Source organism: [Clostridium] ammoniilyticum (assembly GCF_025566905.1).
GTDB classification, from domain to species: Bacteria; Bacillota_I; Bacilli_A; order Erysipelotrichales; family Coprobacillaceae; genus Faecalibacillus; species Faecalibacillus intestinalis.
This window is the reverse complement of sequence record NZ_JAOQJR010000002.1, coordinates 1-115,343: the sequence shown is the minus strand read 5'-3', so window position 1 is coordinate 115,343 and position 115,343 is coordinate 1. Positions and strand designations below refer to the sequence as shown.

102 protein-coding genes, 1 tRNA gene, 2 riboswitches and 2 other annotated features are annotated in these 115,343 nt (G+C 28.4%); of the genes, 78 read left to right on the top strand and 25 right to left on the bottom strand.

What is annotated here, in order from left to right:
• The first annotated feature begins 55 nt into the window (after positions 1–55).
• From OCV55_RS02680 to OCV55_RS14035, 5 genes are all read left to right on the top strand, one after another.
• Positions 56–1,906: a PTS fructose transporter subunit IIABC gene (locus OCV55_RS02680; RefSeq protein WP_147579727.1), complete on the top strand. Its 1,851-nt coding sequence runs from the start codon at positions 56–58 to the stop codon at positions 1,904–1,906.
• Positions 1,907–2,212: 306 nt separating this feature from the next.
• Positions 2,213–2,452 (top strand): hypothetical protein, encoded by a 240-nt coding sequence (locus OCV55_RS02675; RefSeq protein WP_147579726.1) that lies wholly within the window; start codon positions 2,213–2,215, stop codon positions 2,450–2,452.
• A 20-nt stretch (positions 2,453–2,472) separates the two neighbouring features.
• Positions 2,473–2,592 (top strand): hypothetical protein, encoded by a 120-nt coding sequence (locus OCV55_RS14040; protein WP_394802851.1) that lies wholly within the window; start codon positions 2,473–2,475, stop codon positions 2,590–2,592.
• Positions 2,558–2,827 (top strand): hypothetical protein, encoded by a 270-nt coding sequence (locus OCV55_RS02670; protein WP_267309776.1) that lies wholly within the window; start codon positions 2,558–2,560, stop codon positions 2,825–2,827. Before OCV55_RS14040 ends, OCV55_RS02670 begins: the two co-directional genes overlap by 35 nt.
• On the top strand, positions 2,772–2,909 hold the full coding sequence (locus tag OCV55_RS14035) for a hypothetical protein (protein ID WP_394802850.1): 138 nt from the start codon (positions 2,772–2,774) through the stop codon (positions 2,907–2,909). The genes OCV55_RS02670 and OCV55_RS14035 overlap by 56 nt, the downstream gene beginning before the upstream one ends.
• A 52-nt stretch (positions 2,910–2,961) precedes the next feature.
• Here the strand turns inward: OCV55_RS14035 and OCV55_RS02665 are convergent, their stop codons facing one another.
• A complete protein-coding gene (locus OCV55_RS02665) occupies positions 2,962–3,966 on the bottom strand; it encodes an aldo/keto reductase (RefSeq protein ID WP_119362863.1) in 1,005 nt (334 codons plus the stop codon).
• Positions 3,967–4,128: 162 nt separating this feature from the next.
• On the opposite strand from OCV55_RS02665, the gene OCV55_RS02660 reads away from it, so the two are divergent.
• From OCV55_RS02660 to OCV55_RS02635, 6 genes are all read left to right on the top strand, one after another.
• Complete coding sequence (locus OCV55_RS02660) at positions 4,129–4,872, top strand: MurR/RpiR family transcriptional regulator (protein WP_147579724.1); 744 nt, start codon at positions 4,129–4,131, stop codon at positions 4,870–4,872.
• A gap of 231 nt (positions 4,873–5,103) precedes the next feature.
• Positions 5,104–9,363: a fibronectin type III domain-containing protein gene (locus OCV55_RS02655; RefSeq protein WP_147579723.1), complete on the top strand. Its 4,260-nt coding sequence runs from the start codon at positions 5,104–5,106 to the stop codon at positions 9,361–9,363.
• A gap of 2 nt (positions 9,364–9,365) precedes the next feature.
• Positions 9,366–10,835: a glycosyl hydrolase gene (locus tag OCV55_RS02650; RefSeq protein ID WP_147579722.1), complete on the top strand. Its 1,470-nt coding sequence runs from the start codon at positions 9,366–9,368 to the stop codon at positions 10,833–10,835.
• 163 nt (positions 10,836–10,998) lie between these two features.
• Positions 10,999–11,074: riboswitch (cyclic di-GMP riboswitch) on the top strand.
• Between the two features lie 48 nt (positions 11,075–11,122).
• Positions 11,123–16,561, top strand: coding sequence for a Cna B-type domain-containing protein (locus tag OCV55_RS02645; protein ID WP_147579721.1), 5,439 nt, complete (start codon positions 11,123–11,125; stop codon positions 16,559–16,561).
• 237 nt (positions 16,562–16,798) lie between these two features.
• A complete protein-coding gene (locus tag OCV55_RS02640; RefSeq protein ID WP_147579720.1) occupies positions 16,799–17,062 on the top strand; it encodes a hypothetical protein in 264 nt (87 codons plus the stop codon).
• 80 nt (positions 17,063–17,142) lie between these two features.
• Positions 17,143–18,201: a GGDEF domain-containing protein gene (locus OCV55_RS02635; RefSeq protein WP_147579719.1), complete on the top strand. Its 1,059-nt coding sequence runs from the start codon at positions 17,143–17,145 to the stop codon at positions 18,199–18,201.
• 26 nt (positions 18,202–18,227) lie between these two features.
• On the opposite strand, the gene OCV55_RS02630 is transcribed toward OCV55_RS02635, so the two are convergent.
• Positions 18,228–18,926, bottom strand: a complete 699-nt coding sequence (locus OCV55_RS02630) for a GntR family transcriptional regulator (RefSeq protein ID WP_147579718.1) — start codon at positions 18,924–18,926, stop codon at positions 18,228–18,230.
• A 166-nt stretch (positions 18,927–19,092) separates the two neighbouring features.
• Between OCV55_RS02630 and OCV55_RS02625 the strand changes: the two genes are divergently transcribed.
• Entirely contained in the window at positions 19,093–25,845 is a 6,753-nt protein-coding gene (locus OCV55_RS02625) for a glycoside hydrolase family 3 N-terminal domain-containing protein (protein WP_147579816.1), read from the top strand.
• Positions 25,846–26,062: 217 nt separating this feature from the next.
• On the opposite strand, the gene OCV55_RS02620 is transcribed toward OCV55_RS02625, so the two are convergent.
• From OCV55_RS02620 to OCV55_RS02610, 3 genes are read right to left on the bottom strand one after another with little or no spacing between them, the layout of a single operon-like run.
• Positions 26,063–26,986 (bottom strand): glycosyltransferase family 2 protein, encoded by a 924-nt coding sequence (locus tag OCV55_RS02620; protein WP_032091735.1) that lies wholly within the window; start codon positions 26,984–26,986, stop codon positions 26,063–26,065.
• Positions 26,979–27,374 carry a GtrA family protein gene (locus OCV55_RS02615; protein WP_147579717.1) on the bottom strand — a complete coding sequence of 132 codons (396 nt, stop codon included), beginning with the start codon at positions 27,372–27,374 and terminating at the stop codon, positions 26,979–26,981. The genes OCV55_RS02620 and OCV55_RS02615 overlap by 8 nt, the downstream gene beginning before the upstream one ends.
• Complete coding sequence (locus OCV55_RS02610; RefSeq protein ID WP_267309775.1) at positions 27,364–29,739, bottom strand: YfhO family protein; 2,376 nt, start codon at positions 29,737–29,739, stop codon at positions 27,364–27,366. The genes OCV55_RS02615 and OCV55_RS02610 overlap by 11 nt, the downstream gene beginning before the upstream one ends.
• Positions 29,740–29,910: 171 nt before the next feature.
• On the opposite strand from OCV55_RS02610, the gene OCV55_RS02605 reads away from it, so the two are divergent.
• The 4 genes from OCV55_RS02605 (at position 29,911) to OCV55_RS02590 (ending at position 33,736) form a co-directional block, all read left to right on the top strand.
• Positions 29,911–30,579 (top strand): PIG-L family deacetylase, encoded by a 669-nt coding sequence (locus OCV55_RS02605; protein ID WP_147579715.1) that lies wholly within the window; start codon positions 29,911–29,913, stop codon positions 30,577–30,579.
• Positions 30,576–31,274, top strand: a complete 699-nt coding sequence (locus OCV55_RS02600; protein WP_147579714.1) for a response regulator transcription factor — start codon at positions 30,576–30,578, stop codon at positions 31,272–31,274. The genes OCV55_RS02605 and OCV55_RS02600 overlap by 4 nt, the downstream gene beginning before the upstream one ends.
• The gene (locus tag OCV55_RS02595; protein ID WP_267309774.1) at positions 31,267–32,601 is read left to right on the top strand and encodes a sensor histidine kinase; all 1,335 of its coding nucleotides are present in this window, start codon (positions 31,267–31,269) and stop codon (positions 32,599–32,601) included. Before OCV55_RS02600 ends, OCV55_RS02595 begins: the two co-directional genes overlap by 8 nt.
• 226 nt (positions 32,602–32,827) lie before the next feature.
• Positions 32,828–33,736, top strand: a complete 909-nt coding sequence (locus OCV55_RS02590) for an Rpn family recombination-promoting nuclease/putative transposase (RefSeq protein ID WP_147579712.1) — start codon at positions 32,828–32,830, stop codon at positions 33,734–33,736.
• A 43-nt stretch (positions 33,737–33,779) separates the two neighbouring features.
• Here the strand turns inward: OCV55_RS02590 and OCV55_RS02585 are convergent, their stop codons facing one another.
• Positions 33,780–35,459 carry a Na/Pi cotransporter family protein gene (locus OCV55_RS02585; protein WP_032091728.1) on the bottom strand — a complete coding sequence of 560 codons (1,680 nt, stop codon included), beginning with the start codon at positions 35,457–35,459 and terminating at the stop codon, positions 33,780–33,782.
• A 97-nt stretch (positions 35,460–35,556) separates the two neighbouring features.
• Entirely contained in the window at positions 35,557–36,579 is a 1,023-nt protein-coding gene (locus OCV55_RS02580; protein WP_032091727.1) for a YeiH family protein, read from the bottom strand.
• Positions 36,580–36,737: 158 nt separating this feature from the next.
• On the opposite strand from OCV55_RS02580, the gene OCV55_RS02575 reads away from it, so the two are divergent.
• The 14 genes from OCV55_RS02575 to OCV55_RS02510 all read left to right on the top strand — a co-directional run bounded on the left by OCV55_RS02575 (position 36,738) and on the right by OCV55_RS02510 (position 48,769).
• Positions 36,738–37,736, top strand: a complete 999-nt coding sequence (locus OCV55_RS02575; protein ID WP_227391682.1) for a GtrA family protein — start codon at positions 36,738–36,740, stop codon at positions 37,734–37,736.
• Positions 37,737–37,898: 162 nt separating this feature from the next.
• Positions 37,899–38,126: an acyl carrier protein gene (gene acpP / locus OCV55_RS02570; protein ID WP_022000698.1), complete on the top strand. Its 228-nt coding sequence runs from the start codon at positions 37,899–37,901 to the stop codon at positions 38,124–38,126.
• A 103-nt stretch (positions 38,127–38,229) separates the two neighbouring features.
• The gene (locus tag OCV55_RS02565; protein ID WP_032091725.1) at positions 38,230–38,655 is read left to right on the top strand and encodes an acetyl-CoA carboxylase biotin carboxyl carrier protein; all 426 of its coding nucleotides are present in this window, start codon (positions 38,230–38,232) and stop codon (positions 38,653–38,655) included.
• Positions 38,648–40,006: an acetyl-CoA carboxylase biotin carboxylase subunit gene (locus tag OCV55_RS02560; RefSeq protein WP_147579710.1), complete on the top strand. Its 1,359-nt coding sequence runs from the start codon at positions 38,648–38,650 to the stop codon at positions 40,004–40,006. Before OCV55_RS02565 ends, OCV55_RS02560 begins: the two co-directional genes overlap by 8 nt.
• Positions 40,006–40,872 carry an acetyl-CoA carboxylase, carboxyltransferase subunit beta gene (gene accD, locus OCV55_RS02555; RefSeq protein WP_032091814.1) on the top strand — a complete coding sequence of 289 codons (867 nt, stop codon included), beginning with the start codon at positions 40,006–40,008 and terminating at the stop codon, positions 40,870–40,872. Before OCV55_RS02560 ends, accD begins: the two co-directional genes overlap by 1 nt.
• A 2-nt stretch (positions 40,873–40,874) precedes the next feature.
• On the top strand, positions 40,875–41,795 hold the full coding sequence (locus OCV55_RS02550) for an acetyl-CoA carboxylase carboxyltransferase subunit alpha (RefSeq protein ID WP_022000694.1): 921 nt from the start codon (positions 40,875–40,877) through the stop codon (positions 41,793–41,795).
• Positions 41,796–41,806: 11 nt separating this feature from the next.
• Complete coding sequence (locus OCV55_RS02545) at positions 41,807–42,718, top strand: beta-ketoacyl-ACP synthase III (protein ID WP_117851100.1); 912 nt, start codon at positions 41,807–41,809, stop codon at positions 42,716–42,718.
• A 10-nt stretch (positions 42,719–42,728) separates the two neighbouring features.
• Positions 42,729–43,655 carry a DUF561 domain-containing protein gene (locus OCV55_RS02540; RefSeq protein WP_032091722.1) on the top strand — a complete coding sequence of 309 codons (927 nt, stop codon included), beginning with the start codon at positions 42,729–42,731 and terminating at the stop codon, positions 43,653–43,655.
• Position 43,656: 1 nt separating this feature from the next.
• Positions 43,657–44,700, top strand: a complete 1,044-nt coding sequence (locus tag OCV55_RS02535; protein ID WP_147579709.1) for an NAD(P)H-dependent flavin oxidoreductase — start codon at positions 43,657–43,659, stop codon at positions 44,698–44,700.
• Positions 44,697–45,599: an ACP S-malonyltransferase gene (gene fabD, locus OCV55_RS02530; RefSeq protein WP_032091720.1), complete on the top strand. Its 903-nt coding sequence runs from the start codon at positions 44,697–44,699 to the stop codon at positions 45,597–45,599. The genes OCV55_RS02535 and fabD overlap by 4 nt, the downstream gene beginning before the upstream one ends.
• Before the next feature lies 1 nt (position 45,600).
• Positions 45,601–46,353, top strand: coding sequence for a 3-oxoacyl-[acyl-carrier-protein] reductase (fabG, locus tag OCV55_RS02525; RefSeq protein ID WP_147579708.1), 753 nt, complete (start codon positions 45,601–45,603; stop codon positions 46,351–46,353).
• Positions 46,354–46,364: 11 nt separating this feature from the next.
• A complete protein-coding gene (gene fabF / locus OCV55_RS02520; protein ID WP_022000688.1) occupies positions 46,365–47,606 on the top strand; it encodes a beta-ketoacyl-ACP synthase II in 1,242 nt (413 codons plus the stop codon).
• Positions 47,606–48,031 carry a 3-hydroxyacyl-ACP dehydratase FabZ gene (fabZ, locus tag OCV55_RS02515; RefSeq protein WP_022000687.1) on the top strand — a complete coding sequence of 142 codons (426 nt, stop codon included), beginning with the start codon at positions 47,606–47,608 and terminating at the stop codon, positions 48,029–48,031. Before fabF ends, fabZ begins: the two co-directional genes overlap by 1 nt.
• A 48-nt stretch (positions 48,032–48,079) precedes the next feature.
• A complete protein-coding gene (locus OCV55_RS02510) occupies positions 48,080–48,769 on the top strand; it encodes a biotin--[acetyl-CoA-carboxylase] ligase (protein WP_117827107.1) in 690 nt (229 codons plus the stop codon).
• A 10-nt stretch (positions 48,770–48,779) separates the two neighbouring features.
• Here OCV55_RS02510 and OCV55_RS02505 read toward each other — a convergent pair whose 3' ends face one another.
• From OCV55_RS02505 to OCV55_RS02485, 5 genes are all read right to left on the bottom strand, one after another.
• On the bottom strand, positions 48,780–50,390 hold the full coding sequence (locus OCV55_RS02505) for an ATP-binding protein (RefSeq protein ID WP_267309795.1): 1,611 nt from the start codon (positions 50,388–50,390) through the stop codon (positions 48,780–48,782).
• Positions 50,391–50,668: 278 nt separating this feature from the next.
• Complete coding sequence (locus OCV55_RS02500) at positions 50,669–51,667, bottom strand: hypothetical protein (protein ID WP_147579706.1); 999 nt, start codon at positions 51,665–51,667, stop codon at positions 50,669–50,671.
• 1 nt (position 51,668) lies between these two features.
• Complete coding sequence (locus tag OCV55_RS02495; protein WP_147579705.1) at positions 51,669–52,379, bottom strand: CpsD/CapB family tyrosine-protein kinase; 711 nt, start codon at positions 52,377–52,379, stop codon at positions 51,669–51,671.
• 2 nt (positions 52,380–52,381) lie between these two features.
• Positions 52,382–53,164, bottom strand: coding sequence for a tyrosine-protein phosphatase (locus OCV55_RS02490; protein WP_117347359.1), 783 nt, complete (start codon positions 53,162–53,164; stop codon positions 52,382–52,384).
• A gap of 2 nt (positions 53,165–53,166) precedes the next feature.
• Entirely contained in the window at positions 53,167–53,853 is a 687-nt protein-coding gene (locus OCV55_RS02485) for a YveK family protein (protein ID WP_147579704.1), read from the bottom strand.
• Positions 53,854–54,140: 287 nt separating this feature from the next.
• Here OCV55_RS02485 and OCV55_RS02480 point away from each other — a divergent pair, with 287 nt between their 5' ends.
• The 26 genes from OCV55_RS02480 to OCV55_RS02355 all read left to right on the top strand — a co-directional run bounded on the left by OCV55_RS02480 (position 54,141) and on the right by OCV55_RS02355 (position 76,917).
• Positions 54,141–56,018, top strand: coding sequence for a polysaccharide biosynthesis protein (locus tag OCV55_RS02480; protein WP_147579703.1), 1,878 nt, complete (start codon positions 54,141–54,143; stop codon positions 56,016–56,018).
• A gap of 112 nt (positions 56,019–56,130) precedes the next feature.
• Positions 56,131–56,649 (top strand): antiterminator LoaP, encoded by a 519-nt coding sequence (loaP, locus tag OCV55_RS02475; protein ID WP_147579702.1) that lies wholly within the window; start codon positions 56,131–56,133, stop codon positions 56,647–56,649.
• Between the two features lie 108 nt (positions 56,650–56,757).
• Positions 56,758–56,940, top strand: a complete 183-nt coding sequence (locus OCV55_RS02470) for a hypothetical protein (RefSeq protein ID WP_227359767.1) — start codon at positions 56,758–56,760, stop codon at positions 56,938–56,940.
• Between the two features lie 43 nt (positions 56,941–56,983).
• On the top strand, positions 56,984–57,427 hold the full coding sequence (locus OCV55_RS02465) for an adenylyltransferase/cytidyltransferase family protein (RefSeq protein WP_118347767.1): 444 nt from the start codon (positions 56,984–56,986) through the stop codon (positions 57,425–57,427).
• Between the two features lie 102 nt (positions 57,428–57,529).
• On the top strand, positions 57,530–58,354 hold the full coding sequence (locus OCV55_RS02460; protein WP_118347769.1) for an aldolase/citrate lyase family protein: 825 nt from the start codon (positions 57,530–57,532) through the stop codon (positions 58,352–58,354).
• Between the two features lie 2 nt (positions 58,355–58,356).
• The gene (locus tag OCV55_RS02455) at positions 58,357–59,568 is read left to right on the top strand and encodes a type III PLP-dependent enzyme domain-containing protein (protein ID WP_118347771.1); all 1,212 of its coding nucleotides are present in this window, start codon (positions 58,357–58,359) and stop codon (positions 59,566–59,568) included.
• A 12-nt stretch (positions 59,569–59,580) separates the two neighbouring features.
• Positions 59,581–60,264: a sugar transferase gene (locus OCV55_RS02450; protein WP_147579701.1), complete on the top strand. Its 684-nt coding sequence runs from the start codon at positions 59,581–59,583 to the stop codon at positions 60,262–60,264.
• A 13-nt stretch (positions 60,265–60,277) separates the two neighbouring features.
• The gene (locus OCV55_RS02445; protein ID WP_118306156.1) at positions 60,278–61,207 is read left to right on the top strand and encodes a branched-chain amino acid transaminase; all 930 of its coding nucleotides are present in this window, start codon (positions 60,278–60,280) and stop codon (positions 61,205–61,207) included.
• Between the two features lie 9 nt (positions 61,208–61,216).
• Positions 61,217–61,987, top strand: a complete 771-nt coding sequence (locus OCV55_RS02440; protein ID WP_118347773.1) for a glycosyltransferase family 2 protein — start codon at positions 61,217–61,219, stop codon at positions 61,985–61,987.
• 2 nt (positions 61,988–61,989) lie between these two features.
• Positions 61,990–62,784 carry a glycosyltransferase family protein gene (locus OCV55_RS02435; protein WP_118347775.1) on the top strand — a complete coding sequence of 265 codons (795 nt, stop codon included), beginning with the start codon at positions 61,990–61,992 and terminating at the stop codon, positions 62,782–62,784.
• A complete protein-coding gene (locus OCV55_RS02430) occupies positions 62,781–63,650 on the top strand; it encodes a glycosyltransferase (protein WP_118347777.1) in 870 nt (289 codons plus the stop codon). The genes OCV55_RS02435 and OCV55_RS02430 overlap by 4 nt, the downstream gene beginning before the upstream one ends.
• Entirely contained in the window at positions 63,631–64,869 is a 1,239-nt protein-coding gene (locus OCV55_RS02425) for an O-antigen polymerase (RefSeq protein WP_267309772.1), read from the top strand. The genes OCV55_RS02430 and OCV55_RS02425 overlap by 20 nt, the downstream gene beginning before the upstream one ends.
• A 4-nt stretch (positions 64,870–64,873) precedes the next feature.
• Positions 64,874–66,253 carry a lipopolysaccharide biosynthesis protein gene (locus OCV55_RS02420; RefSeq protein WP_158569611.1) on the top strand — a complete coding sequence of 460 codons (1,380 nt, stop codon included), beginning with the start codon at positions 64,874–64,876 and terminating at the stop codon, positions 66,251–66,253.
• A gap of 6 nt (positions 66,254–66,259) precedes the next feature.
• Complete coding sequence (locus OCV55_RS02415) at positions 66,260–67,423, top strand: polysaccharide pyruvyl transferase family protein (protein ID WP_118347783.1); 1,164 nt, start codon at positions 66,260–66,262, stop codon at positions 67,421–67,423.
• 3 nt (positions 67,424–67,426) lie between these two features.
• Positions 67,427–68,659, top strand: a complete 1,233-nt coding sequence (locus tag OCV55_RS02410) for a nucleotide sugar dehydrogenase (RefSeq protein ID WP_147579699.1) — start codon at positions 67,427–67,429, stop codon at positions 68,657–68,659.
• 325 nt (positions 68,660–68,984) lie between these two features.
• Positions 68,985–69,266, top strand: a complete 282-nt coding sequence (locus OCV55_RS02405) for a hypothetical protein (protein WP_147357896.1) — start codon at positions 68,985–68,987, stop codon at positions 69,264–69,266.
• A 90-nt stretch (positions 69,267–69,356) separates the two neighbouring features.
• A complete protein-coding gene (locus tag OCV55_RS02400) occupies positions 69,357–69,731 on the top strand; it encodes a hypothetical protein (RefSeq protein WP_118347789.1) in 375 nt (124 codons plus the stop codon).
• 201 nt (positions 69,732–69,932) lie between these two features.
• Entirely contained in the window at positions 69,933–70,181 is a 249-nt protein-coding gene (locus tag OCV55_RS02395; protein WP_147579698.1) for a hypothetical protein, read from the top strand.
• 267 nt (positions 70,182–70,448) lie between these two features.
• Entirely contained in the window at positions 70,449–71,030 is a 582-nt protein-coding gene (locus OCV55_RS02390; RefSeq protein ID WP_147323161.1) for a hypothetical protein, read from the top strand.
• 64 nt (positions 71,031–71,094) lie between these two features.
• Entirely contained in the window at positions 71,095–71,733 is a 639-nt protein-coding gene (locus tag OCV55_RS02385; protein WP_147579697.1) for a YaaC family protein, read from the top strand.
• A 59-nt stretch (positions 71,734–71,792) separates the two neighbouring features.
• Positions 71,793–72,194, top strand: a complete 402-nt coding sequence (locus OCV55_RS02380) for a YaaC family protein (protein ID WP_147579696.1) — start codon at positions 71,793–71,795, stop codon at positions 72,192–72,194.
• A 1-nt stretch (position 72,195) separates the two neighbouring features.
• On the top strand, positions 72,196–73,248 hold the full coding sequence (locus tag OCV55_RS02375; RefSeq protein WP_147579695.1) for a hypothetical protein: 1,053 nt from the start codon (positions 72,196–72,198) through the stop codon (positions 73,246–73,248).
• A 176-nt stretch (positions 73,249–73,424) separates the two neighbouring features.
• Positions 73,425–74,870 (top strand): LCP family protein, encoded by a 1,446-nt coding sequence (locus OCV55_RS02370; protein WP_118573534.1) that lies wholly within the window; start codon positions 73,425–73,427, stop codon positions 74,868–74,870.
• 394 nt (positions 74,871–75,264) lie between these two features.
• The gene (locus OCV55_RS02365) at positions 75,265–76,029 is read left to right on the top strand and encodes an AAA family ATPase (RefSeq protein WP_267309771.1); all 765 of its coding nucleotides are present in this window, start codon (positions 75,265–75,267) and stop codon (positions 76,027–76,029) included.
• Between the two features lie 54 nt (positions 76,030–76,083).
• On the top strand, positions 76,084–76,218 hold the full coding sequence (locus tag OCV55_RS02360; RefSeq protein WP_256187806.1) for a hypothetical protein: 135 nt from the start codon (positions 76,084–76,086) through the stop codon (positions 76,216–76,218).
• A gap of 285 nt (positions 76,219–76,503) precedes the next feature.
• Positions 76,504–76,917 carry a PD-(D/E)XK nuclease domain-containing protein gene (locus OCV55_RS02355; RefSeq protein WP_147579694.1) on the top strand — a complete coding sequence of 138 codons (414 nt, stop codon included), beginning with the start codon at positions 76,504–76,506 and terminating at the stop codon, positions 76,915–76,917.
• A gap of 46 nt (positions 76,918–76,963) precedes the next feature.
• Here OCV55_RS02355 and OCV55_RS02350 read toward each other — a convergent pair.
• The 4 genes from OCV55_RS02350 to OCV55_RS02335 all read right to left on the bottom strand — a co-directional run bounded on the left by OCV55_RS02350 (position 76,964) and on the right by OCV55_RS02335 (position 79,909).
• Positions 76,964–77,039, bottom strand: a tRNA-Thr gene (locus OCV55_RS02350).
• A 21-nt stretch (positions 77,040–77,060) separates the two neighbouring features.
• Positions 77,061–77,483, bottom strand: coding sequence for an aspartate carbamoyltransferase regulatory subunit (locus OCV55_RS02345; RefSeq protein ID WP_147579693.1), 423 nt, complete (start codon positions 77,481–77,483; stop codon positions 77,061–77,063).
• Positions 77,483–78,412, bottom strand: coding sequence for an aspartate carbamoyltransferase (pyrB, locus tag OCV55_RS02340; protein ID WP_147579692.1), 930 nt, complete (start codon positions 78,410–78,412; stop codon positions 77,483–77,485). Before pyrB ends, OCV55_RS02345 begins: the two co-directional genes overlap by 1 nt.
• 90 nt (positions 78,413–78,502) lie before the next feature.
• Positions 78,503–79,909 (bottom strand): amidophosphoribosyltransferase, encoded by a 1,407-nt coding sequence (locus OCV55_RS02335; RefSeq protein ID WP_032091708.1) that lies wholly within the window; start codon positions 79,907–79,909, stop codon positions 78,503–78,505.
• Positions 79,910–79,994: 85 nt separating this feature from the next.
• Here OCV55_RS02335 and OCV55_RS02330 point away from each other — a divergent pair, with 85 nt between their 5' ends.
• The 8 genes from OCV55_RS02330 to aroF all read left to right on the top strand — a co-directional run bounded on the left by OCV55_RS02330 (position 79,995) and on the right by aroF (position 91,122).
• Positions 79,995–80,522 carry a histidine phosphatase family protein gene (locus tag OCV55_RS02330; protein ID WP_032091707.1) on the top strand — a complete coding sequence of 176 codons (528 nt, stop codon included), beginning with the start codon at positions 79,995–79,997 and terminating at the stop codon, positions 80,520–80,522.
• A gap of 71 nt (positions 80,523–80,593) precedes the next feature.
• Positions 80,594–80,764 (top strand): 4Fe-4S binding protein, encoded by a 171-nt coding sequence (locus OCV55_RS02325; RefSeq protein ID WP_032091706.1) that lies wholly within the window; start codon positions 80,594–80,596, stop codon positions 80,762–80,764.
• A gap of 164 nt (positions 80,765–80,928) precedes the next feature.
• Positions 80,929–81,010: riboswitch (cyclic di-GMP riboswitch) on the top strand.
• Positions 81,011–81,105: 95 nt separating this feature from the next.
• The gene (locus OCV55_RS02320) at positions 81,106–85,629 is read left to right on the top strand and encodes an MSCRAMM family protein (RefSeq protein WP_147579691.1); all 4,524 of its coding nucleotides are present in this window, start codon (positions 81,106–81,108) and stop codon (positions 85,627–85,629) included.
• The gene (locus tag OCV55_RS02315; RefSeq protein ID WP_267309794.1) at positions 85,622–87,445 is read left to right on the top strand and encodes an MSCRAMM family protein; all 1,824 of its coding nucleotides are present in this window, start codon (positions 85,622–85,624) and stop codon (positions 87,443–87,445) included. The genes OCV55_RS02320 and OCV55_RS02315 overlap by 8 nt, the downstream gene beginning before the upstream one ends.
• A 77-nt stretch (positions 87,446–87,522) precedes the next feature.
• Positions 87,523–88,386 (top strand): hypothetical protein, encoded by an 864-nt coding sequence (locus tag OCV55_RS02310; protein WP_147579689.1) that lies wholly within the window; start codon positions 87,523–87,525, stop codon positions 88,384–88,386.
• Between the two features lie 10 nt (positions 88,387–88,396).
• The gene (locus OCV55_RS02305) at positions 88,397–88,966 is read left to right on the top strand and encodes a histidine phosphatase family protein (protein ID WP_032091703.1); all 570 of its coding nucleotides are present in this window, start codon (positions 88,397–88,399) and stop codon (positions 88,964–88,966) included.
• Between the two features lie 173 nt (positions 88,967–89,139).
• Positions 89,140–89,805 carry an HAD family hydrolase gene (locus OCV55_RS02300; protein WP_147579688.1) on the top strand — a complete coding sequence of 222 codons (666 nt, stop codon included), beginning with the start codon at positions 89,140–89,142 and terminating at the stop codon, positions 89,803–89,805.
• A gap of 29 nt (positions 89,806–89,834) precedes the next feature.
• Positions 89,835–90,067: a binding site (T-box leader), on the top strand.
• A 38-nt stretch (positions 90,068–90,105) separates the two neighbouring features.
• Entirely contained in the window at positions 90,106–91,122 is a 1,017-nt protein-coding gene (gene aroF / locus OCV55_RS02295; RefSeq protein ID WP_147579687.1) for a 3-deoxy-7-phosphoheptulonate synthase, read from the top strand.
• A 20-nt stretch (positions 91,123–91,142) separates the two neighbouring features.
• Here the strand turns inward: aroF and OCV55_RS02290 are convergent, their stop codons facing one another.
• Positions 91,143–91,781, bottom strand: coding sequence for a DUF1287 domain-containing protein (locus OCV55_RS02290; protein WP_147579686.1), 639 nt, complete (start codon positions 91,779–91,781; stop codon positions 91,143–91,145).
• The gene (locus OCV55_RS13950; RefSeq protein WP_317233016.1) at positions 91,781–92,446 is read right to left on the bottom strand and encodes a tetratricopeptide repeat protein; all 666 of its coding nucleotides are present in this window, start codon (positions 92,444–92,446) and stop codon (positions 91,781–91,783) included. Before OCV55_RS13950 ends, OCV55_RS02290 begins: the two co-directional genes overlap by 1 nt.
• An 88-nt stretch (positions 92,447–92,534) precedes the next feature.
• Between OCV55_RS13950 and OCV55_RS02280 the strand changes: the two genes are divergently transcribed.
• Entirely contained in the window at positions 92,535–93,368 is an 834-nt protein-coding gene (locus tag OCV55_RS02280) for a hypothetical protein (protein ID WP_147579685.1), read from the top strand.
• The gene (locus OCV55_RS02275) at positions 93,361–93,816 is read left to right on the top strand and encodes a hypothetical protein (protein WP_147579684.1); all 456 of its coding nucleotides are present in this window, start codon (positions 93,361–93,363) and stop codon (positions 93,814–93,816) included. The genes OCV55_RS02280 and OCV55_RS02275 overlap by 8 nt, the downstream gene beginning before the upstream one ends.
• A 4-nt stretch (positions 93,817–93,820) precedes the next feature.
• On the opposite strand, the gene sspI is transcribed toward OCV55_RS02275, so the two are convergent.
• Positions 93,821–94,015 (bottom strand): small acid-soluble spore protein SspI, encoded by a 195-nt coding sequence (gene sspI / locus OCV55_RS02270; protein WP_022001886.1) that lies wholly within the window; start codon positions 94,013–94,015, stop codon positions 93,821–93,823.
• Between the two features lie 46 nt (positions 94,016–94,061).
• On the opposite strand from sspI, the gene OCV55_RS02265 reads away from it, so the two are divergent.
• The 6 genes from OCV55_RS02265 to OCV55_RS02240 all read left to right on the top strand — a co-directional run bounded on the left by OCV55_RS02265 (position 94,062) and on the right by OCV55_RS02240 (position 101,621).
• Complete coding sequence (locus OCV55_RS02265) at positions 94,062–94,730, top strand: M48 family metallopeptidase (protein ID WP_147579683.1); 669 nt, start codon at positions 94,062–94,064, stop codon at positions 94,728–94,730.
• Complete coding sequence (locus OCV55_RS02260) at positions 94,727–95,443, top strand: TrmH family RNA methyltransferase (protein WP_117347338.1); 717 nt, start codon at positions 94,727–94,729, stop codon at positions 95,441–95,443. Before OCV55_RS02265 ends, OCV55_RS02260 begins: the two co-directional genes overlap by 4 nt.
• A 2-nt stretch (positions 95,444–95,445) precedes the next feature.
• Complete coding sequence (locus OCV55_RS02255) at positions 95,446–96,231, top strand: HAD family hydrolase (protein ID WP_147579682.1); 786 nt, start codon at positions 95,446–95,448, stop codon at positions 96,229–96,231.
• Positions 96,210–97,034 carry a helix-turn-helix transcriptional regulator gene (locus tag OCV55_RS02250; protein WP_147579681.1) on the top strand — a complete coding sequence of 275 codons (825 nt, stop codon included), beginning with the start codon at positions 96,210–96,212 and terminating at the stop codon, positions 97,032–97,034. Before OCV55_RS02255 ends, OCV55_RS02250 begins: the two co-directional genes overlap by 22 nt.
• A 73-nt stretch (positions 97,035–97,107) precedes the next feature.
• A complete protein-coding gene (locus OCV55_RS02245; RefSeq protein ID WP_107030597.1) occupies positions 97,108–98,583 on the top strand; it encodes a prolyl oligopeptidase family serine peptidase in 1,476 nt (491 codons plus the stop codon).
• A 143-nt stretch (positions 98,584–98,726) separates the two neighbouring features.
• Positions 98,727–101,621 carry an MBL fold metallo-hydrolase gene (locus tag OCV55_RS02240; RefSeq protein WP_032091693.1) on the top strand — a complete coding sequence of 965 codons (2,895 nt, stop codon included), beginning with the start codon at positions 98,727–98,729 and terminating at the stop codon, positions 101,619–101,621.
• A gap of 71 nt (positions 101,622–101,692) precedes the next feature.
• On the opposite strand, the gene OCV55_RS02235 is transcribed toward OCV55_RS02240, so the two are convergent.
• Complete coding sequence (locus tag OCV55_RS02235) at positions 101,693–102,391, bottom strand: hypothetical protein (protein ID WP_230308128.1); 699 nt, start codon at positions 102,389–102,391, stop codon at positions 101,693–101,695.
• A 184-nt stretch (positions 102,392–102,575) separates the two neighbouring features.
• Positions 102,576–102,770 (top strand) — a binding site (T-box leader).
• A 35-nt stretch (positions 102,771–102,805) separates the two neighbouring features.
• Here OCV55_RS02235 and pheS point away from each other — a divergent pair.
• A complete protein-coding gene (gene pheS / locus OCV55_RS02230; protein WP_119362903.1) occupies positions 102,806–103,843 on the top strand; it encodes a phenylalanine--tRNA ligase subunit alpha in 1,038 nt (345 codons plus the stop codon).
• Between the two features lie 4 nt (positions 103,844–103,847).
• On the top strand, positions 103,848–106,238 hold the full coding sequence (pheT, locus tag OCV55_RS02225; RefSeq protein ID WP_147579680.1) for a phenylalanine--tRNA ligase subunit beta: 2,391 nt from the start codon (positions 103,848–103,850) through the stop codon (positions 106,236–106,238).
• 43 nt (positions 106,239–106,281) lie between these two features.
• On the opposite strand, the gene OCV55_RS02220 is transcribed toward pheT, so the two are convergent.
• From OCV55_RS02220 to OCV55_RS02200, 5 genes are read right to left on the bottom strand one after another with little or no spacing between them, the layout of a single operon-like run.
• Positions 106,282–107,547, bottom strand: a complete 1,266-nt coding sequence (locus OCV55_RS02220) for a hypothetical protein (RefSeq protein ID WP_119362905.1) — start codon at positions 107,545–107,547, stop codon at positions 106,282–106,284.
• A complete protein-coding gene (locus tag OCV55_RS02215) occupies positions 107,544–108,608 on the bottom strand; it encodes a hypothetical protein (RefSeq protein WP_147579679.1) in 1,065 nt (354 codons plus the stop codon). Before OCV55_RS02215 ends, OCV55_RS02220 begins: the two co-directional genes overlap by 4 nt.
• Before the next feature lie 58 nt (positions 108,609–108,666).
• Positions 108,667–109,812, bottom strand: coding sequence for a nucleotidyltransferase (locus OCV55_RS02210; RefSeq protein WP_147579678.1), 1,146 nt, complete (start codon positions 109,810–109,812; stop codon positions 108,667–108,669).
• Positions 109,809–110,258 carry a threonine/serine exporter family protein gene (locus OCV55_RS02205; protein WP_022001203.1) on the bottom strand — a complete coding sequence of 150 codons (450 nt, stop codon included), beginning with the start codon at positions 110,256–110,258 and terminating at the stop codon, positions 109,809–109,811. The genes OCV55_RS02210 and OCV55_RS02205 overlap by 4 nt, the downstream gene beginning before the upstream one ends.
• On the bottom strand, positions 110,258–111,013 hold the full coding sequence (locus OCV55_RS02200) for a threonine/serine exporter family protein (RefSeq protein WP_147579677.1): 756 nt from the start codon (positions 111,011–111,013) through the stop codon (positions 110,258–110,260). Before OCV55_RS02200 ends, OCV55_RS02205 begins: the two co-directional genes overlap by 1 nt.
• A 151-nt stretch (positions 111,014–111,164) precedes the next feature.
• Here OCV55_RS02200 and OCV55_RS02195 point away from each other — a divergent pair, with 151 nt between their 5' ends.
• The 4 genes from OCV55_RS02195 (at position 111,165) to OCV55_RS02180 (ending at position 114,940) form a co-directional block, all read left to right on the top strand.
• On the top strand, positions 111,165–111,884 hold the full coding sequence (locus tag OCV55_RS02195; protein ID WP_022001201.1) for a pseudouridine synthase: 720 nt from the start codon (positions 111,165–111,167) through the stop codon (positions 111,882–111,884).
• Positions 111,885–111,937: 53 nt separating this feature from the next.
• On the top strand, positions 111,938–112,168 hold the full coding sequence (locus tag OCV55_RS02190; RefSeq protein ID WP_254697789.1) for a hypothetical protein: 231 nt from the start codon (positions 111,938–111,940) through the stop codon (positions 112,166–112,168).
• Between the two features lie 249 nt (positions 112,169–112,417).
• Positions 112,418–114,166 (top strand): threonine--tRNA ligase, encoded by a 1,749-nt coding sequence (gene thrS / locus OCV55_RS02185; RefSeq protein WP_107030605.1) that lies wholly within the window; start codon positions 112,418–112,420, stop codon positions 114,164–114,166.
• A gap of 138 nt (positions 114,167–114,304) precedes the next feature.
• Positions 114,305–114,940, top strand: coding sequence for a TetR/AcrR family transcriptional regulator (locus OCV55_RS02180; RefSeq protein ID WP_147579675.1), 636 nt, complete (start codon positions 114,305–114,307; stop codon positions 114,938–114,940).
• Positions 114,941–115,343: the final 403 nt, after the last annotated feature.

Sequence of the window (115,343 nt, the reverse complement as noted above, 5' to 3'; positions counted from 1 at the left end):
TTGATTGAACAACTTTTTTGCTTTATGATAGACAAAAAAAGAAAGGTTGTTAGAAATGAGAATTACAGAATTATTAGATATAAATTCGATAGATTTAAATCCACAAGTTTCTAATAAAGAAGAAGCAATCAATCATCTGGTTGATTTATTAGATCAAAGTGGAAAATTAAATGATAAAGAAATTTATAAAGAAAGTGTTTTAAATAGAGAAGCGCAAAGTACAACAGGAATTGGTGATGGTGTTGCTATTCCTCATGGACAAAGTGAAGGTGTGAAAACAGCAGGATTATCTGCAATGGTTGTTAAAGAAGGATTAGATTTTAAATCTCTTGATGGACAACCTACTTATTTATTTTTTATGATTGGTGCTCCTAAAGATTCGGGAGGTGCTCATTTACAAGCTCTTGCACAGTTATCTACTTTATTAATGGAAGAAGATTTTAGAAATGCTTTAATTAATGCATCTTCTAAAGAAGAATTTTTACAATTAATAGATGCTAAGGAAAATAAAAAAGAAGAAGTGAAAGAAATTGTTCATCCTGCTGTTTTAGCAGTAACTGCGTGTCCTACAGGAATTGCTCATACTTTTATGGCGGCTAAAGCTTTAGAACAAGCGGGAGAAAAATTAAATATTTCTATTAAAGTAGAAACTAATGGGCAAGAAGGGGTTAAAAATCAATTAACACAAGATGATATTGATCATTGTACTTGTATTATAGTAGCTGCTGATAAAAAAGTAGAAATGCAAAGATTTGAAGCGAAAAAAGTAATTCAAGTTCCTGTAAGAGATGGGATTTCGAAAGCTGAAGAGCTTGTTCAAAAAGCAAATAATGGCGATGGTGAAATATATCATCATGATACTAAAAAAGAAAAACAAAATATCATACGTTTATTTTACAAACATTTAATGAATGGTATTTCACATGCTTTACCATTCCTTGTTGCAAGTGGAGTTCTATATGGTATTTTATATCTTGTTAAAGATCAGGTATTATCAAATCAATCATTGACACTTATAAATTATGTTCAACAATTAATAACAATCATGATTATTCCAATTGTATCAGCCTATATTGCTGATAGTATTGCAGATCGACCTGCAATGGTTTCAGGTTTTGCTGGTGGATTAATTGTTTGTCAAGGAATTTCAATGTCATCAATTTCTGCTAATTCAACTTCTTTGCTTGCAGGAATTGTTGCTGGTTTTTTAGCAGGATTTGTTTCATTGATTTTAAAGAAATTATTTTCTTATTTACCACAATGTTTAAAAGGAATAGAAGCATCATTATTCCATCCTGTTTTATCAACTGTTATTGTTTTATTTGTGATGATTTATTTAAATGGTTATTTGTATATAGCACATAGCTATATTTTACAATATGTTTCACTTGTTGAATCTCAAATGTCAACAAAAATCTTATTTGGATTTGTTTTAGGAATGATGATGGCTATTGATAATGGTGGTCCTATTAATAAAACAGCCTATGTTTTTGGAATAGGAATGCTTATAAGTTATGATTATTATCCAATGGCTGCAGTCATGGCTGGAGGAATGATTCCACCATTTATAATTGCTTTAACAGCAACATTATCTAAAAATAGATTTTCTAATCGAAAAGATGCATTAATGAATTATATTAATGGTATATCTTTTATATCTGAAGGAGCTATTCCATTTATTCAACAAGAATCAACTGTCATTTTACCAGCATGTTGTTTAGCAGCAGGTCTTGCAGGAGCATTATCAATGTATTTTGAATGTTCAATTACTTCTCCTCATGGAGGATTATTCTTAATATGGATGGTCAATAATCCATTATATTATTTAGCGTTAATTGTTTTATCAACAGTTGTAGGAACATTGTTATTATTTATTTTTACAAAATTAAAAAATAACGTAAAATAGTATGCAAGTTAATATGAAATTTTTAAGAAGTCATTGTGACTTCTTTTTTTGGACAATCCGTCCAATGAATTAAAAGAAAAGAAAGTATATAATAATAACAGAAAAGAAATATTTGTGAATTAAATTTGAGATAAAACTGAGACAAATATGAAACAAATTTGAGACGAAATAGAGAAGGACATAGGCTACAATTTATTTGTAACAAATCTAGATAAGTTACCTCAAATCAAAAAGAAAGCAGGTAATAATAATTGATACTAACAAATAAATTAACACCCGATAGTGCCTGTCGTTCCTTCTTCAATAATGATATTTACTTTCTTAATACATTTTGAAAATGATAGTGCTGTAATAATCAATGATACAAAGAGTGCAGAAGATAAAAAAAGAAGAAGAGATATCATCGTTAGAGGTGATATCCATGGTGTTTATTGTTTTTTTGGAGTTGAACATCAAAGTACGATCAATCAAGAAATGGTGATTCGATGTGGAATCTATGAAATGACGGAGTATTTAAAACAGATAAAAAATGGAATGCCCCTTTAAAACTAAGTGATTATTTTGATATACCAGAAGAGTTAAAAGAATATGTTAATGATTGGAAAATCAAAGTTGTCGATGTCAAAGAAATAGATACCAGTAAGATCAAGGATGAACAAACAAGAAGCCATCCAAGAGATGTATAAAGGAAACTATGAAGGATTACACCGAAGAATAAAGATGAATAGAGATAACTTTATTTATGCAGCCATCATTACAGGAAGTTTAGATTTAATTAGAGACTTACCAGAAGGAGATGAAATCGATATGTGTGAAGGAATGGAAAGAAGGCGAAAAACGAGAAAAGAAAACTGTATTATCATTATTGAAAGTAAAATTAGGAAATGTATCAAATCAACTCGAACAAGCAATACAAAATAGTTCAATTGAAAAACTTAATACATTAACACTTTCAATTTTTGATATCACAAACGAAGATGACGTTTTAAAAATCATCCATTAAAAAGAGCCTGTTTGAATTAATTATTTCAAACAGGTTCTTTTGTATAAACAAATTATTTTTTATTTAATAACATTACACCTTGTGGTGGGTTTTCATTGATAGCACCTACAATTGGATGAGGGACATACCTTTCTTCAAGGTAAGCAAGATCTTCGTTTGTAAGTTTGATATTTAAGGCATCAACGGCATCATCAATATAAGACATTTTGGTTGCTCCAATAATTGGGGAAGAAATACCTTTAGCCCATTGCCAAGCAAGAGCGATTTGTGACATTTTACAATGATATTTTTTAGAGAGTTCATCCACTCTTTTAACGATTTCCATATCTTGTTTTTCCATTTGATCATATTTGCCATGTACTACACGGTCAGTTTGCCCTCTTAATGTTTGAGATTCCCACGTATTTCTAGCAAGATGTCCTCCAGCTAAAGGACTATAAGGCATTAAAGAAACATTCATTTGTTTACAAATAGGAATCAATTCTTTTTCATCTTCACGATAAAGTAAATTATAATGATTTTCCATTGTAGAAAATGGTGTCCATTGATTGTCTCTAGCAACAATTTGCATATTATGGAATTGATAACCATACATTGCTGATGCACCAATAGCACGTACTTTACCGCATTTAACAAGCTCATGTAAAGCTTCCATTGTTTCTTCTATTGGTGTGTCATAGTCAAAACGATGAATAATATATAAGTCTAAATAATCAGTTCCTAAACGTTTTAAAGTACCATCGATTTCTCTAAAAATTGCTTCTTTAGAAAGTCTGCCTTCATTAAAATAAACTTTGGATGCAATTATAACATCTTCTCTTTTAACTCCTAAGTTTTTAAAAGCTTTTCCTAAATATTCTTCACTTGTTCCTTTAGAATAATTATTAGATGTATCAAAAAAGTTAATTCCTAGATCAAGAGCATGTTTGACCATTTCTTCTGTTTGTTTTTCATCTAAAGTCCAATCATGTAATGTTCCAGCTTTACCAAAGCTCATACATCCTAAACATACTTTAGAAACTTTAATATCAGTATTTCCTAATGTAGTATATTCCATTTCTATCACCTCTATCTTTATTATAAAAAGAATAAATGATTTGTCTAATACTTCAAAGCTATTATCTATGATGCTTAAAAACTATATGAATTATTTTCTATATTAGAAATGAAAAATAGAGTAGTTTATGATAAAATATATTTTCAAGGAAGGGTGAAAATTATGATTTTTACATATGAACAAATTTCAAAACTTAATGATACAGAATTAATTGTTTATAATTATATTATAAAAAATATAAATCAAGTTCTTAAAATGAATATAAGAGAACTTGCCAGTGAAAGTCATGTATCAACAGCAACGATTACTCGTTTCTGCCATAAACTAGATTGCGATGGTTTTGTTGAATTTAAAATAGAGTTAAAAAGGTTTAATGAAGTCAATAAAATGCCAGAAATTGATGACGAAATCACAATGTTGAATCAATTTTTTGAATACTCTAAAGGAAAAGAATTTCATGATAATATTGAACAAGCTGTAAATTATATTGTTGATAGTAATTTTATTGTTTGTCTTGGAATTGGTCAAAGTGGTATTATGGCTAAATATGCTGCAAGATTTTTTTCTAATATGGGCTATTATAGCCAATATATTGATGATCCTTTTTATCCTGCACCTACTGATCGTTTTGAAAAATGTTTATTAGTAGCTTTTTCAAATAGTGGAGAAACAAAAGAAGTTATTGATCAGTTAAGACTTTATCGAGGGGTACAATCAAGAATTATTTCAATTGTAAATGATACAAATAGTACGATTGGCAGAATGTCAGATTTAACAATTCCATATTTTATTAAAAAATTGATTTTACCAAATACAAAGAATATTTCTTCACAGGTTCCAGTCGTTTACATTATTGAACGTATTGGAAGAAAACTTCAAGCAATAAAAAATAAAGAAATAGAATAATTCTAAAAAGTGCTCATAATGAGCACTTTTTTTATTTATGACGAAAAGTAAGTTTTGTGACAAAGAATGTAACCTGTTACACAATTACTGAAAGCGTTATCTATTTTAAGACTCTTATGCTATTTTATTTTGTGTGATAGAAATGCATTCATTTAAAGTGCATGACTATAGAAAGCATGGCCAACTTTCTATAGATATCACAAAATGAATGTATTAAGAAGGGAGAAAAATATGAAACGGATAAAGAAATTGCTTGCTTCTATACTTACACTCGCAATGACGTTTTCAGTAATGGGTGTTGCTTCTGTAGAAGCAGTGAAAGATGTATTTACGTTCAAAGAAGAAAACACATATGCATTGATTTCAAATACAAATAATAAAGCAATTTATATTCATAATATAAATTGGGGAAATAATGATACTAAAGCAGATGGAGATTATTCAAAATCTGGAAAAGTTTTATCAAATTCACTTTTAAAAATTACTCCATTAGAAGATCAAAGTGGAGCAGATGCTTCTAAAGGTGAGGTAAAAGTAAAAATTGGATATGAAGTAGATGGAAAATATTATCCTATTCGTTCTGAAGGTAATGATTTTATTTTTGCTGATCCAAATCAAAGAGATAAAAATGATGATGATTTAAAACAATGTTCTTATATTATTACAAAAACAGGTGATAGTATTGGTACGATTAGAGATATGACAAGAGGTTATTATTTAACTGTTAATGATCAAGGTGAAATTCGTAAATTAGGAGATGATGTAAGTCAAGCTACTGAATTTACAATTGTTGAAAATCCAGCAATCATTGATAATACAACTTATATTGAAAGTGTTTCAACAGGTAAATTAGTCACATTTAAAGATCAAAGTGATGAAGATTATGCACCAATTTATGTAACAGGTGACAAAGAAAATATTACAGATGCTGAAAAATTTAATGTGAGCTTTGGGACAAATGGAGATGGTATTAAAGATGTTGTTGCTTTTCAATCAGTAAGTAAACCTGGATATCAAATTGCATCAGCTAAATGGGTTGATGGTGCCACACCAGCCGTTGGTTCTATTGGTAAAAATGGTGGTTGGGAATCTATCGCTATTGAACCTCTTGGTAATGGACAATTTGCTTTAAGAGATGCCGCTAAGGGAACTTATGTCAAAGTTAATGATGATAATATCTTAGAAGCAGGATGTGAAGCAACAGAAGAAATTCCTGATAATGAAAGATTCATCATTCATACAAGTCAAGAATTAAGTGAAGTAACTGATTTATCTTATGATAAAAGTTCTAGAACACAAACAACAATTGATTTAAAATGGACAAAACCTATCAATTTATATACTGATATTGAAGTTTATGCAAAAGCTTCTAACGAAGAAGTATTTAAAAAAGTTGCGTCTATTACAAATACAGATCATTATACTGTAGAAAATTTAAAAGCTGGTACTAAATATGAATTCTATTTAAAATTCATTAGTGGTAATGGAAACTTAGAGTTAGTAGATAATCCAATTTATGAAACAGATACAATTACTGCACCAACACGAATTGGTGAAAAACCTGAAACTGTTTCAGGATTAAAATTAAAACAATCTGATAATGAATTTACAGTTGAATTCAATAAAGCTAAAAATGCGACTCATTATCGTATCTTAGGTGCAACAAGCATGTTTGGTGATTATAAAGAAGTTGCTGTTGTTAAAACAAACTCTGCAAAAGTAAAAGCAGTAGATGAAAAAAATAAATACAATAACTACTATAAAGTAGTTGCTTTAAACAATGGAAACTTTGGAGATGAAGACTTTAAAAATGCTGATGAAGCAGATGAATCTGAATATGTTTCATTAGAAACAGAAACATTTGGTAGAAATACATTTATTTTCTCACCAGATGATGATACTCAAAAAATTGATGAATTGTTAAAGAACTTATTTGATCAACAAAATGACTATACAAATGATGCCCAATTTAAAGGAAAACAATACCAAGTTTACTTTAAAAAAGGAGATTATACAGATACATCATGTATGTATTTAGGTTTCTATACAACATTGAGTGGTTTAGGAAAATTACCAACAGATGTTAAATTAAATAATATTGCTATTCCTGCTTATCTACCTGCAGGTGCTTTAGGTGGAAATGGTGATAATGCTACTTGTAACTTCTGGAGATCAGCTGAAAATATTTCAGTTTATAACACTGGAAATGAACAAGGAAAAGCAGGATATGGTTCTTATCGTCCAGATCAATTAAATTGGGCAGTTGCTCAAGCAGCACCACTTAGAAGAATTTATTCAGAAAGACCAATTGCATATGATTGGAACTATGGATGGGCAAGTGGTGGATATGTTGCTGATTCATGGATCAATGCTTCATTTAATGATAATGGAAATCAATTAAGTGCTGGTACATTCTCTGGACAACAATTCTATACAAGAAATAGTAAACTAGCAGGTAATGCTTATGGAACAACATTAAATAACTTCTTCCAAGGTGTTGAAGCAAGTAATTTACCACAAGCTGATGGTACAACTGGTGAAGAATTATTAAGTAAACAAGGTGCTTCAAACTGGAATATTCCAGCCAGTGATGGAGGACAACAAGTCTTCACAAATATTGAAAAAACAAAAGAATTAGCTGAAAAACCATTCTTATATTTAGATGACGATGGTGAATACAAAGTATTTGTTCCTGCAGTTCAAAAAAATACAAAAGGTATTAGTTGGGGTGATGGAAAAGATAACGATGGAATGGGTGCAGGTAAATCTATTTCATTAGATGAATTCTATATTGCTAAACCTACAGATAGTGCAAGTGATATTAATAAAGCTTTAGATGAAGGTAAAAATATTTACTTTACACCTGGAACATATCATGCAGAAGAAACTATTCATGTAACAAAAGCAAACACAATCTTATTAGGTAGTGGAATGACTTCTATTATTCCTGATAATGATGAAGCAGCTATGTTAGTTGATGATGTTGATGGTGTAAGAGTAGCAGGGTTAATTTTTGATGCAGGTAGTCATTCGAAATATTTATTAAAAGTTGGAAATAAAAAATCTGATAAAGATCATGGAAATAACCCAACTATTTTACAAGATTTATTCTTCCGTGTAGGTGGTACAACAGATACTTTAACAACAGCAGATGATGCTTTAGAAATTAATAGTAATGATGTTTTATGTGATCATTTCTGGATTTGGCGTGCAGACCATGGAACTGGTGTTGCTTGGGATGGTAATGTTTCAAATCATGGATTAACAGTTAATGGTGATAACGTAACATGTTATGCATTATTCAATGAACATTTCAATCAATATGATACTTTATGGAATGGTGAAAATGGTTCAACATATTTCTATCAAAATGAAAAATGTTATGATCCAATTTCACAAGAAACATGGATGTCTCATAATGGCTCAGTTAATGGATATGCAGCTTATAAAGTTGCTAATAATGTGAAAAAACATTATGCTGTTGGATTAGGAATTTATAATGTATTTATTTATACTGGTGGGACTTTAGGAGAAAATGGTCAACCAGGTACTTTAGGTGATGGTAAAACAGTTTCAATTCAAATGGATAATGCGATTGAAGTACCAAATAGTAAAGATGTTTTAATTGAAAATGCATGTCTTCAAACATTTGCTAATGAAGATGGTGCTTTACAAAAATTCAATCATATTATTAATGGTGTTGGCTCTGGTGTAAGCAGTGGTATTGGTGGAGAAGGATGGTCTAGAAAATTCTTATTAAGCTATCAAAATGGTACTGCTATTGTTGGAAAACAAAATACTAATGATCAAAAAGGTAAATATATTGGTGTTGATACAATTACAGATATCAAACAATTAGGAGATGATGATTTAGATTTAGATGCTTTAAAAGCTTTAGTTAAAAATAAAAAGGATGCTAATACTTATACAGATGATAGCTATCAAGCTTATGAAACTGTTTATAATGAAGCAGCAGAAGTTTTAACAACAGATGGATTAAAATATGCTACACAAAAAGATGTAGATCAAGCTGTTGAAAAATTACAAAAAGCGCAAGATGCATTAGTAGTAAAAGTAAGCAAAGACGAATTAAATAAACTTTATACAGATAAAAAAGATTTAAAAGAAACAGATTATACAGCAGATTCATGGAAAGCATTTAAAGATGCCTTAAAGAATGCACAAGATGTTTTACAAAATGAAGATGCAACTCAAGATGAAGTTGATCAAGCTTTAGCTTCATTACAAAATGCAGTTAATAGTTTAAAAACAGTTTCTGGAAATAATGATCAACCAAATCAAAAACCTAATGATCAAGGTCAAAGTACAAAACCAAGTACTGGAAAAGGTCATACAAATAAAACTTCATCAACAAAGAAACATTCTAAAGTAAAAACAGGTGATGATATGATTGTTGTACCTTATGCATTATTAGCGATGGCTGCAGCTGGTGGTTATATTGCCCTTCAAAGAAAGAATAAGGGAAATTAATAATGAAGGGATTTAAGAAATTAGGCGTTGCACTTTTAAGTGCAACCCTCCTCCTTTCACCTTGTATATCAACTGTAAAAGCTCAAGAAAATCCTTATGATACGTGGAAAACAACAGCGTTGCAATCGCCACAAAAAGGACAATTAGTAGCTGCAGGAGATATCAAGATTACATGGAATCCACTGAATGATTCTGTTAAACGATATGATCTTTACTTTGATGGAGAATTTATTAAAAGTGTTGATGCAAATACAACACAAACATCTATTTATACAACAAAAGTTTCAAGTCATACAGTAAGAGTTGTTGCTGTTTTAGAAAATGAGGATGAAATCAATGTAAGCGAACGTACATTCTATGTTTCTAAAAAAGGAATGGGCTTTTATGAAGAAGATGAAACAAATTCTTTAAGATATACACAAAATATGGGGGTTTCTTGGTATTATAACTGGTCAGAAGAAGCATATGATGATCAAGATAGTGCAAATAGTAATTTAGAATTTGTTCCAATGATATGGAATGATGTAGGAAATGTCAGTGAACGTTTAAAGAATATTAAAGATGAGGGGTATGATAAAGTTTTAAGTTTTAATGAACCAGATTATGACCAAGAGGCAAATATGTCTGTAGATTTAGCAGCTGATTATAATGATGTTTTTCATTCAAGTGGTTTAAGAGTGGGTTCTCCAGCAGTAAGTGAATCCGCCGTTAAAGAAAATGGTTGGTTTGAAAATTATTGGAATCAATTAAACACAAAAGATGATTTTATTGCGATTCATAATTATCCAGGATATATTGGCTTAGAAAATGCTGAAGATGGTTATACACCAAAAGTAGCAGCACAAAATTTCTTAAATTATATTACAGAAGTCTATGATCATTATCAAAAACCTATTTGGATTACTGAATTTGCAGTTGCTGCATGGGATTCTAATGAATATTGGCATCCATATGATGGAAATCAAAATGAGCATAATGAAGCTGTACAAGAATTTATGGATTATGTTATTAATGGTTTTGATGACATCCAAGGGTTAGATGAATTACCTTTTGTAGAAAGATATGCGTGGTTTAGTTTTGATGCCACACAGTTTCAAGCAGGTTCAAGTGCACTTTTTTATAATACAACAGATACAGATAATTTAAATCAACTAGGTACACTTACTGATTTAGGAAATATTTATCGTAATGATTGTGGTAATCCACAAGGGTATACACTTTTGCATTTAGATGGATCTATTGATGAAACACGAATTGTTGATGATTTGTATATTGAAGATGATTTAAAAAATCAACAACCTATAGAAAACAAAGATAATCAAATACAAACTATACAAAACACAAATACACAAAAAGAAAATAATACAGAAAGTATTGCTACAGGAGATCAAACAAATGTTATACCTTATCTTATGATGTTACTTACATCATGTTTAGGTTACATTTATTTAACAAAAATTAAACAAGCTTAATTATTTACATTTTTAACACCTTCTACAAAGTAGCTTAAATATATTTATGTAGTAATACATTGAGGATTTTGAAAATCCTCTTTTTTTGTGACAAACAATGTAACCTGTAACAAGGAAAATGAATACTATTCATTTTTTTTGACGGTTATTTTATATTATACATGAAGTTCATAGGCAAAGTAATCGAAAGGTTATGACGCAAAGCTATAGGGGCTTTTAAATGCCAGCCAGTTGCAAAAAAATAAGTATTTTGCAATTGGTATTTTTTTTAGGGAGGAATTATAAAAATGAAGAAAGGGTTAAAGAAATTAAGATTTATTATTTGTTTGATCATGTGTCTATGTATTAGCATAGCAACATTTCAAGTAGGGGTATTTGCTGATGAGACAACGACCCAAGCCTCTGCAGAGGTTGTAAATGTTGATGATGTACAAGCTGACGTACAAACAAATAACACATTAGAAATGAAAGATGATAAATCTCAAGTTCAAGCACAAGAAAGTAAAGATACAAAAAGTGTTGTAACTCAAGATGCTCAAATCTCAGCATCACTGGCTACAAATAATGGTTCTATTTGGGGTACAGGAATTATCACGGGAGTTACTGATAATGGAACTGGAGATTTAGATGAACTTTGTTGGAATAAAGAAACTGGTGAAAATAAAGGATATGATAATTCCGTAGCAAATGATATTATTCGTTCATTTGATTCAATTACGTATAATGTTAAAACATCTTTACCAGCTTTAGGTGGAGAAGGACATAAACTTTATTATCAAATTACTTTACCAGATGATGACGAACTTTCAATTTCAAATTCGAACTTTATTGATCAAATTCCAACACCAATTAAAAAAGATGGAAAAAAGGTTTATATTTTAACTTATAATGTTCCTGAAGATTATTCAGCAGGAGCTGTGGAACAAGCTTTTTCTCTTTATGTTGGAAATAAAACACAAGGATATAAAATAAAACCAGAAATTAAATTATGGTTAGATGATGAAAATAATTCGACAACTGTAGACAATATTGAACCTGTTATTGTCACAACAGCACCTATGTATAACATTGTTTTAGCAAAAAAAGGTGATAAAAATAAAACAAAAGATGTTTATGATTTTAATCAAAATAATACAAGTGATACAACCTATTTTCCAGAAAATGCGAAAGGATATAAAAATAATAAAGTAACAGGATATGAAGAAATTTATGGTGTTGCTTTAGAAATTAGAAAACCAGGAAATGGAATAAAAGGTGTAGAATTTCCAGATAGTTCAAAACCATTTACGTTTGATATAGATTTATCAAATTATAGCCTTAAAAATAGTGAAAGTACTCAAGATGTTGTTTCTAAAGGCTTTGAACCATTACTTTATTATGTAAATGCTAATAAAAATGGTGGAGCAGCTGTTTCAGATATTCCTTATACGAATGAAACATTTGCGTATAGTGATAAAGATAAGAAAAGACATTGTTATGATAGTGGGGACTATTCTTTTGAACAAGAGGGAACAACACTGCATGTAACTGTGAAAGATTATAAAATAGATAAAAATAAATTTCCTAAAGAAAATGCTTCAAAAGCATCGTATTGGGAAAATTTAAATGCTATTAGAGAAGGTGTCTTCTCAGCATTCCAATTTAAAGTCATTTATCCATATAAAAATAAAGATGGAAAAAAATTAGAAGATGTTTTTGGTAGTGGAACAATCAACGTTTCTGCTAAAGTTGACCATATGAAGGCTATATCAACTACAGGAGTTGAATCATCAATTGAAACATTAACTTTAGCTGATCCTAAAACAGATAATGTTCAATCAAATACATGGGAAATTAGTCAGCCAGGTAAAAGAGAACATCAAATTTATTATTCTAAAAGAGGTAATTGGACTGCAGAATATACCAATGGTCAAAAATGGGGAGATGGTGATATCGCACCAGCTGGAGCTACAAATGTTGCCTTTACAATTAGTTATGATGAAAATAATGCTGGAGCAGGAGATTTATTAGAAGATATCCCAGTAGCAATCAATCAATTTGTTTTATTTAATAAAAGTGCATTAAAAAATGTTTCATTTAGTAATGCTATTACGGATAAAGGATATGATTGTAAAATCTTATATGCCGTTTATCAAAATGATAAAAATGGTTTAGATAATGAAACGATGAAAACTGCTAAAATGAGTGATTTTAAATTTTATGAAGAAGCACCAAAAGAAGGATGTGATGGTGTTCTAGTTCAATATAGAGGATGTAATACAGGAATTGCCAATTTAGGATTGATTGCTCAATTTAATGCAGATATTGATCCAAAAGTTAAAACAGATCAAGTTTATATGATTACGGCTGTTACAAATAGTTGGACTGAAAAAGATTTTGCAGATAAAACATCAGAAGTTTTAAAAAGCTCAAATAAAACAAATGAAGATGACTTAACAAGAGAAGATTGGAGTAAATGGGTAAAAAGTCAAAATAAAGATGCAAAAGTTGCTAAATCATTTGTAAAAGGTGTAAGTCATAGTCCAGTAACAATGGATCATCGAGATGTTTATACTGTTCCCAATTATACAAATGGTGTTTATGATAATGATCAATCACATCAATTTAGTGTAACTTCTGCTGATGGACTTTATATTGTTCCTTATGAAGCAAAAGTTGTAAAAAAAGTAGCACAATTGGGTGACAATGGAAATCCATTGCAAAAATTTAGTGTCAGCAATAAACAACGCTATGTTGATTATGTAATTAATGGTTCATTAAAATATTGGAATAATGTTGAACCTGAAAAAGATACAACAACTGTCTATTTTGAAGATACACTTCCTAAAGGACTTACTTATATTGAAGGAAGTGCTTATTGGGGTGGTCAATATCAATCGAAATTTCCTAATCAAGGAATTGTAAAAAATGGACAAGTGATTACACCAGAAATAAATCATAATGCTGATGGCACAACAACTTTAAAATGGACAATTCTCAAAGTTGCTTTACAAAATGGTGCTTTACCAGATTTACATTATTCATGTAAAATTGGAGATGAAGTTTATCCAGAAAACGATGTTGCAAATAATGAAACATTAAAAACATCTGTTAGTATTTATACAGATGAAGATAAACGACCATTTACATCTGATAATGAAAATACAGCATCAACATCAATTTCTATTTTAAAAGATAAATCATTTTATCTTACAAAAACAGGGAAACCATTATTAGAGTTAAATGATTTAGGAAACTTTAATTTATTAATTACAAATACAAGTTCTTCTCCTATTGATCACTTATGTGCTATAGATACAATGCCACAAGATGGTATTGGTGATACGATTATGAAAGGTGAATATAAACTTTCAACAATTTCTCTTAACGCTAAAGCTCTTGGAGACACAAATGACATAGAACTATGGTATACAAACAATGAAGCTTATAAAGGAAAAACAGCTGCACTTATTCCATCTAAAGTAATTAATGAAGAAAATGGTTGGAAACAAGCGACAATGACCGTAAATGAAAATGGAGATATCATTTCATTTACAGGAGATGGTTTAATTGGTTCTTGGCCAACAGCCATTGCTTATAAAGATGCTAAGTTAGACATTAATAAATCAGTTTCTATTCAATTAGAATATGATGCCATTGCTGCTGAACACGATCATTTAGCTAATATTTTATCAACTTTATATGATGGTCATGAACTTCCATCTAAAGCAAAAGTAGATATTGTTAAACGTTCTTTAGAAGGAACTGTTTGGGTCGATCATGATAAAGATGGTAAATTGGAAAATGGTGAAACAAGAGTTGGAAAAGTAAAAGTTACAATTCTTAAGAAAAACGGTGATAACTATGAACCTTTTGAAGCCTATGAAGAATATGTTGAAGAAAATGGTCAAGTAGTTAAAAAGACATATCCAACAACAATTGAAACTGATGAAAATGGACATTATAAATTTGTTGGTTTACCAGAAGGTGAATTTAAAGTTGTCTTTGAATCAGGTAAAAAAGATATCAGTCATTATGGTGTTACTAAATCTGATATAGGTGAAGTAGAAGAAAGTTCTAAAGTAAAAAAAGAAAATGTTGACAAGAATGATGATACATTAAATTCAGGATCCATTCTTGATATTACAATGCCTTCTAAAGAAGAAATGGTAAGTAAAAATGAATATTCTTATAATTTACCAGATCAAAACTTAGGTTTAACAGTACCATCTATTATTATTGAAGGACAAAAGACTTGGGATGATCATAATAACCAAGATAGAAAACGACCAAATTCAATTACGGTAAAAGTTTTAGATGATAACAATGAAGTTGTTGCTAGTAAAACCGTAACGGCAGATGATCATTGGAAATATCATTTTGATAATTTACCTCAATATGATGATGCTATGACAAAAGAAATTAAATATTCAATTTTTGAAGATGATGTTGATAAATATACAACAGATATCAATGGATATAATATTACAAATCATTACACACCTGAAGAAGTTTCTATAAGTGGTATTAAAACATGGATTGATGATGATAATCAAGATGGTCTTCGTCCTCAATCAATTAAAGTTCATTTATTAGCTGACGGAGATGAAATAGCTGAACAAGATGTAACAAGTGAACAAAGTTGGAAATATGATTTTGGAAATTTACCTAAATACAAAGATGGAAAAGAAATTAAATATACAGTAAAAGAAGATAAAGTTATTGGATATACAACAAGTATTGATGGATTTAATATTAAAAATACTCATCAATCAGCAACAGTTAATGTAAGTGGTACTAAAACATGGAAAGATCAAAATAATCAAGATGGAAAACGTTTAGATGATATTACAGTACGTTTATATGCTGATGGTCAAGAAATCAAACATAAAACAGTAACAGCAGAAGATGATTGGAAATATAGTTTTAAAGATTTACCAAAATATAACAAAGGTCAAGAAATTACTTATACAGTAAGTGAAGATGAAGTAGCTGGATATACAACAGATATTGATGGCTACAATATTACAAATACTCATGAAATTGAAAAAACAAATGTAAAAGTATCAAAGGTATGGAATGATCATGATAATCAAGACGGAAAACGTCCTGACTATATCATTATTCATTTATATGCAAATGATGAAGATACTGGAAAAACAGTTGAATTAAATGAAGAAAATCAATGGACAAGTTCATTTGATGATTTAGATAGTTATCAAAATGGTCAAAAAATCACTTATACTGTACAAGAAGATAGTGTTAAAGACTATAAAGTAGGTATTATTGGTAATCAAGAAGCTGGTTATATTATCACAAATAGTCATGCTATAGAAACAGTACATCTTAAAGGTACGAAAACATGGGAAGATCATGATAATCAAGCAAAAAAAAGACCAACATCTATTAAAGTTCGTTTATATGCTGATGGTATTGAAGTAGCAGCTAAAGATGTTACAGAAAATCAACAATGGAAATATGATTTTGGTGAACTTGCAAAATATAAAGATGGAAAAGAAGTTGTTTATACTGTAAGTGAAGATTACGTTAATAGTTATACAACATCAATCGATGGATTAGATATTACAAATACGTATGTACCAGTTATTACAACAACAAAAAATGATTCACCTATTCATAAGTTAATAAAAGTGTTAACTGGAGATCAAACAAATATTATGTTATATGTTATTATTTGTTTATTATCAATGTTAGGATTATATTTCTTAAAGAAACAAAAAGCTTAATATAAAAGGTGAGGGGAACCTCACTTTTTATATATTTTTTATGCTGTTACATTAGATGTAACATGTAACAGAGTAGATGAAAACGCTTTGCTTATTTTAAGATATAGCGTATATTAATACTGTGATGTGTAACACATCAACTTTTAGATATTTTTATATCTTCTTCCCAAACTATATCAAAGTGCCATCACGCTTTGATATAGTTTTAAATTTTCAGTTAAAATTGGAGATAGTATTATGGAAAAAAAATTAGAACTATTAGAAAGAATTAGAATTGTTACAAAAAAAACGTATATTTCAGATTTATATAAGAGTATTGATTTTACCTGTAAACAAGCAAGAAGAATTTTATTATTTTCATTGGATGATTATTCTTTAGAAGAATGGACAGAAGCTGTAAATTATATCAGTCAAACAAGACAAAAATTTGAAACCAAGGAAGCAGCTAGAGATTTTTTATATGTATTAATACTTGCAAAAGCAAAGTTATATGACTTATAGAAGAGACTATATGTTTCTTCTTTTTTAATAGCGAATAAGCTATAAATTTGTTATAGTATTAAGGGAAAGAGATGAAGTAAATGAAAAAAGAACAAAGAAGAAATTTAGGAGAAAAAATTGCCCAGGGAATATTACTCATTGTTTTAATTACTTTAACGATTTTTATGATGAGTGATGTTAAAAAGATTCAAGGAAATGCACGTGTTATTAATTATGCAGGAATTATTAGAGGGGCCACACAAAGAGAAATTAAATTAGAAATATCAGGAAATGAAAATGATGTTTTAATTAAATATTTAGATGATATTTTTTATGGATTGACAAATGGTGGTGGAAAGTATCAACTGACAACATTAAATGATCAACATTATCAAAAGAAATTAACGGAATTACATACTTCTTGGTTATCTTTAAAAGATGAAATTAGTTTAGTAAGAGAAAAGGGATATCAACAAACAAATATTATTAAAATGAGTGAAGAATATTTTTATTTAGCAGATGAAACAGTTACAGCTGCTGAAGATTATTCTCAAAAATGTGCGACAAGATTAGATCAAATAGAGAAAGCATTGATTTTTGTAATTGCTTTAGTTATTCTAATGATGATCAAGGAATCTGTATCAGCAGTTGTTTTAATGAAGAAAAATAGAGAACTTAATAAAAAAGCATATATTGATTTGCATACAGGTTTGCCTAATAGAAGTCGTGTAGAAGAATTGATTGCTCACTATGATCACTTTGATGAACCGACCGCAATTATTGTTTTTGATTTGAATGATTTAAAAGTAGTTAATGATTCTTTAGGACATCTTGCTGGTGATACATTAATTATGAATTTTGCACATATTATCCGTACTTCTATTCCTGAAAAATATTTTGTTGGAAGATATGGAGGAGATGAATTTATTGCTTTATTAAATGATGTTACTCAACAAGACGTAGAAGATATTATTTTACAAGTACAAAACGAAGCAAGATGTTATAATGAATTTAGTAAACAAATATTCATTGATTTTGCCTTTGGTTATGCACTTTCTACGCATAGTCGAGAAACAAATTTAAAGTTATTATTGAATCAAGCAGATAAAAATATGTATGAATGTAAGGCACGTATGAAAGCAAAGAAAAAATCACATTAGGTTGTGATTTTTTTATTTATTATTAATTACTGTGCAACACTATAAAAATTAGTTGTTTGATAATTGTAAATAATATTTGAAGTATTGAACAAAAGTCCATTAGACAAATGAATATTATCATTGATCATAATAGCAGGATCATTTTCATTAAGATTTAATAACTTTGCATCTTCTTTACTTAATTTAATAGCTGTTAAATATTTATCAGCAAAGCCAAAAGATAATTTTAAATCATCTTTTAAATATCTAAAAATAGATCCTTCAGCTATCTCTTTGCCTAAATAAGGAACAATATCTTTATTATAATAAGTTCTTTCTAAAGCATAAGGAATACCATCAACAATACGTAATCTTTTTAAATAATAAACAGGCGTTCCAATCTTACAATTCATTTGTTGACTTAACTTTTCATCAGCTTCAATGACTTGAATGTCTAATAACTTATTAATAATTTTATTACCAGGATTATCCATTGTCACGCCACGTGTTGAATTTAAATAAACTGTACCCTTTTTTTTAGGCGCACGAACAAACATCCCATTCCCCTGAACTGAATAAACAATTCCTAAATTAATTAATATTTTAATTGCATTACGAATCGTATTACGACTTACTTTATATTCTTCAATTAATTTTTCTTCAGTAGGTAATTTGTGATTTTCTTCGAATTCTTCGTTCATTATTCTTTTTTGAAGATCATTAACAATCATTTCATATTTTAACATATAACCACCCAAAGCTCATTATATCATAATGTTTTTATTTCACAACACGATTATATAATTGTTGGTATGAATTCTAAAGATTCTATTCTTTTTATATGAAAGCGCTTTACTTTGTGTGAATGTAGGCATATAATGAATTTGTACCAATGAATTTGGAGGGAATATGATGAAAAGGATATTGAAAGTAGTATTAGTGGCTTTAATGGTTGTAGCCTCAACTATTAGAGTCGATGCAAAGTCAACAATATCACAAAGGGTTCAAAATATAATTGATAATATGAGCTCAACTGATAAAGTTGCACAAATGATTCAAGCGGATACCCGCTGGATTACACCAGAAGAAGTGGCTGAATATAAAATTGGTTCAATTTTAAGTGGTGGTGGGGCTGCACCATCAACCGGAAATCAATTGAACAATTGGGTAGATTCAGCAAATAGTTATCAACAAGCAGTTATTAATAGTGGAGGTATTCCATTGCTTTATGGAATAGATGCTGTTCATGGAAATAATAATTTATATGGTGCAACAATCTATCCTCATAATATTGGTTTAGCAGCAGCCAATGATCAACAATTAGTTGAAAATATTGGGAGTGCAACAGCCAGTGAAGTAAGAGCAATGGGAGCTAATTGGACATTTACACCAACATTAGGGGTTCTACATAATGAACGTTGGGGACGTACTTATGAAACCTTTGGTGATGATGTTGAACGTGTTACCTCTTTAGGAAATGCTTATATTAAAGGAATTGAAAAAGATGGTTCAACTCTTTCAACTGCTAAACATTATTTAGGTGAAGGTTTAACAACAAATGGAACAAACCAAGGCAATGTTGAATTGAGTGAAAGGGATTATAATGACTTAATCAATGCGAATATGGATAATAAAATTGTTAAAGAAATTCTTACTCCATATAAAAAAGCCATTGATCAAGGTGTTCAATCAATTATGGTTTCTTATAATAGTATTAATGGTAAGAAATGTCATGGGAATAAAGATGTTCTTACAACATTATTAAAAGAAAAACTTGGTTTTGAAGGTATTATTATTAGTGATTATAATGGTTTAGATCAAATTGAAAATCAATCATCTTATAAAGATAAAGCCATTACTTGTATCAATGCCGGGGTTGATATGTTAATGGTTGCTGAACAAGATGGTGATACACCTCGTTGGAAAAATTTATATAATGCTTTAGTAGAAGCCGTTAATGAAGATAAAATTAGTGAAGAACGTTTAAATGATGCTGTTGCACGTATTTTAACAGCAAAAGAAAATATTGGACTCTTAGATGATTCTTCAAAAGCATACGCTAATAAAGATGCACAAGCATTATTTGGTGGACAAGAACACCGTACACTTGCAAGACAAGCTGTAAGTGAATCTTTAGTCTTATTAAAAAATGATACAGTAAAAGATGGACAAACAATGATGCAAGCATTAGAAAATATGGATAATTTAATGGTTGCAGGAAGTGCTGGCGATGACATTGGTAAACAATGTGGTGGTTGGACAATTACATGGCAAGGATCAACTGGAAATACGACAAAGGGTACAACGATTTTCAGTGGTTTAAAGGCAGCTATGGATAAAAAAGGTGGTACGATTAATTATAGTGCTAATGGCGTATATGCAGATTCTACTTCAAAAGTGGATGCAGCAATTGTGGTTGTCGGAGAAGATCCATATGCTGAAAGCAATGGAGATAGAAGTGCGAGTCAATTAAAATTACCAGCAAGTGATATCAGTACAATTAAACAAATTGAAAATAGTCATCCTGATACACCAATTATTTTAGTTTTAACAACAGGACGTCCAATTGCCATTGCCGATTACGTAAATGATAGTCATATTAAAGGAATTGTCAATGCTTGGCTTCCAGGTAGTGAAGGTGATGGAGTTGCCGATGTATTATTAGGCAATAAAGATTTTGTAGGAACAAATCCAATTACATGGACTTGGTATCCTCAAGATATTACAAGTAAATATACAGATACAAGTAAAGTTTTATATCCTGTAGGATATGGTTTAAAGAAATCACAAAAAACAGGTGATGTTACATCACCAGATGATCCAAATGTTGTAGATTTAGAAAAAACAAATGGAAAATTAGAAGCAGAAGACTTTATTGATGCACATAGTAGTATTCAATTAGAAAATAATGGTACAACTGTTGGATATTTACAAGATGGGCGTTATATGGCTTATAAAATAAAAGTACCTGAAAAAGCAGCATATAAGTTAACTGTTCAAGCAGCTCGTCAATATGAATCAACAATTGAAGGGGCATTTGAATTATATTTAGATGATGAATTAGTTTTAGAAAAGAAGAATACATCTATTGTTTCAACAGGTAGTTGGACAACATTTACTGCTCAAGAAATGAACGCTTTAGTAAGTTTAAAAGCAGGTGTTCATGAACTTAAACTTGTAGCACGTGATAAAGATTTCAACTTTGATTATTATACATTTGAAAAAGCTGGTGATTATGTAGGACCAGTTGTTCCAGAAGAAGTGACGAATGTTGGGACAGGTGCTATGTTACAAGAAGGTGCTGTTGAAGTAAGTATGTCCTCTTCAGAAAATTCACAAAGCATGTCATGGTATAAAGGTGAATTTGAAATTTCTAATAAAAATGCAACAAAAGATGCTTTAGATCTACGTGTAGCAGATGATTCTAAGCAAACAACAATTATTGTTAATGATCAAAAAACATATCAAAGTGTTTTAGGAATGGGAACTTCTATTGAAGAAGCAACAATTCATAATTTATTAAAGATGACTGATGAAAATCGACAAGCATTTTTAAGAAGATTATTAGATCCAGTTAATGGTATGGGAATGTCTTTAATTAGGGTTACAATTGGAACATCTGATTTTACAGCTCAAGATTTCTATACTTATTATGATGGAACTGGTAAAGAATTAGATGGAAAACCAGATTGGAATAATGTAACTGGTAAAGGATTTAGTATTCAAAAAGATCAAGATTATGGTGTTATTAAAGTTCTTAATGAAATGTTAACGATTGCTAAAGAATTAGGAGTAGAAAATAATCTTAAATTCTTTGCGTCTTCTTGGACACCACCAGGATGGATGAAAACAGCAACTTCTAGTAGTAAATCATATGAAAATAATGATTTATTATTAAAAGGTGGAAAATTAAATGATGCTTATATTAATGATTTAGCTAAATATATGGTGCGTTATGTAGAAGAGTATAAAAAACAAGGTATTCCAATTTATGCTATGACTCTCCAAAATGAACCATTACTTGAAATCAACTATCCAAGTTGTGCTATGACAGGAACACAAGAAGCTAAACTTGCTAAAGCTATTAAAGCAGAATTAGCTCAAAGTACAATTTTAAATGATCAAGAAAAAGCTGTTAAACTATGGGCTTTTGATCATAACTTTGATGGTGCCGATAATTTTATGAAAGATTTCTTTAAAGAAGCTGGAGATGATTATAATATTGATGGTATTGCCTTCCATCCATATGGAGGAAATGCTTCAACAATGGGATCTTTCTATGATAATTACAAAGACAAATTAAGTATGAACTTAACTGAAAGATCTGTTTGGGGAACAAGTGGTGCTAATGATATTATTACTTGGTTAAGAAATGGTTCTGAAAGTTATAATAGTTGGGTAACAATGTTAGATAGTAATGTTGGGACTCATCATTGGGTAGGAACACCTGATCCAACATTATTTGTACAAGATGCCAATAACCCTCAAAGATATTGGGCAACACCTGAAGTATATATCATGTCTCAATTTACTAAATATGTAAAACCAGGATATGTTCGTATTGATACAAATAATGGAAGTAGTTCAACTGTTACAAATGTCGCTTTTAAAGACCCTGAAACAGGGAAAATTGTCATGATTGTTACAAATCGTAGTGGCTCTGATCAAAAATTTAAAGTGATGATGAATGGCACACAATTTAATGCTGTTTTACCTGCTGGTAATGTAGCAACTTATATTTGGGATGGTTCTATTGCTGAAGTCAAAGGAAATGAAATTCCAGGTGTATTAAAAGCAACCGATGCAGTTAATTATGATAAATTAAAAGTTAAAGATGATGGTTCTGGATTTGGAAACGTTCAAGATGGCGCTTGGGCAGATTATTTAATTGATGTTAAAGAAGCAGGTCTTTATAATGTTTCAATTCCTCACGCTATTGGACCAACAAGTGGACCATCAGTTGATAGTAATATTGACAATAAACAAATTGTTTTAAAAGTAGATAATCAAGAAGTAGGACGTACAGTCACTAAACGTTTTGATACTTGGTCTAAAGATTGGAATGCATGGAGTACAACAAGAAATGTTCAAGTCCAAGTAAAATTAAATGCCGGCGTACAAAGACTTACATTATCCTTACCACAAGGGGATATGGATATTGGTGCTTTAACATTTACTAAAGCAAAAGATGTTTTAAATGTACCAGGGTATATTAATGCATTAGATTATAGCTATGGTGAAAATATTATTGCTGAAAATAACGAAAATGTTGGTTTCTTTGATGATAATGATAAATTAGAATATACCGTCAATGTTCAAAAAGCAGATAATTATAAGATGAAACTTGAATACGCTAAAGCTGAAAAAGATGCGGAATTTGATATTTATGTAGATGATGTTTTAACAACATCAAGTACTTTAGAAACAACAGGAAGCTTTAGTACTTATAAAAAAGGAACAGTTGCTATTGATTTATCAGAAGGTAGTCATAAAATTATGTTTGTTCCTAAAAATAATGGTGGATTTAATTTAAAATCATTATCATTTGGATCATATATTCAATTAGAAAACGATTCATTAAAAGAAGGGAAATTAGATGGACAAAAGATTATTGTTCATTTAAAAGATGGTAAATTTAATGAACGATTAAATAAAGATAATTGGAAAATTGATTTACCTCAAGGAATTGATTTTGATTTAGATAGAGTAAGTGATACAGAAGCAACAATTACTTTAAAAGGACAAGAAGTTGTAGATTACGATAGTAATCGTACTTTAACTGTTGAAATCAATGCTAAAGAAGTAGGAGATAAAGATTACTCATTAAGCAATCAAACAATCATTGAAGCAGTTAATGATGAAGAAAGCTTAGAAGATATTGGTAATCTTGATTTTGATAGCGATACATTTGATTTAAAGATTACAGGTGGTAAATTTAATCAAGAAATAAAAGCAAGTGATTTAACATTAAGTGAAGAAATTGCACAATATGTTAAAGTAAGCAAAGTTGAAGTAAGCAAAGATGGTACAACAGCAACTGTTACATTAGAACGTACAAATACAAATTATGATGATCTTGCAGGAACAATTACTGTTAAACCTAGTGGCTATAGTGATGGTGATTTAGATTTAGTTTCAAATATTAAATTATTAAAAACAGATCGTTTACCAGATAGTATTGATGTAAAAGATGAAGCTGTTAAATTAAGTGAAAATGATGCTTATCGTAAAAAAGGTACTTTAGTAAATGGTGCTAAAGGAGATTATTTAGATTTCTTCTTAAATGTAGAAGAAGAAGGAAACTATGTTTTAACTTATAAAGTTAAAGATGATGAAGCTGTTACGAATGGTTTGAAATTAAGTGGTGGTTTAGGATTAGCAACAGATAATTTAGGTAGTGTTTCTTTTGGTAAATATTGGGGAAATACTCAAGGTTATGCACAAATGTTAAACTTAAAAGCTGGTAAACAAACTTTAAGACTTGAAGTAAATAATCCAAGCTTTGAATTAACAAATTTACAAATCAAAAAATTAACAGATGCAGTAGAAGTTAAAGATGTAAAAAATGAAGTAACAACAATTAAGGCTGATCAAGTTATTGATGGTTCTAAAGAAATTGGTTGGGCAATTGAAGGTTCTTCAACTAAAAATATTGGATTTGGTTCAGCAGGTACTTATCAAGATTATTATGTTGATGTTAAAACCGCTGGAGTATATGATTTAAAGATTAACTATAGTCATAATTGTGGTAGTGATACAAAAGCTATTATTATGAAAGTTGATGGTAATACAACTACTCCATTAGGAGAAGTTACTTTAAAAAATACTGGTGGATGGTCTAACTATCAAGACAGTGATACAATTGAAGTAAAACTAGACGCTGGTAAACAATTTATTCGTATTTATGATGACATTGATGGTTTCAATTATCGTCATGTTGAATTAACATTTAAAGGAAAACAAGATGTTACAGCTCCAGAAATTAGTGGTAATGATGCGATTATTTATGTAGATGATGATACAGACATCAAAGATTTATTAGCATTAAAAGCAATAGATGATGTTGATGGTGATTTATCAGATAAATTAACAATTAGCGGTGATTATGATTGTCATCAAGCAGGAACTTATACAATTATAGTAACTGTAAAAGACGAAGCTGGTAATGCAGCAAGTAAAACATTTACAATTACAGTTGTTGAAAAAGCAAAACTTGTAATTGATTCTAAAGAATTTAATGTTGGTGATAAATTTGATCCATTAACTGGTGTTAAAGCTTATGATGTTGATGGTACAGATATTACAGATAAACTTACAGTTGTAAGTAATGATGTTGATACAAGTAAAGCTGGAACTTACCAAATTGTTTATAAAGTAATTGATGCTCTTGGTAATGAAGTTGAATTTACAAGAGAAGTTATTGTAAAGAAAGTAAAAATAGATATTGAACCATCTAAACCTGGTGATACAACACCATCAAAACCAAATGATTCTTCATCTAATAATCAACCATCTTCTTCAAATAATGGAAAACAAACAATTACTGGTCAAGTTGTTAAATCAACAAAAACAGGAGATAGCACACCAATTATAACAATGATGGCTATGCTTCTAGTGGCTGGTTTAGGAATTATGGTTTTAAGAAAAAGAAAATATAATCGTTAAAAATAATTAGATTATAGAATTTAAGATTAGGATTGTTCATATAAACAATCCTTTTCTTTTTATTGTGGAATGAATTAAAAAAATGAAAATATTTATTAAAAATCAATAATTATGGAAAAACGGTACGCTTAACAAAAGAAGAAAGTTGTTTATCTTTTCAAGAGTTGAATATTAAAGATTATGATGAAAAAAGGATTGAATAACAATCCTTTTTCATTTATCCCATTTTTTTATGAATATTATTTGTATTTTTAATAATGTAAATAGGTCTTTGTTTCGTTTCAAAGTAACATGATGAACAATATTGACCTAAGATAGAAACAAAGATAAGTTGCAAACCACTTAAAAATAAAACTAAACTTGTAAGATAGGAAACAGGATGAACAAAAACAGAGTATAAAGAAACAATACAAGAAATACCTATTAAAATACCACCAATGACTCCTGCAATCGTAATAGGTGTTGATGAAAATGAGAAAATGCCTTTAAATGCATAGGAAAATAAACTAGCAAAATTCCATTTACTTTTACCAACAGGACGTTCAACATTATGAAATTCAAGCCATTTTGTATTAAATCCTACAAAAGAAAATAATCCTTTCATGTAACGATTATATTCTTTAAGTTCTAAAATAGCATTGACCATTTGTCGAGTCATCATTCTAAAATCACCAGCACCATCATCCATATCCATTTTTGTAAGTTTTTGAATCACTTTATAAAAACTATGAGATAAAAAGTTTCTTAATTTTCCTTCACCAGTACGATCAATACGTTTACCGGCACAACAATCATATTCTTCATATTTTAATGAGTTATACATTTCTTTTAATAAATAAGGAGGATGTTGTAAATCTGCATCCATAATAACAACATAATCTCCACTAGCATTTTCAAGTCCTGCATACATAGCGGCTTCTTTTCCAAAATTACGAGAAAAAGAATAATAGAAACAATGAGGATTTTTATGAGCTAGTAATTTTAAAATATCTTCACTATGATCATGACTACCATCATTGATAAAAAGTATTTCATAATCAATATTTTCAATACTTTCTAAAACATGAGTCACTTCTTTATAAAAGAGTGGTAAAACATCTTCTTCATTAAAACAAGGAACAATAACGCTTATTTTATCCATGACAAACACCTTCTTCTTTAAAAATTTTAAATTTACATAAAATATAATTTGATAGAATCGTAATAAAACTGACGCATACTTTAGAGATCATTGGTTGAAGATTTAATAAATCAATTAAAAGATAAAGACATATATTTTCAATCAATAACGTCATAAATCTTAATAAGATAAAAGATATAAATTCTTTTTTTATATTATTTGTACTTTTAAACACATATCTTTTATTTGTATAATAAGCAAACAAAACTGCAAAAATCCAAGACATACTATTAGCGATTAACCAATGACTATGTATTTTTAACAAAATGAAATAAACAACATAATTTACGAGAGTTGTCATCCCACCTACAAAAACATAACTCACTATTTCTTTTGTATCATCCTTCATTTTTTCGTCTCCTTTCAATAATATAATTTATAAAAATCACCATAAATCCAAAGTAAGATAGAATAAAACCTAAACGATATCCAGTAGGGGTAAATTTTATTTGAATTTTATGTTTTCCTTGATTAATAGGACATCCTAAAAACGCTTCATTTACAATTTCACTCTTTACAACTTTACCATCGATATAAATTGTATAACCACGATCATAAGGAATACGAGTTATAAAATAACCATCATTTTTAACATTAATTGATCCTTTTAAAACATCTTTTCCTTTTTGAATATTTAAAGAATCTACTTCTTTATTTCTATTTTCAATAACTTCTTTATTTAAAGAATAAGTTTTAATATTTTTAAGATCATAATGTCCTTTAGATAAAGAAATAGATAAAGTTTTAATATTTTCACCAGATAATAAATAAGTAAAATGTGTATGTTGATTATAATAAGGTGAATTACTTCTAGATAATTTATTTTTAATCCCATTGATTGTAATAGAGACACTTTGATGTGGTTTGTAATTTTTAATATCGCCTTCAATAACAATGATTTGATTTTTAGTCTTTCTTTGAAGAGTAAGAGTGATTTTTTTATTTTTCTTTTGTTGAATTTGATATGAACTCTTTAAACCCATGTCTTCTTTGATAAATTGACTTTGATCTGTACTATTTCCATTTTTTACAATGGCATTCTTATAAAGAATATCCAAGGTATAAGGATATTGCAGTTGATGAAACTGATTTTGGCTATAGAGTTTATTTGTTGCATAAGCAATAGGCATAATATCTTGACTTTGATAAAGTTTTAAATCTTTAATAGCATCAATTTCTTGATAACCATCGATTTTCTTTTTTGAGATAATTGAATCAACGGATAATATCTTTAAATAGAAAAGATTATTTTGATCTATTTGTCCAACACGATTATTTAAAGAAATAGGAATCTTTAAAGTATCAAATAAAAATGAATTATAAAGATGATGATTTGTTGATGTATAACCTGAAAGACGGGTTACTTGATTTTGATAAGTTTGATTCATATTTTGATGAATTTCATTCATATTAACTAAAGTATTTATAAAATTTCTTTGAATCAATGTTTCTACTTCTTGATTTGCGTATTTTTTATATTGTTTATTTGGTAGAAAACTGGTTGTAGGATTATTGTAATAAACAACGAATAGTGGGACTAAAAGATAAATAAAACATCTTTTTTTATTTGTTTTTGAAAAATAAAGAATGATCAAACTAATAATTAAATCAAGAAAAACAAGTTCAGATCTTTGTATAAAAAATAATGGAAAAACAAAGAGAAATAGCATATACTTATTGATCTTAAAATGATTATTTTCTAATACAAGACCTGCTTGTAAAATAACCAAAGGTAAAAAAACAATCAGTATTTTACTTCTAGCATATAAAAACCCATTCATAATCAAACTGACGATAGGGCATAACATAGAAATCATTAAAATAATTGATAGAGTACGTGTCTTTTCTTTAAATAATCCAAAGACAATTAAAACCCAGAACATATAAGTGAGACCACAGCCATAGTTATTATAAAGAAGTCCCTTTAGTGAAAAAGTCGGAATCAATAAACTAAGATAGTTGGTTGCATTCACACTTTTATTTCCACCAGCAATTACAAATAATGTTGGAATTGTATAAATAGCTGTCAATAAAACAATAAGAAGATAAGCAGCAATTAAATGTAAAAAATGTTTTTTATAGTTTTTATAACGATAACAATGAAGCATAAAATAAATAAAACAAACAATAAAACACCCAACACAATAAAAATAACTATGTAATACAATACAACTTCCCCAGATAACAATACTTGTTATATTTTGACTTATAAAATAACGATCAATACTACGTAACATTAAAAATAAAAAAGGCATATAATTTACAAACATGATTTGTTTATGAAATTGAAAAAATAAAGCTGAAAGTAAAGTGAATAAACTCATCAAAAAACATAGATAACGATTTTTAAGATGATTTCTTAAAAATAAATAACAAGTAATCAGTGTTAAAATCATTAAAAATACTTGATAGAAAATGATAATATTGACCATCTTTACATGAATCAATAAAGCACCTAATAAAACATCAAACCTTAAAGTACCATAATAAGAAAAATGATAAATATTAACACCTGACATTAAATTTGAAAGATAAGTAGGAAAAATTGTTCCTTCACTTCTAATTGCATGTCTTAAAGCATCAGCAAGAGTGACATGCTGGTTAAACCAATCAATTGAATTTCCAAATAAGAGATGTTGACTTTTTACTATGAAGACCATAAATAATGGTATAATAGTTAAAACCAACATATATAAATAATCTTTTTTCTTCATCTTTTTTACCTCGCTATTCATTCTAGCAAGTCATTCTTAATAATTCCCTTAATCAATTCTAAAGAAATCATAAACAAATAAAGTCTACGTAAAAGGAGGCTTTAGAAAGTCTTAAGAATTCTTATGAATTATTATTAAGAAATAAGTGATAAGGTATAATAGGTGATAGAAATGAAGAAAAGTATTATCGTTATTTGTATAATGGTTGTTTTAGGATGTTTTTTAATAGATGATTCTAAATGTTTACATCAAAAAGAAATTAATCAAATAGATTTAAAACAATGTCAGAAATTAATGATCGTTGCACATCCAGATGATGAAACAATTTGGGGTGGAAGTCATTTATTGAAGGGACATTATTTAGTTGTTTGTTTAACAAATGGAAATAATGCAAAAAGAAAAAAAGAATTTATGAAGATTATGAAAGAGACACATAATCAAGGATTAATGTTTGACTATCCAGATAAAACAAATGGTCAAAGAGACAAGTGGTTACATGTTAAACAAAAAATAAAAAAAGATATTACCTATATTTTAAATAAGAAAGCATGGGCGATGGTTGTAACTCATAATCCATTAGGAGAATATGGACATATTCATCATCGGTTAACATCACAAATAGTTAGTATAGAAGCAACAAATCAAAATTTATATTATTTTGGAAAATATTATAAAAAGAAGCATGTTCCTCATGCATTAAAGAAGATAAAGCAAAAAAATTATGATAAGAAAATGCAGTTAATACAAAAATATGCATCACAAAAAAAAGTAATGGAACATCTAGATCATATGATGAACCACGAAAACTGGGTCAAGGCAAAGGATTGGAGAAGTTTATGAAAGAAAAAATAATGATCGTTGATGATCATGAAGACATTAGAGAAGTTGTTCATGTTTTACTTACAAATGAAGGGTATCAAATCATTGAAGCCAAAGATGGAAAAGAAGCGCTAGAGTTATTAGATGATGAGATAGATCTTATTATTTTAGATGTCATGATGCCTGAAATGAATGGCTATCAAGCGTGTTTATTAATGAGAGAAAAAACTAATGCTCCTATTTTATTTTTAACGGCTAAAGGTCAAGAAAGTGATAAAACATTAGGTTTTTCGAGTGGTGGGGATGATTATTTAACCAAACCTTTTTCTTATAATGAACTCAATGCAAGAGTAAAAGCTTTATTAAGGAGATATCATGTTTATCAAGGAAAGGAAAAAGAGATTTCTTCAATAAGAAAAATATCGATTATTGAAAACTTAGAAGTCAATCAAGAACATAAAGAAGTTAAGTTGAATGGAAAAAAACTTTCTTTGACAGATTTAGAATATGAAATTTTAGATTATTTGTTACTAAATAGAAAACAAGTTATTTCTGCAAGTCAACTATTTGAAGCTATTTGGCATGAAAATTATTATTATGGGGCGAATAATACGATTATGGTACATATTCGAAATTTAAGAAAGAAGATAGAAGATGATCCACAAAATCCACGTATTATTAAAACAGTATGGGGAAAGGGGTATTATATTGACTAAAAGAAATTTGAGTTTATCAATGAAAATCGTTTTATTACTTCTTTCTTCGGCTATTTTAGCCATCTTATGTTATGCCTTTTTTAGAAACAATGTAACAGATTTCTATACTTTCATTGAAACCGTTGAAAAACCTTTTAATGAAAAGACGTTTATAAAAGGTTTTAAAGAAGAAGCAAAAAATATTTCTATTTATTCAAAAGATAAAAATGATAAAAAGGAATTGAAAAAGCTTTTAAAGAAGCATGATGATTATACGAATATTCTTCTTTGTAATGAAAAAGAATTATACATTGATGGTAGTCTTGGAAAAATTCTTGATGAGCCGGTAGGATTTACACCTTTGTATATTTTAAAAAGTGATTTCGAACAATACGCATTTAATAATTTTTTTAGAGAAACAATAACATTTAAAGATGGTGAGGGAATTGTTTATGTTAGTTCTATGCATTTATTAAAATATATAAAGTATTATTTTTATTGTGCTTTATTTGTTAGTTTATTAGTTTTCTTTTTACCTACATTTATTTTTATTAGAAAAAAAGTGAAATATATTAATATTTTAAAAGAAGAAGTATTAAATATGTCACAAGGAGATTTAAATCATCCAATGACAATCAAGAGTCATGACGAATTATCTATATTGGCACGTGAAGTTGATATTTTAAGAACAACCTTAGATTCAAATTATCAAAATGAATCAAAAATTAAAGAAGCTCATCAAGAATTAATTACTTCTTTATCACATGATTTAAGAACACCGCTTACTACGCTAAGAGGTTATTTGGATATTTTAAGCTTACATTGTTATAAAGATGAAAAACAAATGGATCATTATTTAAAAGGATGTATTGAAAAAACAGAACAAATTAAAGATTTATCAAATAAAACATTTGAATATGCACTTGTTTTTGAACAAGATTTATTGCCTCAATTAGAAACGATTCAAAGTGAACAATTTATATATTATCTTCAAGAAAATCTTGAATATTTAGAATTAGAAGGATTTAGGATTGAAAAAGAAATTGATATATGCTCAGTTGATTTACAATTAGATTTATCAATGATGAAAAGAATGATCAATAATATTTGTTCAAATATATTGAAATATGCTAAAAAAGATAAACCTATTTATTTAGAAATTAGTATTAAACAAGGTAAAATAAAAATTGTTTTTGAAAATGAAAAGAAAAGAGATTTACAAAAAATTGAAAGTAATAAAATTGGTTTAAAAAGTGTTCAAAAAATTATAGAAACACATCACGGACAATTGTTTATCCAAGATTTACCAGAAACATTTGTTTTAATTATTACTCTTCCATACAATTAGATGCTTTAGCGAAGGCATCTTTTTTTTGGACTATTTATCCATTGAAAGAAGGAAAAAAGAAGATAAAATGATAATAGAAATGAGACAAATGTGAAACAAATATGAGACGAATTATCTTTAAGCATATGATACAATTAAATCAGGAAGCTCCTTACATCAATATTAAAAAAGATATGAAAAAGCGATGATTACTAACTATAAAACACTCATGTAAGGAGGTAAAAAAATGAGTCAAATAAGAAATGCAAGTGATACAACCTGTAAACAGTTATTAAGAGACGGGGAATGTTTTGCAGATCTATGCAATGCTCTCTATTTTCATGGAAGACAGGTCATCAAACCAGAAAATCTGATCTCACAGGAAAATGATGTTTCAACATTGATAGGTAAAGAAGCATTACCAATGGAAACGAAAAGATATCGAGATATCGTCAGAAAAGCAAGTATCAATGGAGAGTATATGATCATTGGTGTAGAGCATCAAAGTACTTTGGATAAGAATATGATTATTCGTATACTCAACTATGATGCCCAGCTTTATATCAATCAGGTAGAAAGAGGAAAAGAAGTATATCCTGTAGGAACATTTGTCTTTTATACGAGAGATAAGGAATGGACCTATCCAAAATCTTTAAAAGAAAGCTTGAAAGTACCACCTGAGATGGAAGAGTATATCAATGACTGGAAACTACCAGTCTTAGAACTAAAAAAAATGGATCCTCAAATCCTTAAAAGTAAACGATTAAAAGAAGTGGTAGAGATCAGTCAAAGCATGCTTGAAGGAGACTATGAAAAGTTAAGGACAAACCGTATGATTAGTGTAGAAAATTATAAGATGGCATCCATCTTGATACATACGGACATTAAAGAAGAAGATTTACCAGAAGGAGATGAAATCAATATGTGCAAGGCAATGGATCAATTATTTCAAAGATTTGAAAATCAAGGAATTGAAAAAGGAGAGGCTATAGGAATTGAAAAAACATTAAAAGAACAACTTAAAGTAAAACTAGGAACTATATCAAGTCCTTTAGAAGAAAGACTCACAACAACATCGCTAGAAAAATTAAATGTTCTTACATTAAATATCTTTAACATCAATAGTGAAGAAGATGTTTTAAAAATTATTCATTAATGAAAATAGGTTATAACGAATCAAATCGCTATAACCTATTTTTTTATGCTTCTTCTATTTCTGGTTTAATCATTTTCATTTGTTTCATGATTTTACGAATATGATATAAGCTTTCAGCAATATTTAAACCATGATCACCAATTCTTTCAAAATCAGTTAAGATTTTTGTGTAAATAATACTGTTTTCAGTTGAACATTTCTTTTCTTTTAAACGAATAAGTTGATTAACTGCGAATTGATGTTGTGTTTTATCAATATTATCTTCCATGATATCTACTTTATCGACAATATTTTTAAATTCATCATAATCTAAAATAATTAATTCATCTAAAATATTATTACATAAACTTTCCATAATACTTATTTCTTTTAAAGCATCTTGAGAAAAATGGGTATCATCTTCTGCTAATCTTTGAGCTCTGTTAGCAATATTGATTGCATGATCACCAATTCTTTCTAAATCAGAAGATAGTTTTAAAAATAATATAATTGTTTGAGAACCTTCTGTAGGGAACTCGTTTGAAATAGCTGCAGTTGTAAAATCAATAATTTGTTGATTTAAATAATTAATATAGTTTTCATCTTTTAGAAGACGTTCGTATTTTTCTTGATCAAAATGATTTAAAAGTTCAAATGCTCTTTTAACATTATGATTCGCTACATTTAACATATGTTGAGTTTCATTAAATAATTGAGTATTAGCGATAGCACTTGTTCCAATATGAAAATCATTTTCAAAAATACTGAAATCTAAATATTTAAGAGACATATGTTCGCTTTCTTCTTTATCTTCAGGTAAAATCTTAGTTGCTAGATCAACCAATTTAGTCCCAATTGGAAGTAATAATAAAGTTGTTGTGATATTAAATATTGTATGTACATTAGCTATTTGAGCAGCTACGTTATTTGGTGTAATACTTTCAATTAAATGAGCAAATGGGAATAATAAACTAATCGTTACAAAAATAACAGTTCCGATAATATTGAAAGATAAATGAATAATTGTTGTTCTTTTAGCATTCTTACTTGTTCCAATAGAAGCAAGAACAGAAGTAATACAAGTTCCAATATTTTGACCAAATAATACATAAATAGATGATGATAAAGTCATAACACCACTTTTAGCTAAAGCTTGTAAAATACCGACAGATGCTGATGAACTTTGAATAAGTGCAGTAAATAAAGCCCCTACGATAATACCAATAAGTGGATTTTGGAACTTAGAAATCAATCCTACAAATTCAGGCATTGTTCTAAGTGGCACCATAGCCTTTGACATTGTTTCCATTCCAATAAATAAAATACCTAAACCACCAATAACCGTACCAATAGCATCTAATTTCTTGCTTTTAAAGAAAACAATCATGGCAACTCCAATAAAAGCAAATAATGGAGCAAGTGCAGTAATATTGATAGCAATCAATTGACCTGTAATTGTTGTTCCAATATTGGCTCCCATAATTACCCAAACAGCACTTGTTAAAGACATCAATCCAGAGTTAACAAATCCAACGACCATGACAGTTGTCGCTGAAGAAGATTGAATAACAGCTGTAACTAAAGCTCCAACTAAAACTCCTAAAATACGATTAGAAGTTAATTTTTCTAAAATAGATTTCATTTTATTTCCGGCAGCAAGCTCTAATCCATTAGACATCATATTCATTCCATAAAGGAAAAGCGCTAAACCACCTAACATTGAAAAAATATTCGATAGTTCCATATATATATTCCTCACAATCCGTAAGTAGATTAACACTTTCTTAATGTGAAGTAAATAAACTTAACATTAACTTAACAAAAAAGCTCCTAAGAGCTTTTTACCATATTTCAAGAAGATGTTGCATGAATAAACTCATACAAGCAATACATATCCAACAAATAAAACCTAAAATAATTGGTTTACCACCATTTTTAATCAATTTAATAACATTTGTATTTAAACCAATAGCCACCATTGCTAGAACAATAAAGAATTTACTTAATTCTTTAAAGGGTGTAAAGAAATCAGCAGAGACTCCCATTTTAATAGCAACTGTTGTAATAATAGAAGCTAACACAAAATAAATGATAAAAAATGGAAAAACTTTCTTTAAATTAATTTTTTGACCATCTTTATTCTTTCTTAACTTAAAAAAAGATAAAACCAAAGTAATCGGAATGATTGCAAGTGTTCTTGTAAGTTTAACAGTTACGGCTTTATCTAAAGTAGCACTTTGTAGATGGTACATTGAATCCCACGTAGAAGCTGCTGCTGTTACAGAAGATGTATCATTAATAGCAGTACCAGCAAAGATTCCAAAAGCTTCACCGCTTTTTGTAGAAAAACCTAACAGTGTTCCAAGTGTAGGAAATAATAAAGCAGCAATCATATTAAATAAAAAGATAACAGAAATACTTTGAGCTACTTCTTCATCACTGGCTTCAATAACAGGTGCTGTAGCCGCAATGGCTGAACCACCACAAATAGAAGAACCAACACCAATTAGAGTAGAAATCTTACTTGGAATATGCATGATTTTATGTAACAGGTAAGCGACAATTAAAGATGTAGAAATAGTAGCTAGAATGATTGGTAAAGATTGTTTTCCTGTTTGTAACACGACCGATAAATTCATTCCAAATCCTAACAAGATAACCGCATACTGTAAGATTTTTTTTGATGTAAAAGTGATGCCTGATTGTAATTCGTTTTTATCTTTAATAAATAAAGTAATGATCATTCCAAGAATAATTCCAAAGACAGGACCACCTACAATAGGAAACTTCTTTCCTAAAAACCAACAAGGAATGGCAATAATCAAACATAATAACATTCCTTTATAATTCTTTTTAAAATTCATAAACTCTCTCCCTTTTAAACAAAAGTAGTTTAGCATAAAAAATAGTAAATAACTAGAAACTCATAAATTAATTATTAAGAAAAATTAAGAATAATTTTTTCTCATAAGTTTGTACTTTAAAACACATTCATGTATCATAAATATGATGAGGGATGAATATGTTTAGTAAAATGGTTATTTTAATACCAGTTTATAATCCTAGGGAGAGGATTATAAACTATGTTAAAAAGTTAAAAGAAAAAAATTATGATGTTGTTGTAATTAATGATGGCTCTGATGAAAATTATCATGCTGTTTTTGAAAGGATGGTCTATGATTGTAAAATCATTAATTATCCACATTTTAAAGGAAAAGGCTATGCTTTAAAAAAAGGATATCAGTATGTTAAAGAACACTTAAAGGATAAAAAAGGAATTCTTATTTTAGAAAATGAATATGATTTAAAATTAGTTGATCAAATGAGTCAATCAATTAATGAGGATGCATCTAAATTCTATTTTGTGCATCATCAAGGGAAAAAGATTTTATCTCAATTATTTTCACTTATTTATAATCAAAAATTTATCAATGTCGACAGTGAATTGTTTGGCTTTTCAATATCTTATTTAGATGAAATGCTAGAAGTTGATGAAAACTGTTATGAAGTACAAGCTTTAATAGATCAAGTACAAAATCAACATGATATAGAAGAAATCAAGGTCAAAAAATTATCACAAGAAGCTTTTCATCCAAAAAATAAAACTTCTCAAATTATTTATGTTATCTTCTTACATCTTATTCGCTTTGTATCTTCCTCTATTATTAGTTCTATAATAGATGTTTTATTAGCGTGGATTTTATTAGATGTTTTAAAAATATGGATGACAAGTGATTTTTGGCGTATTGCTCTAGCAAGTCTTATCGCTAGAGTTATTTCTACAATTGTTAATTATGTAGTTAATAAAAAATATGTTTTTAAAGGAAAAACAAACAATAGACAGACAGCTATTCGTTTTTTGATTCTAACAGTTATTATTACAATTTTATCTACTTTATTTGTTTATGTGGCATCGATTTTTAATATCATGTCAGAAAAACTTGCGAAACCAGTAGGGGATTTACTGTTATTTTTACTTAGTTATAGTGCACAAACAAAGTGGGTATTTCATAAAGAATAAGAGGATAAAATCAATTATTTATCCTATTTAAAAAAATATTTTAAATAAAAAATGTTGATAAAATCAAAGAAAATTAAAAAAATAAATAAATTTGAACTTCAAAGTATTTACTTTTTATGTTCTTCGTGTATAATACAAACCGTATTCAAGGAGGAAAGTAAAATGGATTTTGAAAAAGTAAAAGAGATCATTGTTGATTCATTAAGTTGTGATGAAAGTCAAGTTACAATGGAAGCAAATTTAAAAGATGATTTAGAAGCTGATTCTTTAGATGCTGTTGAATTAATTATGCAAATTGAAGAAGAATTTGAAGTAGAAATTCCAGATGAAGTTGCTTCTAACATGAAAACTGTTAAAGATATCGTAGATTATATTGAAGCAAACAAATAGTAAAGAGGTGTCGCTGAGGCGACTATATATTTTATAATAAGCTTTGAAATTCAAAGCTTATTATTTTACTATATGCTTTGAACTTCAAACAAAGGAGAATGCTATGAAATTAGATTTCATTAAACAAATTATGAGTGAGTTTGATCAATCAAATGTCACTAAAATGAAAGTAGAAATAGATGATTTAAAAATAGAATTAGAAAAAGAAAGTGAAAAAGTTGAATATGTAAAACCATTAGAAAAAGAAAATAAAATGGTTGCAGAAGTTAATACCAAAGAGTCTACAGGTACACCTGTAAAATCACCAATTGTAGGTGTTTTCTATGGTGCAAGTTCACCTGAAAGTGATCCGTATGTTACTGTTGGAAAGACAGTTAAAAAAGGAGATATTATTTGTATTATTGAAGCAATGAAGGTGATGAATGAAATTAAGGCACCATGTGATGGAACGGTTACATCAATTCTTGTAGAAAATGAAGCGCTTGTAGAATATGATCAAGCTTTAATGGTTATTGAAGAAAATGTTTAAAAAGATATTGATTGCTAATCGCGGTGAAATAGCCGTTAGAATTATTCGTTGTTGTAAAGAAATGGGAATTGAAGCCGTTGCTGTTTATTCTTCAGCAGATGCCACTTCTTTACATGTTCAATTAGCAGATGAAGCTTACTGTATTGGACCTGCTAAAAGTAGTGAGAGTTATTTAAATATGGAAAATATTTTATCAGTAGCTACTTTATCAGGGTGTGATGCAATTCATCCTGGATTTGGTTATTTATCTGAAAATTCGACGTTTGCCAGACTTGTTGAAAAATGTGGTATGACTTTTATTGGTCCAAGTGGTGATGTGATTGATCAAATGGGGAATAAAAGCGTTGCTCGACAAATGATGATTGAAGCAGGAGTTCCAGTTGTTCCTGGAAGTGATGGCAGTGTTGAATCTGTCAGTCAAGGAAAAGAAATTGCTAGAAAGATTGGTTATCCGGTTTTAATTAAAGCTTCTGCCGGTGGTGGTGGAAGAGGTATGAGAAAATGTTTTAAGGAAGAAGATTTTGAAAATGCTTATTTAACAGCTAAAGCGGAGGCAAAGGCTTGTTTTGGTGATGATGATATGTATATGGAAAAATTGATTTTAAATCCTAAACATATTGAATTTCAAATTTTAGCTGATCATTTTGGTAATGTTATTCATTTAGGAGAAAGAGATTGTTCAATTCAAAGAAGAAACCAAAAGATGATGGAAGAATCTCCAAGTAAAGCTTTAAGTCAAGAGCTTCGAGAAAAGATGGGAAATGATGCTATCAAAGCAGCTAAAAAAGTAGGATATGTTAATGCAGGAACGATTGAATTTGTTTTAGCACCGGATGGAAAATATTATTTTATTGAGATGAATACGCGTATTCAAGTTGAACATCCAGTAACAGAGATGGTAACGGGGGTTGATTTGGTTCGTGAACAAATTAGAATAGCTGCACATTTAAAATTGAATTATAAACAAAGTGATATTGAATTAAAGGGACATGCCCTTGAATGTCGTATCAATGCTGAAAATCCTCAAGAAGGTTTTAGACCTTCACCAGGGATTGTTAGTAGTTTACATATTCCAGGAGGTTTTGGGGTACGTATTGATACAACTTTATATCAAGGTTATCAAGTGTCTTCTCATTATGACTCAATGATTGCTAAGGTAATCGTTCATGGAAGAAATCGTATTGAAACAATTCGTAAAATGCGTAGGGTCTTAAGTGAATTAGTGATTGATGGTATTGATACGAATCAAGAATTACAGTATTTGATTTTACATGAAAGTGATTATGTCAAAGGAAATTTTGATACAAGTTTTATTGAAAAACATTTAGATGAGTTGGTGAATGAAAGATGATGGAACAGTTATTTAAGGAAAGAAAAGAAAAACTTCATTTATTTAAGTCATTAAGAAAAAAAAGAGAAAATGAAAGAAAAGAAGTTCCTGAAGGACTTTATACAAAATGTCCAAAGTGTAAAGAATTGATTCTTACAAGTAAACTTAAAAAAAATATGTCAGTTTGTCCTCACTGTGGAAATCATTTAAAGATTACTGCTTATGAAAGATTAGAAATGATTTATGATCAAGGGAAATATAAAGAACTCTATAAAAGTACACAAAGAGTAAATCCTTTAGAATTTCCCGGATACGATGAAAAATTAGAAATTCTACAACAAAAAACAGGTTTAAATGAAGCTGTTGTTGTAGCAAGTGGAAAAATAAATGGGACAAAGGTGATTACTTGTGTGATGGATTCACGTTTTTTAATGGGTAGTATGTCTTCTATTGTAGGTGATAAAATCACGAAAGCTATTGAACATGCAACCAAAAGAAAGTATCCACTCATTATTTTTACAGCTTCAGGAGGCGCTAGAATGCAAGAAGGAATTTATTCCTTAATGCAAATGACAAAAACCTCCGCAGCTCTTGCTAGACATCATCAAGCAGGTTTACTTTATATTTCCTATATTACCCATCCAACAACAGGAGGAGTAACAGCTTCATTTGCAAGCTTAGGAGATATTATTATTGGTGAACCTCAAGCATTGATTGGATTTGCAGGAAGACGTGTCATTGAAAGTACGCTTAAACAAAAATTACCGGAAAACTTTCAAACAACAGAATTTATGGAAGAACAAGGATTTGTTGATTTAATTGTGAAACGTCAAGAAATGCGTTCAACACTTATTAGAATTTTAAAAATGCATGGTAAGGGGGCATAAAGATGTCTTTAAGTCAAGTAGAAAAAGAAATTGAAAAGTTACAAAAAGAACTTCTTGATTGCAATCAAGAGAGAAAAAAAGAAATCGAAAGTCAAATCAAAAAACAAGAAGAATATTATCAACATCTTTCACCTTATGATCATGTTTATCTTGCTAGAAAAAGTACACGACCAAATATTAAAGATTATATCAATCATCTCTTTGATGATTTTATTGAATTACATGGAGATCGTTTAGCAAAAGATGATGGTTCAATTGTTGGAGGTATTGGTTTATTTAATCAACAACCTGTAACAATTATTGGTCATTTAAAAGGAAAAACTTTAGAAGATAATTTAAAATGTAATTTTGGAATGTCTTCACCAGAAGGCTATCGAAAGGCAATGCGCTTAATGAAACAGGCAGAAAAATTTAAACGTCCTATTATTGCTTTTGTCGATACTCCAGGAGCTTATCCAGGAATGGAAGCAGAAATGCATGGAATTGGAGAAGCAATTGCTCGAAATCTTTTAGAAATGTCTCTTTTAAAAGTTCCTATTATTACTATTGTTATTGGTGAGGGAGGTTCTGGAGGAGCTTTGGCTTTAAGTGTAAGTGATCGCTTAGTCATGTTAGAAAATAGTGTTTATTCGATTTTATCTCCTGAAGGATTTGCTTCTATTTTGTGGAAAGATCAAGAAGGAAAGCGTGTTGCAGAGGCTGCAAGCTTAATGAAATTAACAGCTAAAGATCTTTATGAGCGTCATATTATTGATCATATCATAGATGAAGATTTAAAAGGGGCTACTGTTGAAAGTTATGAAGTTTATCGACAAATAAAAGAATATTTAAATACAAATCTTAAAGAATTACAAAAGTTATCAACATCTCAATTGATTAATAAACGTTATGAAAAATATAGAAAGATAGGACAAGTATTTTAAAGGAGAAAAAGATGAATGGAATTGAAATTGTTTCTACAGGTTATGCCAAAATTGAAAAGACTTTAGATAATCAACAACTTGAACAAATGGTAGAAACATCTAATGAATGGATCGTTTCACGAACGGGTATTTTAAAAAGACATCTTTCAGATAAATCAAGTGCCTTTCTAGCTATTGAAGCTGCTAAAAAAGCAACTCAAAATCAAGATTTAAGTCAACTTGCTTTAATTATTGTAGCTACGATGACACCAGAAAATAATACGCCAAGTAATGCCTGTCTTGTACAAAAAGCTTTAGGTTTAAATCATCAATCAATGATGTGTTTTGATATTAATGTTGCTTGTAGTGGTTATGTTTACGCTTTAAAAGTTGCTCAAAGCTTGTTAGAAGAAAATCAATATGGACTTGTTATTGGAAGTGAACAATTAAGCTCTATTGTAGATTATCAAGATCGTAATACGTGTATTTTATTTGGAGATGGTGCAGCCGCTACGTTGATTAAAAAAAGTCAAAAGCTTTTTTATAGTTATTTAGATAGTGATGGAAATGAAGAAGTACTATTTTCTAAAAGAAATGATTATTTAAAAATGAAAGGTCAAGATGTTTTTAAATTTGCTATTAAAGCAATTCCTTTAAGTATTGATCATGTCTTAAACCAAGCAAAAATGACATTAAATGATATTGATTACGTGATTTGTCATCAAGCAAATGAAAGAATTATTAAACATGTTTATAAAAAATATCAATGTTCAAGTGAAAAGTTTTATATGAACTTACAAGAATATGGAAACACCTCAGCAGCGAGTATTCCATTAGCTTTAGCGAAGATGAATGAACAAGGGTTACTTCAAAAAGGAATGAAAATCATTCTCGTTGGCTTTGGTGGAGGACTTACTTGGGGTGCAATTTTAATGGAATGGTAAGGAGAACAAAATGAAATTAAATGAGTTATTAAATATTAAATATCCTATTATTCAAGGAGGAATGGCCAATATTGCTACCGGTGCCTTTGCTGCGAGTGTTTCTAATGCAGGAGGTTTGGGTTTGATTGGAGCTGGAGGAATGAATGCTAAAATGTTAAAAGCAGAAATTCAAGCATGTAAAAAATTAACAAATCAACCTTTTGGTGTCAATATTATGTTACTCAATCCAGATGCCAAAGAAATGGCACAAATCGTTATTGATGAACATGTCCCAGTTGTGACAACTGGTGCTGGAAATCCAGGTGTATATATAAAAATGTGGAAAGAAGCAGGAATTAAAGTTTTACCTGTTGTTCCTAGTGTGGCTCTTGCTAAAAGATTAGAACGTGCAGGTGTGGATGGTTTAATTGTTGAAGGTTGTGAAGCAGGAGGACATATTGGTGAAGCAACGACTATGGCGCTTGTTCCTCAAGTTGTAAGTAATGTTTCTATTCCTGTTATTGCTGCAGGAGGGATTGCCAGTGGCAAGCAAATGTTAGCAGCTTATGCCTTAGGTGCTTGTGGTGTACAAATTGGAACAGTTTTACTCGCAAGTAAAGAATGTCCAATTCATGAAAATTATAAACAAGCAATTTTAAAGGCAAAAGATACTTCGACAACTGTTACAGGAAGAATTAATGGAACACCAGTAAGAATCTTAAAAAATAAAATGGCAAAAGCTTATATTCAAAAAGAAAAAGCAGGAGCAGATATGATGGAACTTGAAAAATATACTTTAGGTTCATTAAAAAAAGCTGTTTTTGAGGGAAATGTTGATGAAGGTTCTTTGATGGCAGGACAAGTTGCAGGAATGATTCATGAAATTAAACCCGTTAAACAAATTTTAGAAGAAATGATGAGTGAGTTACAAGAAACTTATTCAAATTTGGAGATTTAAAATGTTAGAAATCAATCAAAAAAGCTTAACTGTTCCTTTAATTCAAGGAGGAATGGGAGTTGGTGTTTCTCTAGGAAGTTTGGCAGGGCATGTTGCTAAGTGTGGAGCGATGGGGGTTATTTCTACAGCGCATCCAGGTTACAAGGAAGATGATTTTGAAAGTAATCATCGTCAAGCTAATATTCGTGCTTTAAAAAAAGAAATTTTAAAAGCACAAAAGCTTTCTCAAGGAAAAGGTTTAGTAGCCATCAATGCGATGGTTGCTTTAAAAGATTATGATGAATTGATCAATGCAGCATTAGAGAGTAAAGTTGATGCTATTATTTCAGGAGCTGGACTTCCTTTACGTTTACCAGAATTGGTAAAAGATCATGATGTTTTAATTGCTCCAATTGTTTCAAGTGGTAAAGCCTGTAAGGTAATCATAAAACATTGGCTCAAAAAATATCAACGTACACCAGATTTTATTGTTATTGAAGGAAGTCAAGCAGGTGGACATTTAGGGTTTAAAAAAGAAGATTTAGAAAATCAAACATGCCAAAGTTTAGAAGAAATTTTTAAAGATGTTGAAGAAATTGTAGAAAATAATAAATTGAACATTCCTATTTTTGTAGCAGGAGGAATCAGTCAAAGAAGTGATGTTAAGCATTTCTTTGATCTAGGTGTCGATGGTATTCAAGTAGCAACACGCTTTATTACAACTTATGAATGTGATGCTTCTATCAAATATAAAGAAGCCTTCTTAAAAGCTAGAAAGGAAGATATTGGTTTTGTTTCTTCTCCTGTTGGAATGCCAGGAAGAGCAATGCAAAATAGTTTTGTTAAAAAAACCAAGAAAGAAAAAATACCTGTTAAAAAATGTTATCAATGTTTAATTCCTTGTGATGTTAAAAATACACCTTATTGTATTTCAAGAGCTTTAATAGAAGCAGTTAAAGGAAATTTAGAGGATGGTCTTATTTTTACAGGAGCTCATGGTTATAGGCAAGATCATTTGATGCATGTTGATGAAGTGATTCATGAATTAATGGAGGATGACAAATGAAATTAGGAATTATTTATGCTGGTCAAGGAAGTCAAGTTGTGGGAATGGGAAAATCATTTTATCCTCGTGAAATCTTTGATCAAAATGAAGATTTAAAGGAATTATGTTTTAATGGACCACTTGAAAAACTATCTTATACACCATATACCCAACCATGTATGGTGATGGTTGCAACAATCATTACAGATTTATTAAAAGAACATGGAATTGTGCCTGATTATACAGCAGGTCTTTCTTTAGGGGAATATTCAGCATTATATTGTGCAGGTGTTTTTAAAAGACAACAAGTGATTGATCTTGCGCGTTTTAGAGGAAAAGTCATGCAAGAAGCAGTATCAGAAATTGAAAGTGAAATGATTGCCGTTTTAGGAATGAAGGAAGAACTTTTACAAGATTTGTGTCATCAAGCAAGTTCATTAGGGGTTGTTTCTATTTCTAATTATAATTGTCCTGGTCAACTTGTTGTTGCTGGTGAAAAGAAGGCTGTGGAAAAAGTTAAAGAATTAGCTTTAGAAAATAAAGCGAGAAGAGTGATTGCTTTAAATACGAGTGGACCTTTTCATACGTCTTTATTAAAAGAAGCGTCACTTGCTTTAAAAGAAAGATTTAAAAAAGAAACTTTTCATGAAATGAAAATACCTGTTATTTTTAATACTTTAGGTCATGAAATCGAATATCAATCAATACCAGAAATTTTAGAAAAGCAAGTGATGTCACCTGTTTACTTTGAAAAAAGTATTCGCTATATGATAGATCAAGGTGTTGATACGATCATTGAAGTAGGACCAGGAAAGGTATTAAGTGGTTTTGTTAGAAAGATAGATCGAAGTATTCAGCTTTATCAAATAGAAGATATGGAATCATTGAAAAAAACAGTGAAAGCTTTGAAGGGAGAATAAAATGAGATTAGAAAATAAAATTGCTCTTGTTACAGGTGGAGGACAAGGTATTGGTAAAGAAATTGCTAAAACATTAGCTTTAAATGGTGCTTTTGTTTTAATTAATTATATAGATTTAGGGAATAATCAAGAAATTGCTCAAATGACAAAAAGTGAAATTGAAAGTCTTGGAGGAAAATGTGAAATCTTACCTGCAAATGTAGCAAGTTATGATGAAACATTAGAGATGTTTAAAACAATTAAAAATGAATATGGAAGATTGGATATTTTAATTAATAATGCAGGAATTACAAAAGATGGCTTAATGTTACGCATGAAAGAAAATGATTTTGATGCAGTTATTGATGTCAATTTAAAAGGAACATGGAATTGTATGAAACATGCGACAAAATTAATGATGAAACAAAAATATGGACGTATTGTTTCTATGTCATCTGTTGTAGGCGTTATGGGAAATGCTGGACAAGTCAATTATGCTGCTAGTAAATCAGGAATTATTGGAATGACAATGTCTCTTGCTAGAGAGGTTGGAAGTCGTGGTATTACTGTTAATGCAGTAGCACCAGGTTTTATTCAAACAGCAATGACAGATGTTTTAAGTGATGATATTAAAGAACAAATGAAAAGTCAAATTCCTTTAGGAGCATTTGGAAGTGTTCAAGATATTGCAAATGCAGTTGTTTTTCTAGCAAGTGATGAAGCAAAGTACATTACTGGACAAACATTGCATGTTGATGGTGGCATGGCTATGTAAAGGAGAAGCATATGAAAAGAAGAGTTGTCGTAACAGGAATAGGTGCTTTAACACCTATTGGAAATAATGTAAATGATACATGGAAGGGTATTTTAAATCATCAATGTGGGATTGATTTGATTCAATCATTTGATACTTCAAATATGAAGGTAAAAGTAGCAGGTGAATTAAAGAACTTTGAAGCTACTGAATATTTAGATAAAAAAGATGTTCGTAAAATGGATAAATTTATTCAATATGGACTGATTGCAGCTAAAGAAGCTATCAAAGATTCTAAATTAGAGATAGATTCTATAAATCATGATCGTTTTGGGGTAGTAGTATCAAGTGGTATTGGAGGATTAGGATCTATTGAAGAAAATCATCAACGTGGTTTAAAGAAAGGATTTGATCGTGTTTCTCCATACTTTATTCCTATGACCATTGTTAATTTAGCAGCTGGTCAAATTGCCATTGCCTTTAAAGCACAAGGACTTGCTACATGTCCTGTAACAGCTTGTGCGGGAGGAACAAATGCTATTGGTGATGCCTTTAGAAATATTCGTGATGGTTATTTAGATGTAACCATTGCTGGAGGTTGCGAAGCAAGCATTACACCTCTTGGTATTGGTGGTTTTACATCAATGAAAGCTTTAAGTGAATCACATGATCCCAAACGTGCCTCCATTCCTTTTGATAAAGAAAGAAATGGTTTTGTCATGGGCGAAGGAGCAGGAATGCTTGTTTTAGAAGAACTTGAACATGCTAAAGCAAGAGGGGCACATATTTATTGTGAAATGGTAGGTTATGGTGTTAGTTGTGATGCTTATCATATGACAGCTCCAGCTCCTGAAGGTATTGGAGGTGCTAAAGCCATGATCAATGCACTTCAAGATGCTTCTCTTGAAGCTAATCAAATTGATTATATTAATGCTCATGGAACATCAACACCGATGAATGATAAGTTAGAAACAGCTGCAATCAAAAAAGCTTTTAAAAATCATGCTCATAAAGTAGCTGTATCTTCAACAAAAGGAAATACAGGTCATTGTTTAGGAGCTGCTGGTGGAATTGAAGGTGTTTTATGTGTTAAAGCATTAGAAGATAACTTTATTCCAGCAACTATTAATTATCAAAATTTTGATGAAGAATGCGATTTAGATATTGTCGCAAATCATGGAAGAAAACAAGTATTAAATTATGTAATGTCAAATTCATTAGGTTTTGGAGGGCATAATGCCTCAATTATTTTTAAGAAATATGGAGAAGAGTAATGGAACTTAATAGTAATCAAATACAAGAAATCAATCCTCATCGTTATCCTTTTGCTTTAGTAGATCGAATTACAGATTATAAACCAGGTGAGTATGCTAAAGGAATCAAATGTGTCAGTGTTAATGAAATGCATTTTTGTGGACATTTTCCAAGTCATCATGTCATGCCAGGAGTTTTGATTGTTGAAGCTTTGGCACAAGTAGGATGTATTGCTATTTTATCAAAAGAAGAAAATAAAGGAAAAATTGCTTTCTTTGGTGGTATTAAAAATTGTCGTTTTAAAGGACAAGTAACACCAGGGGATGTTTTAGAAATGGAATGTGTTCTTACTAAACAAAAAGGACCCGTAGGAATTGGTGAAGCTATTGCAAAAGTAAATGGTAAAGTTGTTTGCAAAGCTGAACTTACATTTGCAATTCAATAATCTTGAATTGCAATTTTTTTTATTTTATCATGATAAAGAGGTGAAACTATGAAACTGATAGAGCTAGAAGAAGTTGATTCAACAAATGATTATTTAAAAAGAGAATATCAAAATTTACCTATGCAAACATGTGTCACTGCCAAATATCAAACAAAAGGTAGAGGTAGAAATGGTCATGTTTGGGAAAGTCATGCAAATGAGAATTTGATTATGAGTTTTTTATTTAAAGATTTTCATAAAATAGAAGATGCTTGGAAAATGACACAATTAGCTTCGTGTAGTGTGGTTGGTTTACTTGATCGTTATCGTATTAAAGCAACTATTAAATGGCCTAATGACATTTATGTCGATGGAAAAAAGATTTGTGGTATTTTAGTAGAAACGATTTTAGATCCTGATTTAAAAGGAGTCATTGTAGGAATAGGATTGAATGTTAATAATGAAGATTTTCAATCAATGAAACAAATTACTCATAAAGAGTATAAAATATCTAAACTTGCTATTGGACTGAAAACATTTATGTTGATTTATTATAATTTATATCAAACAAATCAGTTTCATAAGGTTTTAGAATACGCTAATAGTATTTCTTATTTAAAAGATCAATGGGTAGAATATGGTGATTATGGAGAAGTTTGTTTTCAAAAGCTATTAGATGATGGTTCTGTTTTATTTGTTGATCGACAAGGAAAAACATATAAACAGGTAATTAATGAAATATCTTTACATAATAAATAAAAGTGCAGGCTTAAGCTTGCACTTTTACAATATAACAGTATTTCTTATAAAAGGATATGCCATATCCTTTTACATGAAGATATCCCTCATTGATAATTTCTTCTTCATATTTATTATCAATGATTTGTTGGGCTCCTTCACTTGCATCACTTATTAAATCTTTAACGCTCTTAGAATGTTTACATTCTAAGATTAGTGCTGTCTGAAAGATTTGTTTAGGAAAGATACATAAATCAAATCTTCCATGCACCGCTTCTCGATTTGATTTGATCTTTTTACCACTAAAGAGTCCTAATAGAAAACCATGATAAAAAGATTCTTCATTATCAAAGTAACTAATACTTCTAGATAAGATATCTCCTAGTATTTCATTTGCTTGATCAACGTCTCCTTTAACAAGACTTTGATAAAGATTTTCTTTTCTTACAAAAGTATAGTCTTCAAAATAAGACATGAATGTTTGTTTATAGATTTCATAGACTTCTTTATTGGGAATAATCAGTTTATACTTATTTTCTCCTAAATCTTCTTTTATCTTTAAATATCCTGTAAGTAAAAGAAAACTATAGATATTATTAATATTATCCATTTCTCGATAAGTAAGTTCAGGTTTGACATATTTCGTTAAAGACTTTCCTTGAATGAGTTGTTCAAATTCTTCATGAAGTTCATCACTGCCATTTTGAATATAGTTGACAACAAGATCATTTCCACTGGTATTTGCCCAGAAGGAAATAGGTTTGTTATCTGAGCTATTTAATTTACAATCAACATACATAAGTGTACTCCAAGGATTATAGATTTCGATGTTTCCAAATAAATAACCATCATACCATTCTTTAACTTCATCTACATAATCTGTTAGATTATAATCTTTTAATAATTGTAAGATTTCTTTTTTTGTAAAGCCAAAATACTCATTTTTTGATTTATAAAGAATAGAATAGGCTTTAAAATTATTTAAACCGGTGAAGATACTTTCTTTAGAAATACGAAGACAACCTGCCATGATTCCTTTTTCTAAAGCATCATTGGTTTTAAGTGCTGAAGAAAAGACACTTCTTAGGAATTCTACCATTTCATCATAGTAGTTATATTGATAAGCAGCTTGTAAAGGAACATCATATTCATCAATAAGAATGATGACTTTTTGATGATAATGTTTATAAAGAAAATATGAAATATTAAAGATTTCTCTTTCTAATTCATTATCTTCGGTTTCATTATCTACATATTTTTGAAAAAGTTTCTTTTCAGAATCAAGTAATTCATCACTATCAAGAAAGTTTTTAGCACACAAACAAATAATTTCTTTAAAGCGATTCATTTGTTTTTCATAGGAACTATTTTTCATATCTTTTAAAGTAATGAAAAGTGTTGGATATTGATTTTGATGTTTTATAGCTTTTTTATTTTTAGAAATGTTTAATCCATTAAATAAATAGGCATTCTCCTTTTCTTTAATAGAAAAGAAATAATAAAGCATCGACATATTAAGAGTCTTTCCAAATCTTCGAGGTCTTGTAAAAAAGACATTCTGTTCGTTTAATACATTTTCAATAAGATTTGTTTTATCTACATAATAAGCATTTTTATCAATCATTTCTTTAAAGTTTTCAATTCCTATAGGTCTAATTTCATAAATTATTCATTTCCTTATGTTTAATATAATTTTAATTAGTTAAATTATATATTGTTGTAAACTAAAAATCATTGGACAGATTGTCCAAGATTTGTTGGAATAAAAGATGAATATATGAAGAATTATTTCTTTGATAATATCGAGCTATAAGAATGAGCATAATATAAAAGTGTACTTAATGAGTACACAAGTTGTTAACTAAGCTTTAGTAGTAACCTCTCGTTATAAGGGTTCAGGGAGACTAGAGCTTTTATTTTCTATTTGATATAGTGTAGTTCTTGTAATTTTTGATAGACTTGGTTTGCAAGTAATTGATTGAATGTATCATTACCTGCGAATTTGTCTTCTTTTAGAAGACTTGATGGGATATAGCTATTTGTAAGATCTTTTTGATCTTCTTCAGTAGCTGTAATATTTGCATCTTTTAAGCCATTTGTAAGAAGATAAGTTCTAAAGTCTAAGAAGTGATCTTTATGTTCTTCTTTTAAGATGTTATTATCGTCTCTTACAAGGTTGTTTTGTCTTTTTGATGTCATTGATACAACAATATATTTTTGTGTTTTAATTTGGTTTAAAATAGCTCTTTGATAAGTGATTGTACGATAAACATCTTGGTTGTTTTGTTTATCATAGTTTCCAGAAAAGATAATAACGATATCATTTTCATTAAATTCAGGAAGTGTTGCTTCGATTTGTGCAGGAGCTGTTAGGGTAACAGCTTTTCCAGATTTGTCTCTTGTAAATGTATGAATATTACGAGATGAATCGTAAGCTAAAGTTCCTTTAATACCTTGAATGGTAACTTCATCGAAGTTTGATCCACTATTTTTTAAAGCTTCTACTTGTTCACCTTTTTCATTATAGAAAGTAAGGTCTACAGCTTCTTTATCACCAGGGATGGTGATATTATTAGCGAAAATCTTTGTTCTTCCTACACGAATAGATAAATCAAAAGTTGTATCTTGGTTTCCACCGAATTTAATAATTTCACTATTTGTAAGTGATTCTAAATTAAGTGGGTAACTAGCAAATTCACTTCCCAAGGTAAAGCTATCACCAATACAATAAATACGTTGACTATTTTTTTCTTTTTTTGTTTTTGTTTTTGTTGTTTCTTCTTTTGTTGTAGTTGTTGTTTTTTCTTCTGATTGGTATTTTTTAGCGTTTTGACTTGTTGAAAAACGGTCATAACCAATTAAACCAACAATCATAGCAAGTAAAACAACAACAGTAATAGAAAAAGTAACTTTTTTCATATTAGTAATAGTAGTAATGACTACCAGATATAGATTTTGCTTTTGTTAAAACACTTCCTAAAACGTTTACATTATTTCTTTGAAGTAGTTTTACACAATTTGCAGCATCTTTTTTATTAGTATCTTGTGAAGAAATAGCAAAAATAGTCCCGTCAACGGCATTTCCTACAGGAATGGCATCAGATATCATTCCAATAGGAGCACAGTCAATAATAATGAAATCAAAGGATTTCTTTAATTCATTAATATAATCTTTAAATACATGTGATCCTAATAATTCAGAAGGATTAGGAATATGAATCCCACTTGTTAAAACAGCCATAGTACCTGCAAAAGAAGGATCTTTTACACTTTGGAAGTATTCAACATTTAATTTTTTAGTTTGACGATATTCAAGTAAAGCATCTGTTAAACCATGTTTGTTTGATAATCCCATATATTTATGTAAAGTATTTTTTCTTAAATCACAATCAATTAATAAAACTCTATTATATTTTGTTGCAAAAATATAAGCAAGGTTAATAGATAGTGTTGTTTTTGCTTCATTAGCTTGTGATGAAGTAATACAAATTGATTTAATGTCTTTGTCTACTGTAGAAAATTCAATATTTGTACGAATATGACGAAAGATTTCAGTATAATCAAATTGGCTATGTTTTTTATTTTTATCTAAAATATTTAATGTTTTTCTTTTACTCGTTTTTTTTGCCATAATTATCTCCTTTTAAATATTTTTTTAAAGAAGGATGTTTTTCCTTCAATAGGATCAACTTCTTCATTGTTGATGATATGTAGAGGATTTTCATACATTAATGTATGAATATCTTCATAACTATATTTCTTTACAAGTAAATCAAAGACTTCTTGTAAACAAGGAGAACGATGTCCGTCACAACGATGAGTATCCGTTGCAATTACATGAAGTAATCCTTGATTTAATAATTGATAAGCAAACTTTTGAGCATGTTTACCATGATATCCCAAAAAGCTTGTTGCATTAACTTGAATAAGATAACCATTATCTATAAAATCTTGAATTCTTTCGATATCTAAAGAATCTTTAAAGTATCTTTCAACATGAGCAATAACGGGAGTATATCCTTTATATTGAATTTCATAAAGACGATCTTCTACTTCATTTTCATTTCCTAATTCTTTTCTAACATCAAATTCTACAAGTAAATAATGGGTATTTTCAATAGGTATAAAGATGTTTTGTTCAAGTGCTTCTAGATAATCATGATTTAAGAAGAGTTCACACCCTTCTAAAACCTCAATATTATAAACTCTAGCAAGCTCTTTTAAATCATGAATTCTATCTTTAATAATTTCTAAATCTTTTAAAGTATGTTTTCCAGAAACAACATGAGGTGTTGCGACAATCGTAGAAATACGATTATTTTTAGCTTTTTCTAAAGCCTTTTTAGCATCTTCAAGTGATGGCATTCCATCATCTATATCCCATGCATAGTGACCATGTATATCAATAAAAGCCATAACTAATCCTCAAAATAAGGAATAACGCCAAGATTTGGAATTTCTAGATATTTTTCAACGTCTTCTTTAGTATGTAAACGATTATCTAACATGAATCTAATAAAGATAATACCAATACTTAAAATAGCACCTACTAAACCACCAATAACTATATTTTTAGGAACACTTGGTGAAACAGGTGATGTTTGAAGTTTTGCATCATCAACTGTTGTAATATTGTTGATATTTAAAGTTTCTTTCACTTCATTTGTGAAGACATCAACGGTTGTATCAACAATTTTTTTACTGAGTTGTGGATCAGTTGTTGTTGCTGAAATAGAAATAATTTGGGTATCTGTTTCATTTGAAACGGATACATATTTATTGATATCTTCTACTTCTAAATTTAATTCTTTTGCAACTTTACTTTGAATATTGTTTCCTCCAAGTAAAGCTACATAGTTTTTAGTCATCGAATTATTTGAGTTAATTTGTGAATAGTCAACGATTCCTTCGTTAACTTCTGGTTTTGGGAAAATACGAGCCGTTGATTCATATTTTTTACTAACAAAGAAAATAGTAAAAGCTCCCACTAATATAGCACAAATCAATGTTGAAATAATAATGATATGTAAATGTTCTTTTAATACTTGAAACAATTCAGCTAAATTAATTTCAATCTCTTCATTTTGGATTTCTTGATTATCCATTACTTAATCTCCTTTAATACATATTTTTATAAACAATTATAGATACTACGTCGGTGCTCATTATCTAACAAAAGCCTTTAAAAATCAACAGAATTAGATTTTTTTATAGAAGTATTACTATATAAGAAAAGGAAAAGTCATAAATTTGACCGCTTGGTTATAAAAATCGACCGCTCAGTAATTATTTATTGATAATTTAAGAAATCACGGTATAATACGTTTGATTATAGATGAACTCCAAAATACGTCGTATCAACTTTAAAAATTGAGGGGGGGGGGGTACAAATATGTACAAAAATAAGAGTCAATTATTATTTAGAAGACTATATTTGATAGTAGTAGATATAATAAGTATTATTTTATCTTTCTTCTTATCAGCATTTATTGCATATGACGGTTCTATGGAATTAAGCTTTTTAAAATATACTTATTTTTTTATACCTATTTTACTCATAGGAAGTCTATTCTTCTTTATTATAATGAAGCTTTATGATAGTTTATGGAGCTATGCTTCCATTAATGAATTATTAAATGTTATTATTGCTTCAATATGCAGTTCAATTTTATACTGTATTTTATGTTTACTCATTCCAGTCCATCCGCCGATAAGTACAATATTTTTATATTTATTATTATTACTTGTTTTCATAGGTGGAAGTCGATTTGGTTATCGGTTTGTTCGTCTTTATGCTTCAAGACATTACTTATTTGGTAGAAGTGATGATAATGAAAGCAAAGTCATGATTGTTGGTGCTGGTTCAGCAGGTGAAAAGATTTTAAGAGAAACACTTGTTTCGACAAAACTTCATAAAAAAGTTGTTTGTTTCATTGATGATGATGCAACAAAACACAATAGACGCATTCACAATGTTCCTATTGCGGGGGGAAGAAATGAAATCCTTACACAAGTTGAAAAATATAAAATTGATGAAATCTATGTAGCTTTACCATCAATAGATGATAAAGAAACATCTAAGATTTTAAATATTTGTAAAGAAACCAAATGTAAAATAAAAAAATTACCTGGTATGTATCAATTCTTGAACGATGAAATTACTTTAGAAAAACTAAAAGATGTTGAAGTTCAAGATTTACTTGGAAGAGATCCTGTCCAAGTAAACTTAAAAGAAATTATGGGTTATGTAAAAGATAAAGTAGTTATGGTTACTGGTGGAGGAGGATCTATTGGATCTGAACTTTGTCGACAAATTGCTGCAAGTAATCCAAAACAATTGATTATTGTAGATATTTATGAAAATAATGCTTATAACATTCAATTAGAATTACAACATAAATATCCAAACTTAAATCTTGAAACCATGATTGCTTCCGTAAGAGATGCTGTTAAAATCAATGATTTATTTGCTTATTACCATCCAGATATTGTTTATCATGCAGCAGCACATAAACATGTACCATTAATGGAAGATGCGCCACATGAAGCAATTAAAAACAATGTTTTTGGTACATACAATGTCGTAAAAGCAAGTCATACATATGGTGTTAAGAAATTTATCTTGATATCTACAGATAAAGCAGTTAATCCGACAAATATTATGGGTGCTTCAAAACGATTATGTGAAATGGTTGTACAATCTTATAACAAGATTTCAAAAACAGAATTTGTTGCTGTACGTTTTGGAAACGTATTAGGTTCTAATGGATCCGTTATTCCTTTATTTAAAAAACAAATTAAAGAAGGTGGACCAATTACCATTACACATCCAGATATCATCAGATACTTTATGACAATACCTGAAGCTGTCTCTCTTGTCTTACAAGCAGGTGCCTATGCTAAAGGAGGAGAAATCTTTGTTTTAGATATGGGAAAACCGGTTAAGATTTTAGATATGGCTAGAAACTTAATTAAACTTTCTGGTTTAGAACCAGATGTAGATATTAAAATTGAATTTATTGGGTTAAGACCTGGTGAAAAACTTTATGAAGAAATGTTGATGAAAGAAGAAGGAATGAAAACAACGCCTAATAAGATGATTCATATTGGACAACCAATTCAATTACCTGATGATTTCTTTGATCAATTAGAAGATTTACGTCAAAGTGCATTTGATGAAGATAGTGATATTAGAAAAGATGTTCAATATATGGTAGATACTTACCATTATGATGAAAATACAACACATGGTGTGAAAAACAAAGGATAAAGAAGTTAAACGAATCGTCGCTTTGTCGCGTTCGTTTCCTTTATCTCATATATTAGAAATTAGTCCAATAAATCTATTGGATAGGCGAAGCATACTCAAATGGAGGTTTTTTATGTTTGATAATTGGTATGTAGTTCAGGTAAGAACAGGAAAAGAAGAAGAAATTGTTAAAAAATGTCAATTCTATATAGACCATGATATTTTAATTGATTGTTTTATTCCAATCACGAAAAAGAAAAAGAAGTATCATGGTACATGGCATATTGTTGATGATATTTTATTTAAAGGGTATATCTTTATAATCACCAATCAAGTAGAACAACTTTATACTCAACTCAAAAAAGTACCATATCTTACAAAACTCCTTGGAAATGATGGAAAAGAAATCTATCCCATCTATCCACAAGAAGCTATGTTTCTAACAAAATTTTCAAATAAAGATCATGTTGTTGATATTTCTAATGGTATTATTGAAAACGATAAAATCATTATTAATGAAGGTCCTCTCGTTGGTTTAGAAGGACTTATTACAAAAATAGACAGACATAAACGTATTGCTTATGTTGATGTAGAACTACTTGGAAAGCTTACAAGAGTTCAAGTAGGATTAGAAATTATTAGTAAATCATAAAAAGCACAGAAATGTGCTTTTTTATATACATTTTTTATGTATAACTTTGTTATGCCTTTTTTAGTATATAAAAATATTTCAAGAGAAAAGTTGTATGAAGAACTTCTTATGAAAGAAGAAGGCTTACAGGATACACTGAACCATCTAATTCATATTGGAAAACCAATAGAAATGGATGAAGAGGTCTTCTTAGAAAAACTTGTTCATTTGAAGAAGGAAGCTTATGACGAAACAAATGATATCAGACACCTTATCAAAGATATTGTGCCTACATATCAACCAAAATCATAACAGAACGTATGCTTTTTTTATATGAAAAAGAAAGGAAAAAATTATGAGTGATAAAAAGTATAAGATTGGTTATACAACAGAAGTGTTTGATATGTTTCATATAGGACACTTGAATATTTTAAAAAATGCAAGAAGACGATGTGATTATTTAATTGTTGGTGTAAGTACTGACGAAGTTGTAAAAAGTTATAAAAATAAAACACCTATAATCCCTTTTAAAGAACGTATTGCCATAGTAAATGAATTGAAATGTGTAGATAAGGTAGTTCCTCAAACAAGTATGAATAAGATGGAAGCATGGAATCAGTTACATTTTAATGTGTTATTCCATGGCTCTGATTGGCAAGGAAGTGATATGTACAATAATATGATTAATCAATTTTCAAATGTAGGTGTAGATGTTGTATTTCTTCCACACACAGATGGTATTTCTTCTACATATTTATCAGAAATATTACAAAAAATTAATATAGAAAATTTTGAATAACATAATCATAAAAGGTATGTTTTATTTTTTTAGTTTAATTGATAAAAATTGAATACTAAAATTAGTATTCAAAAATTTAAGTGATTTAGAAAGGATAATATCATGTTTTTAAAATTAATGTATATTACAAATAGCGTTGATGTTGCATTGATTGCTGAAAAATATGGAGTTGATAGAATTTGGATTGATTTAGAAACTTTAGGGAAGCAAGAAAGACAAGGACATATTGATTCTGTAAAATCAAAGCATTCTATCAATGATATAAAAAAAATATCGCCAAAATTAACAAAATCTGAAATGCTAGTAAGGGTTAATCCAATAAATCCATGTAGCAAAGAAGAAATAGACAAAGTAATTGAAGCTGGAGCAGATATTATTATGCTACCGATGTGGAAGTCATTAGATGATGTCAAAAATTTTTTAACAATTGTGGATAAACGTGTTAAAACAACATTACTTCTTGAAACTAAAGAGGCTGTGGAATGTTTAGATGAAGTATTAGAAAATGGTGGATTTGATGAAATACATATAGGATTGAATGATTTGCATTTAAGCTATCATTTAAAATTTATGTTTGAATTGCTTGCCAATGGAACAGTAGAAAAGATTTGTAATAAAATCAAAAACTATAATATTCCGTATGGTTTTGGTGGTGTTGCTAGACTTGGAGAAGGAACATTACCAGCAGAAAAAATTATTATGGAACATTATCGATTAGGTTCATCTAGAGCAATTCTTTCAAGAAGTTTCTGTAATGTAGATAAGACAGCATCACTTGATGAAGTAAAAGAAATATTTAAAGAAAATATGAAAACTCAAAGATTATTTGAAGAGAAAGTAATGAAAATGTCTAAAAAAGATTTTGAAAATAATAAAGATGAATTAAGCAATTGTGTAGAAAAAATCGTTAAACAAATGGAGGCATAAAAATGAAATTAAACAAACAAATTATAAGTGATTTAAGAAAAGAATACGGAGATGCTTTTTATTTGTTAGATTCTAAACAATTTAGAAGTAACTATACTGAATTAAAAAATGCTTTTTCAAGTATTTATTCTAATTTTAATATTGCATATTCTTATAAAACAAATTATACACCTAGATTATGTAAAATTGTTAATGAATTAGGTGGATATGCTGAAGTTGTTTCTGAAATGGAAGCTGCATTAGCTATGAGAATTGGGGTTAAGGAAAATAGAATTATTTGGAATGGTCCAATTAAAAATAAAGAAAAACTAGAATCTTTTTTATTAGCTGGTGGCACAGTTAATATTGATTCTATTGATGAAGGAAAATATATCTATGAATTATCAAAAAAGCATGAAGATGTAACATTTAATGTTGGTGTTCGTTGCAATTATGATGTTCAAGATGGTGTTATTTCTCGATTTGGTTTTGATGTAGAGAGTAAAGAATTTCAAGATGTATTAGATTTAATTAGGGAAAGAGATAATTTATATCTAATCAATTTACAATGCCATTTTGCTAAAAGACAATTAGAATATTGGCCTGAAAAAGCAAAAGGAATGTTAGATTTGATTGACAGGTTAAACATTGTCCCACAAAGAATTGATCTTGGTGGTGGATTGTTTGGGAAAATGGAAAATTCTTTGAAAGAACAATTTACATCTAATATTCCTAATTATCAAGATTATGCAAATGCAGTAGCAACATTATTTGCTGAAAGATTTTCTGATAAAGATAATCAACCAGAATTAATTATAGAACCAGGTTCAGCTTTAGTTGGTGATTGTATGAAATTCGTTGGGACAGTTAAAACAATAAAAAATATAAGAGGAAAATCATTTGCAACAGTATTAGGAAGTCAAAAAAATATTAGTATGACTGGTGTTAATCCTCCTATAGAAATAATCAATATGTCAAATGAGCAAGATGAATATAAAGATTTAGATTTTGTCGGATTTACATGTATTGAGTCTGATGTTATTTATAGAAATTTTAATGGAAAATTAGCTATAAATGATGCGATTGTTATTAGTAATTGCGGATCGTATTCCTTAGTTATGAAACCTCCGTTTATTTTACCTAATTTCGCTGTATTAGATATTTCAGAAGGTAAAACAGAAGTTATTAAACGTGCTGAAAATTTCGAAGATGTTTTTCATACGTTTGAATTATAGGAGGAAATAGATTTGGTAGCTATTAATAAATTTTTAAAGAGACTGTTTGATATTGTATCATCAGGCATAGCAATTATTATTTTGATTCCTTTATGGATAATAATTGCTATTGCTATAAAAAAAGATTCTAAAGGACCTATTTTCTTCAAACAAGGTAGAAGAACAACAAATGGAAAAGTATTTCATATGTATAAATTTCGCTCAATGATAGTTGATGCTGAAAAAATGGGTGCAGGATTATTTAATTATAAAGATGATCCAAGAGTAACAAAAGTAGGAAAATTTTTAAGAAAGAGTAGTTTAGATGAATTACCTCAATTGTTTAATATATTTTTTGGAGATATGTCTGTCGTAGGACCCAGACCATGCGTTACTTATGAATTGGGCGATTTTGAAACATTAAATAAAAAGTATAAAAAAAGGTTTCAAGTCAAAGCAGGCTTAACTGGTTTGGCTCAAGTAAAGGGTCGCAATGATATTTCTTGGGATGAAAAAGTAACCTATGATAATCAATATGTGGATGGATTTAAAAAGTATGGAATTATATTAGATATAAAGATTCTATTTGACTCAGTAATAAAAGTGTTTAAAAAAGAAAATATTTATGAAAATAAAGCAGATGAATCTTTAGATGATATCGAAGCTGCGAAATTAGCAGAAGAAGAAATTATTAGAATTGCACACTTACCAGATTAGAGGAGGATAAGCAATGAAATATGATGTAGAAAATAGAAGAATATGGTTAAAAGGTGAAATATTAAATGTCAATGATGCAAAAATCAATGTATTATCACCAACATCACAATTTGGTTTAAATGTATTTGAAGGAATTCCATGTTATTGGAATGAAGATGAAAATCAATTATATGCATTTCGTTTAGATGATCATTATAATCGATTATTAAGATCAGCAAAATTGTTACAATTAGATTGTAAATATACAAAGGAAGATTTTACAAAAGCCTTAAAAGATGTCATTAAAGCAAACGAATATGATGAAAATTTATCTGTAAGACAAACTTTATTTGTTGATGGCTTTGGATCATGGGGATCAGAGGGACCAGTAGAAATGTTTGTTGCACCAATTCCTAGAGGAAGAACAAGTGCTGAATATAATAAAAAAGGGTTAAACTGTTGTATTACTTCTTGGAGAAGAATTAGTGATGAAACTCTTTCACCAAGAATTAAATGTGGCGCTAATTATATTAATAGTAGAGTAGGACAAAGAGAAGCTTTAAGAAATGGATATGATACTTGTCTTTTCTTAAATGAAGTTGGAAAGGTTGCAGAAGGACCTGGATCATGCTTTTTTATGATTAAGGATAATACAGTTATTACTCCACAACTTACAGATAGTGTTCTAGAAAGTATTACAAGAGATACTGTGATTCAATTAGCAAAGCATATGGGATATAAAGTTATTGAAAGATCAATAGATAGAACAGAACTTTACACATGTGATGAAGCCTTTTTATGTGGGTCAGCGATGGAGATTACCCCTGTTTTAAGTATTGATCGATATACAATTGGAAATGGTGATACTGGAAATATTACAAAAAATATACATTTAAAATATTTAGATGCTGTTCAAGGAAAAGATAAAGAATTTAAGCAATGGGTAACTCCAATTTATGAATAGAGGTTAGTTATGGATAGAAAATTTATAGAAGGAAAAGTATCTGTAATTATACCAATTTATAATGCAGAAAAGTATTTAAGAAAAACATTAGATTCTATTCTTGTTCAAACATACAAAGACATAGAGATTGTTTTAGTTGATGATTGTTCAAATGATGACTCAGCTAATATTATTAAAGAGTATATACAAAAATATCCAGAAATTGTTTACTTTTTACAAGAAACAAATCAAGGTGCAGGCGCAGCAAGAAATAAAGCATTAGAATTAGCAACTGGTCAATATGTTGCTTTTTTAGATAGTGATGATATTTGGTATCCAAATAAGGTTGCTAAACAACTTGAGTTAATGAAGAAAAGAAATTGTCCATTTTCATATACGGCAATTGAAATGATTGATGAAAATGACAATCTTTTAAAGAATAAAAGAAATATTAAAGAAACGTGTGATTACAAATATTTGTTACATAATACAATAATAGCTACATCGTCAGTTATTATCGATAGAACTATTTTAGGTGACTTTAGAATGCCTTTAAGGCGAGGTGGACAAGATTATGCAACTTGGTTAATGTTATTAAGAAATGGATGCATTGCTAGAGGCATTAATGAAGCACTTGTTAAATATCGTATAAGTAGTAATTCATTATCATCAAATAAATTTAAAAGCATTAAACAAATTTGGGAAATTCAAACACAAGATGAAGAAATAAATAAATTACGTGTTTGTTTGAATACATTTAGATTTATAATAAATGCTTTAAAAAAATATTTAGGAGAATAGAGATGAGAAAAATTGATGTTGAAATAGTTTTTGTGGTTTTAGTTTATAGAAATATAGATGATTTACAAAACTTTATTATTAATACGAAATCTAAAGTAAAGTGTAATTATAAAATTATTGTTATAGATGCCAAATATTCAGATGAAGTATCCAAAGATATAGAAAATATTTGTTTTCAAAATAAACTAGTATACATTCAGATTGATAACAAAGGATATGGATATGGGAATAATGTTGGAATAGAATATGCAAATAATATGTATGAATATAAATATATTATTATTTGTAATCCAGATGTTGAGTTTATTAGCACATTAAGAATAGAAAATTTATGCGATTCTGAAATGATTATTGCTCCCCAAATAATTGCCAATAATAATAAATTGCAAAATCCATATTGGGTGAAAGAAAATATATTTTCTGAAAAATTAATGTATATAGGGTATAAACATGATATTAAATTGTTTTTGTATGTGGGTATTTTTATAAATAAGATTATAAAGTATTTATTTAGAAATCATAATAATTATATCTATGCATGTCATGGTGCATGTATAATCTTGAATTATAATTTTATAAAATACTACAATTTTAAATTTGATGATAAAATGTTTTTATTTTATGAAGAGGCATTGTTAGGATTATTTGCTAAAAAGAACAATATAAAAATAAAGTATGATAAAAATATTATAGTAAGACATTTTGAAGACGGATCAATGAGTATTTCAAATATTAATGAATATAATTTCTTAAGGGACTCGTTTATTTATTATTATAAAAGGTATAGAAAATTATGAAAATAGGAATTGTAATTGTATGTTATAACCCAGATATAAGAACAGATAAGTTGATAGATAATATTTCAAATGATAATAATTATGAAAAAATAGTTATTGTCGATAATTCAAATTTTAGAAATAAAAAGTTTGAAAATTTAGATAGAAAAAAATTTAAATATATTCCAAATTGTAAAAATTTAGGAATAGCCAAAGCTCAGAATATTGGATTAGATTATTTAAATTCTATTGGATTAAAATGGGCTATTACACTAGATCAAGATACAATAATTACATATTCATTAAGTAATAAGTATATAAAGTATTTAGATAAAAAAGAAAAACTTGATGATATAGGAATTATAAGTACTAATTATTACGATATAGGTACACAAAAGCAAAAATTTGTATTTAATGAAAGTGAAATACTTGTTGATGAAACTATAAGTTCTGGGTCTTTGATTAATATAGATATATTTAATAAAATAGGAAAAATGAGAGAGGATTATTTTATAGATCAAGTAGATAATGAATATTGTTTAAGGCTAAAAGTAAACGGATATAAAATAGTTATATTGAATGGTATCGATATGGAACATAAAATAGGAAAAATAGAGTTGAGAAAGATTTTTGGAAGAGAAATCTGCATTTATCATCAATCACCTATGCGATATTATTACAGAACAAGAAATCTATTATTTATGATAAAAGATTATAAGGATAGAGTTGTGATAATAAAAGTTATAAAATCATTAGTAAAAGATTTTATAAAATTATTATTTGAACAGAAAAAATATACAAAATTAAAAATGATTTTTTTAGGTATTAATGATGGATTTGCTTATCTGCTTGATAGAAAGGAAAAAAATGAAGATAATTTTGATTAATATTATATTAATAATATTTATGGTATTTTTATATAAATATTTAAAGAAAAAAACAAATACATATTTTTCACCATTGCTTTTGTTTAATTGGATTTGGATTACTGTTATAGTTAATTCAGCTTTAATTTCAACAAAAAAATTTAGTATGGCAACAAATATATTTGTTATTTTAATTTTTATAAGTGGGAATTTATTTTTTTTAATGTTTTCGAAAAGAAACAATAATGATGATTTATATAAACAAATTCATAAGTATTATTCAACAAATAAAAGTAAAATGAAAAAAATGATAATTTTTTGTTTGTTATTTCGTATTATGCAAATATTTTATGATATTTATGTTGTTAATAGATTAGGTGCATCAATTAATATGTTATTTGGTAATGTTGAATGGTTAAGGTTTGCATATTTGAATTATTCAAATAACATAGGAATAGTTTTTGCATTAATCACAAATATTTTAAATTATTTTGCTGAATTAGGACTAATAATAAGTGCATTTTTATGTTTCTGTGAAAAAAAATATTTCTACTTACTAATAAATATTATATTATCCTTTTTTCATGCTATTTTTACATTATCAAAAATGGCTTTTTTTATTGACTTAATATTTGTAATAGGAATTTTTTTTATATTTTCAAATATAATCAAAATAAATCGTAAAGAGAAAAGATTAATAGTGTTGGTAATAGTATTTATTATCCTTTCATTGATAGTAACAGGAACGCAAAGAGGATATCAAAATCAAGATAGTTCAATTGAGGGAATTGATAATGTTATAGTAGCTAAAACAGTTTCGTATTTTGTAACACCGTGTCTAGCATTTAAATCCTTAATGGATCAAGAAATTGATTATAGTTATGGAAGCAAAACATTTAGCCCAATATATAAGTTTATTGGATTTAGTTATGAAACATTTGGAGATATAGATGTAGGTTTTGATGATTCTACTGTTTATACTTTGCCAGGAATGTTTTTTGCTGATTTTGGTTATATTGGATGTATATTATTATTATTTTTTTATTCTTTCGTAGTTTCAAAAACATATAATAAAGTTTTTCAGAAATTTTCTTTATTTAATTTGTGTATGTATTTAATATTTAATATGACATTATTACTTTCATTTTTTACTTGGATGGGAAGAATGACTTTTTATTGGATATTCCCTATTTTTGTTTTTTATGTTGAAAAGATGATTATGATTAAGAATGGAGGATAAAATATTGAATAATAAATTAAAAACCATTTCAACAAATACATTAATAATTGGTATGGGAGCTATTGTTTCTAAAGGTGCAGCATTTATAATTGCTTTTGTATTAGCAAATTTTTTATCAACAAAACAATATGGTAGTTTGGATGTTATTTTGACATATGTTAGTTTAGCACTGCCTTTTATTACTATGGAATTATCTCAAGCAATGTATAGAAAGATATTAGAAAATCCAGAAAATGCAAATGAATATTATTTAAAATCCATAATGTCAATATTATTAAATGTTATTATTTTTATAGTTATATTGATTTTTATTAATACACAGTATAAATTTTATATTTTTATTTATACATTATTACAAATAATTTTTAACTTTACTATTGAATATGTTAGAGGCTTACAAAATCTTAAATTATATTCTATATGTAATATTATTAATTCTTTTACTTTTTTAGTACTAGCTCCATTATTTTTAAAATGTTTTCAACATAATATAAAATATGTCCTTTTAGCATATTCAATCTCTTTTTTGATATGCATTGGCATTGTATATTATAAATATGATATTTTTAGAATTACTAATAAAGGTGATTATAATTTAAAAAAAATGCTATCATATTCATTACCACTTATACCTAATGGAATTTCATGGTGGGTTACAAATGCATCAGATAGGTTGATTATAAATTTGTTTCTAGGTGTTAAATATAATGGATTATATGCTATGGCTTATAAAATCCCTACACTATTAACTTCTTTTTTTTCTGTATTTAATTTATCTTTTCAACAAATGGCATTTTTAGAAAATGAGGAAAGTGATATTATTTTTTATGATAAATTATTTAATGAACTATTTCGAATTTTATCTTGTGTTGGGCTTTTAATAATAATGTTTGTACCGATTGTATATGGTGTTTTTTTACCTCATGATTATATTGCTAGTATGAAATATATTCCATCTCTTTTATCAGGTACCATATTTCTTTGTTTATCACAATATTTAGGAAATATGTTACTTTCAAATAGAAAAAATAAAATAGTAGGCATTTCTACAACAATTTCAGCAATATTTAATATTTTAATTAATTTATTATTAATAAAACAAATTGGATTATTTGCCGCATCATTTTCTACAATGATTTCATATATAATTCTTTATACTATTAGATATTTTAACCAAAGAAAAAGTATAGTAAAAAAGACATTTTATTTTAAAACATTAATTATACAATTATTATTTTTAATGTTTTCTTATTTTTATATTAGATATTTTGACTTTAATATTGTATATATGATTATAAATGTTTTTTTGATTATTTTTGTTTTAATGATAAATAAAAATTTCATTCTATCGTTAGTAAATATATGTTTTAAGGAGAAAAAATAGAAGATTATGAATATAACAATTGTAAATCAACAAGGACACAATTTTGGAGATGAAGCAGCAGGAGCAGGATTGCTTAACAGAATACTACAATATGAAGAAGTAGAAAATGTGACTGTTCTTTATGCATCTGATTCAATTTTACCAATTACTGATTCTAGAATTATACATAAACCAGATATTTCTTTAAAAAATGTAGGTTTAAAAAATTTAATTACTTATTATTTGTTTGGGTCTAAAATAGTAAAAAATAAAAAATTAAATGAATGGATTAGAATTATTAATAATTCTGACATAATTTTTGTTTCCCCATGTGGTGCAAGTATAGGAATATATAAAGATTATCGATATCTATTAAGATTATTGATTGTTGTTAAAGAAAAAAAAATACCAGTTTTTCATTATAATACTATTAATTCAAGTAAAAGTATAATATTTGACAGTATTGCAAAATATATTTTAAATAGATCAGATGTAAATGTAAGAGAAAAGAAATCTAAATTATACTTGGATAGTATAGGCATTGAAAGTACACTAGGAACTGATAGTGCTTTTTTATTAAGTCCATTAGAGAATATGAGTAAAAGTAGTTATATTAGTTTTATTCCTGCTCATTTTGATGATTGGCATCCTTATTTTAAAAAAAATAATATAGATGAAAAATTTAATAGTAAAGTATTGCCGATTATTTCCAAAATTATAAAAAAAAATAATTTAAAAATAAAAATACTGCCTCATTTCAATTTAGAAAGTGAATATAAATATTGTAATTATATGAAAGAATTGCTAATAAAAAATGGAGTTAATGAAAGAAATATAGTAGTTCCTAGATTAACAAAATTTCAAGAATATGATTATGAAATTTCTAGAAGTCTATTTGTAGTATCAATGAGATATCATGGTTGTGTTTTAGCTTCTAAAAATTTTATTCCTTTTTATACTTTTTCATATGAGAATAAAATGAATGAAGTAGCTAATTATTCGCAAATGAAAGAATATGTTATTAATTTAAATAATCTAGATGCATACTCTAATAATAATTTAAGTAATCTTTTTGAATCTATTATTTTTAAAAGAGATGATTTAAGTGATATGTTAAAATCAAGATATTATAATTTTATTCTTCCAAACGTTGAAAAGAAGACTAAACAATTATTTAAGGGAGATGAATAGAAAATGAAACTAGCAGTCGCAGGAACAGGATATGTAGGATTGAGTATCGCTACATTATTAGCACAGCATCACGAAGTGATGGCTGTGGATATCATAGAAGATAAGGTGAATAAGATTAATAATCGTATTAGTCCTATTCAAGATGAATATATCGAAAAATATTTAAAAGAAAAAGAATTAAATCTAACAGCAACCTTAAATGCAGAAGATGCATATAAGGATGCTGTTTTTGTTATCATTGCTGCACCAACAAACTATGATTCAAAGAAGAACTTCTTTGATACAAGTGCAGTAGAAAATGTAATAGAACAGGTAATGGAAATCAATCCAAATGCCATTATGGTCATTAAAAGTACAATACCTGTAGGATATACACAAAGCATCAGGGAAAAAACAGGAAGCAAGAATATCATTTTCTCTCCTGAATTCTTAAGAGAATCAAAGGCATTGTATGATAATCTTTATCCTTCAAGAATCATTGTAGGAACAGATATGAATGATGAAAGACTTGTAGAAGCAGCACATACATTTGCATCACTATTACAAGAAGGAGCCATCAAAGAAGATATTGATACATTGTTTATGGGATTTACAGAAGCAGAAGCAGTAAAACTGTTCGCTAATACATATCTAGCATTAAGAGTATCTTTTTTCAATGAATTAGATACCTATGCAGAACTAAAAGGATTAGGTACACAACAAATCATTAATGGAGTATGTCTAGATCCAAGAATTGGATCACATTACAATAATCCATCATTTGGATATGGGGGATATTGTTTACCAAAAGATACAAAACAATTATTAGCTAACTATGCAGATGTCCCACAAAACTTAATTGAAGCCATTGTAGAAAGTAATAGAACAAGAAAAGATTTCATTGCAGATCAAGTATTAGAAAAAGCAGGAGCGTATGAAGCAAATGATTCATATAATCAAGAAAAAGAAAATGAAGTAATTGTTGGAGTATATAGATTAACAATGAAATCAAACAGCGATAACTTCAGACAGTCATCAATCCAAGGAGTCATGAAAAGAATCAAAGCTAAAGGAGCTAAGGTTATTGTCTATGAACCAACATTAGAAGATGGAACAACATTCTTTGGAAGTGAAGTAGTAAATGACTTAAATAAATTTAAAGAACTAAGTCAAGCAATCATAGCGAACCGCTATGATAGTTGTCTAGATGATGTAGAAGAAAAAGTATATACAAGAGATTTATTTAGAAGAGATTAGTTTCTAATATGGATTTTTTAGATTTATTTTATAAGAATTTTTCTATAAAGCCTAAGTCTTTATTTGGGTAATTTTCATTGTTTTAATAGTTATTAAATTTGGTGATTTTTTTAATTCATTGGAATTATCATGGAAATGGGTTAAGAAAATATATGATTTTTTTAAAAATAATAAAAAAAGAGTAATAATTGTACTTATAGTGTTGTTTTGCATAATAGGTAATTCAGATTTTTCAATTTTTTTTAATTCTTCCACTAATAAAAAAGATATCATCCTTATGGATGATAATAATAAAAAAAATTATCCAATTGAAGTGGATATGAAAATGAAGAAGAAGGTTGGGAATTGGACGTATTTTATATACAATACTGAGGATACAATTGGAAGTAAATACGCTGATAAGCCAATATACTATCCTGCTCTGTATAGATACAAAAATGGTACATATATTGCTAGAAAAGTAAATGAACAAGCTTGTTATACTTATACGGTTTCTAAAAATTGTGTTTATTATTTAGATTCGACATTGTCTGTTCAATCACATGGTTATTTATATGTTGCAAGACCAGATGGAAAAAACCAAAGATTACTAGATACAGAATTATAAGATTTTCAAATAGTTGATGATAAATATATTTATTATGTTTATTGTTTTGATACTACAGGAGTTGGTATTGAAGGACATGCTCTTCATAGAATGAATTTAGATGGGTCTAATGAAATAATTGCAGCGTATGAAGTGTCAAGTGATATTTTAAAATGTAGTCACTTTGATTATAAGATAAAAAAAGGATGGGTTTATTATAAGAATTTTAAAATGGAATTAGGTAATCCTGCAAGCGGGCTTGAAAAAATAGTAATGAATGATATAGGTGACAATGGTTGGATTTATTATATTACTAATCAATTGATAAAAGCTAAAAAAGATGGTTCACAACGTGTAGTTTTAGATGGAGAGGATACCTTTGATTATGAAATAGAAAAAGTAGAAGATAAATACATCTATTATAGGAAGAATGGTATTACGTATAAAATAGGTGTTGATGGCAATAACAAAGAGATTTTGGAATGAAATTGAATATTCTAGGTGTATCACCACAAAAGATACACCTATTTTTCACACATGAATATAAGCGGTTGCATGTTTTTGTGTTTTTTATCGAGATAAAAGATAATGAGGCTAAAGGGAAAGTAAAGAAGACAGCGGGTATATGTTTAAAGAGTATTAATTTTTGACTCCTATATAGAAGTGAAAATGAAAAGATAAAAATTTATGGCATGTTTATTTTTATTAGTTATAAGATTTAGTTTACATGTTCCATGTGATGTTTTTACGATTACAAATGAAGATAATCATGTAGAAACAGATCAAACGAATTTAGCTAATGATCAATTAGCAAAAAAAAATGCATCAGGTATTCATGATATCTTTTATCCTAAATATAATAGTAAATTAGAATTATTTAAAGTACTTTTAAAAGATTACTTTATAAAGATGAAGAAATTGATGTATTTGATATAGATATCAGTTCTTAGAACGCTATATTTTTATTTAGCTTTTTATTTTGCACTTACTTAAAGAAAATGGGCAAGCAAATAAAGATGTCTTAGATGGTAAATAGTTGTTTTAGTTGCTAAAAATGTCCATTAGGTAACAATATATAGAAAAAAGACAACACAGGTTATATAATGAAAATGTTAGCTATTTGTTTTGTACAAAATGTAAATGGCAACAAGAGGATTTTTGTAAAAATGTTATTATACTTTTTATATGAAAGGAAAGAATACTATGGGAATTGTTATATCAAGTTTTATTATTTTTTTTATTTTGAATAAATATAAATTAGTTATCAATTTTGGGATGCATCCAGTATTTTCTACTGTTTTAATAATTTCAATATATGTTTATTTTATATATTGGTTTAGTAAACAATATTCAAAAGAAGACAACAAAAAACAAAATAAAATAATTTTAAATTGTTGTATATTTATAAATGAATACTTGCCAAGTATATTTTTTGCAACGGGTTTATTGTTTAGTATTATAGGATTAAATGAAATGCTAATAAATGCAAAATTATCTGCAATTATTGATGGATTATCAATAATTGCATTTGGTGTTTCACTTATTGGAATGGGAGGCTCGGTTCAACAAACAAGAAAAAACACCAATGAAAATAATGAATGTAAACAAAAAATTGACGATATGATTTCTTCGAATAATAATGTTTTTGATGAAATTAAAAATTTAAATAAAAAAATGAATCATATGTCAAGTAGGATTAATAGTATTAACAATGAAATAAAGGAAAAGAATAGTATATTTGATTTTATAATAAGAATAATTAAAAAAACGTTTTCAAAGTTATAAAAAAGCAAATTAATAAGAAAAAATTTATTTTCTTTATTAAAAAATTTGATGGAGGAAATTAAATATGCCAAATAAACAAATTTTTACTGAAAATCCAGAAAATGATCTATGGCAAGAGCTCATGCAATTTTCTTATAAGGCAAATGTAGAAAGATATTTAGAAGAACATAATTTAGTGAAAAGTGAAGATACAATTAATACGATAATTGGTTCTTTTTTACAAGCGAATGAATATTTTAAAGCAAGTAAAACTGTAAATTTACAGATATCTCCACTTCTTTTATATTATGGATCTACTAATTTACTTCTAGGACTGTGTTCTCTAAAAAAAGGTATTAGACCAGAAATAAAAAATCATGGAATGGCTACATTACATACAACAATAGATAATTATATATCTGAAGCAAGTGTACGTTTTAACGACTATAATTTTGGAGGAATTCATCAATTTGCTAAAATTATTGGATTTGATAAGGACTTAACAAAATACGGTGAATGGAAAATGCAAGAATTTTTATCAGCTATTGTTGAGATTGATCGTGATTATAAGAAATGTTATGAAAAAGAAATAGGAAATACTTTATTACTTGATTTATATAATACATCTACGGGCTTGATTGAGAAAATATATGCAAAAAAAGAAATAATGGAATCTATTTTGAATGTTTTGAATAATGTAGAGGATTTTAAAAAAATTATTTAGATTATCAAACAGGATATGAAAAGGAAACAAATCGAAATTACTTGATTTTAAGAAAAAGGATGACAGGAAAAAATATAAAGAAAATTTCATTTTCTGGGCAACCATATTTACAAGCTGGAATAGAAAAAAATGGACAATTGATCACTTTACCGCAACTGTTTAATATGTACTCAGCACTTTTTATCATGGGTTCATTATGTCGTTATCATCCAGAAATATGGGGACCATTTGTATTGAACGATGAAACAGGAGAACGATTATTATTTGAAAAATTCATATATTATTCTAGAAGAATAATACCTAATATTGTTTTAAATATTATAAATAATGATGATATTACATATGTTACACAACGTTATTCTACAAATGAAACAATAAAGCATGTTAATGAACATGATGTAAAAGAATTAGTTAGAAATGAAATATATGATATAGAAGAAAAAAGGAGAATGATGAAATAACATGAAGAAAGAAAATATTAATGATTTTCGTTCAGAAATTTTTAAATTATGTAATGAAATAAAAAAGAATGATTCTCTACATATTATTCAAGAAACCCTTGAAAAGTTGTTTATGTGTGAAAATATTGAAGAAAAAATTCCAAGTAATATTTTTTTTCATCAAATAGCAAAACATGGAAATAATCAATTTTATGGTTATCTTTTTGCAAATGAAAATTTTGATATGTATAAAGATATATTTCCAATGGCAAAATCTCCAATAAAAGAAGATATTAAAGTATTTGAAAAAGCGCATGCAACAATTTATACTCTTATAAAACTTTGTACCGAGGATATGAGAAATAATTATCCTAAGATTGCAAAAGTGCTAGATCCGTATAGTAAGTATAAACAAATTTCTCCAATCAAAGAAAATGGATATTTAAATAAGGATTTATATAAAAATGCAGTAGATTCTTTTAAAAATTCTGATTTATATAAAAAAGTAAAAAACTCTGCTGTTAATATGTTTATTGAAAAAATTGACCAAATTGAGATTCAAAAAATGTTTATGTCATTAGAGAAAGAAATGGATAGGTGCCCCTTAGATAAGGTACCCAATTGTGCAAAAATCATATTAAAGAAAAGACCAATAGATTTTGAAAAATCAGAATTACTGATAGCACATTTTTTAATGCTCTTTGCATTAAGAAAATCATTAGAAAATGCTTGTAGTTTACTGTTTACAGCTCTTGTAGGAGAAGAACTTATTGTATTTAGTGAAGATAATATTATTAGTATTGATAAAAATTATAAAAATGTAATAAATAAAGTTATTCAAGTAACTTTATTGGGCTTTTTTTCTAAAAAATATTCGAATATTGCAGGTGAAATTGCATTAATTCATTGTAATCCTAATCAAGATTACAATATACATGAATTTGGAATAATCCATACATGTACATCGAGCTTTAACCAAGAAACAGGTGAAACAAGTAATATGACATTACAAGTTGTTGATAACTTGTTAAACCCATATTTTATATTGATGGATTCAATCGATTATAAAAACTGATTTATCATTTTTGAACATAAAATAAGGAATCTTGTTAAAAAGATAATATTTATGAAATATAATGGCGAGGAATATTGCTTTAGCTGATATCAAAGTATACGAATCATAAAAGGGTTTAATTTTTAATTATTTATGTGTATAATAATACCATCATAGAAATAAAAGGGAAATGAATTATGGAAAATATAAAGAAAATTATATCTTGGCCTGTAATATTAGGAATACAGGTCATTACAACAGTAGTATTATTATTTTTTATTTTTAAGCTTAATATTTTACCAACAACATATGCTGTTATGGTTGGGATGATACTTGTTTTATTAGGTTTTATTAATTATGCATTAATGAAACCTAATAAAAAAGAACATCATCGTAAAACAAAACCAAGAGAGATTATTGGAAAAGTATTAAGTTTAATATTAAGTGTATTAATGGTATTTGGATCAGTAATGATCAATAAAGGTTATTCAACATTAGATGATATTACGAATTCTAATACGAAATCTACACATTATGCAATTGTTGTATTAAAAAGTAGTAAAATAGACAGTTTATCTGAATTACAAAATGAATCGATTGAATATTGTTTACAATATGATAAAGAAAAAGATATGAATCAAGTTATTGCTGAAGCTAAAAAGAAAGAATCAAGCTTGAATTTTGATGTTGCTATGACATATTCAAAACTAGGGGATGATCTTTATAATAATACCGTTAATGCTATATTAATTAATACAGCATATAATGGTATGTTTGAAGAAAATCATCCAGATTTTCAAAATGAAGTTAAAGAAATATGGACAAGTGACATAGAAACAAAAGTCAAAGACTTTTCAACAAGAGTTTCTGTAACAAATACACCATTTATTATTTATATCAGTGGTATTGATACATATGGAAGTATTACAACAGTATCTAGATCAGATGTTAATATGATCGTTACTGTTAATCCAAATACAAAGAAGATTTTATTAACATCTATTCCAAGAGATTACTACGTAACTCTTGCGAATATGCAAAAAAAGGATAAGTTAACGCATTCAGGTATTGCTGGACCTGAAAATACGGTTAAAACAATGGCTAAGTTTTTAGGAACAGATATCAACTACTATGCAAGAGTTAACTTTACATCATTGGTTACAATGGTTGATGCATTGGGTGGTATTACTGTTAATGTTGATCAAGATTTTAGTGCGGGTGGTTATTCCTATAAATTAGGTCTTCAACAAATGAATGGTGAAGAAGCTTTAGCATATTCAAGGGAAAGACATTCATTTGCTGATGGAGATAATGTACGTGTAAAACATCAACAAGATGTTTTAATGGCTATGCTTAATAAGATGATGTCACCTGCAGTTATTACTAATTATAGTAGTGTTTTAAAAGCTATATCAGGATGTTTTGAAACAAATATGGCATCTAGTGATATTACAGATTTAATCAAAATGCAAATAAATGATAATGCTTCATGGACATTTAAACAAAAACAATTTACCGGAACAGGAGTTATGCAAACAGGTGGAGCTTACATGCCTGATAGCAAACTTTATTATATGATTCCAAATGATGATAGTGTTAAAGAAAATCTACAAGCAATTAAAGATGTCTTAAATGGGAAATAGTTATTCTAGTTGCTAAAAGTGATCGCTGAGTAATAATAGATAACATTGATTATATAGCGCTCTAAATAATCGCGTGTTTTAGAAAAATCACTTTAAATTATTAAGGGGATATTGATGTGAAATCAATATTCCCTCTAAAATATCTAATGTTTTTTAGGAGGAAAATTAGGCTGATGATCAGTCTTGATTTTCCTCCTTTATTTTTATTGTTATCGTGATTTTTCTACTCTAGTTTTCCTATATACTTAATCAACTACCATTTTCCATTAGATTTAGATAAGCTAAAAATCATAACTATGAAATATTCAATATAGATCAAATTAAAAATTGAATTTATATTCATCAGTAAACATCTCTAAAATAGTTTATAATATGTAAAGAAAGGGTGATAGAAATGAAGAAAATACCAATAAGAACGAAAAGTTTTTCAAGACTTGTAGAAGGAAATTATTATTTTGTAGATAAGACCTTGATGATCAAAGAGTTCTTAGATAGAGGAACAGATGTAACATTGATTACTCGTCCTAGAAGATTTGGAAAAACCATCAATATGTCAATGATGGCAGAATTCTTTGATATTACCAAAGACTCTAAAGAAATCTTTAAAGGTACAAAAATCATGGAAACACCTTATGTAGCTGAAATCAATCAATATCTAACAATCTTTATCTCTTTTGCGAATGCCAAAAGAGATAAAGAAACAGTTGTTTCAACGATAAGAACACAAATACAAAATCAATGGGATAAATATGATTTTGTATTTGAAAATCTTAAGGGATTTAAGAAAACAAATCATGAAAGACTTTATGAAGTATTAGCTGATAATAACAAGAATAATCTTAAGGGAATAGATGATGCAATTTCATTCTTGATGGAAATAATGGAAGATTATTATGGAAAAGAAGTTATGGTATTCATTGATGAATATGATACACCATTTGTAGAAGCACATACAGGAGGGTTCTATGATGAAGTAAGAGGAGGACTTGCAGGATTGCTTCATAATTCTCTTAAAACATCAACCAGCTTAAAATATGCGATGCTTACAGGAATTCAAAGAGTGGCTAAAGAAAATATTTTCAGTGATTTAAATAATTTAGATGTGTATACAGTAATTGATAATGATTATAGTGAATATTTTGGATTCAGTATAGAATAAACCAAAGAACTGTTAGAATATTATGATTTAGAATTAGATGAAGAAGTCAAAGAAATGTATGATGGCTATAAAATGGGAGATAAAGAAATCTATAATCCATGGTCTATTTTAAATTATGCAAGAAGAAAAGTACTTGTTCCTTATTGGGTCAATACGAGTGCTAATACAATGCTTAAACAAGCTATATAAAAAGCAGACTACGATTTTAAAAAACAATATGAAAAACTTATAAAGAATAACTATCTAGAAACAAGAGTTGTCCTTCAAACAAGCTTTTATGAAGTGGCAAATACACCTAACTTATAGGGGATGTTTGTAAGTGCTGGATATTTAACAGTAGTAAAAGCAATTGATCCAAAAAAAGAAAAGTTTAGAATTGCGATACCAAATTATGAGGTAAGAAAATAATTTATAAGATTAATGGAACATCAACTAGGAATGAACAATGTATAATATGATCGCATTGTTGACAATTTGATTGCTGAAAACAAAAATGATTTTTTCAAAAATTATCAAAATGTATTAATGATTCCAAACCATCATGATTTAAATAATGAAAACAGTTATCATATGATGATGTTAGGAATGTGTTTATGTCTATCAGATAACTATAAAGTTATTTATAATCGAGAAGAATGTAAAGGAAGATGTGATCTCATTATCCAGGCTCATGATGAAAAGAAAACATCGTTTATTATTGAATTTAAGTATTTCAAAGAAGATAAAAAAGATTTTGAAAAAGCATTGGATAAATTATCAAATGAAGCTATTCAACAAATCAAAGATAGAAGATATGATTATGATTTAAAAGGAAAAGTGATTTATATAGGCTTAGCCCATCATGGTAAAGATGTCATGATGAAATGGGAAGAAAAGGTTTATATTTGATGTTTGTTATTATAATAAAAAAATCAACGCTTGTTGATTTTAATAATGGTGCTGGAGATGGGATTCGAACCCACAGCCTACTGGTTACGAGTCAGTTGCTCTACCATTGGAGCTACTCCAGCATAGAAATAGAAGCAAAGCTTCTATTTTTTTTCAACTTTTGTTTCACAATAAAGACAACGATAAATACGTTTATCTTTATTTGCTAAATAGAAAACATGATCTAATCCTTGTTCTGTTGAAGTAATACAACGAGGATTTTTACATTTTTCTACATTAATAATTTTTTGAGGAAGTTGCAATTTTTTCTTTTCAACAAGTTTACCATCTTTAATAATACAAACAGTAATATTAGGATCTAAATATCCTAAAACATCAAAATCTAATGCAAATTCTTCATCTATTTTTAAAATATCTTTTTTACCCATTTTATTAGATTTAACGTTTTTAATAATAGCAACGCTACAATCTAATTTATCTAATCCTAGTGCTTTATAAACTTCTAAAGATTTACCAGCAGTAATATGATCTAAAACAATCCCGTTTTTAATACTATCTATCTTCATTATCTTTCTACCTCATTTTCCAATCCTAACATTTTTAAAATAAGTGCCATACGCATAAAACGTCCGTTTTGAACTTGATCAAAATACTTAGCTCTTGGATCATCATCAACCTCAATAGCAATTTCATTAACACGGGGTAATGGGTGCATAACGATTAAATCAGATTTTGATTTTTCTAATTTCTTTAAATCTAAAATATATGTATCTTTTAAACGAATATAGTCTTGTTCATTAAAGAATCTTTCTTTTTGAACACGTGTCATATAAAGAATATCTAAATCTTCAATAACTTCTTCAATCGTTTCAACTTCTTTATAATCTAAATTCTTAGCATCTAATAAATCATGTTTTAAATATTCAGGAATTTTAAGTTCAGGTGGTGCAATAAACACGAATTTAATATTTTTATAACGTGACATTGCTTTTGTAAGAGAATGAACTGTACGTCCGAATTTTAAATCCCCACAAAAACCAATTGTTAGATTATCTAGTCTACCTTTTTCTCTATAAATAGTAAGTAAATCAGTTAAAGTTTGCGTTGGATGGTTATGACCACCATCTCCAGCATTGATTAAAGGTACTGTACTTTTTCTTGTAGCAACAAGAGGTGCTCCTTCTTTTGGATGACGCATTGCAATAATATCGCAATAGCTTGAAACAACACTAATAGTATCACTAACACTTTCACCTTTAGAAGCGCTTGTATTGCTTGCACTTGAAAAACCTAAAACACTTCCACCAAGTGATAACATAGCTGATTCAAAAGAAAGTCTTGTACGTGTACTTGGTTCAAAAAAGAGTGTAGCTAGAATTTTATGACGACAAACATCTTGATAGCGTGTACGATCTTTAATAATATCATTCGCAATATCAATTAGTTCATCAATTTCTTCTACACTTAAATCCATTGGGTCAATTAAATATTTCATAATAGTCTCCTTTTTTTTTCTTCAATATTATAGCACTCCTTAGAAAGCTATTAAATATATTTTAAAAAAATACGAAAATTTCTTTCCGTATTATTTTTTACCATTAAAACAATAAGTACAGATCTTATCACTATCAAGTCCAATAGCTTGAAGCATATCATCCAAACGATTAAAACGTAAAGAAGTAAAATTAAGTTCTTTACGGATTTCTTCTACCATTGCATTATATTCAGGAGTATCTGGATCACTATATGTTTCTAACATATTGATATCATTTTCTCCTTCACGTTTTCTAATAACACGACGTGTAATTAAATCCATATCACTTGTACTTCTTGAAAAGTTTAAGTAAGGACATCCATACATAATTGGAGGACAAGCAGGTCTGATATGGACTGCTCTTGCTCCAGAGTTATATAAATATTCAGTTGTATCTCTTAGTTGTGTTCCACGAACAATTGAATCATCAATTAATAATAATGATTTTCCTTTAATCAAGCTAGCAATTGGAATTAATTTCATTTTTGCAATTAAATTACGATCCGCTTGAATTTGTGGCATAAATGAACGTGGCCACGTAGGTGTGTATTTAATAAAAGGTCTTCCATATTGAATATGTGATTCATTTGAATAACCAATCGCATGGGCAATTCCACTATCAGGAACACCTGCTACAAGATCAATATCTTTAATATCATCTCTTTGAGCCATTAAACGACCACATTCATAACGCATTTCTTCAACATTACGTCCTTCATAACAACTTGTTGGATAACCATAGTATACCCATAAAAATGAACAAATTTTCATTTTATCATTGGCTTCTACAAGTGTTTTCACTTCTTCACTGGTCATAAAACAAACTTCACCAGGTCCTAATTCTTTATATAAAGAATAGCCTAAATTGATATAAGCATGACTTTCAAACGAAGCACAGAATCCATTTTCCCCCTTACCAATATTTAATGGAGTTCTTCCTAATTTATCACGTACTAAATACAAACCATCTTTTGTCATCAACATAAAAGAAATAGAACCTTTTACTTTTCTTAAAACATTGATAATTCCATCAACATAAGTATCCTTTTGATTGATCATTGCAGCAATCAATTCAGTTTGATTCACTTCTCCCCCAGACATCTCTAGAAAATGAGTATGCCCATTATCAAAAGCATCTTGAATCAATTCTTCCATATTTGCAACTCTACCTACAGAAACAATTGCATAACTACCTAAACGACAATTGATTAAAAGAGGTTGAGGTTCATTGTCTGAAATACAACCAATCCCCATTTTTCCAGACATTTCTTTAATATCATTTTCAAACTTAGTTCTAAATGGTGAATTTGAAATATTATGAATTGCACGGTTAAAACCGTTTTCTCCATAAACTGCAATCCCACCTTTTTTTGTTCCTAAATGAGAATGATAATCAATACCAAAAAACAAATCAGTGACACAGTCTTTACGACTGACAACGCCAAACATACCACCCATATGTAATTTTCTCCTTTTTCATTTGTTCTCTAAATGACAAAAATATGATAACATAAAACAAAATGAAGATAAAGGACATAAAAAAATGAAATTATATATAGTAAGACATGGTCAAACAGGTTATAACATTGATAATAAAGTTTGTGGCATTTCGGATGTTGAATTAACATCTTTAGGAAAGCAACAAGCTAAAATGGCCAGTGAACAATTAAAAGATATTTCATTAGATATGATTTTTGCTTCACCACTTCAAAGAGCACATGAAACTGCAAAAATCATAAATGAAAATCATCAATTAGAAATTAAAATAGATTCTAGAATTCAAGAAATCAATTTTGGCAAATTTGAAGGAATTGTTAATAATGAAGAATTTCAATATTATAAACAAAATCATGGACTCCATTATCCAGGCGGAGAATCTTTATTCCAAGTAGTCCATCGTGTGTATAGTTTTTTAGAAGAACTTGAAAATAAATATCCTGATAAAAACATTTTAGTTGTTTGTCATGGAGGTATCGTGCGTGTCATTCATAGTTATTTTCATGATATGACAAATGAAGAATTAATGACATGGTTACCCGAAAATTGTTGTATTCAAAGCTATGAAAAATAGTGACTTTGTATTGACTGAAAAGTGGAAAGTGTTATACTAATTATAGGAAAAAAGGAAAAGGAGAGTTAAATATGAACGTAGATAAAGATACTTGTATCGGATGTGGAGCATGTGCTGGTGTTTGTCCTGTAGAAGCTTTAGCATTTGATGACGAAGGAAAAATGGAATGTGACAAAGATACATGCATTGGATGTCAAGCATGTGTTGGAACTTGTCCAGTAGAAGCTATTTCAGCTGAATAATAAGATAAATTTAATAGTTATAAAGGACTTTTTATGATATATAGTTATATCAAAAAAGTCCCTTTTATTATGTTGAAAATTTTTCGGTCGAAAAAAAGCATATTTTGGTCGTAAAGAATATTTTTTGTTGAAATTATGTGATAATATTAGTTTATAAAAATTATATATTTTAAAGGCAAAACTATTGAAAAATAGTGACGCAAAGCTACAGAACTGAACCGTAAGGAAGTTGGCTGAGTTGCAGATGATGTGTACTTAGTCTTTTCTTGCGGCTTTTTCTTTATAATTATCATTTATCGTCAATATTTTTTTATAGTTTTGTAAAATTGGGAGGAAGAATAATGAATAGAAAGAAGAAGTTGTTTTCACTATTATTGGTGGTAGCCATGATAGTAACAGCAGTTTCAACAAATGTATTTAGTGCATTTGCTGAAGAATCGGTAGATTTATCTCAATTTATTGATAAAAATCTACCAAGTGATGTAGTTGATAGAAGTTATATTAAAATTGGAGACCATATTTTACAGCCGAATATAGAAAACAAAATACCGTATGGTTCAACAATTTCTATCAAACTAGTATGGGGATTTATTGATAATCAGTTTCCAACAAAAGATAATAATACGATGGTTTATCAATTACCCGATGGTATTATTATGGAGGAAGGTGTTAAAGATTTAAAAGATGGTACAGAAACTGTAGGACATTTTGAGGTGAAAGGTAATACAATTACAGTTAAATATAATGCAGGAGATCAAAGTGAATTATTTTTTAGTAAGTCAAATAGATATGGTTCACTTATTATCAATGGAACGCTTAATGATTCGTTTACAAATGATCATGAAGGTGGAAAAGGAAAACTAGACTTACCAGGTGTTGGTCAATTTATCATTGATATGGATCGTGATAAATCTAACGATAAGGTAGATATTGAAAAAACAGGAGGAAAGGTTATAAGTGATGGGGATAATCTTTCTGCAGAATTTAAATTAAAGGTTTCAGCAACTGGTCCACAAACAAACGTTGTTGTGACTGATCAAATGGATGAAAATATGACATTAGATGGAGATGTTCAATTTTACACAGATGAAGCCTGTACAATTTCTTATACTGGTACAGTTACAAATAATTTAAAAGAAACTAATAAATTTCAATATACAATTGGAAGTATGAATGATAAAGAAGTTTTATATGCTAAATATAAAGTAAAAGTAAAAAAAGATGTTTTTGCATATAATCCGGATGATTGGAATTCTAAAGTTGGAAATAATATAACTGTAAAGAGTGATACACAAACAAATGAAAAAAATTCTTATAAGAAATTAGAATATACTAAGAAAAATTGGGCAGAAAAAAAGCATAGTGTTACTGGTGATGATAGTAATAAAGTTATCAATTGGGAAGTTACGTTAAATCCTGGGGGTAATTTTGATATTGGTGGTTCTACTATTAAAGACTCGTTAGGTGATAATATTGGTGAATATATTGATGGAAGTTTTAAATGTAGTCCTTCTATTGAAGGATTAACATGGGAAAGTTTAACAACTAGAAATTTCCAAGTACCTGCTGGATGTGATAAGGAGTACAAGATGACTTACCAAACTAAATTTGGTGAAGATCCTAGTAATGCGCCAGCTATTACAAAGAGTAATACGTTCACTATTAATCCTTTTGGTAATACACAAAACACGGATTATACAGATTCATTTAAAGTAGGAAAAGAAAATTATCAATTTATTGAAAAAACTTGTCTAACAACAGGAAATTCACAAAAGGTTGCATGGCAAATAAAAATTAATGTTCCTGAAAATGGTATAAATCATTTAATTGTTAAAGATACAACGCCAGAAGGAATGAATTATAAATCATATCAAGTTAAAAGTGGATATAATGGTACACCAATATTTAGTCAAAAGGATAGAGAATTAACTTTTGACTTTGGAAAAGTAAATGAAGGAACTATTATTATACAAGTTATTACATCTCTAGATAATATTCCATCAACAACAACATCTTATGCAAATAAAGGTGAATGTTTTAATGAAACAAAGAAATTAGGGGAAAGTAATGCTAATTATGATTATAAAATTGAAACTTTTCTTGAAAAAGAAGGTTATTGGGGTAGCTCTTGTAATAAAGATGAAATGGCTTGGAAATTAATTGTAAAAAAAGTACCAACCGATGCAAAAAATGTTTTTATTGAAGATACACTTCCTGAAAATACACAGTATGTAGATAACTCATTAGATATAATTGAAAAATGGGATAGTCAAATAACAAATGAAGAGATTCTTAAGAATATTCAAGTAGAAAAAGAAAACGGAAAAGTTAAGTTTATATTTACAAATGCAGCATTAGATTATTTGAAAACAAATTCTTTAAATCTAACATATAAAGCAAGCATTATAGATGTTTCAAAAGCACTAGGAGATAAAGCCTATGACAATAAGGCGTCTTTATCTATTGATGGCAATATTTCAACAGCAACAGCTACAAGATGGTTTGGGTTATCAAAAAACGATATTTTAAAGAAAGAATATACTTATAATCAAGATACAGCACCAAATGTTAGATATAAAATTACGGTGAATGAAGGTGCAATTAAATTAAATGAGGGTAAAGATATCGAACTTGTTGATGAAATGGGAAGTGCTCTTGATTATTATATGAATAGTTTAACAATTAATGGTAATAAAGCTACGGCTAATCAAGTAAGCTATGATGAAACAAAACATGTATTAAAAATAATAATTCCTGATGAAAAGAAAGTTGTTCTTGAATATGAAGCAACTATTAATTTACCAGTAGGTGAAGATAGTAGCGCATTAAATGAAACAAATGCCTACAATAAGTGTTCTTTAAAAGGAATACCAAATCAATCTGAATTAGAGACGTATGTTTCTTTGAAAGGAAAAGTACTTGAAAGTTCAGGAGCTTCCACAGGGAATGGCGTCAGTATAAAACTTTATAAATGTGATAAAGATGACCAAACAGATGCTTTAGAAAAAGCAAAATTTAGCTGTAGTGAAGTAACATATAATAATAATTTTGAAACAACTGCTACAAAATTAAAAGCAGAGGGCGAAACATTACCAACGGGTTATCTTACTTTTTCTGGGTTGAGTAGAAATGTTCTTTATAGAATTGTTGAAACAGAAGCACCTGATAATTATAAATTAGATGCTACACCACATTATTTTATATTTAAAGGAAATAGTGAAGAAAATTATCCTGAAGCTATTAAAGAAGGAGATAATACTTATCCTGTAACACTTATTGATAAAACACAAGCAATGCATTTTTATACAATTTCTAACGAAAAAGGAACAACAAAAGAAAATACTATTGAAATTAGTAAAATAGATGCACAGACGAAATCTGAATTGAAGAACGCACACCTAAGTATTATTAATAAAGATACAAATGAAACTGTAAAAAGTTGGATAACTGGCGAAAATAATAATCCAGGAAAAGTTAAACTAGAACCAGGAACATACGTTTTAAAAGAAACCAAAGCACCAGAGGGATATATGGTAGCTGATGATATTACGTTTGTTGTGGATAATGATGGTAATATAGTTGGCAATGATCAAAATACAATAATCATGGAAGACAAACATATCGAAAAAGGTAAACTTATTCTAACTAAAACAGTAGAAGGGAATATTTCTAAAGAAAATGCCAAAAAGATTACATTTAAAGTAATGAATCAAGAAACAAAGAAGACAGATAAATATACTTTAGATGAGTTTTCGTATGATGAAGCAAGTAAAACTTGGACAAAAGAGTTAGATGTTTTAGCTGAAGAATATACAGTTGAAGAAACAAATTCGTCAGTGGAAGGTTATACAGTAAAAACAACTTATAAAATTGATACACAAGAAATAGAAGGTAAAAAAACTGAAAGTATACAAATTGAAAATCAAGGTGAAGTAACTGTAGCCTTTAAAAATAGTTACACTCCAAAATCATATGAAGTAGCTATAAGCAAACAAGATCTAACAAATGAAAAGGAAATTGCTGGAGCAACACTTAAAATAGTAAATCAAAAAACAAAAGAAGAAGTAGCTTCATGGGTCAGTGAAAAAGATAAGACACATACTGTTTCATTACCGTTTGGTGAGTATATACTTATTGAAGAAGTAGTACCTGACGGTTATAAAAAAGCAGATGATATTTATCTTAAAGTTTCTAAAAATGGAGAAATATCTATAAAAGGTAAGGATGGTACTTATAGTAAAACAAATAAAGTCATCATGAAAGATGAGGCAAAACCTGGAAAAATAGTAATTAGTAAAAGTGTTACTGGTTCAATCAATAAAGAACAAGCTGAAAAAGTTATAAGTTTTAAAGTAACAAATAATTCAACGAAAGAAGTAAATACGTATTCATTAAAAGACTTTAATTATGATGAAAGTAATAAAAAATGGACAAAGGAATTAATACAAGTTGCAGGAGGATATAAAGTTGAAGAATTAGTAACGTCTATAAAAGGGCATAAATTATCTTTAACTCAATATCAAATAAATGAAAATGGTGAAATAAAAGAAAAGGTAACAGATAAAATAGCAGAAAAGGTTACTGTTAAAAAAGATAAAACGACATTTATTGAATTTGAAAATAATTATGATTTAAATGTGTTTGATGTTGAAATAGATAAGACAGATATTTCTGGTACAAAAGAAGTAGATGGTGCGAAGTTAAAAGTAATTGATGAAGAAGGTAATCTAGTAGAAAGATGGATTTCTGGTCAAGATGATGAAAAAACGCATAAATTAAAATTATCTCCTGGGAAATATACTCTTATTGAAGAAGAAGCTCCTTATGGTTATAGAGTGGCGGATCCTATTGATTTCAGTGAATGAAAATGGTAAGATTGAAGGCATGAGTGAAAATAAAATCACTATGAAAGATGAAAAAACACAAGCTAAATTAATTCTTACTAAAACAATAGAAGGGGATATTCCCAAAAAAGATGCACAAAAGATTACTTTTAAAGTAACAAATCAAAAAACAAACAACGTAGATAAATATACTTTAGATGATTTTTCTTATGATGAAGTAAACAAAATTTGGACGAAAGAATTGGATGTTTTAGCTGGAGAATATACAGTTGAAGAAACAAATTCATCAATAGAAGGTTATACAGTTAAAACCACTTATATAATAAACGGACAAGAAGTAGAAGATCAAAAAACAGAAAGTATACAAATTGAAGATCAAGGTGAAGGAAATGTAGCTTTTAAAAATAGTTATACTCCAAAATTATATGAAGTCTCTATTCGTAAACAAGATATCTTAAATAATGAAGATATTGAGGGCGCTAGTTTACAAATCCAAAATAAGGATACAGGTGAAATTATTAGTATTGATTCATCAAAGGATGGACAAAAGGTTAATCTTGGATATGGAAATTATATTTTAACTGAAATAACTGCACCTGATGGTTATAAAATTGCGAATCCTATCGAATTTGTGGTTACAAAAGATGGAAAAGTAAAAATCAATGATAAAGTGGTCAATGAAGTTATCATGAAAGATCAACCTATAGGTAAATTGGTTATTACTAAAACAATTCAAGGAAATTTATCAAAGGAACAAATTGGTGATTCAATAAAGTTTGAAGTAACACAAAATGATACACAAAAATCTCATATATATTCATTAAATGATTTTATTTATGATGGAAATCGTTGGATTCTAGAATTAGAAGAAAATACAGGAGGTTATACTGTCAAAGAACTTGTTGATGATATACATGGTTATACCCTTGTAAAAACAATCTACATGATAGGAAATGAAGTAAATGAAGGTAAAAGTGTAGATATTGATGTAGAAAAAGGAACTGCAGCAACAGTAGCTTTTGAAAATACTTATGAATTAACAACTTATGATGTAAAAGTTGATAAAGTAGACAAAGAAAATGATGAAAAAATAGCAGGTGCAGAGCTTAAAGTTATTAATCAAGCAAATGAAGAAATTGCTCACTGGATAACGGATGGTAAAAATTCTTATAATTTAAAATTAGTACCTGGAACTTATACATTAATTGAAGTAAACGTACCAAAAGGTTATGAAATAGCTAAGCCAATAACATTTGTTGTTGGGGAAGATGGTAAAGTTGTTGACTATCAAAACAATAAGATTATTATGAAAGATAAAGCTAAACCAGGTAAACTTGTGATTGCTAAAATTATAAAAGGTAATATTTCAAAAGAACAAGCAGAAAAATCTGTAAAATTTGAAGTCATAGACAAAGATACACAAGATAAAAAGGTCTATTCATTAAATGATTTTGAGTATGATGAAAATAGTGGAAAGTGGATGTTAGAGTTAACAAAAGTTGCTGGTAAATATACAGTCAAAGAGCTTACTGATGATGTTCAAGGATACAAGCTTACTCATATAGTATCTATCATAGATGGAAAAGAAAAAGGTGATGTAGCAGCAAATCTCAATGTAGAAAAAGATGAAACAACAACTATTGAATATACAAATAATTATGAAGAAAACAAAATAGAAACTAAAGAAAATAAATCTGATCAAACTCCAAAGCAAGAATCTAAAAAAGCTAAAACGGGTGATGATACACAAATTTTAGAAAATCTTATGTTATTGATATCTTCATTGGGTGGAATTTTATTTGGACTTAGATTTTATAGAAGAAAAAATGAGTTTTAATTTTTAGAAAAAATACGGTAATGATTTATCGTATTTTTTTTATTTTAAATGTGTTAAAATAGTGCAGGAGGTTTTTTATGAAGACAACAATACATACATTAAAAAAAGAATACAAAGATAATCAAACTTACTTAAATGAAAAACAAAAGCTTTTTCAAAATTTGACATATCATATGATAGAAAAAGAACTTCATCATAATGATATTGATATAAATTATGAAGAAGTTTTAAATTACTATAATGATTGTAAAGATACTGATGAAACAATTGCATATTTTGATGAAAAATATGATCAACAATTAGATCGATTAGGTGAAAAAAATGAAATGTTTGACGATGATGCACTTGTTTATTATATTGTTAAAGTCATTGAACATCATGAAGATATTCATCAAGTTCCAGATAAAAACTATATAGCTAGTGATATTATTGATTTGATTCAAAAAGATCATGATTATTATGATTTGCTTGAACAAACACAAAGTATCATGAAGCGTTTAATCAAAATGAAACATGAAAAAAATCAAGACTTACAAAATACGTTTAGTCCTTATGGTATTGATTTGGAACAATTTTTTACACGTGTTTTCCAAGAAATTGATTATGTTGAACATCAAGGTTCTTTTCTAAAAAAAATCTATCAACTTTTAAAAGAACTTCAAAATGAATATGCACTTTCTTTAAGATATGTAGAAATTCAAATGGATGTTTTAAGCACCCTTACAAAATATACTCAAGAAAATTTAGATGAAGAAATAAAAGAGCTTTGTAAGAATTATCCACAATATCGCTTTATGCTTTATTACAAAATAATGACAACTTTACAACAAATAGGAAATAATGATTTGTTGAAAAAATATTATCAAGAAATTAATACTTGTATACCCATGAATGAAGAACAAAAAGATTTATTAGAAGTCATTCAAGAAATTTTTGGATAGGAGAATTTTTATGAAAAAAGATTTATATTTAATGAGACATGGACAAACATTATTTAATGTTAGAAGAAGAATTCAAGGATGGTGTGATTCACCATTAACTGAATTAGGAAAACAACAAGCTTTAAAAGCTAAAGAATACTTAAAGGATATTTCTTTTGACCATTATTATAGTAGTACATCAGAAAGATGTTGCGATACGATTGAACTTATTATTGGAGACCATTATTATAAAAGATTGAAGGGATTAAAAGAAAGAAATTTTGGTTTATTTGAAGGAGAAAGTGAAGATTTAAACCCTAAGTTTGATGATTTTGGTTATGATGATTTATTTCCACATTATGGTGGAGAAAGAAGAGAAGATGTACAAAAAAGATTAAAAGAAACACTTACAGATGTGATGGATAAAGAAGATCATCAAACAGTTCTTGCTCTTTCACATGCTGGTGCTTGTATGTGTTTTTTATCCACTGTTATTGATCCTGGAGAAGTATTAAAAAGTGGAGGCCTTACTAATTGTTGTATATTACATTTTACATTTGAAAATGATACTTTTAAGTTTGTTGAAATTATTCGACCATAATAAAAAAACATTGATAAAAAGTAGACTTTTTAAATCAAAAGAGGTAAAATAAATGTGAGAAAAATAGTAGAGGTTGGCTACTTCATATAAACTTACTTTCCACTTGTCATAATATAAAAAGAGAACCAACCAAGAAGAAACAGGGTGACCTGTTTTTTCTTTTAGGAGGAGTTATGGTTATTTATTTTGATTTAGACGATACACTTTATCGTTTATATGATCCTTTTTATAAAGCTTATCAAAAAGTATTTCATGAAGATCTTGATATATATGCTTTATGGAAACAAAGTAGAATCTATAGTAATGAAATTTACCCAAAATATTTAAATAAATTAATAACAAAAGATGAATTATCTACTTATCGTTTAAAGAATGCTTTTAAAGATTTTCATCAATTCATTACAAATCAACAAGCACTTGATTTTCAAAAAGTCTATGAAGATCAACAAGCACATTTAACATTATCTTCTACAATGAAAGAACTTTTTAACTACTTAAAAGAAAAGAATATTTCTTATGGTATTATTACTAATGGAAAAGAAAAAATACAAATGAATAAAATTAATTCATTATTTCCAATCATTGATTTTCCTATTATAATTTCAGAAAAAGTAGGTTATCAAAAACCACAAAAAGAAATCTTTGAATTAATTCAAGGAAATGATAGTTACTATGTAGGAGATGGTTATGAAATAGATATGATGGGAGCTTATCAAGCAGGAGTAAAGACGATTTGGTATAATCATCAAAAACAAGAAAAGGATACTTCTTTTATTGATTTTGTTGTTTATAGTGATGAAGAATTATTAGAGGTGGTTAAGAAGTTAAATAATGATTGACACAGGAAACGATGTCAAGTAGAATAAACATAAATACAGTGACTAGACCTAGTAACAAATGATTAAAATATAGAGAGTCTTTGGTTGGTGGAAAAAGATTTGGCGTCATTTGTGAATACAGCTATGAGTAGAATGTTGAATTGAGTAGGCATCTCCGGTGATCACCGTTACATGATGAGAGTATGATTGTACTTGATGAGGCTTAAAGGGTGACCTTTAGGTGAAAAAAGGTGGTACCACGGGAATAGAGCTCGTCCTTTATAGGATGAGTTTTTTTGTTTATAAAGGAGGAAAAAGAAAATGATTATTGTATTAAAACAAGAAGCTAAAACTGAAGATGTGGCAAGAATTGAAAAAACTATTGAAGAAAAAGGACTACAAGTTCATGTTTCAAAAGGAGAAAATCAAACAATAATGGGACTCATTGGAGATACAACAAAAGTAGATCCAGAATCAATTGAAGTTGATCCAGCTGTAGAAAAGGTCATGCATGTATCAGAACTATATAAATTAGCTAATAGAGCTTTCCATCCAGAAGACTCAGTTATCGATGTCGGTGGTGTTAAAATTGGTGGAGGACATCTAGCAGTGATTGCTGGACCATGTTCAGTAGAAAGCAAGGAACAAGTGATTGAAATCGCTAAAGCAGCCAAAGCAGCAGGAGCTAATCTATTAAGAGGTGGAGCATTCAAACCAAGAACATCACCATATGCTTTCCAAGGAATGGGATCAGCAGGGTTAGATATTCTAGTAGCAGCTAAAGAAGCAACAGGACTACCAATCGTATCAGAATTGATGGATGCAGAATACTTAGATGAATTCATTGAAAAAGTAGACTTGATTCAAATTGGAGCAAGAAACATGCAAAACTTCGACTTGTTAAAGAAAGTCGGGAAAGCAACAAAGAAACCAATCTTGTTAAAAAGAGGGTTGAGTGCAACATTCCAAGAATGGATCATGTCAGCAGAATATATCATGGCAAGTGGGAATCCAAATGTCATCCTATGTGAAAGAGGAGTGAGAACATTTGAATCATACACAAGAAATACATTAGACTTACAAGCAGTACCAGTCATCAAAGAATTGACACACTTACCAATCATTATCGATCCAAGTCATGCTGGAGGAAAATGGTGGTTAGTAAATCCAATGGCAAAAGCAGCAGTCGCAGCAGGATGTGATGGATTAATGATCGAAGTGCATAATAATCCAGAAAAAGCATTATGTGATGGACCACAATCATTAAAACCAGCCAAATTTGAACAATTGATGAAAGAATTAAAACCAATTGCTGATGCTGTTGGTAAAGAAATATAAAAGTACCACTATTGGTGGTACTAAGAAATACGATAATGACCAATAATGTCATTTCTTTTTTCTAAAATATCTTCTTCATAATAAAGTTGATGAGGATAAGCATGGTGAATCACGAAAGTGATTCCCTTTTTATTTCGATAATTAGAAACAATACCAATATGTTTTTTAAAGATAACAATATCGCCACCTTGCCACTTATCTAAATCATAAATATCGAGAGTCAAAGATAGGGCGTGTCTTTTAAAATAAACATTTAAATTTCTTACTCGTCGAAAATCAATATTTTTATCTGGATGTTCAACTTGATAACTTTGAGGATTTTCTCTAATATCTTGATCTACAAGAATTTGTAGATCATAACCTGTATTCAATAAGCCAAAAGCGACAACATCACTACATACTCCATAATGGTCTGTTGGGTAACCACCTTGATAATACTTACTTTTGTATTGAGGTTTTGTTTCAATATATTTTCTAACGTTTTGTACAATATCACTTTGATCGTCAATACCATCATGATCTTGATCATTTATGCTTTTATAAGTTTGAATACCAAAATCATCATTTGTATATTTTGGATGAGGTAAAAGATTATTTTGATAAAAAATGTAAGTAAGAATCAAAATGATCGGTATGAAAATAAGAAAGAACTTCTTCATTATTTACCACAACATTTTTTATATTTTTTACCACTTCCACAAGGACAAGGATCATTACGCCCCACTTTGATGACTTTTGTTGGTTTTTTCTTACCAAAATCATTTTGTTGCTTTTCAATTTGAGCATATTGTAAAGCAAGTTCTTCTTCATTTATTGCTTTAAAAAGCTCAATGACATGATGAATAATATTTTCTGTTTCAATATTATATTCGATAGATAGAGGTAAATGTTTTTGAATCATATTTTTTAATTCTTGTAAGTTATTTTGTTTATAAAGACACGAAAAATAAGCATCCATAATTTCATAATCATAAGGGTAATGCTCAAGTAATTCTTGAAAATATGAAATTCCTTGATCATTATCTTGATAAAAATAAGATAAAGCTAAGTTTTTATAAAAAGGGCAAAGATACTTATCATCTTTAAAATAATTCATAAAGTCTTGATGAAATTCTATACTTTCTTGATATTTCTTTTCTTGAATAAAAAGTTGACTTAATTGATTGAATTTTTCTTGAAGATGATAATTAAATCCAAAGAGTTTACCAAGTTCCAATAAACTTGGTTGATTTTCAAGATAAGCTTTAAATTCATTCCATAACTGGTAAAGCTCATTTAAATGATTTGTATTTTCTATTTCTTTTAATAATATTTCTTTTTCCATGAGAAATCCTCCTTTTTTAAATCATATCATATTATGTCATATTTGGTAAAAACAAAACTATTGTGTATAATAGTTGTGGTGAGAAAATATGGATCAAAAACATAAATCAAATTTAATTATTACATGTTTATGCCTGATAATCGTTTTTGTTTCTTTACTAACAATGTATGATAATTTTTCTTTTCATACATATAATACAAAAACGTATTATGATTATTTTTTATCATTAAATCATCAAGGCTTTACTTTACAGGATTATGAGCTTTATAAAGATCAATCAAATTATCATTGTGGAGATGGGACACTTGTTTTAGGAAAAATCGATTCTCTTGTAGACGGACAAGATATCGATGTCATAATTCAAATAAATAGAAAACAACATATTGATTATTCTTTAAAATATTTAGAGGGTGGAAGTTATTCTTTAGAAAATAAGGAAGATTTAAAAAATATAAAAGAAATCAAAAATGTTCAGTTAATCATCAAAGATGATAACCAAAAGACGGTTTATCAACATACTTTAAAATTAAAACAAGTTGAAAAATTAGCATGTTCTTCAAAAACATTTAAAGTAGAAAATGCATGTGTCAGTGATGATTTTATGAGACTTGGGTATTTAACGTCTACAGATGAAGATTTATTGAAGAAATATCCAAATATTTCATTAGAATATCGTTATTTAAAAAGTAATAAATTAAATGATAAAAATGATAAGAATTATGTTGTATTTAAAAAAATAAATGGAAAGACTAAAGAAATTGTTAATCAAAAAATCTATCAAACATATAATCATGATTTAAATCAAGGATCTTTAAAAAAGAAAAAATTAAGTGTTGTTATTATTTTATCAAAAGATCAAAGTCAAAAAAGTTATGTTTTCAAATTAAACTTTTCAAAGGAAAATGGTGGTTTGTATGAATAAAGAAAAATACTTAAAATTAAAAAAAGATTTTATTGTTTTATATCTTGCAAGAAATGGAATCATGACTTTTTTAATTACACTTTTTACATTTAGTTTGGATTTATCAAATTATTATCAAATATCCTTTCCAGCAACAATACCATACATCTTTTTTAATAATATTTTTACATTAATGTATTTTTGCTTATTATGGATTTTTAATTATTTGCTTTTTGAATTGTTTAAAATCATTAATGATTGGTATGATGAAAATCATCAACAAACATTAAAATTTATGTATCATGAACATAATTATTCAATCTCATGGATGATGTATGTAATCATGGCTATTTTACTTGTTATTATACAAATTGTTCAATTGCCAACATTATTTCATATAGATGCTTATTTGATGTTTGGATTTATGATTTTACGTTCACTGAAACAAATATATAAAAATAGACTCTAAGAGTCTATTTTAATAAATGACTAAGACTGTCAAGTAATTCATCTTTTGAGCTTAAAGAATTATAATAAGTTTCAAAAAGAACACCAAGCCCTGGTAAGACGGTTTCTTCTTTAGAAGCAATACCACTTTCAATAATCTCTTTAAGTTCACTACTTGAACAAGCATGTAGTCTTTGAAATATAGCTTGTCGAATATCCATTTTATCACTCCTTAAAAAGAGTGACCCAAAAAGGAGAAAAATATACATGGTAGAAACTAAAATAATTATTTTAGATCAACAAGAAATTGTTTATAAAATTCATTATAAAAGAATTAAGAATTGTTACTTAAGAGTAGAAAAAGGAGAAGTGGTAATTCGTTGTTCACCGCTGTTTCCTCAAAGTGAAATAGAAAAATTGATTAGAAATCATCAAGAAGAAATACTTGAACAAATAAAAGGATATGTTCCTAAATATAACTATCAAGAAGATGGTTATGTTTATTTGTTTAATCAAAAATATCAAATTATTTTAAAAGATATGAATATCAAAAAATGTGCCATTCATGATCGTCAAATCTATGTTTATTCAAAAAATATCCAAGCAACCATTGAAATGTTTTTAAAACAAGAATTGATGAATTATTTAAAAGAAAGAATAGATTTTTATTTAAGTACGAGCTTTCATCATGCTTTTCCTGAAATTCAAATTAAGAAAATGAAAAGAAGATGGGGTGCTTGTTTTTATCAAAAAAATAGAGTGTGCTTTAATTTAGTATTAGCACATATTGATTATGCTTTAATTGATTATGTTATTGTTCATGAACTTTGTCATTTTCTTGAAGCAAATCATTCAAAAGCATTCTATCATGAAATAGAAAAAAGAATGCCAGATTATAAAGAAAGAGAAAGATTATTAAAGGATGTGGGTATATGATTACGTCAATGCAAAATAAAACGGTTAAAGAATTATTAAAATTAAAACAAAAGAAATATCGAAAAGATTATTATTTAGTAGAAACAAATCATTTAGTAGAGGAAGCAATCAAAGCTAAACAAACAGATTTGATTATTTCAACTGAACCAGTTGATTTAGGTGTAGAAAATTTAGTAGTATCTAAAGAAATTATGGAAAAACTTGCTTTTACTAAAACACCTCAACCTATTATGGCAAGATGTTTTATTCAAAAAGATAAGAAATTAGTTGATGGAAAAAGATATTTGATTTTAGATTATCTACAAGATCCTGGAAATATTGGAACACTTATTCGTACAGCACTTGCTTTTGGCATAGATCAAGTGATTTTATCTAATGAATGTGTGGATCTTTATAATGATAAATTACTGCGATCAATGCAAGGAGCACACTTCCATCTTTCTTGTCTTTATGGGGATTTAAAAGAAATTATTCCTGCTTTAAAAGAAAAAGGTGTCTGTGTTGTAGGCAGTGCTTTAGAAAATGGAAGACCTATTCATGAAATTAAAAAACAAGAAAAGATGGCCTATGTTTTAGGAAATGAAGGGAATGGGATGGAAAAAGAGATTATCGACATTTGTGATCAAATTGCCTATATTCCAATTACAACCATTGAATCATTAAATGTGGCTGTGGCAGGAAGTATTATGATGTATCATTTTCAAGGAGAATAGGTATGGATAAGATATTATTTTTTGACATTGACGGGACACTAGGACAACATGGTGTTATTACAGAATCAAATTTAAAAGCACTGCATTTATTAAAAGAAAAAGGATATAAGACGTTTATTTGTACGGGAAGAGCTCCATTTTATGCCAAACGTTTATTTGGTGATCTTGTTAGTGGAATTATTAGTTGTAATGGACGTTATATTCTTTATGAAGGAAAGAAGCTTTATAGTAGAGCTTTTACCAAGAAACAATTAGATTATTATGTACATAAACTTGATCAAGGAAAACTAGGGGCGATGTTTGTTAGTGATGATAAAGCTTTAAAATATCATTTAGATCAAAAACAAGAAGTTGATTTAGAAAAGGAATATGGTATTGAACATCTTGTTGATTCTTTAGAAGGAGATTTTTATACGTTTGATATGTTTTATCAAAGTCAAGAACATTATCAAACAATGGTTGAAATCTTTAAAGAAGATTTAATTATTAATGATCATGGCGGAATGGGTTCTTGTGATTGTTCAACAATTGAATTTGATAAAGGCAGTGCGATTGCCTATCTATTAGATTATTTCCATATTGATAAAAATAATGCGTATGCTTTTGGTGATGGTTATAATGACCAAGCAATGTTTAGAGAAGTAGGACATGGTATTGCAATGGGAAACGCAGTAGATGTATTAAAAGAAAAAGCAACTTATGTGACTGATGATTTTGATCAAGAGGGAATAATCAAAGCATTGTATCACGAGGGGGTGCTTCATGAATGTACGTGTACGAAAAAATAAAATTGGATGAACATTTACCTATTAAAATATTAGATTTGTATTATGAAAGTAGTGAAGAAAATGTTGAAAAACATTGGCATAATAGTATAGAAATATTGGTTCCTATATTAGGTAAGGTAGAAATATGGGATAATGGACATATGATTAGAAGTCAAAATGTTGATGTTTATATTATTAATAGTAAAAATATTCATGGGATTTCTTTTGTAAGCGGGTATGAGGTTTATAAAGGATATGGCATTCAAATTAATTATGATTATATTAAAAGCATATTTCCTTTGATTGATCATTATGAATTTGTACAACCAGATGGAGAAGTTTCCCGGGAAATAGTACGAACAATCTATAGAATAGTCGATATTTATGATGATGATAAAGAGTATGGTCATATTGCGATTAAAGGTCTAACAGATATATTAATGTATATACTTTTAAAAAAATTACTTGTAAGAAAAAAATATGTACTTCAAGAAAATGAAATAAATAATAATAAAATAGTGAAGATTGTTAATTATATTGATCAACATTATAAAGAAAACTTAAGTATACAAGTATTAGCTGATCATTTTTATGTTTCACAATCTTATTTATCAAGATATTTTAAACAAAATTTTGGAACAACAATTAAAAAATATATTGATAGTGTTAGATTGGAAAAAGTAATTAATGATATATTACATACTAATCTATCGATGACAGATATTGCTTATAATAATGGCTTTGCGAATCCTAAATCATTTAATAGAATTTTTAAAAGAATTTATAAAATGACACCTCATGAATATCGAAAGTTATTAAAATAGAGTTTATTAGTTCAAATAAAGACCTATTATAAAGAGTAATAAATGATATACTTTTTTTAGGGAGGAAATTCTAATGAAGAATACAAAAAGATTTTTGCTTTGTTTTGTGATGCTATTTTCACTTGCGATAGCGCCTGTCTATGCAGTAAATAGTAATCATGTACTTAATGGAACTTATTCTTTAATTGTAGATGAATATGATTGGGGAGTAGCAACACCAAGAGTAATTGTAAATGTTGATCAAGAAATAACGACAATTGATAAAGATGTTTTAAAGGTTGTAGAAACTAAAGAAAATGCTGAAGATTTTCAAAGAACAATTGTAGATGCTTATATTTCTGATCAAAATGGTCAAAAAGTAGAAGGTGCTTCAAAATATTTTACAATTGATTTAAAAGTAAGTCCAACAGAAGGAAGTCCTTTCATTTATAAAAGTTTTAATGAATGGGCAGATCCTTATTATTTAACAATTTCATTAAAAGAAAATAAAGAAATAATTGATGGTCAAAATGAATATGATACTTTAAATATTGATACAAATTATACATCTCGTTCTTTATCTGCGGGAGATCAATTTGATTATTCAGGTAGATATCAAGCAACAGATGGAACAAATTATAGTTTTGCTACATATTCACCAGCAAAAGATGATCATAAAAATGCTTTAGTTGTATGGTTAAATGGTGGAGGAGAAGGTGGTACAAATCCTCAAATAGCAGTATTGGGAAATAAAGTGACAGGTTTAATTAGTCCAGAAATTCAAGAAAAACTTGGTAATGCTTATGTTTTTGTTCCACAATGTCCAACGCTTTGGATGGATGGTTATGGTGATTTTGAATTTACTGAATCAGGATTAAAATTTACACCAAGACATACACCTTCAACATATGTAAAGAGTTTAATGGAATGTATTAAAGCGTATGTTGATAGTAATGATGATATTGATACAAGTCGTATTTATATTGGTGGATGTTCTAATGGTGGGTATATGACAATGCAAATGGTTTTATCGTATACTGATTATTTTGCTGCAGCTTTTCCAATTTGCACAGGTTTTGATGCTAGTGATTTAAGTGAAAAAGATGCTCAAAAACTTAAAGATTTTCCATTATTTATTACGTATTGTGAAAATGATGATACGTTAGATCCAAATCAATTTTCAAGACCACTTATTGAAAAATTAAAAGCCGCTAACGCTACTAATCTTCATGTCTTTTCACCAGATGATGTTCATGATACATCAGGACTTTATAATGGAGAAGATGGAAAACCATATCAATATTCAACACATTGGTCATGGATCTATGTGTTCAATGGAGAAGCCATTGAAGATGATACATCATTAGAATTATTTTCATGGTTATCAAAACAAAGCAAACAAGTAAAAAATGAAAATGTAGAAATAGCAGATAAGGTTGAAGATTCTCAAAAAACAACAGAAAAAACAGCTGTAAAAACAGGAGACAATAGTCCAATATTTACTTATATGTCATTATTAGCTGTTGCAAGCTGTGCTTATTTGCTTATTGCACATAAAGAATATGAATAATATTTAAGAGTCAAGGATTGAAAAATCTTTGACTTTTTTTGTAAAAAAATACATTTGGATAGAAAAAGACCGATTTTATGCATGTTTTTGACATGCATGTAAGCGCTTTATTTTATATAATAATAGAAAAGGAGGGAATATGGATGTTTACAAAAAAGGTATTTATTAGTTCTTTAAGTATTATGTTTGCACTAAGTGGGATAAGTGTTGTACAAGCTCAAAATACTGGAGAACAAAAAACAAATTCAGATATTTCTGAACTATTAACGCTTGATGAAAATAATAGCGAATTTTTAAAAACGTTAATGAAAGATGGATATGCTGAATTAGGAAGGTACAAAGTCGAAAAAATCAAAGATAATGTTTATCATTGGGATGAAGGAACAAAGAAACTTCCTGGTGGAGCAACTGATGAAAATGGGGCAATGAATAATCCATCATCAATGTATTTTGTGTTATCAGAAGATGGTGTTGTATTAGTTGACTTAGGAAATGGTTCCCAAAATGAAGAAGATATTCAAAACGCTAAAACAATTGTTGAATCTATGACAGGTGATAAACATTTATCAATTATCATTACACATAGTCATGGTGATCATACTGGTTTTGGTAGATCAAAAGAAGTTTTTAGTAATGTAACAGTAGACAATGTATATGTAAGTGATGCTGATTATGATGTTGCATTTGAAGCTATTTCTCAATTTGATGGCAAAATAACAAAAGTACATAGTGGTGAAACAGTTGATATTTATGGTGCACCTTATGAATTTAATGTTGTTAATGCACATACTGAAGGTTCATTAATGATTACTGATGAAACACATGAAGCATTATTTACAGGTGATACTTTCGGTAGTGGATTTATTTGGGCACTTTTTGAAACAAATGGTGGTAATCCACTTGCTGCATTAGATAAAGGATGTTCACTTGCTAGAAAGATTTTAAATAATAATCCATCTCTATCTATTTTAGCAGGTCATCGTTGGCAACAATTCTGGGAAGATAATGCACAAAGACCAAATGAAATGTCAATTCAATATTTCAATGATATGGCTCAAGTTATTAGTGGTTTATTAGATGGTACAACTATTTCAAATAGTTATACAGCAGCATCTTGGGCACCAGATGCAGTTGAACTTTCAAGTAATGGTGCAAAAGCAAAAATCGATACATTACCTAAATATATTGAAGCTTATAAAAAAGCAGTTAATCAAATGCAAGAAGCTTATGTTTATAGTGGTAGTGATCAATTAAGTATTGAATCAGTAAATGCAGCTGCTGCACCTACATTTGTTGTTTATCCTGATGGTAATATGTCTGATGAAGAAGCAGAAAAATATATTGAAGCATCAGGTATTAAAGAAATTGTTAATCGTTCAGCAAGTAAAGTTTATGTAGCAAGACCAGCTAATGGTGTTGAATTTACAAGTGATGATGTTCAAGGATTTGAAGCAATCGTAGGTAAAATAGGTGTATCTAGTAACTTTAAATTAATTGGAATTGGTAATGGGGCTACATTCATTAATCAAAATTTAGCTTCTTATATGAACTTTGTTTCTGGTCTTGCATTAGTTAATCCCGAAAAAGGTATGGATGTTAATGTTTCAGTACCAACTTATTTAGTAACTGATAATGATGAAATTGTAAATACTTATGTAAAAGCAAATAGTGCAACTAAAACTGAAGATGGTTATTATGTAAATCCAGAAAGCCATTATGAAGTTGTTGCAGTTAATAAGGATACTGGTTTAGATGCAGTTTCTGCAACAAAAGATGCTTGGGAAAAAGTACTTAAGAAATTTGGTAGAATTGGAAATTATAGTGATGTTTATAAGGAAACAGCTACTTGGTATTCACGTCCTTTAATTTCAGGTAATAAAGAAGCTGATCAAGCAAGAAAATATCAATATTTTGATTCTGTAGATGCTATTGATAATATTGATCGTTATGTTAATACACAAGATTTAGATAATGATGGTATTGATTCATTATGGTATGAATATATTCCTGAACAATCAAAAGATGCTAAAGAAGGTAGTGTTCCTGCAGTTGTTTTATTCCATGGAAATACAAATGATCCAAGAACACAATATGATACATCTGGTTGGGCACAAATTGCTAGTGAAGAAGGCGTTATTCTTATTTGTCCTGAATGGCAAGGACACACTTATCAAGGATATACATATGATCCAATGACAGATGATTTAAATGCTACTGCAGATTCAGATGTTATTACAATGTTAAAACTTATTGAAGAAAAATATCCACAAATTGATCAATCAAGAGTTTATATTTCAGGATTATCAGCAGGAAGTATGAATACAACAAATGCTGGTTTATCTGATTCAAAATATTTTGCAGCAGCAGCAGGTCACTCAGGTCCATTTGGAGCAAGTGAATTAAATAAAAAAGCAGTTGCTGAAAATAAAGATAAATATGATATGCCTATTATCTACTTTACAGGTGATGGTGATGAATATTGTAAAGGTGCATTTGATACAACTGAATCAAATGGAGGATTACAAGTTGCACAACTTTATCAAGAATTAAATGATATGGAAGTAACACAACTTGAAGATGTTTTAGAAGCAGATGCTTATTTATATGGAGTTCCTTGGACAAAACGTTATACAATTGAACCTACAGCTGAAAATATTGCTAAAATTGATGTAGGAGCAATGGAAAATGCTAAAGGTGTAGAAATTAGCATGGCTCGTATTTATGGATGGGGACATTGGAACTATACTCCTGATGCTAAATTGATGTGGGAATTCATGAGTAAATATGCTCGTGATGTTAATACTGGTGAAACAATTCGTTTAGATAAACAAACACCAGAAACACCAACTAACCCAGATCAAAAACCATCAGATTCTAATGAACCAACAAAAACACCAGCTAAAAACGATACAGTGACTTCTACAACTACAAACGTTAAAACAGGTGATTCAACACAAGTAATGCCATTGGCTGTCTTTGCATGCTTGTCTGCATTGGCTTTTATCCTTGTAGTAAAAAAGAGTAAAAAAAATAATTAAATGATTTAAAAATGTTAAGGGAAAAGTGGGATGAATGTTCATCCCACTTTTTATGCAAAAAATATTATAGATTATTTTTTAGATGATTTTTTCTTATAAACAACAATACCAATAATGACAACAACACTGACAACAAGAAGTGAAACATAAGGAGTGATATTTGTATTATCTCCTGTTTTTACAGCTGTTGAAGATGTTTGTTTTACAGTTGTTTTGTTATTTGTATCATTTTTAACAGTTTCAGTTTTATCTGTTTTATCAGGATTTATTGGAGTTGGTGTCTCTAAAATATGAACAGGTACATAAACTGTTTTAAATGAACTCAATTCTTCTCCTTTAGAAAAACTAAAAACCATTTCAATTTGTTCGATTTGAGACCAATTAAATGTTTGATTATCAGGACCAATAAGTGTTTTTATATTTTTTAATTCGTTATTACTAATAGTGATAGTCCCGTTTCCACTATCATCAACTGCCTTGTCAGGTTTAACATAAATAGATCCTATAGAAGATCCGTTACTATAAATATACATTTCTAATAGTTCAACTTTTGTATCTTTTGCTTGAACATTAAAAACAATATCATTTTCTCCATCCCATGTAGATGATACCAATGTTAATGATGGTGTTTCTGTTAAAGTCTCATTACTTTCTTCAATTTGATTTTCATTTTGTACTTCTTCTAATGCATGAATATTTGTTGTAAAAAACATTGAGGCTGTCAATGAAAATGACAACAAGGATGCTAAAAATAATTTTTTCTTTTTCATAAATATCTCCTTTCTTTTTAAAATGTTTCAATCTAAAGGAATCTTATTTAAGATCAATTAGATTGAAAACCATCTTTAATTTAATTATCTTCCTTTGCTTAAGGGGTGTCAATGAGATTGTTACTATGATTTTGTTTTAAGTTGGGGTTGTTTTCATCATAAATTTTGATATAATAATGGGGTATATAAATCGTTGATATGGATTAGTAAATAAAGGATGCTGTTTTAGAGAGGGAGAAGTGGTGGAAACTCCTACAGATAATTTATTGAATTCACCATGGAGAGCACCTAATCAGTGACGTGAGACTGCGTTAATGTTTAATTAAGAGCATGTTTTAAACATGAATTAGGATGGTACCGCGATCAACTCGTTCCTATTGGAATGAGTTTTTTTATGTTTAAGGAGGAAATAAAGTGGAAAATGAATTATTAAAAATTAAAGATGAAGCTTTAGAAAAAATTGAAGCTTGTACATCTTTAAAAGAATTAAATGATATTCGTGTGCTTTATTTAGGGAAAAAAGGTCCTATTCAAGAAGCAATGAAATCTATGAAGAATATGGATCCAGATCAAAGAAAAACATTTGGTCAAACAAGTAATAAAGTTAAACAAGAATTATCAAAAGCTGTTGAAGATAAAAAAGAAGTTTTAGAACATCAAGCAATTATTGATAAAATCAATAGTGAAACAATTGATTTATCATTACCTAGTTATAAATTAGATCAAGGAACAATGCATCCTTTATCAATTATTGTTTCTCAATTAGAAGAACTCTTTTTAGGAATGGGATATCAAATTGCTGAAGGTCCAGAAGTAGAAAGTGATTACTTCAACTTTGAATTAATGAACTTACCAAAAGGACATCCTGCCAGAGATATGCAAGATACTTTCTATATTGATGAAAATACTTTAATGAGGACACATACTTCTCCAGTACAAGCCCATACCTTACTTGCAGCAAAAGGTAAAGGACCTATTAAAGTTATTTGTCCTGGCAAAACATATCGTAGAGATGATGATGATGCAACTCACTCACATCAATTTATGCAATGTGAAGGTCTTGTTGTTGATAAAAATATCACGCTTGCTGATTTAAAAGGAACATTAGAAGTTTTCGCAAGAAAATTCTTTGGGGAAAAACGTGAAATTAGATTACGTCCATCTTACTTCCCATTTACTGAACCATCAGTAGAAGTGGATATTTCATGTCATCATTGCGGTGGTAAAGGATGTGCTATGTGTAAAGGAACTGGATGGATTGAAATTTTAGGTGCTGGTATGGTCAACCCTAAAGTTTTAGATATGTGTGGTTTTGATAGTAAAGTATATCAAGGTTTTGCATTTGGAATTGGAATCGAACGTGTGGCTATGTTGAAATACGGTATTGATAATATTCGTGATTTCTACAATGATGATTTAAGATTCTTAAACCAATTCCAAAGAGAGGAGTAAGAAAATGGAAGTCAGTTTAAATTTATTAAATAAATACGTTAAAATAGATGATCAAGATCCAAAAGAACTTGCTGATAAAATTACTTCAATTGGTTTAGAAGTAGAAGGAATGCATTCATTAGCTAATGGAAATAACATGACAATTGGTTATGTTAAAGAATGTATCGATCATCCTGATAGTGATCATTTACATGTATGTCAAGTAGAAGTAAGACCGGGAGAAGTGACTCAAATTGTTTGTGGAGCACCAAATGTGGCTGTTGGACAAAAAGTTATTGTGGCTAATCCTGGATGTGATTTAGGAGAAGGTTTTGTTATTAAACAAAGTACCATTCGTGGACAAGAATCAAACGGAATGATTTGTTCAATGGCTGAACTTGGTTTAGATCAACGTTTATTATCTCCTGAAGATAAAGATGGAATTCATGTCTTAGATGAAAATGCACCAGTAGGAGCAGATCCTTTAGAATATTTAGGTTTAAAAGATACGATTTTAGATATTGGTTTAACACCAAATAGAGCGGATTGTATGGCTTTAACTTCACTTGCTTATGAAGTGGCTGCTGTTTTAAAAAGAGACGTCAACTTACCAGAAATCAAGGAAAAAGGTCTTCCTGGAAGCAATATTGAAGTCAAAGTAGAAACTGAATTATGTCCATTCTTTGGGGCTAAACTTGTAAAAGGTGTCACTACAAAAGAATCACCTGCTTGGTTAAAAACAGCTTTACTTGCTTCTGGCATTAAACCAATTAATAATATTGTTGATATTTCTAACTATGTCATGTTAGAAACAGGTCAACCAATTCATATGTATGATTATGATAAATTAACAAAAAAAGAATTTGTTGTAAAAACTGGATTTGATGAAAAAGCAATCTTATTAGATGGTGAAGAATATAAACTTGAACCTAATGATATCATTGTTTCAACAGACAATGGTGTTGGATGCGTAGCTGGTGTTATGGGAGCTGATAGTACTAAGATTGATGAAAATACACAAAATATCGTCATCGAAGTGGCTACTTTTGATGGACCAAGTTTAAGAGAAACAGCAAGACGTTTAAATTTATTAACAGATGCTTCTCAACATTATATTAAAGGGGCTTTAAATACTGCTAATTCTTTAAATATTTTAGAAAGATGTGCAAATTTATTAGAAGAACTTGCTGATGCTAAAGAAATCTATGAAACTGTTTCAACAACTCTTTATATTGAAGATAAATATGTTTCAGTTTCAACTCAACAAGTTAATGGATTACTTGGAACAAGCATTCAAACAAATGAAATTGCGGAAATCTTTGATTCATTAAAATTCAAATATGAATTAAAAGAAGATACATTCAATGTTAAAATTCCAACTTATCGTAATGATATTACGATGGCAGCTGATTTGATTGAAGAAGTTGTGCGTATGTATGGTTTTGATAACATTCCATCAACTTTACCAGAAATGTCTATGACAATTGGAAAAAGAACAGAAATTCAAGAAAAGAAACATATGATGAAAGTCTTATTAAAAGACTTGGGATTACATGAAACATTAACTTATTCATTAACATCACCATCACTTGTTCATGATTTCAATATTTTCCATGATCAAGAACCAGTTAAACTTGCAATGCCATTAGGTGAAGAAAGATCAGTGACAAGACAATCAATTATCGGTTCATTGTTACAAGTCATTAACTATAACCAATCAAGAAATATGAAAGATGTTCATTTATATGAATTATCAACAACATACTCAAAAGGCGTTGAATTACAAAACCTTGCGATTGCATGTACTGGTGAATACCATGGGTTATCATTTAAACAAATTTCATACAAAGCAGATTATTATTTAGTTAAAGGATTTGTAGAAACAATCTTTGAAAGATTAGGAATCAATGAATCACGTTATCGTTTAGAACGTGTCGAAAGTGATAACCAATCATTCCACCCTGGACGTAGTGCTTATATTAAAGTACAAAATGAAGTGGTTGGGGTCGTTGGACAAGTTCATCCACTAATGGAAAAGAAATATGATGTGAAAGATGTTTATGTAGTTGAATTAAACTTATCTGCATTATTAAATATCAAAACAGGTAAAGTAAAATATCAACCAATTCCACAATATCCATCAGTTTCAAGAGATATTGCTTTAGTAATGGATGAATCTGTTCCAGCAAATGATGTTTGTCAAAAAATCATTAAATCAAGTAATAAACTTGTTAAAACAACAAACATCTTTGATGTTTATGTTGGAGAACATGTAGAAGCTGGTAAAAAATCAGTAGCTATTAATTTAACTTTCCAAGATGATAAGAAAACATTAAAAGAACAAGAAATTAATGAAGCTATGGAAAAAATCTTAAAAGCTGTTGAAAAAGATTTTGGAGCAGTACTTAGAGGATAATCAAAAGAGGTGTCGAACACACACCTCTTTTTTTATGGAAAAGTTAAAAGAAAAGTTTTCTAATTTGACGATAATATTGTCTACCAACATTAAGATCACTTGGTGTTGAAGAAAATGTCATAGTATAACGTGAATCATTAAAAAAAGTAGTTGTTGGATGTTTACCTGTATGATTTAAAATAATTCCATAACGACTTAAAGTATCAATAGATTTCTTTGAAAGACCTTCATTGACTAATAAGTTAAAAATATCTGTTAAATATCTATTTCGATTACCAACAGGAGGATTTTGTTCAAGAATTGTATGAATGATTTGTTGTTGTTTTTGATTATGATTATTTTTAAGTTCTTCTTTTAAAAGATAAAGAAGAAGATCTCTTTGTTCACCTTTGTAAAATTCTTTTTCATTTCCTTTTAATATTAAAGGATAATATCCTTGTTGTTTAATATAACTTCCTAATTCTTTATTTTGATTTTCTAAAATCAATATTTGATTATTTAAATCATCAATATTTTTTTGTAAATTCTTTTTCTTATCTTCTAAAGCTAAGACTTGTTGTTCAATAGAAGAATTTTCGAGAAAATCATTTTCTTTATGATTTTCAATTATTTTTTTAATAATATGATGTTGAAAATCTTTCATATTATAAGGAAATGAATATGTACGTTGTAAAACATAACTTTGAATTTTTATTTTTACTTTCTCAATAAATTCTTGAGGAGATTCTTTTTTTAAAAAAGAAATTTTTTGAAATTCATGATTTAAATAAAGAATATAACTATTATTTCTTAAATGAAAATGTTTTTGAAATGCTTGATGAAAATTTTCATCTTCGCTTGTAAGAATATAAGCTGTTGATTGAATTTCAGTTAGAATCTCATTTTTAAAATCTTTTAAAGATATATTTAAATAAATAACAGGAAGAATTGTTTTATTTTCTATAAATTCAATGACTTGATTTAAATCATTCATATTTTTGATATTTGGTTGAATATATGAAAAATGATTATTGTTTAAAAAATGATATTTATTAAGATATGTTATTAAATCGATAAATTGATTATTACGTTTATTAATAGAAAGATATATATTTTGTTTTGTTTCGTTAAAAATATATTCATAATCATTATTTTGATATTGAATACAAAAAGCAATAGCTGATTCATCATGATAAATTGTGCAATTCTCTAAATGAATGATCAATGAATCTAATATAAATTCATCTAAATAAAATAAATCTTGAATTATTTTTGTAAATTGAATAATAGTTAGATTTTTTACAGCAATCAAAGTTGATAAATGCTTCATAGTTGATGTTTCCTTTCAATAGACTTTAAAAGATCTCTTTTACGATAAGTATCATCAGGAGATAAATTCATTAAAGTTTTATGAATGATTGAAAAAATATACTCTTGATATTCTTTATAATTATCTTGATGAATCGTGATTAATGCTTCATCATCTTGTTTTAAGAGATGATTATATTCTTGATTTATGTTTGTAAGTTTTTCAAGAATATCTTTTTTATTTTGGTATTCTTTTTGTAAATCAATGATGTCTTTTTCAATGTTCTTTATTTCATTTAAGAATAATTCTTGAACTTCTACAGATGATATTGCATCATCTTGATAAGATTGTAAGAGTTCAAATTGTTGAAGTTCTGAAAAAGAATAAAATTCATTTTCTTGTAACATATAATAACGAATGTGTTGAATGAGTGTTTGAATAAAATTTTTTTCATAAAAGAGTTTTTCTTTTTCATTGTTTGGATAATTGATTTTTACATAATTAATTTCTTTATTTGTAGGAATGACGATAATATGGCACATTCCATAGAGCTCTTGATTTAAAATAAAGGGATTAACAAGACATTTTTTATTTTTGTATAAGATGATTATTGGTAAATGATATGATTTTTTTAATAGTTGATTGACTGTTCTTTCATTAATAAAATGAGGTGTTGATTGTATTGATAAATCATGGTCTTTTTGAATATAATTACTTTCTAAAATCATTGGAAATATTTTAGGAATTGAGATTTTAGAGATATATTTAGATTCATTTGATATTTCTTTATAGAAAGAAAGTTCAAGAATTTCTTGTTGATAATGATAGAGTATTTCTATTGTAAATTGATTTTTTTTGTAATTATGATCAGTAATAAATTGAATTCCTAAAATATTTTTAGTTTTAAAATCTTTAATTTCTAAGCTTTTATGTTTTTCTTTTAAAGAATAGTATAAAGAATGATCATAATTCAAATCTTTCATTTTATTTTTTGTATGTTGTATCCAATAAATCACTTGTTCAATTAATAAAGATGGTGTCATTAATTCATTTACTTGTACCTTTGTATAATAAAATAACATAATATTCTCCTTTAGCTACTATCTTAATTTAAGCACATATTTCAATAATAAAAAAGAACTATCTTTTAGATAGTTCGCTAACAGGAATATTTTGAAATTCCTTTTTGATGATTTGATTGTCTATCAAAGATAATAATTTTGATGATTTGATTTCTAAATCTAAAGCAGGATGTGTATAAGAAGAAAGGGTTGTAATTAAATGATAGTCACATGTTTTTTTGATTGTTTTTAAATAGTTTTGTCCGTTTTGATTCATTTTTAATATATGAAGATAATTAATGGGAAAACAATCTTTTATTTCTTCTTTTGTGTTATTCATTAAAATGTGTAAAAGCATTCTTTGAATCCTTGTTTTTGTATAACGTTTACTTGTAAGTTTATTTACCAATTCTTCATAACTACTTACATTAAAAATAACTTTTTTTAATAAGTTTTCAATGCCTTCATCAACAAGATGGATCTTTTTTAATTGTGTAGGGCTTTGAATGATAATTTGATATTTCAAATAATCAAAGAAATCATTTTGCTGATAAAGCGAATCATAATAAGACATATCTAATAGATAATCATGAACATCTTGTTTTTCTTTTAAAGCTTTACGTAAAGCTGTAGCAGAAGCAATTTTTGTAAGTGTAGTATCATGATAATCATTGGATCTTTTAATACAATGTAAAGTAATAGGATAATCATTTTCAATGACTTCTTTAACATAACCTAAACCTAATAAATCATTAGGTGTCTTGATACTTTTATTTAGTAATAAACTTAAAGCTTGATTACAAGCATCAGGGTAACGTAATCCTTTTTTCATAGCAGCTTTAACATATTGATCATATTCATTAGGATGATTTTTAATAGCGTAGGCGATTTCTTTAAAAGTATCGATGTCACCACATTCACTACCAAAAACAAGATCAGTAATTCCTATATGATAAAGTAAATCAATCGCTCCTTTACAAAAATAATCGGCACTTTGACAAACATATGCAAAAGGGAGTTCGATAACTAAATCAACACCATATTTAATAGCAAGTTCACTTCTTTTAAATTTATCAATAATTGCGACTTCTCCTCGTTGAACATAATTACCAGACATAATAGCAATTGTTAAATCGGGCTTAACCATTTCTTTTGCTTTTTGTAAATGATAAAGATGTCCGGTATGAAAAGGGTTATATTCAACAATGATTCCTAATATTTTCATAAATGATAGTCCTTTTGTTTAATGGTTTTAATAACTTTAAAGAAAGTTGAAACAATTAAAATTGCAGTTGCAAGTGCTAGAGCTGTTCCTACTGTTTGAAAAAGAGAATCAAGAAATAAATCTTGATCATGTGAAATCAAATAAAGCATTGTTTGATAAATTCCTTTCCCAGGGACAATGGGGAAACAACCAACAACAATAAAAATAGTTGCAGGAGCTTTACATATTCTTGCCATAATTTCACTAAATAAAGCTACCACGATCATCGCACATAAATTTGACATAATATTACTTAGATAGGGTATCACCAGTAAATAAACGATCCATCCTAGCATCCCACCAAGAGAAGCTAAAAGTGCATAAGGCAGATGACGATGTACTCTAAAAACAAAAGCAAATCCTAAACACCCTAAGAAAGCACTTAAACATTGAATTACTTGTTCCATTAAATCAATCCTTTCAATAAAATACGCATCAATCCAACTCCTAAAGCAATTGCTGTTGCAATAAAAAAAGCTTCAACAAGACGTGCTTGCCCGGAAACATAGTTTCCATCAATAATATCTCTTAAACTATTGGTAATTGCAATTCCAGGAGTTAAAATCATTAAACAACCAATAATTGTCGCATCTAGATTATAAATCAAATGAAAATGATAAAACAAAATCGCTAAGATAGTTAAAAACATACTTGTTAGTGTTGTACGCATTAAAGAATTAATTCCTAAAATCTCATTGATCCATACAAAAAAATACATTAAAAAACCTATGATTCCAGCAATAATTCCTTCATGAAGTCCGCCTCCAAAAAAAATAGCATAACCTCCAGCACCTAAACCATACCCTAAAAAAACAAGTGGCATGATAGGATGTAAGGAATTGATAGCCCTTATTTGTTGTTCAATAAAATCATTAGTAGGTGTTTCATTACAGATTTTTCTAACAAGATCATTTAAAGCACAAACAGCATCAAGGTTTGTACGATTTTGTAAAGTTCTTTTAGTAAGAGAAGTATTTGTTCCATCTTGAAAAGTAACACTCATTGTAAAATAAGTAGGAAGAGCAAAAACACCTATATCTTGAAAGCCATAGCTTTGACACATACGTTCTAGACTTTCTTCTACACGGTAAATTTCAGCGCCATTTTTAAGTAATAATTTACCGATTTCAGCAATATTTTTTATTAATAATTGTTCGTTCATTTTTTTATTTCACCAAAAGTTAGTATAACAATTATTAAGTATTTAGGAAAGAAAAAAAGTGTGTTTAAAAGGTATTTTTCAAAAAAATAAAAACAGATTGCAAAGATATAAAAATTAGGTATAATAACTTTTGATAAAGTAGGTGAAATAAATGGAAAGATTACAAAAATATATTGCTTCAAGTGGTTATACATCAAGAAGAAAAGCAGAAGATTTAATTAGAGAAGGTAGAGTTTCTGTTAATGGTCAAGTTGTAACTGAACTTGGAACTAAAGTTAAATCTGGAGATGTTGTTTTAATTGATGGAGAAGCTATTGTTGGTGAAAATAAAGTTTATTATCTTTTTTACAAACCACAAGGATGTGTTTGTACATTAGATGATGAGTTCGATAGACCAAAAGTAATTGATTACTTTGAAGAAGTTGAAGAAAGAATTTATCCTGTTGGACGTTTAGATTTCGATACAACAGGTGCTTTAATTATGTCTAATGATGGTGATTTTGCAAATATGATCATGCATCCAAGAAGCCACTTAGAAAAAATCTATGAAGTAACAATTAAAGGTCTTATTAAAGGTGAAGATTTACATCATTTAGAAAAAGGTGTTTATTTAGAAGGTAAAAAAACAATGCCTTGTAAAATCAAAGTCACTTATAAAGATATGGAACATAAAACAACTGTTTTAAAAATTAAACTTTATGAAGGAAAAAACAGACAAGTTAAAAAAATGTTTGAAAGTGTGGGACATCCAGTAAAAAGATTACATCGTATTTCTGTTGGTTGTGTCAATTTAAAAGGATTACGTCCTGGAGAATATCGTCGTTTAAAACCACAAGAAGTAAAAGATTTAAAAAAATTAGTTGGAAAATAAAATTCGACATCATTTTTATGCATGAGTGCTTATACTAATTGTTGGTGATGGAAATGAGAGTACAAATTATTGATGATAAACAATTAAAAAACTGTAGTATTTGCAAAGCAACGGATGAATGGGTAGAAAATATATGTGTTAATGGGATTGAAGGATTATATTGTGTTAAATGTGATACGCTCACATTGTCTGAACCCCTTCCTTCAAAACTTGTTTATTTAGCTTTTAAGAAAAAATGTATGCAAATAAAAGAAATGAAAACCAATAATCAGTTGACAATGTAAAATATTGTATTAGAATAAAAACGTAAATAAAAAAGCAATGATTTAGGATATGTTTTATAAATGATTTGATTTAGAGAAAAGGTGGTTGGTGAAAACCTTGAGAATGTTTATAAGATACTCCCTAATAGCTACACTTGAAAAAGATTGTCGTTAACTGCGTTAAAGTTTTGAGGCTGAAAAGCAAATTAAGGTGGTACCACGAAACTCTCGTCCTTTGGATGAGAGTTTTTTATGTAAAGGAGAAGGAAAATGGTAGATTTTAAAGAAAATGAACAATTAAATACATTAAATCACTCTTGTGCCCATGTTATGGCACAAGCAATCAAGCATCTTTATCCTCAAGCTAAATTTTGGGTAGGTCCTGTTGTAGCTGAAGGATTCTATTATGATGTTGATTTAGGTGATGAAGTTGTTAGTGATGAAGCAATCGCTAAAATTGAAAAAGAAATGAAAAAAATCTGTAAAGATGGTAAAAGAATTGTTCGTCGTGAAATTTCTAAAGAAGAAGCTTTAGAAATGTTTAAAGATGATGAATATAAATTAGATTTAATTTCTAATTTAAAAGATGGAACAATTACTTGTTATAGTCAAGGAGATTTTACTGATTTATGTAGAGGTCCTCATGTTGAAACAGTTAAAATGTGTAAAAACTTTAAATTAATCAAACATTCTGGTGCTTATTGGAAAGGTGATAAAAACAATAAAGTTTTACAACGTATTTATGGTGTTTGTTTCCCAACTGCTGAAGAATTAGAAGAACACTTAAATTTATTAGAAGAAGCTAAAGAAAGAGATCATCGTAAAATTGGTAAAGAAATGGAAATCTTCATGGTTGATGATTTAATTGGTAGAGGTCTTCCAATGTATTTACCAAAAGGATATGCTATCTGGCAAAAACTTGAAAGATACATCAAACAAAAAGAAAAGAAATTAGGTTACTTACATGTATTAACTCCTGCTGTAGGAACAGTAAACTTATATAAAACATCAGGACACTGGGATCATTATAAAGAAAATATGTTCCCACAAATGGAAATGGATGGAGAATCATTTGTTTTACGTCCAATGAACTGTCCTCATCATATGATGATTTATGCAAATAAATTACATTCTTATAAAAACTTACCAATTCGTATTGGTGAAATTGCTCATGACTTTAGATATGAAGCATCAGGAGCTGTTAAAGGTATTGAAAGAGGAAGACATTTCTGTCAAAACGATGCTCATTTATTTGTAACACCAGAACAAATTAAATCAGAATTTAAAGGTGTTATCGATTTAATCTTAGATGTTTATAAAGATTTCAATATTACAGATTATCGTTGTGTTTTATCTCTTAGAGATCCAGAAGATAAAGAAAAATATCATGATGATGATGAAATGTGGAATAAAGCAGAAAATGAATTACGTGAAGTAATGAATGAACTTGGTATTGAATATACTGAAGAAATTGGGGAAGCTGCTTTCTATGGTCCTAAATTAGACGTTAATGTTAAACCAGCAATTGGTAATGAAATCACTTTATCAACTTGTCAATTAGACTTCTGTTTACCAGCTAAGTTTAACTTAACTTATGTTGCGGAAGATGGAACTAAGAAAACTCCTGTTGTTTTACACAGAGCTATTTTAGGTTCATTAGATCGTTTCATGGCTTATATCTTAGAAGAAACAAAAGGAAACTTACCATTATGGTTAGCTCCTACACAAGTCAAAGTATTACCTGTTAAAAATGAATATCATTTAGATTACGCTAATGAAATTTATCAATTATTATTAGATGAAGGTTTTGAAGTAGAACTTGATTCAAGAGATGAAAAATTAGGATATCGTATCCGTGAAGCACAAATGCAAAAAGCAAACTATATTCTTGTTTTAGGTAATAATGAACGTGATGAAAGAACTGTAACTTATCGTAAACATGGTGAACAAAAAGCAACAACTGTTACTATTGATGAGTTTGTTTCAATGTTAAAACAACAAATTAAAGATAAAAAATAGTTTATATTTTTAAGATATGGTATACGTAGAAGCTCAATTTTTAAATATAGAATTGAGCTTTTTACATAAAATTGACAAAAGAAAATGCTACTTATATAATACTAATGAGATAGAGTATCTCTATAAAGTGAGGAAATTATGATAATAAAAAAGTCAGAAAAAGATGAACGCAGAGAGAAAATTATAGATGTTGCTTTTCGTCTTTTTGTAGATAAAAAAATCGAATCTGTAACAATGGGAGAAATAGCAAAAGAAGCAGGAATTGGAAGAGCAACATTGTTTCGCTATTTCCCAGGAAAATTAGAACTTGTTATTGCGGTAAATACAAAAGAATGGAAAGAATATTTTGATGAATTAGATCAAAAAAGACCAATGAGTTCAGTAGGAGATATACCAGCTATCGGTCGTTTGATTTTTACATTAGATAGTTTTATTGAAATGTATCAAACGCATAAAGCTCTTCTTCGATATAATGATAATTTCAATCATTATGTATCTCATTCAGGAAGAAAAGATTTACAAATGGATGAATTTAATCAAGCACTTTTTTCAGCAAATACACGTTTTCATATGATGTATGAAAAAGCCAAAGAAGATAAAACGTTTAAAACAGATATGGCAGAAGAAGAGTTTATGAGAGTAACAGTTCATACAATGATGACAGCTTGTGCATATTATGCAGGAGGTTTTATTTGGGGTTCTAAAGAAAATGAAGACTACACACCAGAGTTGATTCAATTAAAAGAAATGATTCTTGCATATGTCAAAGCATAAATAGATAATAAAATTTATATATTTGATAAGTGTTTATATTTTTAAGAAAATATTTATAAAAAAAGGTAAAGTTTTAAAATGTAAAAGAATATGATTGTTTACAATCAATGTTTTGCGGGTGATAAAAACGATGGATAACGCATGTAGAGGGTATCGAAAAGATACCTTTTTATAAAAAATAATAAGGAATGTTCTTATGAAAATCATCGAAGAATTATCAAAAAAAATAAAACTTACAGAAACTGAAAAAGAAATGTTTGAACAAAAATAGGAGCGCAATCCCCTTCCTCTAAGCGAAGCGTAGGGAGAGAGCTAGCTCCTTTTATAGTTTTTATAATAGATGTTGTTTTAGACATGTAGCTGTGATACATTATAAGTATAAAAGACGTTCAGTCGTACTTAA

Excerpts from the sequence above, each read along its gene's own strand:
- OCV55_RS02680 (WP_147579727.1), top strand. The coding sequence starts at position 56 with ATGAGAATTACAGAATTATTAGATATAAATTCGATAGATTTAAATCCA.
- OCV55_RS02675 (WP_147579726.1), top strand. The coding sequence starts at position 2,213 with ATGATATTTACTTTCTTAATACATTTTGAAAATGATAGTGCTGTAATA.
- OCV55_RS02670 (WP_267309776.1), top strand. The coding sequence starts at position 2,558 with ATGAACAAACAAGAAGCCATCCAAGAGATGTATAAAGGAAACTATGAA.
- OCV55_RS02665 (WP_119362863.1), bottom strand. The coding sequence starts at position 3,966 with ATGGAATATACTACATTAGGAAATACTGATATTAAAGTTTCTAAAGTA.
- OCV55_RS02660 (WP_147579724.1), top strand. The coding sequence starts at position 4,129 with ATGATTTTTACATATGAACAAATTTCAAAACTTAATGATACAGAATTA.
- OCV55_RS02655 (WP_147579723.1), top strand. The coding sequence starts at position 5,104 with ATGAAACGGATAAAGAAATTGCTTGCTTCTATACTTACACTCGCAATG.
- OCV55_RS02650 (WP_147579722.1), top strand. The coding sequence starts at position 9,366 with ATGAAGGGATTTAAGAAATTAGGCGTTGCACTTTTAAGTGCAACCCTC.
- OCV55_RS02645 (WP_147579721.1), top strand. The coding sequence starts at position 11,123 with ATGAAGAAAGGGTTAAAGAAATTAAGATTTATTATTTGTTTGATCATG.
- OCV55_RS02640 (WP_147579720.1), top strand. The coding sequence starts at position 16,799 with ATGGAAAAAAAATTAGAACTATTAGAAAGAATTAGAATTGTTACAAAA.
- OCV55_RS02635 (WP_147579719.1), top strand. The coding sequence starts at position 17,143 with ATGAAAAAAGAACAAAGAAGAAATTTAGGAGAAAAAATTGCCCAGGGA.
- OCV55_RS02630 (WP_147579718.1), bottom strand. The coding sequence starts at position 18,926 with ATGTTAAAATATGAAATGATTGTTAATGATCTTCAAAAAAGAATAATG.
- OCV55_RS02625 (WP_147579816.1), top strand. The coding sequence starts at position 19,093 with ATGAAAAGGATATTGAAAGTAGTATTAGTGGCTTTAATGGTTGTAGCC.
- OCV55_RS02620 (WP_032091735.1), bottom strand. The coding sequence starts at position 26,986 with ATGGATAAAATAAGCGTTATTGTTCCTTGTTTTAATGAAGAAGATGTT.
- OCV55_RS02615 (WP_147579717.1), bottom strand. The coding sequence starts at position 27,374 with ATGAAGGATGATACAAAAGAAATAGTGAGTTATGTTTTTGTAGGTGGG.
- OCV55_RS02610 (WP_267309775.1), bottom strand. The coding sequence starts at position 29,739 with ATGAAGAAAAAAGATTATTTATATATGTTGGTTTTAACTATTATACCA.
- OCV55_RS02605 (WP_147579715.1), top strand. The coding sequence starts at position 29,911 with ATGAAGAAAAGTATTATCGTTATTTGTATAATGGTTGTTTTAGGATGT.
- OCV55_RS02600 (WP_147579714.1), top strand. The coding sequence starts at position 30,576 with ATGAAAGAAAAAATAATGATCGTTGATGATCATGAAGACATTAGAGAA.
- OCV55_RS02590 (WP_147579712.1), top strand. The coding sequence starts at position 32,828 with ATGAGTCAAATAAGAAATGCAAGTGATACAACCTGTAAACAGTTATTA.
- OCV55_RS02585 (WP_032091728.1), bottom strand. The coding sequence starts at position 35,459 with ATGGAACTATCGAATATTTTTTCAATGTTAGGTGGTTTAGCGCTTTTC.
- OCV55_RS02580 (WP_032091727.1), bottom strand. The coding sequence starts at position 36,579 with ATGAATTTTAAAAAGAATTATAAAGGAATGTTATTATGTTTGATTATT.
- OCV55_RS02575 (WP_227391682.1), top strand. The coding sequence starts at position 36,738 with ATGTTTAGTAAAATGGTTATTTTAATACCAGTTTATAATCCTAGGGAG.
- acpP (WP_022000698.1), top strand. The coding sequence starts at position 37,899 with ATGGATTTTGAAAAAGTAAAAGAGATCATTGTTGATTCATTAAGTTGT.
- OCV55_RS02565 (WP_032091725.1), top strand. The coding sequence starts at position 38,230 with ATGAAATTAGATTTCATTAAACAAATTATGAGTGAGTTTGATCAATCA.
- OCV55_RS02560 (WP_147579710.1), top strand. The coding sequence starts at position 38,648 with ATGTTTAAAAAGATATTGATTGCTAATCGCGGTGAAATAGCCGTTAGA.
- accD (WP_032091814.1), top strand. The coding sequence starts at position 40,006 with ATGGAACAGTTATTTAAGGAAAGAAAAGAAAAACTTCATTTATTTAAG.
- OCV55_RS02550 (WP_022000694.1), top strand. The coding sequence starts at position 40,875 with ATGTCTTTAAGTCAAGTAGAAAAAGAAATTGAAAAGTTACAAAAAGAA.
- OCV55_RS02545 (WP_117851100.1), top strand. The coding sequence starts at position 41,807 with ATGAATGGAATTGAAATTGTTTCTACAGGTTATGCCAAAATTGAAAAG.
- OCV55_RS02540 (WP_032091722.1), top strand. The coding sequence starts at position 42,729 with ATGAAATTAAATGAGTTATTAAATATTAAATATCCTATTATTCAAGGA.
- OCV55_RS02535 (WP_147579709.1), top strand. The coding sequence starts at position 43,657 with ATGTTAGAAATCAATCAAAAAAGCTTAACTGTTCCTTTAATTCAAGGA.
- fabD (WP_032091720.1), top strand. The coding sequence starts at position 44,697 with ATGAAATTAGGAATTATTTATGCTGGTCAAGGAAGTCAAGTTGTGGGA.
- fabG (WP_147579708.1), top strand. The coding sequence starts at position 45,601 with ATGAGATTAGAAAATAAAATTGCTCTTGTTACAGGTGGAGGACAAGGT.
- fabF (WP_022000688.1), top strand. The coding sequence starts at position 46,365 with ATGAAAAGAAGAGTTGTCGTAACAGGAATAGGTGCTTTAACACCTATT.
- fabZ (WP_022000687.1), top strand. The coding sequence starts at position 47,606 with ATGGAACTTAATAGTAATCAAATACAAGAAATCAATCCTCATCGTTAT.
- OCV55_RS02510 (WP_117827107.1), top strand. The coding sequence starts at position 48,080 with ATGAAACTGATAGAGCTAGAAGAAGTTGATTCAACAAATGATTATTTA.
- OCV55_RS02500 (WP_147579706.1), bottom strand. The coding sequence starts at position 51,667 with ATGAAAAAAGTTACTTTTTCTATTACTGTTGTTGTTTTACTTGCTATG.
- OCV55_RS02495 (WP_147579705.1), bottom strand. The coding sequence starts at position 52,379 with ATGGCAAAAAAAACGAGTAAAAGAAAAACATTAAATATTTTAGATAAA.
- OCV55_RS02490 (WP_117347359.1), bottom strand. The coding sequence starts at position 53,164 with ATGGCTTTTATTGATATACATGGTCACTATGCATGGGATATAGATGAT.
- OCV55_RS02485 (WP_147579704.1), bottom strand. The coding sequence starts at position 53,853 with ATGGATAATCAAGAAATCCAAAATGAAGAGATTGAAATTAATTTAGCT.
- OCV55_RS02480 (WP_147579703.1), top strand. The coding sequence starts at position 54,141 with ATGTACAAAAATAAGAGTCAATTATTATTTAGAAGACTATATTTGATA.
- loaP (WP_147579702.1), top strand. The coding sequence starts at position 56,131 with ATGTTTGATAATTGGTATGTAGTTCAGGTAAGAACAGGAAAAGAAGAA.
- OCV55_RS02470 (WP_227359767.1), top strand. The coding sequence starts at position 56,758 with ATGAAAGAAGAAGGCTTACAGGATACACTGAACCATCTAATTCATATT.
- OCV55_RS02465 (WP_118347767.1), top strand. The coding sequence starts at position 56,984 with ATGAGTGATAAAAAGTATAAGATTGGTTATACAACAGAAGTGTTTGAT.
- OCV55_RS02460 (WP_118347769.1), top strand. The coding sequence starts at position 57,530 with ATGTTTTTAAAATTAATGTATATTACAAATAGCGTTGATGTTGCATTG.
- OCV55_RS02455 (WP_118347771.1), top strand. The coding sequence starts at position 58,357 with ATGAAATTAAACAAACAAATTATAAGTGATTTAAGAAAAGAATACGGA.
- OCV55_RS02445 (WP_118306156.1), top strand. The coding sequence starts at position 60,278 with ATGAAATATGATGTAGAAAATAGAAGAATATGGTTAAAAGGTGAAATA.
- OCV55_RS02440 (WP_118347773.1), top strand. The coding sequence starts at position 61,217 with ATGGATAGAAAATTTATAGAAGGAAAAGTATCTGTAATTATACCAATT.
- OCV55_RS02435 (WP_118347775.1), top strand. The coding sequence starts at position 61,990 with ATGAGAAAAATTGATGTTGAAATAGTTTTTGTGGTTTTAGTTTATAGA.
- OCV55_RS02430 (WP_118347777.1), top strand. The coding sequence starts at position 62,781 with ATGAAAATAGGAATTGTAATTGTATGTTATAACCCAGATATAAGAACA.
- OCV55_RS02425 (WP_267309772.1), top strand. The coding sequence starts at position 63,631 with ATGAAGATAATTTTGATTAATATTATATTAATAATATTTATGGTATTT.
- OCV55_RS02415 (WP_118347783.1), top strand. The coding sequence starts at position 66,260 with ATGAATATAACAATTGTAAATCAACAAGGACACAATTTTGGAGATGAA.
- OCV55_RS02410 (WP_147579699.1), top strand. The coding sequence starts at position 67,427 with ATGAAACTAGCAGTCGCAGGAACAGGATATGTAGGATTGAGTATCGCT.
- OCV55_RS02405 (WP_147357896.1), top strand. The coding sequence starts at position 68,985 with ATGAAGAAGAAGGTTGGGAATTGGACGTATTTTATATACAATACTGAG.
- OCV55_RS02400 (WP_118347789.1), top strand. The coding sequence starts at position 69,357 with ATGAATTTAGATGGGTCTAATGAAATAATTGCAGCGTATGAAGTGTCA.
- OCV55_RS02395 (WP_147579698.1), top strand. The coding sequence starts at position 69,933 with ATGGCATGTTTATTTTTATTAGTTATAAGATTTAGTTTACATGTTCCA.
- OCV55_RS02390 (WP_147323161.1), top strand. The coding sequence starts at position 70,449 with ATGGGAATTGTTATATCAAGTTTTATTATTTTTTTTATTTTGAATAAA.
- OCV55_RS02385 (WP_147579697.1), top strand. The coding sequence starts at position 71,095 with ATGCCAAATAAACAAATTTTTACTGAAAATCCAGAAAATGATCTATGG.
- OCV55_RS02380 (WP_147579696.1), top strand. The coding sequence starts at position 71,793 with ATGACAGGAAAAAATATAAAGAAAATTTCATTTTCTGGGCAACCATAT.
- OCV55_RS02375 (WP_147579695.1), top strand. The coding sequence starts at position 72,196 with ATGAAGAAAGAAAATATTAATGATTTTCGTTCAGAAATTTTTAAATTA.
- OCV55_RS02370 (WP_118573534.1), top strand. The coding sequence starts at position 73,425 with ATGGAAAATATAAAGAAAATTATATCTTGGCCTGTAATATTAGGAATA.
- OCV55_RS02365 (WP_267309771.1), top strand. The coding sequence starts at position 75,265 with ATGAAGAAAATACCAATAAGAACGAAAAGTTTTTCAAGACTTGTAGAA.
- OCV55_RS02360 (WP_256187806.1), top strand. The coding sequence starts at position 76,084 with ATGTATGATGGCTATAAAATGGGAGATAAAGAAATCTATAATCCATGG.
- OCV55_RS02345 (WP_147579693.1), bottom strand. The coding sequence starts at position 77,483 with ATGAAGATAGATAGTATTAAAAACGGGATTGTTTTAGATCATATTACT.
- pyrB (WP_147579692.1), bottom strand. The coding sequence starts at position 78,412 with ATGAAATATTTAATTGACCCAATGGATTTAAGTGTAGAAGAAATTGAT.
- OCV55_RS02335 (WP_032091708.1), bottom strand. The coding sequence starts at position 79,909 with ATGGGTGGTATGTTTGGCGTTGTCAGTCGTAAAGACTGTGTCACTGAT.
- OCV55_RS02330 (WP_032091707.1), top strand. The coding sequence starts at position 79,995 with ATGAAATTATATATAGTAAGACATGGTCAAACAGGTTATAACATTGAT.
- OCV55_RS02325 (WP_032091706.1), top strand. The coding sequence starts at position 80,594 with ATGAACGTAGATAAAGATACTTGTATCGGATGTGGAGCATGTGCTGGT.
- OCV55_RS02320 (WP_147579691.1), top strand. The coding sequence starts at position 81,106 with ATGAATAGAAAGAAGAAGTTGTTTTCACTATTATTGGTGGTAGCCATG.
- OCV55_RS02310 (WP_147579689.1), top strand. The coding sequence starts at position 87,523 with ATGAAGACAACAATACATACATTAAAAAAAGAATACAAAGATAATCAA.
- OCV55_RS02305 (WP_032091703.1), top strand. The coding sequence starts at position 88,397 with ATGAAAAAAGATTTATATTTAATGAGACATGGACAAACATTATTTAAT.
- OCV55_RS02300 (WP_147579688.1), top strand. The coding sequence starts at position 89,140 with ATGGTTATTTATTTTGATTTAGACGATACACTTTATCGTTTATATGAT.
- aroF (WP_147579687.1), top strand. The coding sequence starts at position 90,106 with ATGATTATTGTATTAAAACAAGAAGCTAAAACTGAAGATGTGGCAAGA.
- OCV55_RS02290 (WP_147579686.1), bottom strand. The coding sequence starts at position 91,781 with ATGAAGAAGTTCTTTCTTATTTTCATACCGATCATTTTGATTCTTACT.
- OCV55_RS13950 (WP_317233016.1), bottom strand. The coding sequence starts at position 92,446 with ATGGAAAAAGAAATATTATTAAAAGAAATAGAAAATACAAATCATTTA.
- OCV55_RS02280 (WP_147579685.1), top strand. The coding sequence starts at position 92,535 with ATGGATCAAAAACATAAATCAAATTTAATTATTACATGTTTATGCCTG.
- OCV55_RS02275 (WP_147579684.1), top strand. The coding sequence starts at position 93,361 with ATGAATAAAGAAAAATACTTAAAATTAAAAAAAGATTTTATTGTTTTA.
- sspI (WP_022001886.1), bottom strand. The coding sequence starts at position 94,015 with ATGGATATTCGACAAGCTATATTTCAAAGACTACATGCTTGTTCAAGT.
- OCV55_RS02265 (WP_147579683.1), top strand. The coding sequence starts at position 94,062 with ATGGTAGAAACTAAAATAATTATTTTAGATCAACAAGAAATTGTTTAT.
- OCV55_RS02260 (WP_117347338.1), top strand. The coding sequence starts at position 94,727 with ATGATTACGTCAATGCAAAATAAAACGGTTAAAGAATTATTAAAATTA.
- OCV55_RS02255 (WP_147579682.1), top strand. The coding sequence starts at position 95,446 with ATGGATAAGATATTATTTTTTGACATTGACGGGACACTAGGACAACAT.
- OCV55_RS02250 (WP_147579681.1), top strand. The coding sequence starts at position 96,210 with ATGTACGTGTACGAAAAAATAAAATTGGATGAACATTTACCTATTAAA.
- OCV55_RS02245 (WP_107030597.1), top strand. The coding sequence starts at position 97,108 with ATGAAGAATACAAAAAGATTTTTGCTTTGTTTTGTGATGCTATTTTCA.
- OCV55_RS02240 (WP_032091693.1), top strand. The coding sequence starts at position 98,727 with ATGTTTACAAAAAAGGTATTTATTAGTTCTTTAAGTATTATGTTTGCA.
- OCV55_RS02235 (WP_230308128.1), bottom strand. The coding sequence starts at position 102,391 with ATGAAAAAGAAAAAATTATTTTTAGCATCCTTGTTGTCATTTTCATTG.
- pheT (WP_147579680.1), top strand. The coding sequence starts at position 103,848 with ATGGAAGTCAGTTTAAATTTATTAAATAAATACGTTAAAATAGATGAT.
- OCV55_RS02220 (WP_119362905.1), bottom strand. The coding sequence starts at position 107,547 with ATGAAGCATTTATCAACTTTGATTGCTGTAAAAAATCTAACTATTATT.
- OCV55_RS02215 (WP_147579679.1), bottom strand. The coding sequence starts at position 108,608 with ATGTTATTTTATTATACAAAGGTACAAGTAAATGAATTAATGACACCA.
- OCV55_RS02210 (WP_147579678.1), bottom strand. The coding sequence starts at position 109,812 with ATGAAAATATTAGGAATCATTGTTGAATATAACCCTTTTCATACCGGA.
- OCV55_RS02205 (WP_022001203.1), bottom strand. The coding sequence starts at position 110,258 with ATGGAACAAGTAATTCAATGTTTAAGTGCTTTCTTAGGGTGTTTAGGA.
- OCV55_RS02200 (WP_147579677.1), bottom strand. The coding sequence starts at position 111,013 with ATGAACGAACAATTATTAATAAAAAATATTGCTGAAATCGGTAAATTA.
- OCV55_RS02195 (WP_022001201.1), top strand. The coding sequence starts at position 111,165 with ATGGAAAGATTACAAAAATATATTGCTTCAAGTGGTTATACATCAAGA.
- OCV55_RS02190 (WP_254697789.1), top strand. The coding sequence starts at position 111,938 with ATGAGAGTACAAATTATTGATGATAAACAATTAAAAAACTGTAGTATT.
- thrS (WP_107030605.1), top strand. The coding sequence starts at position 112,418 with ATGGTAGATTTTAAAGAAAATGAACAATTAAATACATTAAATCACTCT.
- OCV55_RS02180 (WP_147579675.1), top strand. The coding sequence starts at position 114,305 with ATGATAATAAAAAAGTCAGAAAAAGATGAACGCAGAGAGAAAATTATA.